At 75.2% G+C, this 114542-nt stretch carries 99 protein-coding genes and 1 tRNA gene (2 of these 100 cut by a window edge); 43 read left to right on the top strand and 57 right to left on the bottom strand.

What is annotated here, in order from left to right; genetic code table 11:
• The 3 genes in view from ABRQ22_RS20100 to ABRQ22_RS20090 are tightly spaced (each overlapping or abutting the next) and all read right to left on the bottom strand, a layout consistent with a single transcriptional unit that may run on beyond the window.
• A protein-coding gene (locus ABRQ22_RS20100) for a carbohydrate ABC transporter permease (RefSeq protein ID WP_353707965.1) crosses the window boundary here: on the bottom strand, positions 1-827 show its 5' portion. The gene continues 25 nt to the left of window position 1, outside the view; 827 of the gene's 852 nt are visible here — the first part of the coding sequence; the start codon lies at positions 825-827; its stop codon lies off the left edge, out of view.
• Positions 827-1885, bottom strand: coding sequence for a sugar ABC transporter permease (locus tag ABRQ22_RS20095; RefSeq protein WP_353707964.1), 1059 nt, complete (start codon positions 1883-1885; stop codon positions 827-829). The genes ABRQ22_RS20100 and ABRQ22_RS20095 overlap by 1 nt, the downstream gene beginning before the upstream one ends.
• The gene (locus ABRQ22_RS20090; RefSeq protein ID WP_353707963.1) at positions 1882-3174 is read right to left on the bottom strand and encodes an extracellular solute-binding protein; all 1293 of its coding nucleotides are present in this window, start codon (positions 3172-3174) and stop codon (positions 1882-1884) included. The genes ABRQ22_RS20095 and ABRQ22_RS20090 overlap by 4 nt, the downstream gene beginning before the upstream one ends.
• A gap of 129 nt (positions 3175-3303) precedes the next feature.
• Here ABRQ22_RS20090 and ABRQ22_RS20085 point away from each other — a divergent pair, with 129 nt between their 5' ends.
• Together ABRQ22_RS20085 and ABRQ22_RS20080 are read left to right on the top strand one after the other, a co-directional pair.
• Positions 3304-3981 carry a carbonic anhydrase gene (locus tag ABRQ22_RS20085; RefSeq protein WP_353707962.1) on the top strand — a complete coding sequence of 226 codons (678 nt, stop codon included), beginning with the start codon at positions 3304-3306 and terminating at the stop codon, positions 3979-3981.
• A 97-nt stretch (positions 3982-4078) separates the two neighbouring features.
• A complete protein-coding gene (locus ABRQ22_RS20080; RefSeq protein WP_253051037.1) occupies positions 4079-5524 on the top strand; it encodes a class II fumarate hydratase in 1446 nt (481 codons plus the stop codon).
• A 94-nt stretch (positions 5525-5618) separates the two neighbouring features.
• Here ABRQ22_RS20080 and ABRQ22_RS20075 read toward each other — a convergent pair whose 3' ends face one another.
• Positions 5619-6107 (bottom strand): MarR family transcriptional regulator, encoded by a 489-nt coding sequence (locus ABRQ22_RS20075; RefSeq protein ID WP_353707961.1) that lies wholly within the window; start codon positions 6105-6107, stop codon positions 5619-5621.
• Between the two features lie 75 nt (positions 6108-6182).
• Here ABRQ22_RS20075 and ABRQ22_RS20070 point away from each other — a divergent pair, with 75 nt between their 5' ends.
• Positions 6183-7679, top strand: a complete 1497-nt coding sequence (locus tag ABRQ22_RS20070) for an FUSC family protein (protein WP_353707960.1) — start codon at positions 6183-6185, stop codon at positions 7677-7679.
• Between the two features lie 58 nt (positions 7680-7737).
• Here ABRQ22_RS20070 and ABRQ22_RS20065 read toward each other — a convergent pair whose 3' ends face one another.
• From ABRQ22_RS20065 to ABRQ22_RS20055, 3 genes are all read right to left on the bottom strand, one after another.
• Positions 7738-9105, bottom strand: a complete 1368-nt coding sequence (locus tag ABRQ22_RS20065; RefSeq protein ID WP_253051034.1) for a PhoH family protein — start codon at positions 9103-9105, stop codon at positions 7738-7740.
• Positions 9106-9445: 340 nt separating this feature from the next.
• Positions 9446-11023 (bottom strand): DHA2 family efflux MFS transporter permease subunit, encoded by a 1578-nt coding sequence (locus tag ABRQ22_RS20060; RefSeq protein WP_353709591.1) that lies wholly within the window; start codon positions 11021-11023, stop codon positions 9446-9448.
• 65 nt (positions 11024-11088) lie between these two features.
• Positions 11089-11709 carry a PadR family transcriptional regulator gene (locus ABRQ22_RS20055; RefSeq protein WP_253051033.1) on the bottom strand — a complete coding sequence of 207 codons (621 nt, stop codon included), beginning with the start codon at positions 11707-11709 and terminating at the stop codon, positions 11089-11091.
• Positions 11710-11901: 192 nt separating this feature from the next.
• Here ABRQ22_RS20055 and ABRQ22_RS20050 point away from each other — a divergent pair, with 192 nt between their 5' ends.
• Together ABRQ22_RS20050 and ABRQ22_RS20045 are read left to right on the top strand one after the other, a co-directional pair.
• Positions 11902-13368: an amidase gene (locus ABRQ22_RS20050; protein WP_353707959.1), complete on the top strand. Its 1467-nt coding sequence runs from the start codon at positions 11902-11904 to the stop codon at positions 13366-13368.
• Entirely contained in the window at positions 13335-13919 is a 585-nt protein-coding gene (locus tag ABRQ22_RS20045; protein WP_353707958.1) for a DUF1697 domain-containing protein, read from the top strand. Before ABRQ22_RS20050 ends, ABRQ22_RS20045 begins: the two co-directional genes overlap by 34 nt.
• 792 nt (positions 13920-14711) lie before the next feature.
• Here ABRQ22_RS20045 and ABRQ22_RS20040 read toward each other — a convergent pair.
• Complete coding sequence (locus ABRQ22_RS20040) at positions 14712-15680, bottom strand: hypothetical protein (RefSeq protein WP_353707957.1); 969 nt, start codon at positions 15678-15680, stop codon at positions 14712-14714.
• A gap of 180 nt (positions 15681-15860) precedes the next feature.
• Here ABRQ22_RS20040 and nhaA (ABRQ22_RS20035) point away from each other — a divergent pair, with 180 nt between their 5' ends.
• From nhaA (ABRQ22_RS20035) to ABRQ22_RS19965, 15 genes are all read left to right on the top strand, one after another.
• Positions 15861-17171 carry a Na+/H+ antiporter NhaA gene (gene nhaA / locus ABRQ22_RS20035; RefSeq protein ID WP_353707956.1) on the top strand — a complete coding sequence of 437 codons (1311 nt, stop codon included), beginning with the start codon at positions 15861-15863 and terminating at the stop codon, positions 17169-17171.
• A gap of 339 nt (positions 17172-17510) precedes the next feature.
• Positions 17511-18725 carry a substrate-binding domain-containing protein gene (locus ABRQ22_RS20030; RefSeq protein ID WP_353707955.1) on the top strand — a complete coding sequence of 405 codons (1215 nt, stop codon included), beginning with the start codon at positions 17511-17513 and terminating at the stop codon, positions 18723-18725.
• 1 nt (position 18726) lies between these two features.
• Positions 18727-19503 carry an ABC transporter ATP-binding protein gene (locus ABRQ22_RS20025; RefSeq protein ID WP_253051026.1) on the top strand — a complete coding sequence of 259 codons (777 nt, stop codon included), beginning with the start codon at positions 18727-18729 and terminating at the stop codon, positions 19501-19503.
• Positions 19500-20279 carry an ATP-binding cassette domain-containing protein gene (locus ABRQ22_RS20020; protein WP_253051024.1) on the top strand — a complete coding sequence of 260 codons (780 nt, stop codon included), beginning with the start codon at positions 19500-19502 and terminating at the stop codon, positions 20277-20279. Before ABRQ22_RS20025 ends, ABRQ22_RS20020 begins: the two co-directional genes overlap by 4 nt.
• Complete coding sequence (locus ABRQ22_RS20015) at positions 20276-21151, top strand: branched-chain amino acid ABC transporter permease (RefSeq protein WP_253051023.1); 876 nt, start codon at positions 20276-20278, stop codon at positions 21149-21151. Before ABRQ22_RS20020 ends, ABRQ22_RS20015 begins: the two co-directional genes overlap by 4 nt.
• On the top strand, positions 21148-22359 hold the full coding sequence (locus ABRQ22_RS20010; RefSeq protein WP_353707954.1) for a branched-chain amino acid ABC transporter permease: 1212 nt from the start codon (positions 21148-21150) through the stop codon (positions 22357-22359). The genes ABRQ22_RS20015 and ABRQ22_RS20010 overlap by 4 nt, the downstream gene beginning before the upstream one ends.
• The gene (locus tag ABRQ22_RS20005) at positions 22356-23975 is read left to right on the top strand and encodes an AMP-binding protein (RefSeq protein WP_353707953.1); all 1620 of its coding nucleotides are present in this window, start codon (positions 22356-22358) and stop codon (positions 23973-23975) included. The genes ABRQ22_RS20010 and ABRQ22_RS20005 overlap by 4 nt, the downstream gene beginning before the upstream one ends.
• Positions 23972-24670 (top strand): TetR/AcrR family transcriptional regulator, encoded by a 699-nt coding sequence (locus tag ABRQ22_RS20000; RefSeq protein ID WP_353707952.1) that lies wholly within the window; start codon positions 23972-23974, stop codon positions 24668-24670. Before ABRQ22_RS20005 ends, ABRQ22_RS20000 begins: the two co-directional genes overlap by 4 nt.
• A 35-nt stretch (positions 24671-24705) precedes the next feature.
• Positions 24706-25455: a 3-hydroxybutyrate dehydrogenase gene (locus ABRQ22_RS19995; protein ID WP_353709590.1), complete on the top strand. Its 750-nt coding sequence runs from the start codon at positions 24706-24708 to the stop codon at positions 25453-25455.
• On the top strand, positions 25452-26528 hold the full coding sequence (locus ABRQ22_RS19990; RefSeq protein WP_353707951.1) for an alpha/beta hydrolase: 1077 nt from the start codon (positions 25452-25454) through the stop codon (positions 26526-26528). The genes ABRQ22_RS19995 and ABRQ22_RS19990 overlap by 4 nt, the downstream gene beginning before the upstream one ends.
• Positions 26525-27409, top strand: a complete 885-nt coding sequence (locus ABRQ22_RS19985) for a CoA transferase subunit A (protein ID WP_353707950.1) — start codon at positions 26525-26527, stop codon at positions 27407-27409. Before ABRQ22_RS19990 ends, ABRQ22_RS19985 begins: the two co-directional genes overlap by 4 nt.
• A gap of 3 nt (positions 27410-27412) precedes the next feature.
• Positions 27413-28117, top strand: coding sequence for a CoA transferase subunit B (locus ABRQ22_RS19980; RefSeq protein ID WP_353707949.1), 705 nt, complete (start codon positions 27413-27415; stop codon positions 28115-28117).
• Positions 28114-29271, top strand: coding sequence for an alpha/beta hydrolase (locus tag ABRQ22_RS19975; protein ID WP_353707948.1), 1158 nt, complete (start codon positions 28114-28116; stop codon positions 29269-29271). Before ABRQ22_RS19980 ends, ABRQ22_RS19975 begins: the two co-directional genes overlap by 4 nt.
• Positions 29268-30473, top strand: coding sequence for an acetyl-CoA C-acetyltransferase (locus ABRQ22_RS19970; protein WP_353707947.1), 1206 nt, complete (start codon positions 29268-29270; stop codon positions 30471-30473). Before ABRQ22_RS19975 ends, ABRQ22_RS19970 begins: the two co-directional genes overlap by 4 nt.
• Before the next feature lie 108 nt (positions 30474-30581).
• Complete coding sequence (locus ABRQ22_RS19965; RefSeq protein WP_353707946.1) at positions 30582-32342, top strand: alpha/beta hydrolase; 1761 nt, start codon at positions 30582-30584, stop codon at positions 32340-32342.
• Here the strand turns inward: ABRQ22_RS19965 and ABRQ22_RS19960 are convergent.
• Complete coding sequence (locus ABRQ22_RS19960) at positions 32296-33831, bottom strand: MFS transporter (protein WP_353707945.1); 1536 nt, start codon at positions 33829-33831, stop codon at positions 32296-32298. The genes ABRQ22_RS19965 and ABRQ22_RS19960 overlap by 47 nt on opposite strands.
• Before the next feature lie 88 nt (positions 33832-33919).
• On the opposite strand from ABRQ22_RS19960, the gene ABRQ22_RS19955 reads away from it, so the two are divergent.
• Entirely contained in the window at positions 33920-34588 is a 669-nt protein-coding gene (locus ABRQ22_RS19955; RefSeq protein WP_353707944.1) for a helix-turn-helix domain-containing protein, read from the top strand.
• A 30-nt stretch (positions 34589-34618) separates the two neighbouring features.
• Here ABRQ22_RS19955 and ABRQ22_RS19950 read toward each other — a convergent pair whose 3' ends face one another.
• Entirely contained in the window at positions 34619-36100 is a 1482-nt protein-coding gene (locus tag ABRQ22_RS19950) for a helix-turn-helix domain-containing protein (RefSeq protein ID WP_353709589.1), read from the bottom strand.
• Between the two features lie 195 nt (positions 36101-36295).
• On the opposite strand from ABRQ22_RS19950, the gene aceA reads away from it, so the two are divergent.
• The 4 genes from aceA to ABRQ22_RS19930 all read left to right on the top strand — a co-directional run bounded on the left by aceA (position 36296) and on the right by ABRQ22_RS19930 (position 42603).
• Positions 36296-37702: an isocitrate lyase gene (aceA, locus tag ABRQ22_RS19945; RefSeq protein ID WP_353707943.1), complete on the top strand. Its 1407-nt coding sequence runs from the start codon at positions 36296-36298 to the stop codon at positions 37700-37702.
• A 136-nt stretch (positions 37703-37838) separates the two neighbouring features.
• Complete coding sequence (gene aceB, locus ABRQ22_RS19940) at positions 37839-39608, top strand: malate synthase A (protein ID WP_353707942.1); 1770 nt, start codon at positions 37839-37841, stop codon at positions 39606-39608.
• A 200-nt stretch (positions 39609-39808) separates the two neighbouring features.
• Positions 39809-40735: a hypothetical protein gene (locus ABRQ22_RS19935; RefSeq protein ID WP_353707941.1), complete on the top strand. Its 927-nt coding sequence runs from the start codon at positions 39809-39811 to the stop codon at positions 40733-40735.
• Between the two features lie 92 nt (positions 40736-40827).
• Positions 40828-42603: a SulP family inorganic anion transporter gene (locus ABRQ22_RS19930; RefSeq protein WP_353707940.1), complete on the top strand. Its 1776-nt coding sequence runs from the start codon at positions 40828-40830 to the stop codon at positions 42601-42603.
• Positions 42604-42649: 46 nt separating this feature from the next.
• Here the strand turns inward: ABRQ22_RS19930 and ABRQ22_RS19925 are convergent, their stop codons facing one another.
• The gene (locus ABRQ22_RS19925; RefSeq protein WP_353707939.1) at positions 42650-43090 is read right to left on the bottom strand and encodes a helix-turn-helix domain-containing protein; all 441 of its coding nucleotides are present in this window, start codon (positions 43088-43090) and stop codon (positions 42650-42652) included.
• A gap of 155 nt (positions 43091-43245) precedes the next feature.
• Here ABRQ22_RS19925 and ABRQ22_RS19920 point away from each other — a divergent pair, with 155 nt between their 5' ends.
• Positions 43246-43611 (top strand): DoxX family protein, encoded by a 366-nt coding sequence (locus tag ABRQ22_RS19920; RefSeq protein WP_353707938.1) that lies wholly within the window; start codon positions 43246-43248, stop codon positions 43609-43611.
• Between the two features lie 78 nt (positions 43612-43689).
• Here ABRQ22_RS19920 and ABRQ22_RS19915 read toward each other — a convergent pair whose 3' ends face one another.
• The 7 genes from ABRQ22_RS19915 to ABRQ22_RS19885 all read right to left on the bottom strand — a co-directional run bounded on the left by ABRQ22_RS19915 (position 43690) and on the right by ABRQ22_RS19885 (position 50408).
• Positions 43690-44550, bottom strand: coding sequence for a phosphotransferase (locus ABRQ22_RS19915; protein ID WP_353707937.1), 861 nt, complete (start codon positions 44548-44550; stop codon positions 43690-43692).
• Between the two features lie 56 nt (positions 44551-44606).
• Entirely contained in the window at positions 44607-45395 is a 789-nt protein-coding gene (gene yidC / locus ABRQ22_RS19910; protein WP_353707936.1) for a membrane protein insertase YidC, read from the bottom strand.
• 122 nt (positions 45396-45517) lie between these two features.
• On the bottom strand, positions 45518-45802 hold the full coding sequence (locus tag ABRQ22_RS19905; protein ID WP_253050995.1) for a DUF6412 domain-containing protein: 285 nt from the start codon (positions 45800-45802) through the stop codon (positions 45518-45520).
• A 40-nt stretch (positions 45803-45842) separates the two neighbouring features.
• On the bottom strand, positions 45843-46292 hold the full coding sequence (locus ABRQ22_RS19900) for a DUF779 domain-containing protein (protein WP_253050993.1): 450 nt from the start codon (positions 46290-46292) through the stop codon (positions 45843-45845).
• A 117-nt stretch (positions 46293-46409) separates the two neighbouring features.
• The gene (locus ABRQ22_RS19895; RefSeq protein WP_353707935.1) at positions 46410-47933 is read right to left on the bottom strand and encodes an aldehyde dehydrogenase family protein; all 1524 of its coding nucleotides are present in this window, start codon (positions 47931-47933) and stop codon (positions 46410-46412) included.
• A gap of 150 nt (positions 47934-48083) precedes the next feature.
• Complete coding sequence (locus tag ABRQ22_RS19890) at positions 48084-49394, bottom strand: transcriptional regulator (RefSeq protein ID WP_353707934.1); 1311 nt, start codon at positions 49392-49394, stop codon at positions 48084-48086.
• Positions 49395-49454: 60 nt separating this feature from the next.
• The gene (locus ABRQ22_RS19885) at positions 49455-50408 is read right to left on the bottom strand and encodes a LysR family transcriptional regulator (protein ID WP_353707933.1); all 954 of its coding nucleotides are present in this window, start codon (positions 50406-50408) and stop codon (positions 49455-49457) included.
• Positions 50409-50511: 103 nt separating this feature from the next.
• On the opposite strand from ABRQ22_RS19885, the gene ABRQ22_RS19880 reads away from it, so the two are divergent.
• Positions 50512-51906, top strand: coding sequence for an aspartate aminotransferase family protein (locus tag ABRQ22_RS19880; RefSeq protein WP_353707932.1), 1395 nt, complete (start codon positions 50512-50514; stop codon positions 51904-51906).
• Positions 51907-51918: 12 nt separating this feature from the next.
• Here ABRQ22_RS19880 and ABRQ22_RS19875 read toward each other — a convergent pair whose 3' ends face one another.
• Positions 51919-52446: a class I SAM-dependent methyltransferase gene (locus tag ABRQ22_RS19875; RefSeq protein ID WP_353707931.1), complete on the bottom strand. Its 528-nt coding sequence runs from the start codon at positions 52444-52446 to the stop codon at positions 51919-51921.
• A 157-nt stretch (positions 52447-52603) separates the two neighbouring features.
• On the opposite strand from ABRQ22_RS19875, the gene ABRQ22_RS19870 reads away from it, so the two are divergent.
• Both ABRQ22_RS19870 and ABRQ22_RS19865 read left to right on the top strand, forming a co-directional pair.
• The gene (locus ABRQ22_RS19870) at positions 52604-53515 is read left to right on the top strand and encodes a sulfurtransferase (RefSeq protein WP_353707930.1); all 912 of its coding nucleotides are present in this window, start codon (positions 52604-52606) and stop codon (positions 53513-53515) included.
• Positions 53516-53684: 169 nt separating this feature from the next.
• Entirely contained in the window at positions 53685-54143 is a 459-nt protein-coding gene (locus ABRQ22_RS19865) for a SufE family protein (protein ID WP_353707929.1), read from the top strand.
• A 25-nt stretch (positions 54144-54168) separates the two neighbouring features.
• On the opposite strand, the gene ABRQ22_RS19860 is transcribed toward ABRQ22_RS19865, so the two are convergent.
• The 6 genes from ABRQ22_RS19860 to eda all read right to left on the bottom strand — a co-directional run bounded on the left by ABRQ22_RS19860 (position 54169) and on the right by eda (position 58900).
• On the bottom strand, positions 54169-55155 hold the full coding sequence (locus ABRQ22_RS19860) for a bile acid:sodium symporter family protein (protein ID WP_253050985.1): 987 nt from the start codon (positions 55153-55155) through the stop codon (positions 54169-54171).
• Positions 55156-55176: 21 nt separating this feature from the next.
• On the bottom strand, positions 55177-55947 hold the full coding sequence (locus ABRQ22_RS19855; protein WP_353707928.1) for an SDR family oxidoreductase: 771 nt from the start codon (positions 55945-55947) through the stop codon (positions 55177-55179).
• A 25-nt stretch (positions 55948-55972) separates the two neighbouring features.
• Positions 55973-56425, bottom strand: coding sequence for a zf-TFIIB domain-containing protein (locus ABRQ22_RS19850; protein WP_253050983.1), 453 nt, complete (start codon positions 56423-56425; stop codon positions 55973-55975).
• 137 nt (positions 56426-56562) lie between these two features.
• Positions 56563-56934: a hypothetical protein gene (locus ABRQ22_RS19845; protein WP_253050982.1), complete on the bottom strand. Its 372-nt coding sequence runs from the start codon at positions 56932-56934 to the stop codon at positions 56563-56565.
• Between the two features lie 181 nt (positions 56935-57115).
• Positions 57116-58237, bottom strand: coding sequence for a sugar kinase (locus ABRQ22_RS19840; protein WP_353707927.1), 1122 nt, complete (start codon positions 58235-58237; stop codon positions 57116-57118).
• A 3-nt stretch (positions 58238-58240) separates the two neighbouring features.
• On the bottom strand, positions 58241-58900 hold the full coding sequence (gene eda, locus ABRQ22_RS19835; RefSeq protein WP_353707926.1) for a bifunctional 4-hydroxy-2-oxoglutarate aldolase/2-dehydro-3-deoxy-phosphogluconate aldolase: 660 nt from the start codon (positions 58898-58900) through the stop codon (positions 58241-58243).
• Positions 58901-58973: 73 nt separating this feature from the next.
• Here eda and ABRQ22_RS19830 point away from each other — a divergent pair, with 73 nt between their 5' ends.
• Together ABRQ22_RS19830 and ABRQ22_RS19825 are read left to right on the top strand one after the other, a co-directional pair.
• Complete coding sequence (locus ABRQ22_RS19830; protein ID WP_353707925.1) at positions 58974-59870, top strand: IclR family transcriptional regulator; 897 nt, start codon at positions 58974-58976, stop codon at positions 59868-59870.
• Positions 59871-59913: 43 nt separating this feature from the next.
• Positions 59914-60297: a universal stress protein gene (locus tag ABRQ22_RS19825; protein ID WP_353707924.1), complete on the top strand. Its 384-nt coding sequence runs from the start codon at positions 59914-59916 to the stop codon at positions 60295-60297.
• 63 nt (positions 60298-60360) lie between these two features.
• Here ABRQ22_RS19825 and ABRQ22_RS19820 read toward each other — a convergent pair whose 3' ends face one another.
• A complete protein-coding gene (locus ABRQ22_RS19820) occupies positions 60361-61239 on the bottom strand; it encodes an SDR family oxidoreductase (protein WP_353707923.1) in 879 nt (292 codons plus the stop codon).
• Positions 61240-61380: 141 nt separating this feature from the next.
• Between ABRQ22_RS19820 and ABRQ22_RS19815 the strand changes: the two genes are divergently transcribed.
• The gene (locus tag ABRQ22_RS19815; protein ID WP_253050976.1) at positions 61381-61791 is read left to right on the top strand and encodes a helix-turn-helix domain-containing protein; all 411 of its coding nucleotides are present in this window, start codon (positions 61381-61383) and stop codon (positions 61789-61791) included.
• A 3-nt stretch (positions 61792-61794) separates the two neighbouring features.
• Here ABRQ22_RS19815 and ABRQ22_RS19810 read toward each other — a convergent pair whose 3' ends face one another.
• Both ABRQ22_RS19810 and ABRQ22_RS19805 read right to left on the bottom strand, forming a co-directional pair.
• Entirely contained in the window at positions 61795-62871 is a 1077-nt protein-coding gene (locus ABRQ22_RS19810) for a hypothetical protein (RefSeq protein ID WP_353707922.1), read from the bottom strand.
• Positions 62872-62873: 2 nt separating this feature from the next.
• Positions 62874-64043 carry an SPFH domain-containing protein gene (locus ABRQ22_RS19805; protein ID WP_353707921.1) on the bottom strand — a complete coding sequence of 390 codons (1170 nt, stop codon included), beginning with the start codon at positions 64041-64043 and terminating at the stop codon, positions 62874-62876.
• Positions 64044-64281: 238 nt separating this feature from the next.
• Between ABRQ22_RS19805 and ABRQ22_RS19800 the strand changes: the two genes are divergently transcribed.
• A complete protein-coding gene (locus ABRQ22_RS19800; RefSeq protein WP_353707920.1) occupies positions 64282-65007 on the top strand; it encodes a nucleotidyltransferase family protein in 726 nt (241 codons plus the stop codon).
• Positions 65008-65058: 51 nt separating this feature from the next.
• Here ABRQ22_RS19800 and ABRQ22_RS19795 read toward each other — a convergent pair whose 3' ends face one another.
• The 3 genes from ABRQ22_RS19795 to ABRQ22_RS19785 are packed head-to-tail and all read right to left on the bottom strand — an operon-like array spanning position 65059 to position 70255.
• Positions 65059-68043, bottom strand: coding sequence for a molybdopterin cofactor-binding domain-containing protein (locus ABRQ22_RS19795; RefSeq protein WP_353707919.1), 2985 nt, complete (start codon positions 68041-68043; stop codon positions 65059-65061).
• Complete coding sequence (locus tag ABRQ22_RS19790; RefSeq protein ID WP_253050971.1) at positions 68040-68915, bottom strand: FAD binding domain-containing protein; 876 nt, start codon at positions 68913-68915, stop codon at positions 68040-68042. The genes ABRQ22_RS19795 and ABRQ22_RS19790 overlap by 4 nt, the downstream gene beginning before the upstream one ends.
• Positions 68915-70255, bottom strand: a complete 1341-nt coding sequence (locus ABRQ22_RS19785) for an XdhC family protein (RefSeq protein WP_353707918.1) — start codon at positions 70253-70255, stop codon at positions 68915-68917. Before ABRQ22_RS19785 ends, ABRQ22_RS19790 begins: the two co-directional genes overlap by 1 nt.
• A 260-nt stretch (positions 70256-70515) precedes the next feature.
• Between ABRQ22_RS19785 and moaA the strand changes: the two genes are divergently transcribed.
• Together moaA and ABRQ22_RS19775 are read left to right on the top strand one after the other, a co-directional pair.
• Positions 70516-71622 (top strand): GTP 3',8-cyclase MoaA, encoded by a 1107-nt coding sequence (gene moaA, locus ABRQ22_RS19780; protein WP_353707917.1) that lies wholly within the window; start codon positions 70516-70518, stop codon positions 71620-71622.
• 94 nt (positions 71623-71716) lie between these two features.
• On the top strand, positions 71717-71989 hold the full coding sequence (locus ABRQ22_RS19775) for a DUF456 domain-containing protein (RefSeq protein ID WP_253050968.1): 273 nt from the start codon (positions 71717-71719) through the stop codon (positions 71987-71989).
• Positions 71990-72200: 211 nt separating this feature from the next.
• Here ABRQ22_RS19775 and ABRQ22_RS19770 read toward each other — a convergent pair whose 3' ends face one another.
• The 4 genes from ABRQ22_RS19770 to ABRQ22_RS19755 form a co-directional block, all read right to left on the bottom strand.
• Complete coding sequence (locus tag ABRQ22_RS19770) at positions 72201-72668, bottom strand: molybdenum cofactor biosynthesis protein MoaE (RefSeq protein ID WP_253050967.1); 468 nt, start codon at positions 72666-72668, stop codon at positions 72201-72203.
• A complete protein-coding gene (gene glp / locus ABRQ22_RS19765; RefSeq protein ID WP_353707916.1) occupies positions 72665-74014 on the bottom strand; it encodes a gephyrin-like molybdotransferase Glp in 1350 nt (449 codons plus the stop codon). Before glp ends, ABRQ22_RS19770 begins: the two co-directional genes overlap by 4 nt.
• A gap of 84 nt (positions 74015-74098) precedes the next feature.
• Positions 74099-75589, bottom strand: a complete 1491-nt coding sequence (locus tag ABRQ22_RS19760; protein WP_253050965.1) for an NCS2 family permease — start codon at positions 75587-75589, stop codon at positions 74099-74101.
• Between the two features lie 53 nt (positions 75590-75642).
• Positions 75643-76122: a nucleoside deaminase gene (locus ABRQ22_RS19755; protein ID WP_253050964.1), complete on the bottom strand. Its 480-nt coding sequence runs from the start codon at positions 76120-76122 to the stop codon at positions 75643-75645.
• 429 nt (positions 76123-76551) lie between these two features.
• Between ABRQ22_RS19755 and nhaA (ABRQ22_RS19750) the strand changes: the two genes are divergently transcribed.
• Positions 76552-77967 (top strand): Na+/H+ antiporter NhaA, encoded by a 1416-nt coding sequence (gene nhaA, locus ABRQ22_RS19750; RefSeq protein WP_353707915.1) that lies wholly within the window; start codon positions 76552-76554, stop codon positions 77965-77967.
• Between the two features lie 758 nt (positions 77968-78725).
• On the opposite strand, the gene ABRQ22_RS19745 is transcribed toward nhaA (ABRQ22_RS19750), so the two are convergent.
• Both ABRQ22_RS19745 and ABRQ22_RS19740 read right to left on the bottom strand, forming a co-directional pair.
• On the bottom strand, positions 78726-79274 hold the full coding sequence (locus ABRQ22_RS19745) for a DsbA family protein (RefSeq protein ID WP_253050962.1): 549 nt from the start codon (positions 79272-79274) through the stop codon (positions 78726-78728).
• Positions 79275-79422: 148 nt separating this feature from the next.
• Positions 79423-80553 (bottom strand): DUF2235 domain-containing protein, encoded by a 1131-nt coding sequence (locus ABRQ22_RS19740; RefSeq protein WP_353707914.1) that lies wholly within the window; start codon positions 80551-80553, stop codon positions 79423-79425.
• A 147-nt stretch (positions 80554-80700) separates the two neighbouring features.
• On the opposite strand from ABRQ22_RS19740, the gene ABRQ22_RS19735 reads away from it, so the two are divergent.
• Positions 80701-81819: a M15 family metallopeptidase gene (locus ABRQ22_RS19735; protein WP_353707913.1), complete on the top strand. Its 1119-nt coding sequence runs from the start codon at positions 80701-80703 to the stop codon at positions 81817-81819.
• A gap of 42 nt (positions 81820-81861) precedes the next feature.
• Here ABRQ22_RS19735 and ABRQ22_RS19730 read toward each other — a convergent pair whose 3' ends face one another.
• From ABRQ22_RS19730 to ABRQ22_RS19720, 3 genes are all read right to left on the bottom strand, one after another.
• Complete coding sequence (locus tag ABRQ22_RS19730; RefSeq protein WP_353707912.1) at positions 81862-82122, bottom strand: acylphosphatase; 261 nt, start codon at positions 82120-82122, stop codon at positions 81862-81864.
• Positions 82119-82595 (bottom strand): dsRBD fold-containing protein, encoded by a 477-nt coding sequence (locus tag ABRQ22_RS19725; protein WP_253050958.1) that lies wholly within the window; start codon positions 82593-82595, stop codon positions 82119-82121. The genes ABRQ22_RS19730 and ABRQ22_RS19725 overlap by 4 nt, the downstream gene beginning before the upstream one ends.
• Positions 82596-82670: 75 nt before the next feature.
• Positions 82671-84674, bottom strand: coding sequence for a DUF255 domain-containing protein (locus tag ABRQ22_RS19720; RefSeq protein WP_353707911.1), 2004 nt, complete (start codon positions 84672-84674; stop codon positions 82671-82673).
• Between the two features lie 97 nt (positions 84675-84771).
• On the opposite strand from ABRQ22_RS19720, the gene ABRQ22_RS19715 reads away from it, so the two are divergent.
• Entirely contained in the window at positions 84772-86985 is a 2214-nt protein-coding gene (locus ABRQ22_RS19715; RefSeq protein WP_353707910.1) for a serine/threonine-protein kinase, read from the top strand.
• Between the two features lie 149 nt (positions 86986-87134).
• Here the strand turns inward: ABRQ22_RS19715 and ABRQ22_RS19710 are convergent, their stop codons facing one another.
• The 7 genes from ABRQ22_RS19710 to ABRQ22_RS19680 all read right to left on the bottom strand — a co-directional run bounded on the left by ABRQ22_RS19710 (position 87135) and on the right by ABRQ22_RS19680 (position 95167).
• The gene (locus tag ABRQ22_RS19710) at positions 87135-87710 is read right to left on the bottom strand and encodes a hemerythrin domain-containing protein (RefSeq protein ID WP_353707909.1); all 576 of its coding nucleotides are present in this window, start codon (positions 87708-87710) and stop codon (positions 87135-87137) included.
• A 279-nt stretch (positions 87711-87989) separates the two neighbouring features.
• A complete protein-coding gene (locus tag ABRQ22_RS19705) occupies positions 87990-88793 on the bottom strand; it encodes an amino acid ABC transporter ATP-binding protein (protein WP_353707908.1) in 804 nt (267 codons plus the stop codon).
• Positions 88790-89719, bottom strand: coding sequence for an amino acid ABC transporter permease (locus tag ABRQ22_RS19700; protein WP_353707907.1), 930 nt, complete (start codon positions 89717-89719; stop codon positions 88790-88792). Before ABRQ22_RS19700 ends, ABRQ22_RS19705 begins: the two co-directional genes overlap by 4 nt.
• Before the next feature lie 7 nt (positions 89720-89726).
• The gene (locus tag ABRQ22_RS19695) at positions 89727-90608 is read right to left on the bottom strand and encodes an ABC transporter substrate-binding protein (protein ID WP_353707906.1); all 882 of its coding nucleotides are present in this window, start codon (positions 90606-90608) and stop codon (positions 89727-89729) included.
• Between the two features lie 216 nt (positions 90609-90824).
• Positions 90825-90898: transfer RNA gene (locus ABRQ22_RS19690), tRNA-Met, on the bottom strand.
• A 62-nt stretch (positions 90899-90960) separates the two neighbouring features.
• Positions 90961-92001 carry an aldose 1-epimerase gene (locus ABRQ22_RS19685; protein WP_353707905.1) on the bottom strand — a complete coding sequence of 347 codons (1041 nt, stop codon included), beginning with the start codon at positions 91999-92001 and terminating at the stop codon, positions 90961-90963.
• A gap of 121 nt (positions 92002-92122) precedes the next feature.
• On the bottom strand, positions 92123-95167 hold the full coding sequence (locus ABRQ22_RS19680; protein ID WP_353707904.1) for a UPF0182 family protein: 3045 nt from the start codon (positions 95165-95167) through the stop codon (positions 92123-92125).
• Between the two features lie 153 nt (positions 95168-95320).
• Between ABRQ22_RS19680 and ABRQ22_RS19675 the strand changes: the two genes are divergently transcribed.
• Entirely contained in the window at positions 95321-95935 is a 615-nt protein-coding gene (locus ABRQ22_RS19675; RefSeq protein ID WP_353707903.1) for a PPA1309 family protein, read from the top strand.
• A 15-nt stretch (positions 95936-95950) separates the two neighbouring features.
• Here ABRQ22_RS19675 and ABRQ22_RS19670 read toward each other — a convergent pair whose 3' ends face one another.
• Both ABRQ22_RS19670 and ABRQ22_RS19665 read right to left on the bottom strand, forming a co-directional pair.
• Positions 95951-97060 carry a PDZ domain-containing protein gene (locus ABRQ22_RS19670; RefSeq protein ID WP_253050947.1) on the bottom strand — a complete coding sequence of 370 codons (1110 nt, stop codon included), beginning with the start codon at positions 97058-97060 and terminating at the stop codon, positions 95951-95953.
• A 90-nt stretch (positions 97061-97150) separates the two neighbouring features.
• Positions 97151-98149, bottom strand: a complete 999-nt coding sequence (locus ABRQ22_RS19665; RefSeq protein ID WP_353707902.1) for a nucleoside-diphosphate sugar epimerase — start codon at positions 98147-98149, stop codon at positions 97151-97153.
• Positions 98150-98314: 165 nt separating this feature from the next.
• Here ABRQ22_RS19665 and ABRQ22_RS19660 point away from each other — a divergent pair, with 165 nt between their 5' ends.
• A complete protein-coding gene (locus ABRQ22_RS19660) occupies positions 98315-99862 on the top strand; it encodes a zinc-dependent metalloprotease (protein WP_353707901.1) in 1548 nt (515 codons plus the stop codon).
• 31 nt (positions 99863-99893) lie between these two features.
• Here the strand turns inward: ABRQ22_RS19660 and ABRQ22_RS19655 are convergent, their stop codons facing one another.
• Positions 99894-100478 (bottom strand): YgjP-like metallopeptidase domain-containing protein, encoded by a 585-nt coding sequence (locus ABRQ22_RS19655; RefSeq protein WP_253050944.1) that lies wholly within the window; start codon positions 100476-100478, stop codon positions 99894-99896.
• A gap of 235 nt (positions 100479-100713) precedes the next feature.
• Here ABRQ22_RS19655 and ABRQ22_RS19650 point away from each other — a divergent pair, with 235 nt between their 5' ends.
• The gene (locus ABRQ22_RS19650; protein WP_353707900.1) at positions 100714-101841 is read left to right on the top strand and encodes a ThiF family adenylyltransferase; all 1128 of its coding nucleotides are present in this window, start codon (positions 100714-100716) and stop codon (positions 101839-101841) included.
• Here ABRQ22_RS19650 and ABRQ22_RS19645 read toward each other — a convergent pair.
• The 3 genes from ABRQ22_RS19645 to ABRQ22_RS19635 form a co-directional block, all read right to left on the bottom strand.
• On the bottom strand, positions 101815-102180 hold the full coding sequence (locus ABRQ22_RS19645; protein ID WP_253051433.1) for a WhiB family transcriptional regulator: 366 nt from the start codon (positions 102178-102180) through the stop codon (positions 101815-101817). The genes ABRQ22_RS19650 and ABRQ22_RS19645 overlap by 27 nt on opposite strands.
• A 253-nt stretch (positions 102181-102433) precedes the next feature.
• The gene (locus ABRQ22_RS19640; protein ID WP_353707899.1) at positions 102434-102589 is read right to left on the bottom strand and encodes a hypothetical protein; all 156 of its coding nucleotides are present in this window, start codon (positions 102587-102589) and stop codon (positions 102434-102436) included.
• 166 nt (positions 102590-102755) lie between these two features.
• Positions 102756-104810: an ATP-dependent DNA helicase UvrD2 gene (locus tag ABRQ22_RS19635; protein ID WP_353707898.1), complete on the bottom strand. Its 2055-nt coding sequence runs from the start codon at positions 104808-104810 to the stop codon at positions 102756-102758.
• Positions 104811-105010: 200 nt separating this feature from the next.
• Between ABRQ22_RS19635 and ABRQ22_RS19630 the strand changes: the two genes are divergently transcribed.
• Positions 105011-105277 (top strand): mycoredoxin, encoded by a 267-nt coding sequence (locus ABRQ22_RS19630; protein ID WP_047233411.1) that lies wholly within the window; start codon positions 105011-105013, stop codon positions 105275-105277.
• Positions 105278-105359: 82 nt separating this feature from the next.
• Here ABRQ22_RS19630 and nudC read toward each other — a convergent pair whose 3' ends face one another.
• Positions 105360-106394 carry an NAD(+) diphosphatase gene (gene nudC / locus ABRQ22_RS19625; RefSeq protein WP_353707897.1) on the bottom strand — a complete coding sequence of 345 codons (1035 nt, stop codon included), beginning with the start codon at positions 106392-106394 and terminating at the stop codon, positions 105360-105362.
• Positions 106395-106465: 71 nt separating this feature from the next.
• Here nudC and ABRQ22_RS19620 point away from each other — a divergent pair, with 71 nt between their 5' ends.
• The gene (locus ABRQ22_RS19620) at positions 106466-107386 is read left to right on the top strand and encodes a phosphotransferase (protein ID WP_253050939.1); all 921 of its coding nucleotides are present in this window, start codon (positions 106466-106468) and stop codon (positions 107384-107386) included.
• A gap of 79 nt (positions 107387-107465) precedes the next feature.
• On the opposite strand, the gene ABRQ22_RS19615 is transcribed toward ABRQ22_RS19620, so the two are convergent.
• From ABRQ22_RS19615 to ABRQ22_RS19605, 3 genes are all read right to left on the bottom strand, one after another.
• On the bottom strand, positions 107466-110867 hold the full coding sequence (locus tag ABRQ22_RS19615) for an ATP-dependent DNA helicase (protein WP_353709588.1): 3402 nt from the start codon (positions 110865-110867) through the stop codon (positions 107466-107468).
• A gap of 74 nt (positions 110868-110941) precedes the next feature.
• Positions 110942-114439, bottom strand: coding sequence for a PD-(D/E)XK nuclease family protein (locus tag ABRQ22_RS19610; protein WP_353707896.1), 3498 nt, complete (start codon positions 114437-114439; stop codon positions 110942-110944).
• Between the two features lie 58 nt (positions 114440-114497).
• On the bottom strand, positions 114498-114542 hold the 3' portion of the coding sequence (locus tag ABRQ22_RS19605) for a DUF3152 domain-containing protein (protein ID WP_353707895.1). The gene runs 870 nt beyond the window's last position; 45 of the gene's 915 nt are visible here — the last part of the coding sequence; its start codon lies off the right edge, out of view; its stop codon occupies positions 114498-114500.

The raw sequence follows: 114542 nt of genomic DNA, 5'->3' as shown, positions 1-114542 counted from the left end.
AGGCCGGAGACGATCTGACGCTGGAAGAGCACGACGAGGACGACGACCGGGATCGTCACCACGACGGCCGCCGCGGAGATCGCGCCGGTCGGCTCCTCGAAGTACGACGCCCCCGTGAAGAACGCGAGCGCCGCCGGGACGGGACGGGCCGCGCTCGTCGACGTGAGCGAGATGCCGTAGACGAAGTCGTTCCAGGCGATGAAGAAGGCGATGAGCGCCGTCGTGAAGACGCCCGGCGCGGCGAGCGGGACGATCGCCTTGCGGAACGCCTGCCACGGCGTCGCGCCGTCGACCTGGGCCGCCTGCTCGAGCTCCCACGGGATCTGCCGGAAGAACGCGGCGAGCGTCCAGATGGAGATCGGGAGCGTGAGCGACAGGTACGGGATGATGAGGCCCAGCCACGTGTCGTACAGGCCGATGTTGCGCCAGAGGTTGAACAGCGGCGTGACGATCGAGACGACCGGGAAGATCGAGACGCCGAGCGCCGTCGTGAGGATGAGGCGCTTGCCCGGGAAGTTCAGGCGCGCGATGGCGTACGCGCACAGCGTGGCGAGCACGACGGCGATGAGGGTCGCGATGAGCGAGATGCCGATGGAGTTGCGCAGCGCCGACAGGAACAGCTCCTGCGCCGAACCGCCCGAGGCGAGGATCTGCTCGTAGTTCGCGGTGCTCCACTGCGGCGGCAGGAAGGTCCCGGAGTTGATGTCGCTGGGCCCCTTGAAGCTCGTCATGAAGATCGACAGGACGGGGAACAGCGCCCCGACGAGGACGACGACCGTGATGACGGCCCACCAGATCTTGGCCCGGGTGCTGAGGACGCTGCCCATCACTTCTCCCCCCTCGCTCCGGCGAGATCCACCTTGAAGAGCTTGATCGCGACGAAGCAGATGAGCACGACGCACAGGAACAGCAGCACGGAGATCGCCGAGCCCATGCCGATCTGGAGCTGGCCGATCGAGGTCCGGTACGCGAGCAGCGAGAGCACCTCGGTGCCGTTGGCACCGTTCGTCATGATGAAGACGTTGTCGAAGATGCGGAACGCGTCGAGAGCGCGGAACAGGACGGCGACCATGATCGCGGCCTTCATGTTCGGCACGATGACCCGCGTGAACCGCTGCCACGCGGTCGCGCCGTCGACCTTGGCGGCCTCCTCGAGGTCGCCCGGCACCTGCGCGAGTCCGGCGAGCAGGAGGAGGGAGATGAACGGCGTCGTCTTCCAGACCTCGGACATGATGATGACGAACAGGCTCGTGCCCTGCTGCGCGAACCAGTTGAGGTCGGGGCCGATCCCCGGGACCCAGTCGAACCAGTGGTTGACGTACCCGGACGTGATGTCGAACGCGTAGAACCACGCGAACGCCGAGACGACCGTGATGATCCCGTAGGGCACGAGGATCGCGGTGCGCAGGAGCCCGCGCAGGCGCTTGATCGCGCGGTGCATGACGAGCGCGAGCGCGAAGCCGAGGACGAGCTCGACGAGCACCGTGACGACCGTGATGAAGAGCGTGACGCCGAGGTCTCGCCACCACACCGAGTCCGTGAGGATCACGACGTAGTTGTTGAGCCCGACGAACGCGCGGTCGTCCGGGGCGGTGAGCTTGTAGTTGAAGAGCGAGTCGTAGACCGCCTGGAGGATCGGGTACAGCGTCACGGCGAGCATGACGACGAACGCCGGTCCGGCGAGGTACCACCCGAGGCGCGCCTCGGCGCGGGCCCGGTCGCTGCGCGCGGCCTTCGCGGCGGCGTCGGGCGCGCCGCGGGCGTCGTCCCGGTGCTCGCGGCGCGACTCCGGGGCGCGACGCGTCGGCGCGTCGTCGGTGGTGGTCGACGGCGTGGAGGCGTGCCGGCCGCGGGGTGCGGGCTCGGCGGGAGGTCCGGCGTTCACAGGAGTCGCTCCCCTCGCAGGACGGCGGTGATGAACTCGGTGGACTGCTGCGGGGTCGTGTCGGGGTCGACGGACGCCGGCGGGTACCACGTCTGCTGCAGGCCCGTGGAGACCTCGTTGTAGAACGGCGTCTGCGGTCGCGGCGCGGCCTGGTCGAGCGAGTCGCGGATGACGTCGTACATGGGGAAGGCCTTCTGGACGTCGGGGTCGTCGTAGGCCTTGATGCTCGCCGCGGGGTTCCCGTTGGTCACGAAGTACTCGGCCTGGTTCTCCGGGCTGACGATGCACTGCGCCGCCTCGTAGGCGAGGTCGGTGTGCTTGCCGAACGCCCCGATGCCGAGCGAGATCCCGCCGTACGGCGGGCGGGCGTCCTCGCCCTCGGTGGTCTGCGGGTAGAGGGCCCAGCCGATGTCGTCGAGCAGGGACTGGTCGAGCGACCCCGCGTCGACCGCGCTCTGGGTGGAGGACCAGACGAACGGCCAGTTGACCATGAACGACCCGCGGTCGCCCTGGAACTTCGTCAGGGAGGCCGGCTCGTCCTCGCTCGGCAGCCCCGGACCGCCGACGCCGGACGTGCCGATCTCGCCGATGATGGTCGCCGCGGCCTTGCCCGCGTCGGTGTCGAGGCCGAGCTTCACCTCGTCCGCGGGCGCCTCCGGGTTCTCGAGGATGTGTCCGCCCGCGCCCTCGACGAGCGCGTTGATCCACACCGTCAGCGACTCGGCCTTGGCGCCCTGGACCGCGAGGAGCTTGTCCTGGTCCTGCGCGGCCTGCATGATCTGGTCCCACGTGACGGGCTGTGACAGGTCGAGCCCCGCGGCCTCGGCGACCGACTTGCGGTACCAGAGGAGCTGCGTGTTGGCCCAGAACGGGATGGCGACCAGCTCGTCCTTCCACGTCGACGCGTCGATCGCGCCCTGCACGACGTCCTGCGTCGTCGCGTCGGCGACGTCGGCGGGCACCGGGGCGAGGAAGTCGGCCTCCGCGAACTCGGCGATGAACACCGGGTCGAGGCTCATGATGTCGATCGACGAGTCCTTCGCCGCGAGGCGGCGGGCGAGCTGCTCGCGCTGCGACGCGGCGTCGCGGGGCAGGAGCTCGGTCTGGATCCGGTACGCGCCCCCGGCGGCCTCCGTGCAGGCCGCGGCGATGTCGGCCTGCCCGCCGTTGTCCGGGTTGATGTACCACGTGAGCACCGGCGTCCCGTCGTCGCCCGGGCCGCACGCGGCGAGCGGCGCCACGAGCCCCGCGGCGACCAGGACGGCGAGTGCTCGGGTGCGTCGGCGCACGTCGGCTCCCCTCGGTCGCGGCTTCCCCCGTCTCCGGGGTGTCACCCTCCATGGCTACACCTCCCGGGCGCGGCCCGCCATGCGAACGGGCACGTCATGAGGGCCGCGCGGTACGCGATGATGGGAGCCATGACCTCTCCCACCCCCGCACCGCCGGCCCGTTCGCTCACCCCCGCCGAGGCGTGGGCGACGCTGCGGTCCGGCAACGACCGCTTCGTCGCCGACGCCCCGCTCCACCCGTCGCAGGGCGCGGACCGACGGCGGGAGACCTCGGCGGCACAGCACCCGCACACGGTGCTGTTCGGGTGCTCGGACTCGCGCGTCGCGGCGGAGATCATCTTCGACCAGGGCCTCGGCGACATGTTCGTCGTGCGCACCGCGGGCCACGTCGTCGACACGACCGTGCTCGGGTCGATCGAGTACGGCGTCGAGATCCTGTCCGCGCCGCTCGTCGTCGTGCTCGGTCACGACTCGTGCGGCGCCGTCGGTGCCGCGGTGGACACGCTGACGACCGGCGCCCAGGCGGACGGGTTCGTCCGGGCCGTCGTCGACCGGGTCATCCCGTCGATCGCGAAGATCACGGGCGCCGGGAACGGCTCGCTCGAGAACCTCGACCCCGCCGTGCTGCGCCGCGAGCACGTGCGCAACACGGTCGACATGCTCCACTCGTACTCCGCCGGCCTCGCGGCCGCGGTCGCGGACGGGCGCTGCGCGATCGTCGGCGTCGAGTACGACTTCGCCGAGGGCCGCGCCCACCTGGTCGACGTCGTGGGCGACGTCGGCGAGGCGCCCCTCGCCGACGCCTGAGACCCCGTCCACGCGTCCGGACGACGCCTCCCGCGACCCGCGTGACCTCGGTCACGCGGGTTGCGGGAGCCCGCGCGCGGTGCGGCAGGATGGCCCCATGACTGCATCTCCCGAGGCCTCCGGCGGCGTCGCCGGCGAGACCGCACCGACGACCGAGTACCGCATCGAGCACGACACCATGGGCGAGGTGCGCGTCCCCGCGCAGGCTCTCTACCGCGCGCAGACGCAGCGCGCCGTGGAGAACTTCCCGATCTCCGGCACCCCGCTCGAGCGCGGCCACATCGAGGCCCTCGCACGCGTGAAGAAGGCCGCGGCCCGGGCGAACGCCGAGCTCGGCGTGCTCGACGAGGACGTCGCCGCCGCCATCGTCGCCGCGGCCGACGAGGTCGCCTCCGGCGCGCACGACGCGCACTTCCCGGTGGACGTCTACCAGACCGGGTCCGGGACGTCGTCGAACATGAACACGAACGAGGTCCTCGCGACGCTCGCCACGCGCTCGCTCGGGCGCGACGTGCACCCGAACGACCACGTGAACGCCTCGCAGTCCTCCAACGACGTGTTCCCCACGTCGGTGCACGTCGCCGCGACCGCCGGGGTCGTGCGGGACCTCGTGCCCGCGCTCGGCCACCTGGCCGACGCGCTCGAGGCGAAGTCGGCGGAGTTCGCGACCGTCGTGAAGTCGGGCCGGACGCACCTCATGGACGCGACGCCCGTCACGCTCGGGCAGGAGTTCGGCGGCTACGCCGCGGCGATCCGCTACGGCGTCGAGCGGCTGGAGTCGGCGCTCCCCCGCGCCGCGGAGGTCCCGCTCGGCGGCACCGCCGTCGGCACCGGCATCAACACGCCCGCCGGGTTCCCCCAGCGCGTCATCGCGCTGCTGGTCGAGGACACGGGCCTGCCCCTCACGGAGGCCCGCGACCACTTCGAGGCGCAGTCCTCGCGCGACGGCCTCGTCGAGCTCTCGGGCGCGCTGCGCACCATCGCGGTGTCGCTCACCAAGATCTGCAACGACCTGCGCTGGATGGGCTCCGGCCCCAACACGGGCCTCGGCGAGATCTTCATCCCCGACCTCCAGCCGGGCAGCTCGATCATGCCGGGCAAGGTGAACCCCGTCGTCCCGGAGGCCGTGCTCATGGTCGCCGCGCGCGTGATCGGCAACGACGCGACCGTGGCGTGGGCCGGCGCGTCGGGCTCGTTCGAGCTCAACGTGCAGATCCCCGTCATCGCCCAGGGCGTCCTCGAGTCGATCCGCCTCCTCGCGAACGCGTCGCGCGTGCTCGCGGACAAGACCGTCGCGGGCATCACGGCGAACGTCGAGCGCGCGCTCGCGCTCGCCGAGTCCTCGCCGTCGATCGTCACGCCGCTCAACCGCGTGATCGGCTACGAGGCGGCCGCCAAGGTCGCGAAGCACTCCGTCAAGGAGGGCCTCACCGTCCGCCAGGCCGTGATCGACCTCGGCTTCGTCGAGCGCGGCGAGGTCACCGAGGCGCAGCTCGACGAGGCGCTCGACGTGCTGTCGATGACGCGCCCGCCGCAGGCCTGACCCGCCGGACCGACCGTTCCGCCCGCGAGCCGGGTGGGGTGCGCGCGCACCCCGCCCGGCTCTCGCCGTCCGGGCTCCGCAGCGGTCCCCGCGGTCAGTAGTCGACCGGGTCGAGGCGGCGCAGGACGACGCCGAGCAGCCGTGCGAGCTCGGCACGCTCGTCCTCGTCGAGGTCCGCGAGCGCCGCGCGCTCCCGGTCGAGCTGCTGCGGGAAGACCTCGTCGACGAGCGCGACCCCGTCCCCCGTGAGGGCGACGAGCACGCCGCGCCGGTCGCGCTCGGCGACGGTGCGCTCGACGAGCCCGGCGCGCTCGAGCCGGTCGAGGCGCTTGGTGATGGACGCACCGGGGGCGCCGGTCATCGTGGTCACCTCCCCCGCGCGCAGCGGACGCCCGGCGCGCCGCAGCGCGGCGAGCACGTCGAACTCCGCACGCGAGACGTCGTGGCGCGCCGCCGAGCGTTCGAGCGCGCCCTCGAGGAGGCCCGCGACGCGGCGCAGCCGCGCCCCGACGGCGGAGGTCGAGGTGTCGAGGTCCGGGCGCTGCTCGGCCCACTCCGCTCGCACGCGGTCCACGTAGTCCACAGGTCCAGGATAGGGCGGGCATCACAGTATTTCACTGGTGAACCATTCTGGAACGACCGCTACCCTGGGACGGACATGCCTCTCCTCCCGCCTCTCCCGTCCCCCGCGGTCGCCGCGCTCGCACCCGTGCGCGCCGCGGCGCAGGACGTCCTCGACCCCGCCCACCTGCGTGCCGCCCTCCACGTGAACCCTGCCGACGCGACGCTCGCCGCCGCGCTGCGGTGCGGCGCCGCCGTCGCGCTCGCGATCGCGGTGCCAGGCCTGCTTGGCCGTCCCGACCTCGCCGCGTTCGCCTCGCTCGGCGCCCTGACCTCGCTCTACGGGCGCTACGACCCCTATCGTCGCCGCGCCGCCCTCCTCGCCACGGTGGGGGCTCTGATGACGGGGACGATCGCCCTGTTCACGCTCCTGGCTGTCGTCGGCGCGCCCACGCTCGCGACGACCGCGGCCGTCGCGGCGCTCGCTGCGGGCGCGACGGCGTTCTGCCTCCTCGTCCGGACCGGCCCCCCGGGCGCGACGATCGTCGTCTTCGCCGCCGGGGCGGGCCTCGCGGGATCCCCGGATCTCGGCGACCTCGTTCCCCGCGTGCTCGCCGGCGCGTCCGGCGCGCTCCTCGCGTGGCTCGTCTGCATGGCCGGTGCGCTCGTGCGGCCCACAGCGCCCGCGCGTCTCGCCGTCCGGCGCGCCGCCGACGCCGTCACGGTCGCCGCGCGAGAGGCCTCACCCGGGGCGGGCACGTCGGCGGTCGCCGCGCGGGAGGCCTCGCCCGGGGCGGGCGCGTCGGCGGCCGTCGCGCGAGAGGCCTCTCACGGTCGGGACGCCGCCCCCGGCGCGCGCTCGACCGACGCCGCGCCCCCCGTGCCGAGCCGGCACGCCGCCCGCGCGGCACGGCTCGCGGTCGCCCGGGCGCGCGACGTGCTCGCCGACGACGCGTCGTGGCGCCTGCCCCGGGGCGCCGTCCCGGCTCTCGCCCGCGAGCTCGACGAGATCGAGCGGGTGCTCGACGCCCTGGGCGTCCCGCGGGACGACACCGCGGCACCCGTCCGTACCTCGCTCACCGCCCAGGCGCGGTCCCGCATCCGTGGCCCGTGGCGGCTCGCGACGGCGCGCGTCGGGATCTCCGGGCTCGTCGCCGGCGGTGTCGCCGCGGTCGCCGGCCTCGGGCACGCCGCCTGGGCGACCATGGGCTCGACCGCCGTCCTCCAGGGCGAGTCGGCGCGCCACGCCGTCGTGCGGGCGCTCCAGCGCGGGGCCGGCACCGTCGCGGGCGCGCTGCTCGCGTGGCCGCTGCTCGCCGCGCCGCTCGGGTTCTGGGGGACGGCCGCGGTCGTCGTGGTGCTCCAGACCGTGACCGAGACGATCGTGGGACGCCACTACGGTCTCGCGATGCTCACCATCACGCCCATGGCGCTCCTCATGACGTCGCTCGCACACCCGGCCGACCCCGCCGGGCTCGCGCTCGACCGCGCTCTGGACACGGTCCTGGGCGCCGCCGTCGGAGTCCTCGCGGTGGTCCTCGTCCACCCGCGCACCCGCCCCCGCGCGAGAGAGAACCCCGGTACCGCGAGGTAGAGCTCTGGCACCGCGAGGTAGAGGCCCGGTCATGACCAGGCCTCTACCTCGCGGCGGGTCAGACCTCGATCGACTCGAGCATCTCCGTGACCAGGGCGGCGACGGGCGAGCGCTCGGAGCGCGTGAGCGTCACGTGCGCGAACAGCGGGTGACCCTTGAGCGCCTCGATGACCGCGGCGACGCCGTCGTGCCGTCCGACGCGCAGGTTGTCGCGCTGCGCGACGTCGTGCGTGAGGACGACGCGCGACGACTGCCCGATGCGCGAGAGCACGGTGAGCAGCACGTTGCGCTCGAGCGACTGGGCCTCGTCGACGATGACGAACGCGTCGTGGAGCGAGCGCCCGCGGATGTGCGTGAGCGGGAGCACCTCGAGCATCTCGCGGTCGATCACCTCGTCGAGCACCTGGGGCGAGACGAGCGCGCCGAGCGTGTCGTAGACGGCCTGCGCCCACGGGTTCATCTTCTCGGCCTCGGAGCCGGGGAGGTAGCCGAGCTCCTGTCCGCCCACCGCGTAGAGCGGGCGGAACACCATGACCTTGCGGTGCTGTCGGCGCTCCATCACCGCCTCGAGGCCCGCGCACAGCGCGAGCGCCGACTTGCCCGTCCCCGCCCGGCCACCGAGCGACACGATCCCGACCGACTCGTCGAGGAGCAGGTCGATCGCGACGCGCTGCTCGGCCGAGCGGCCGTGCAGCCCGAAGAGCTCGCGGTCCCCGCGCACGAGCTGCACGTGCTTGTCGGCGGTGACGCGCCCGAGCGCGGACCCGCGCGGGGAGTGCACGACGAGCCCCGTGTGGCAGTGCAGCGGCCCGGCGGCCTCGACGACCTCCGGGTCGAGGCTCGTGAGCTCGACGGACTCGTGCTCCCAGAGCGACGCCGCCTCGGCATCCGTGAAGGAGATCTCCCCCATGCCCGTCCAGCCCGAGTCCACGGCGAGCTCGTGGCGGTACTCCTCCGCGCGCAGCCCGACCGCCGACGCCTTGACCCGCATCGGCAGGTCCTTGGACACGACCGTCACGTCGTGCCCCTCCGCCGCGAGGTTCGCGGCGACGGACAGGATGCGCGTGTCGTTGTCGCCCAGCCGGAAGCCGGCGGGGAGGACGTCCGGGTCGGTGTGGTTGAGCTCGACGCGCAGGGTCCCGCCCACGTCGCCGACCGGGATCGGGGCGTCGAGACGGCCGTGCCTGACGCGCAGGTCGTCGAGCATGCGCAGCGCGCTGCGGGCGAAGTACCCCAGCTCCGCGTGGTGGCGCTTCGCCTCCAGCTCGGTGATGACGACGACCGGGAGGACGACGTCGTGCTCGGCGAACCGCCCGATCGCGCGGGGGTCGCTCAGCAGGACCGAGGTGTCGACGACGAACGTGCGACGCGCGTCGTCTCGCGCGTCGTCCTGCGGGGTGGGGGTGGTGGGTGAGGTGCGGACCACGAGGGCTCCCCTCCGGCGCGCGGGCGCCGTTCTCTCTCTGGGCGAGGCAGGCGACCGGCCGTCGGGCCGTGGGTGCCACGGCTCAGCAGCGCCGGTGCCGGCCCTCCTGAGCGGAGCGTGAACCCCATCGGCTGGCCTCCCGGAGGACGGCGGTGGTGCCGTCCGTCCCCTCGAAACTACGCCCGTGTGATTCGGCTCACCACCCCCGACACACCTCCGGGGCGAGGTTTAACCCTCCGTTCACGGGATCGTCCGGGCGCATGCTCCACGAGATCGGCCCGAGCGTCCGAGATCGACCCTCGGAGGGCCGATCTCGCGACGCACGGGCCGATCTCGCGGGTCAGTGCTCGACGTGCTTCGGCGCCATCGCGATCGCGCACACGAAGCCGAGGACCAGGACCGCGGCCGTGACCGCGAGCGTCTGCCCGACGGCGGTCGCGAACCCCTGGTGGAAGGCGGCGGTGGCGGCGTCGGTCACCTGGCGCGCGACGTCGTCGGGCACCCCGGGCGGGAGGTCGAACGACCCGCCCGCGCCGCCCTGCAGGGAGCCGGCGTTCGCGAACCCGTCGACGAACTGCTGGCGGAACTGCTCGGGGAGGGAGGCCGCCGCGTCCTGCGCGGCGGCAGGGAGGGTGACGGCGAGGCGCGCGGTGAGCGTCGCGACGATCGCCGCCGAGCCGATGACGCCGCCCACCTGGCGCGTGGTGTTGAACGCGCCCGCCCCGGCGCCGGCGGTGCGGTGGTCGAGGCCCGACGTCGCGAGGTTGGCGAGCGGCGAGAACACGCAGCCGGTACCGATGCCGAACAGCGTCATCGGGAGCACGACCGTCGCGACCGACACCCCCGGCCCGACGACGACGGCGAGCCACCCGATCGCGACCGCGAGGACGCCGAACCCGGTCGCCACGACCCACTTGGCGGGCACCTTGTCCGACAGGCGACCGGCGAGCGGGGCCACGATCCCGGAGACGAGCGACCCGGGCAGGTTGACGAGGGCGGCGTGCAGCGGCGAGAGCCCGAGGATGGACTGCAGGAAGATCGTCAGCGGGAAGAAGATCCCGATCATCGCGAACGAGACGGACATGCCGGCGACGTTCGCGAGCGAGAAGTTGCGGGAGCGGAAGAGCTTGAGGGGCAGCAGCGCGCCGTCGCCGAGGTGGCGCTGCCACAGGACGAAGCCCACGAGCACGAGCAGCCCGGCACCGATGACGCCCCAGACCGTGATCGGCCCGGTGATGGTGCCCCAGTCGTACGTCTCGCCCTCCTGGAGGCCGAAGACGACCGCGAACAGGCCGACGACCGAGAGCACGACGCCGAGGACGTCGAACGAGCGCTTGTTCGTCGCGAGGCGTGGCAGGCGCGTGAGCGCGAACCACAGCGCGACGACACCGACCGGCACGTTGACGAAGAAGATCCACTCCCAGCCCCACGACTCGACGAACACGCCGCCGAGCAGCGGTCCGGCGATCGTCGCGACGCCGGCGGTCGCGCCCCACAGGCCCATGGCCGCACCGCGCTGCCGCGGCGGGAAGACGCGCGTGATCATCGCCATGGTCTGCGGCGTCATGAGCGCCGCGCCGACGCCCTGGACCACGCGCGCGGCGATGAGCATGCCGATCGAGCCCGAGAGTCCGCACCACGCGGACGCGAGCGTGAAGACCGCGAGCCCGACGACGAACACGGGCTTGGGGCCGTAGCGGTCCCCGAGCCGCCCGGCGAGCAGGAGCAGCACGGCGTAGGAGAGCAGGTAGGCGCTGTTCACCCAGCCGACCGCGACGAGCGACGCGTCGAGCTCGGTCTGGAGCGTCGGGACGGCGATGTTCACGATCGTGGTGTCGACCATGATCATGAAGAAACCGAGGATGAGCGGCGGCAGGATGCTCCAGGCGCTGCGGCCGTGGAGGTCGACGAGGGGCACGACGCGCGAGCCGGCGTCGGCGGGCGCCGGGGCCGTGCTCGGGCTGCTGCCCGGGGCGGGAGTGGTCACGAGGTCTCCTGAGGTGAGGTCGTGCGGGGGAAGCGGAACGTGGGCGCGGGCTGGTCGGTCCAGCTCAGCGCGCCCGACTCGAGGTCGGCGACCGTCGCGTCGAGCCACGCGATCTCGGCCGCGACCTGGTGGAGCTGGAACGACGCGTCGAGCAGGTAGCGCCGGGGCAGCCCGCGCGCGACGACGCCGTCGAGGTGCTCGCGCACCCCGTCCGTCGCGGCCGCGAGCGCTGCCCGGCGCTCCCGCAGGAGGGCGAGGGCGTCGTCGAGCGGGAGGTCGTGCACGAGCGCGAGCCCCACCGGGAACGCCGGGTACTCGGGCGGCGTCTCGCGGACGAGGTCACGCGTGCGGTCGTGGTGCGCGGCGACGCCCGCGTCGGTGATGGCGTAGACGGTGCGCTCGGGCCGGTTGCCGTCGCGGTCGACGCCCGCGCGCTCGACGAGGCCGTCGCGCTCGAGCCGGTCGACCGCGTGGTAGACGGCGCCCGGGTTGAGCCGGACGAGCCGGTCGTCGCGCCGCTTGCGCAGGCGCACGAGCATCTCGTACGGGTGCATGGGCTGGTCGAGCAGCACGGCGAGCACGAGGGTCGCCGTCGGGCTGAGGCGCGGTGCGGGCACGGTCGTCTCCGGGACGGGTAGCACGGGGGGGGGTTCGCAGGCGGGGCTGCGTGCGTCGTGCGTCGCGCGACGTCGGCCCCGGGCCAAGAAGTCCGTAAGGAATATTCCGCATGGAATATACGCCTCGACGCGGCGGCGTGTCGACCCGGGACGGTTCGCGCAGTCGTGACCCGCCGCGTAGGTTCACGACACATGAGCGTCCTCGACCTGCTCGACCTCGACGCGACCGCCCTCGCCCACGCGCTCCGGACCGGCGACGCCTCCCCCACCGAGGTGCTCGACGCGACGCTCGACGCCGCCGCGGGCGTCGGCGCGGAGGTCGGCGCCTTCACCGTGCTCACCCCGGACCTCGCGCGCACGCAGGCGCTCGCCGCGGAGTCCGCGCTCGTCGCGGCACGCCGCGCGGGCGCGCCCGTCGCCGGGTCCGCGGAGCCGGGCGCGCTGCCGCCGTTCCTCGGCGTCCCGTGCCCGGTCAAGGACCTCACCATGGTGGAGGGCGTGCCTCTCCGCGCCGGGTCGGCCGCGATCGACCCGTTCCCGGCGCCTCATGACGACGGCGTGGCGACCCTCCTGCGCGCCGCGGGCACCGTCATGGTCGGCAAGACGACCACTCCCGAGCTCGGGCTCCCCTGCTACACCGAGCCCGACGTCGGGCCCACGGCCCGCACGCCGTGGGACCTCGCGCGGTCCGCGGGCGGGTCGAGCGGCGGCGCCGCGGCCGCGGTCGCGGCACGCGTCGTCGCCGTCGCGCACGGGAGCGACGGCGGCGGATCGCTGCGCATCCCGGCGAGCGCGTGCGGGCTGGTCGGGCTCAAGCCGTCGCGCGGGCTCGTGAGCCCCGGGCCGTACGGGGTCGACGGCGCGGGGCTCGCCACGCACGGTGTCCTCACCCGGTCGGTGCGCGACGCTGCGGCGTTCCTCGACGTCCTCGCGCGACCGTGGCCGGGCGACACCTTCACGGCGCGCCTCGCGGCCGCGTCCGGCGCGCGGCGGCTCCGGGTCGGGCTCCTGCTCGACCCCGTGATCGCCGCCGACGCCCCCGTGCACCCGGCGTGCGCCGACGCCGCCCGCGCGACCGCGGCGCTCCTCGCCGGGCTCGGGCACGACGTCGTCGAGATCCCCCCTCCGTTCGGCGCCGAGCGCTGGGACGCGTTCGCCGCCCTGTGGTCGGTCGGCGCGCTCCAGGCCCCCGTCCCGCCGGACCGCGAGCACCTGCTCGTCCCGCTCACGCGATGGCTCCGCGAGCGCGGGCGCGGCGTGAGCGGGCTCGCGTACGCGACCGCGCTCGCCGGGGTGCAGCAGCTCACCCGGGAGGTCGCCGCCGCCTGGGCCGGGGTCGACGTCGTGCTCTCCCCCACGCTCGCCCAGCCACCCGCGCTCGTCGGCAGCCAGCGGATGGACGACGACCCGGCCGCCGACTTCGCCGCGCAGACCGCGTTCACCCCTTGGACGAGCGTGTGGAACCTCACCGGCCGGCCCGCGATCTCGCTCCCGCTCGGCGAGGCACGCGTGACCGACCCCGACGGGTCCACGGCGACGGTCCCCGTGGGCGTGATGCTCGGCGCCGACCACGGCGACGACGCGCTCCTCCTCGACCTCGCCGCCCGCCTCGAGGAGGCCGCGCCGTGGTCCCACCGACGACCGGGGGCGTCGTCGTGACCGCCTACGTCGCGCTGCTGTTCGCCGTGAACGTGGGCGGGCGCAAGGTCCCGTCCACCGCGCTGCGCGAGCTCGCGGGCGAGCTCGGGTTCGCGCACGCCCGCACGGTCGTCAACAGCGGCAACCTCGTCGTCGCGCCCGGGACCTCCGGCGCGTCCCGGCCCGACGACGTCGCGCGTCTCCTCCACGACGCCGTCGCCGAACGCTTCGGCGTCGATGCCGCCGTCTCCGTGCTCACGACCGAGCGGCTCCGCAAGATCGTCCGCGGCAACCCCCTCCCCGACGACGCGGAGGAACGCCCCGCCGCGCTCCTCGTCCTCGTGGGCGAGACACCGGTCGACCCGGACGGCGCGACCACGATCCAGGCCCGGGGCGGGACCGAGCGAGCCGTCGTCGCGAACGGCGTCCTCTACGTCGCCTACCCCGACGGCATCGGCCGCTCGAAGCTCACGACGTCGGTCCTGACCAAGGCCGCCGGGACCCCGGTGACGGGCCGCAACTGGAACACCCTGACCCGCCTCCTCGCCCTCGCCGAGGACACCCCCACCTGACCGCTCCCGCCGAGCTAGAGCCGTGGTCGGCCGAGGTAGAGCCATGGTCACGCGAGGTAGAGCCAGGGTCACGCGAGGTAGAGCCCTGGTCACGCGAGGTAGAGCTGTGGTCCGCCGAGGTGGGCGTGGTCGGGTCTCAGACGCGCAGGGTTGGGTCCGCGGTGGGGGTGGGCTCGGTGCTCGGGGCTGCGGCGCCGTCACCCTGGTCTGTCGGGCGTGGGTTCTAGGAGCGCCGCTCTGACGCCCCTTCGCATCCGAGCCCACCCCCACCGCTCGGCCGTCGGCCCACTGTGGCTCGGCGACCGGCCGACCAGGTGGTCCTGGCAGCCTGACCAGGCGACCTTGGCTCGTCCGGCACTCATGTCGGGCCGAGACGACCTGCTCGGCGTGGCGTCGTGCGGCCCGGGCGACCTCGCGACGGCCCGGTGCGACGTCGCAGGAACAGGTCGAGTCGCGACCCACGACCCACGACCCACGACCCTGACCCGCAGCTGCAGCCGCTGCGCAGTCGCGCAGTGGCGCCCGCGAGGCGCGCGACGGGCGGAGGTGTGCGGTGTCACGCTGCACGCGGACGCAGCAACGGGAACGTGTCGGCGAGACCGGCACCGCGGGCGGTCGCCCGGGTGAGGGACGACCAGGGTGAGACGACGCCGGGCGGGGTGGGTGGTGGTGCCGCGTCGTGGTCGGGCCTGGCGGGAGCCGCGAGGAACGAGCGGCGGATGGTAGACGCGGCACCACCACCCACCCCGACCACCCAAGGTGACCAGACCGCCGTCGGGCAGGACCACGGCTCTACCTCGCGCTGCCGGAGCTCTCGCTCACGGGACCGGGGTCCTCTCTCGGGGCGGTGGCTCGGCGCCAGTGCTGGATCTTGTCGACGTCGCGCACGACGACGTCGAGGCGGGCGAGCTCGCGGCGCAGGTCGGCGGCGTCGGACGTCTTGTCGGCCTGGAGCATCGCCGCGCGGGCGCGCAAGACGGCGTCGGCGCTCGGCGGGAGCTCGGGGTCGCCGGGGACCCAGCGCCGGAACTCCTGTGCCCACGGGTCGCCGTCGTGCCACGGCCAGCCGTGCGCACGGAACGCGGCGGCGAGACGGGCCGTCGCGAGCTCCGTGCGGACGTGAAGCAGCTCGACGACCGGTGTCTCGCGAGCCTCCCGGTTGCCGGTGCCGGTGCCGTCGCCGGCACCGCGGGGCGAGAGACATACCGCGGTGGACGCGCGACGGTCGGTGGCGCTCGGCGCCCGACGGCCGAGCACGACGAGGTCCTTGCGGTCGACGAGCACGGCGGTGACGCGGTCCCGGTCGAGCGTGACGCGCTCGTCGCGCAGGGCCACGGTCGCGTGCTCGGCGTCGAGCGTCAGGACCGCGATGTCGCGCACCGCGTGCGCGGCGAACACGAGCCCGGCACCGACCCCGAGGACGAGGCAGATCGCGACGCCGAGGGTCCCCCGCTCGCCGAGGAGCTCGTCGATGACGCGCGCGAGACCCTGGAACGGCGCCCACGGCAGCCCCGCCATCCATCCGGCGAGGTGGAGCGCCCCGTACGCGAGCAGCGCCCCGAGGACCGGCGACCCGCCCCACAGGAGCCGGCGGTCGAGCGCCGTGGGTCCGACGACCGTCGGCACGTCCGGCGACGCCGTCCGGTCCGGGGACGGGATCGGGGCGGGCGTCGGGGTCGGGGGCGGGGACGGCGTCGGGGCGGAGTCGGTGAGCTCTGCGGGGGTGGGGTCGGGCGCGGGGCGGGGGACGGCGTCGGGCACCCGCCGATCCTCACGTGCGCTGGCCGCACGCGACGTCGCCCGGGAGGATGATCGCGAGCCGGGCACGTCGGCCGCGCGGGGTATGCCCCCGTAGAATCGAGGACGGTGTGCCGGGAAGTCTGGTCGGCCACGGTGTCGCGTCCGCGGGCCGTGCGACGCGACACCGACCCCGGGAGCACGATGACCCACGCCACCCCGCCCTCCGGCACCCACCCCACCGACCGCCCGTCGACCCGCGTGCGCTTCCGCCGGTGGGTGAGCCGGGAGACGACGGGCGGCGCGCTGCTCATCGGCGCGGCGCTGCTCGCGCTGCTGTGGGCGAACTCCCCGTGGCGGGACGCGTACACGACCCTCTCGGAGACGGTCGTCGGGCCGGCCTCGATCGGCTCCCTGCCCCTGCACCTCGACCTGAGCCTCGAGACCTGGGCGGCCGACGGGCTGCTCGCGATCTTCTTCTTCGTCGTGGGCGTCGAGCTCAAGCAGGAGTTCGTGGCGGGCAGCCTGCGGAGCCCGCGCCAGGCCGGGGTCCCGATGCTGGCCGCGGTCGGCGGCATGGCGGTGCCGGCGGTGATCTTCACGGCGGTCGTGCTGCTCGCGGGCGACCGCGGCGCGCTGCACGGCTGGGCGATCCCGACGGCGACGGACATCGCGTTCGCGCTCGGCGTGCTCGCCGTCTTCGGGCGCGGTCTGCCCACGGCGATCCGCACCTTCCTCCTGACGCTCGCGGTCGTGGACGACCTGCTCGCGATCGTCGTCATCGCGGTCTTCTACACGGCCGACCTGCGCATCGGGTTCCTCGGTCTCGCGCTCGTCGCGGTCGCGCTGTTCGCCGTGCTGGTCCGGGCGCGGCGCACGCGCTGGTGGCTCCTCGTTCCCGTCGCGGTGGTCGCGTGGGTGCTGGTCCACGAGTCCGGCGTGCACGCGACGATCGCGGGCGTCCTGCTCGGCTTCACCGTCCCGGCGCTCGTGGTGCACGGCGAGACCGAGTCGCGCACGCACCGGTTCGAGCACGCCCTGCGCCCGTTCTCCCAGGGGATCGCCCTGCCCGTGTTCGCGTTCTTCGCCGCGGGCGTGACGTTCGTCGGCGGCGGGGGCGACGTCCTCGGCCAGCCGGTCGTCCTCGCGATCGTGCTCGGCCTCGTGCTGGGCAAGCTCGTGGGCGTGCTCGGGGTGACGGCGCTCGTCACGCGGTTCACCCCGCTGCGCCTGGCGCCCGGCATCGGGGTGCGCGACCTGCTGCCCGTCGGCCTGCTGGGCGGGATCGGGTTCACCGTGTCGCTCCTCATCGCGGAGCTGTCGTTCCCGGACTCGACGCACACCGACGCGGCGAAGATCGCCGTCCTCGCGGCGTCGACGATCGCCGCCGCCCTCGCGGCGGTCGCGCTGCGCTGGGACGCCCGGCGCGCTCGCACGAACGACATGAACCTCGACGACCTCCCGGACGACGTCGTCGACCACATCGGCGACGAGAAGGACCGCCTCGAGCACTGACGCGACCCTCCCGCCGACCCGGGGTCCCGGTTCTCCCGCGGGCCGCCGGAACCCGGGGTCGTGGGCGACGTCTGCGGCCCAGCTCGCCCGTGACCCCGGGTTCGGCACCTGAAGGGTCCCGCTCGGCAGGTCGTCGCGACCTTGCGGCGGCACGGTGCCTCCCCGCGCAGAAGAGTGCGTCTCGTCGTCCATGGTGGGCTCCTTCGTCGGCGCCGTAGCCGGATCGTGACCGGCGCGGGTTGACACCGCGTCGGTCGTGGATCCATGATTCCCGCAACCTGAATCGCCTCTCATGTTTGAGCGGCGCTCCCCCAGGACCACCCAACGAAGGGCGAAGTCATGCGGACGAAGAAGTCCCAGCGGCCGGCACTCGCCGTCGCCGCGCTCGCGGCCGCGAGCCTCGTGCTCGCCGCGTGCGCGCCGACCGACGCGACCGGCGGCGACACGACCGGAAGCGAGAGCAGCGCGAGCGCCGACCCCGTCGACGTCGGCATCATCTACTCCAAGACCGGGCCGCTCGCGGCCTACGGCGAGGCCTACTACGAGGGCTTCCAGGCGGGCCTCGACTACGCGACCGACGGCACGGGCGAGGTCGACGGCCGGCCCGTCAACGTGACGTTCCACGACGACGGCGGCGACCCGGACAAGGCGGTCGGCCAGGCCAAGGACCTCATCGGCAAGGGCTACCAGATCCTCGGCGGCACGGTCGTGTCCGGCGTGGCGCTCAAGCTCGCCGAGCAGGCCGAGCAGAACAAGGTCCTCTACATCTCCGGCCCCGCCGCGGTCGACGCGCTCACGGGCATCAACGACTACACGTTCCGCTCGGGGCGCCAGTCGCTCCAGGACGTCGCGACGGCGGGGACGTTCGTCGACCCCGACGGCGCGAAGGTCGTCGTGTTCGCGCAGGACAACGCGTTCGGCCAGGGCAACCTCGCCGCGGTCGAGGCGGTCCTCGGCGCGCAGGGCGCCGAGGTGACGAGCGTGCTCGTGCCCGAGGACGCGACGGAGTTCACGCCGTTCGCGCACCAGATCGTCGACGCCGCGCCCGACCTCGTGTTCGTCGCGTGGGCCGGGGCGACGTCGGGCGCGATGTGGCAGGGCCTCGACCAGCAGGGCGTGCTCGACTCGACGACGGTCGTCACCGGCCTCGGCGACGTCGCCACCTACGGCGCGTACGGCGCCGCGGCGAGCAAGGTCGACTTCCTCAACCACTACTTCCCCGGCGCGGCGGGCACCGAGGTCGAGGCCGCGATGCTCGCGTCGGTCGAGGCAACCGACAAGCAGGCGGACCTCTTCACGCCCGACGGCTTCGTCGCGGCCCAGATGATCGTCCACGCGATCGAGGAGGGCGGCGACGACGTCGACGCCATGGTCGACGCGCTCGAGGGCTGGAGCTTCGACGGCCCCAAGGGCACGACGACGGTCCGCGCGTCCGACCACGCGCTGATCCAGCCGATGTACCAGGTCAAGCTCGTGGCCGACGGCGACGCCTGGATCCCCGAGCTCGTCACCGAGGTGCCGGGCGACGACGTCGCGCCGGCCGAGGCGGGCTGACGTGGGCGAGCCGCACGCCCTCCCCGCGCTCGAGGTCCGCGGCCTCGGCCTCCAGATCGGCGGCGCGCGCATCCTCCAGGGCGTGAGCCTCGCCGTCGGGCAGGGCGAGATGCTCGGGGTGATCGGGCCGAACGGCGCGGGCAAGACGACGCTCTTCAACCTGGTGTCGGGGATCCACCGCCCGACGAGCGGGTCGGTGCTCCTCGCGGGAACGGACGTGACGACCACCTCGGTGGCGGCGCGCGCCCGCGCCGGGCTGGGCCGCACGTTCCAGACGTCGAGCCTGTTCCCGCGCCTGAGCGTCCGGGAGAACGTGCGGCTCGCCGCGCAGGGGCGCCTCGGCGGCGCCCTGTCCGTGCTGCGCTTCCCGCGCCGCGGCGACGCCGCGACGCGGGAGGCGAACCGGCACCTCGAGACCGTGGGGCTCACGCGCCGCGCCGACGTCGCGGCCGGGGACCTGTCGCACGGCGACAAGCGCAAGCTCGAGATCGCGGTGCTCCTCGCGACGGAGCCGCGGGTCGTGCTGCTCGACGAGCCCATGGCGGGCGTCTCGTCGGCCGACGTGCCCGGGCTCGTCGAGGTCATCCGCGACCTGCACGCGACCGGCTGCACCGTCCTCATGGTCGAGCACCACATGGACGTCGTGCTCGGGCTCGTGGACCGCGTCGCCGTCATGCACCACGGCGAGCTGCTCGCGTGCGACACCCCCGACGCCGTCATGGCGGACCCGACGGTGCAGAGCGCCTACCTCGGCGTCACGGCAGGAGAGGCAGCATGAGCGCCGGCAGGAACCTCACGGACCGGACCGGAGCGACGGCCGACGTGCCCGTCCTCGAGGTGCGCGGGCTGTCCGCGCGCATCGCGGGGCAGCAGGTCGTCGAGGACGTGACGTTCTCCGTCCCGGCCACGGGCGTCACCGCCGTGCTGGGCCGCAACGGCGTCGGCAAGACGTCGACCCTCAAGGCCGTGCTCGGCCTCATCGAGCGCCGGGGCGAGGTGCGGCTCGCGGGCGAGCGGGTCGACGGCGAGCGCACGGACCGGATCGTGCGCCGCGGCGTCGGGTACGTGCCCGAGGACCGCGAGGTGTTCGCCGGGCTCACGGTCGCGGAGAACCTGCGGCTCGCGGAGCGCGACGCGCACCCGCGGCGCGAGCTCGTCGCGGAGCTCTTCCCGGACCTCGTCCAGCGCGCCGCCCAGCGCGCGGGCACCCTCTCGGGCGGTCAGCAGCAGATGGTGTCGCTCGCGCGCGCCCTGCTCAACGCCAACCGCCTGCTCCTCGTCGACGAGCCCACCAAGGGCCTCGCGCCCCGGATCGTCGGCGAGGTGTCGGACGCGCTCGCCGAGGCGGCCCGCACGGTCCCGATCCTGCTCGTCGAGCAGAACCTCGAGGTCATCGAGCGGCTCGCCGAGCGCGTCGTCGTGATCGACGCGGGCCGCGTCGTGCACACGGGCCCGGCGCGCGAGCTCCTCGACGACCCCGACCGCGTCCAGCAGCTCCTCGGCGTGCACGCCGAGGTCGACCACCACGAGAACGAAGGGGCTGCGGCCCGATGAGCACGATCGTCCTCCTCCTCGTCACGGGGCTCGGCCTCGGGGCGCTGTACTTCCTCGTCGCGTCGGGCCTGTCGCTCATCTACGGGCTCATGGGCGTCCTCAACTTCGCGCACGGGTCGTTCCTCACGCTCGGCGCGTTCGGCGGCTGGTTCGTCGCGCGCTCGCTCGGCGCGGACTCGTGGGGCGTCTTCGCGCTCTCGCTGCTCGCCGGGGCCGTCGTCGGGGCGGGGGCCGCGGCGCTCACCGAGCTCCTGCTCATCCGCCCGCTCTACGAGCGGCACATCGAGCAGGTGCTCGTCACGGTCGGGCTCTCGCTCGCCTCCGTCGCGCTGTTCGAGGGCATGTGGGGCTCGGACCCCGAATTCATCTCCGGTCCCGCGTGGCTCAAGGGCACGACCGACCTCGCGGGCGCGCCGATCCCCAACGACCGCTTCGTCGCGATCGGCGCCGCGGTTCTCGTGCTCGGCGCGATCGTGCTCTTCCTCCAGCGCACGCGTTACGGCCTCATCATCCGCGCGGGCGTCGAGAACCGGTCCATGGTCACGGCGCTCGGCATCGACGTGCGCAAGGCGTTCACGCTCGTGTTCGCCCTCGGCGGCGCCGCCGCGGGCCTCGGCGGGGTCCTCGCCTCGCAGTACTTCGGCTACGTCTCGCCGCACCTCGGCGGGTCGCTGCTCATCTTCGCGTTCATCGTCACGGTCATCGGCGGGCTCGGCTCGCTGACCGGCGCCGCGGTCGCCTCCGTGCTCGTCGCGGTCCTCCAGCAGTTCGCGAACTACTACCTCGGCTACGGCGACCTCATCGTCGTGCTGCTGCTCGCGCTCGTGCTCCTCGTCCGTCCCACCGGCCTCCTCGGGAGGGCAGCCGCATGACCACCCAGACCGCTCCTGGCAGCCGGCCCGACGGCGGCACGCGCGCGGCCGCCGACCCCACCTCCGCTCCCGCCGGGTCCGTGCCGGGCGCCCCGCACCCTGGCGACGCTGCGCGCCCGGCGCGCCGGACGCCGTCGGGCACCGTGGTCCGCACGCTCGCGGGTGTCGCGCTCGTCGCGCTGCTCGCGTGCCTGCCGCTGCTCGCCATCCACGTGCCCGGCGTGCTGCCTGGTCCGACCTACACGCCGGGCGCGCTGCAGATGATGGCGCTGTGCTGGCTCATCGGTGCGCTCGCCCTGAGCTACCACCTGCTGTTCGGCGTCGCGGGGCTGCTGAGCTTCGGCCACGCGCTGTACTTCGCGGCGGGCGTGTACGGGCTCGCGATCGTGCTCGACACGACCGAGATCCCGCTCCTGCCCGCCGCGGCGCTCGTGCTCGTCGGCGGGATCGTCCTCGCGCACGTCGTCGGCGCGATCTCGCTGCGCGTCACGGGCATCTCGTTCGCCATGGTCACGCTCGCGTTCGCCCAGGCGGGCAACGTGCTCGTGCGCCGCAACCCCGGCGGCGCCACGGGCGGCGAGGAGGGCCTCGCGCTCGCGACCGGCAACGTCCCCGACGCGTTCGTGGGCGTCCTCAACACGCGCAACCTCTACTGGCTCGCGCTCGCCGTGCTCGTCGTGGTCTACCTCGTCGTGCTGTGGATCGAGCGGTCGCGCGCGGGGCACGTCGCGGCGGCGACGCGCGAGAACGAGATGCGCGTGCGCGTCATCGGCGGGCGCCCCTACCTCGTCAAGCTCCTCGTGTTCGTCCTCGCGGCGACGCTCGCGACCGTCGTCGGCATGGCGTACCTCCTGCTCCAGTCCGGCGCCGTGCCGCGCGCGACGTCGGCCGACTTCACGCTCACGCTGCTCGTCATGGTCGTGCTCGGCGGCGTGGGCTCACGGTGGGGCGCGATCGTCGGCGGCGTGCTCTACACGGTCCTCGACCAGCGGCTCGGGACGCTCGCGAGCTCCGCGGCCGTCGCGGACCTCCCGGCCGTGCTGCGCGTGCCGCTCAGCGAGCCGCTGTTCCTCCTCGGGACCCTCTTCATCCTCGTCGTGATGTTCCTGCCCGGCGGCATCGCCGGCGCCGCGTCGCGCCTCGCCGCGCGCCGCCGCCCGCGGGAGGATCGGGAGGAGGCCCGCGAGCGCCTGGAGGAGGTGGCATGACGACGCAGCACCAGGACGCCCAGGACGGCCTGCACACCCTCGGCCGCTGGACGCGCGACCGCGCGCTCGCGACGCCGGACCGCGTCGCGGTCGACGACCGCGGCGTGACCCTGCGCTACCGCGACCTGCACGAGCGCGCGAGCGCCCTGGCGACGGCGTTCCGCGAGGCGGGCTACGGCCTCGGCGACCGCGTGGCCACGGTGACCGGCAACAGCGCCGACCAGGTCGTGCTGTTCTTCGCGTGCGCGCAGGCCGGGCTGATCCTCGCGCCGCTGTCGTGGCGGCTGTCGCCGGGCGAGCTCGCCGCCCAGATCGAGCAGGCCGACCCGGCGCTCGTGCTCGTGGAGCAGGAGTTCTCCGCGCTGGCCGACGCGGCGTTCGACCGGCTGGACCGGCTCGTCCTCCCCCCGCGGCGTACCGAGCTCGGCCGCAGCGGCGTCGAGGCGCGGGTCCCCGCGCCGTCGCGCCGCCCGTGCCTGGCCGACGGCGCGCGCGACGCGGACGGCGCGGGCCGGGCCGCGGGGGCGCCCGTTCCCGAGCGCCGCGTCGTGCACGACGACGACCCGCTCCTGCTCGTCTTCACGTCCGGCACGCAGGGCACGCCCAAGGGCGCGCTGCTCACGCACGCGAACTGCTTCTGGACCAACCTCTCGCTCTCGCGCACGGTCGAGCTGACGAGCCACGACGTCGTGCTGAGCGTGCTGCCGCAGTTCCACGCGGGCGGCTGGAACATCCAGCCGCTGCTCGCGTGGTGGACCGGCGCGACGGTCGTCCTGGAGCGCACGTTCGAGCCCGAGCGCGTGCTGCAGCTCGTCGCCGAGCGCCGCGTCACGACGATGATGGGCGTCCCGACGAACTACCTGCTCCTCGCGGAGCACCCCGGCTTCGCGGACGCCGACCTGTCGTCGCTGCGCCACGCCGTCGTGGGCGGCGCGCCCATGCCGGAGCCGCTGCTGCGCACGTGGCACCGGCGCGGCGTCGCGCTCTCGCAGGGGTACGGGCTCACCGAGGCCGGGCCCAACGTGCTGTGCCTGCCGGACGACCAGGCGCGCGAGCGCCTCGGGTCGGCCGGGACGCCGTATCCCCACGTCGAGGTCGCCGTCGCGGACCCGGTGACCGGGCGCCACCTCGACGGGCCCGCGGCGGGCGAGCTGCTGGTCCGCGGGCCCGGGGTGTTCGCCGGGTACTTCCGCGACGAGGCCGCGACGGCCGCCGTCCTGCACGACGGCTGGCTGCGCACCGGGGACCTCGTCGAGCGCGACGCCGACGGGTGCTACCGCGTGGTGGACCGGATCAAGGACGTCTTCATCGTCGGCGGCGAGAACGTCACGCCGTCCGAGGTGGAGGCCGTGCTCCGGCGGCACCCCGGCGTCGCGGACGTCGCGGTCGTGGGCGTGCCCGACGACCGGTGGGGCGAGGTCGGCGCGGCGTTCGTCGTCCCGCGCCCGGGCCACCCCACCGACGCCGAGGAGCTGGAGGCGTTCTGCCGCCGCGAGCTCGCGCACTTCAAGGTCCCGCGTCGCTTCGACCTCGTCCCGTCCCTGCCCCGCACGTCGTTGCACAAGGTGTCGCGCCGCTCGCTCGCCGAGCGCGTGACCGTCCCGGAGGACTCATGAGCACCCAGCCCCGCACCGCCCGCGGCAACCGCACGCGGGCCAAGATCCTCGCCGCGGCCGAGCAGGTGTTCGCCCAGGTCGGGTACCACGACGCGTCGATCGTCAAGATCACCGAGTCCGCGGGCGTCGGGCAGGGCACGTTCTACCTGTACTTCGAGTCGAAGATCGACGTGTTCGACGAGCTCGTCGACGACCTCAACCGCCGCGTGCGGCACGCGATGATCGAGGCGAGCTCGCAGGCGGACACCCGCCTCGCCGCCGAGCGCGCCGGCTTCGAGGCCTTCTTCCGCTTCACCGCCGAGCACCCGGCGCTCTACCGGATCGTGCGGCAGGCCGAGTTCGTCTCGCCCGGCGCGCTGCGTCGGCACTACTCGCGCATCGTCGAGGGCTACATGACGGGCCTCGACAAGGCGCGCGCGAACGGCGAGGTGGGCCACGACGTCGACCCGGAGGTCGCCGCGTGGGCGCTGATGGGGATCGGGGAGATCGTCGGCATGCGCTGGGTCCTGTGGGGCGGGCGCTGGGACGAGAGCGCGGAGCCGCCGTCGTACGACACCGCGGCCGCCGAGGTCCCGCCGCACGTCTTCGAGCAGACCATGCAGTTCATCGAGCGCGCGCTCGCCGTACCGCGACCCGCCGCCGAGGCCGGAGCCACGGCCCGGTCCGGATCCACGACCGAAGGAGACGCGCAGTGATCGTCCCCGCCACCGTCCCTGCCGCGTCGACCCCCGTGGCCCCCACGCTCGCCGGGCGTCGTGCGCTCGTCACGGGCGGCGCGAGCGGCATCGGCGCGGCGTGCGCGCGCGAGCTCGCCGCGCGCGGCGCGCACGTGACCGTCGCCGACGTCGACCCCGACGGCGCGCAGCGCCTCGCGGACGAGCTCGGCGGCGAGGCGTGGGTCGTCGACCTCGCCGACACGCGCGCGCTCGACGACCTCTCGCTCGACGTCGACGTCCTCGTCAACAACGCGGGCGTCCAGCGCGTGAGCCCCATCGAGGAGTTCCGCCCCGACGACTTCCGCCTGCTGCACGCGATCATGCTCGAGGCGCCGTTCCTGCTGGTCCGGGCCGCGCTCCCGGGGATGTACGCGCGCGGGTTCGGGCGCGTCGTCAACGTGTCGTCGGTGCACGGCCTCGTGGCGTCGCCGTTCAAGTCGGCGTACGTGTCCGCGAAGCACGGTCTGGAGGGCCTGTCCAAGGTGACGGCCCTCGAGGGCGGCCCGCACGGGGTGACGAGCGTGTGCGTCAACCCCGGCTACGTCCGCACGCCGCTCGTGGAGAAGCAGATCGCGGACCAGGCGCGCATGCACGGCGTCCCCGAGTCCGAGGTGCTCGCGACCGTGCTCCTCGCCGAGTCCGCGGTGAAGCGGCTCGTCGAGCCGGAGGAGGTCGCGTCGCTCGTCGGCTGGCTCACCGGACCCGACGCGTCGATGGTCTCGGGCGCGTCGTGGACGATCGACGGCGGCTGGAGCGCCCGGTGACCGCGGGCACGACGGCGACCCCCGCGTCCGCACGGCACGACGTCACCGCCGCGACCCACACCTACGCGACGCTCGACGTCCCCGTCGCGGGCGGGCGGCTGCGCGTCGGCGTGTGGGACCCGGTCGGCCCGCCCGCACCCGGGCCCGGCGCCCGGCCCGACGGCGGCGCGCGCCCCGCGCACGACGCCGTCCCGACCGTCCTCGCCGTGCACGGCATCACGGCGTCGCACCGCGCGTGGCCGGCCGTCGTCGCGGCACTGCCGGGCGTGCGCGTCGTCGCGCCCGACCTACGGGGGCGCGGCCGCAGCAACACCCTGCCCGGCCCGTACGGCATGGGCGCGCACGCCGACGACCTCGCTGCCGTGCTCGACGCGCTGGGGGTCGAGAGCGTCGTCGCGCTCGGGCACTCGATGGGCGCGTTCGTGTCGGTCGTGCTCGCGCACCGCCACCCCGGCCGCGTCTCGCGGCTCGTGCTCGTCGACGGCGGGATCCCGCTCCCACCGCCCGCGGGCCTGCCCCCGGACGCCGATCACGACGAGGTCCTGCGCGCGCTGCTCGGGCCGGCCGTCGAGCGGCTCGAGCGGACCTTCGCCGACCGCGAGGAGTACCGCGGCTTCTGGCGCGCGCACCCCGCCTTCGCGAGCGCGTGGGACGAGCCGTGGGCCGACGTCGTGGCGGGGTACGTCGACTACGACCTCGTCGGCGAGGCGCCCGCGCTGCGTCCGGCGTCGTCGGGCGCGGCGGTCTCCGCCGACTCGCTCGAGCTCTACGAGGGCGGCCCGCTCGCCGAGGCGCTCGCGGGCGACCACCCGCTCGACGTGCCCCTCGTGCTGCTGCGCGCGCCGCGCGGGCTGCTCGACGAGCCCGAGGCCCTCTACTCCCCCGAGCACCTCGCCGCGTGGCGCGCGCGGCTGCCGGGGCTGCGCACCCGCGACGTAGCGGGTATCAATCACTACACGATCATCATGAGCCCGCCCGGCGTCGAGGCCGTCGCGGGCGAGACCCTGCAGGCCCTGGCCGCCGTCACGAGCGACGGACCCGGACCGGCGAGTGACGAGGAGGTCACGGCATGAGCCCCACGATCGCGTCCCCACGAGGGACCGGGCTGGACAAGGTGGTCGCGTCCGCGGCCGAGGCCGTCGCGGACGTGCCCGACGGCGCGTCGCTCGCCGTCGGCGGGTTCGGCCTGTGCGGCAACCCCATCGCGCTCATCGAGGCGCTGCTCGCGCAGGGCACGCGCGATCTGTGGGTCGTGAGCAACAACTGCGGCGTCGACGACTGGGGCCTGGGCGTCCTGCTCGGGGCGGGCCGCATCCGGAAGATGACGAGCTCGTACGTCGGGGAGAACAAGGAGTTCGAGCGGCAGTTCCTCTCGGGTGAGCTCGAGCTCGAGCTCACCCCGCAGGGCACGCTCGCGGAGAAGCTGCGCGCGGGCGGCGCGGGCATCGCGGGGTTCTGGACGCGCACCGGCGTCGGCACGCAGGTCGCCGAGGGCGGCCTCCCCCAGCGGTACGACGGCGCGGGCGGGGTCGCGCAGGCCAGCGCGCCCAAGGAGGTGCGCGCGTTCGGCGTCGGGCCGCGCGGCCGCGACGGGTCGTTCCCCGACGAGGCCGAGTTCGTCCTGGAAGACGCGATCACCACGGACTTCGCGCTCGTGCACGCCCTGCGCGGCGACCGGCACGGCAACCTCGTGTTCCACCGGTCGGCCCGCAACTTCTCCCCCCTCGCCGCGATGGCGGGCCGCGTGTGCGTCGCGCAGGTCGAGGAGCTCGTCGAGCCCGGCGAGATCGACCCCGACGCCGTCCACCTGCCCGGCGTGTTCGTGCACCGCGTCGTCGAGGTCGGCCCGGACGTGCCCAAGCGGATCGAGCGCCGCACCGTGCGCCCGGCCGCAGAGACCGACCAGCCCGCGCGCACGACGTCGGGCACGGCGACCAGCGTGAAGGAGGGCTGACGCATGGCGCTCACCCGCGACGAGATGGCCGCGCGCGCCGCGCGCGAGCTCCAGGACGGCTGGTACGTCAACCTCGGCATCGGCCTGCCGACGCTCGTGCCCAACTACGTGCCCGAGGACAAGCACCTCGTGCTGCAGTCGGAGAACGGGATCCTCGGCGTCGGGCCGTACCCGAGCGAGGACACCGTCGACCCCGACCTCATCAACGCGGGCAAGGAGACCGTCACCGTCCTGCCGGGCGCGGCGTTCTTCGACTCCGCGCTGAGCTTCGGCATGATCCGCGGCGGCAAGATCGACGCCGCGATCCTCGGCGGCATGCAGGTCTCCGCGACGGGCGACCTCGCCAACTGGATGATCCCCGGCAAGATGGTCAAGGGCCCCGGCGGCGCGATGGACCTCGTGCACGGGGCCGCGCGCGTGATCGTGCTCATGGAGCACGTGGCGCGCGACGGGTCGCCCAAGCTCCTGCGCTCGTGCTCGCTGCCGCTCACCGGGCGGGGCGTCGTGCACCGGATCATCACGGACCTCGCGGTGATCGACGTGACGCCCGACGGCCTCGTGCTGCGCGAGACCGCGCCCGGCGTGAGCGTCGACGACGTGCGCGCCGTGACCGAGCCCGACCTCGTCGTCGCGCTCGACGACGCCCCGCTCGACGTCGCCGACGCCGGTCCGGGACCGTCCACGCAGGCCGCGGGGACGCCGTCGTGACGCGCGACGTGCTGCGCCGCGACGTGCCGACCCCGCGCGGTCGCGAGCACGTGCGCGAGGTGCTGGCCGACGGCGACGTGCGGGCCACGGTCCTGCTCGTGCACGGCAACTGCTCGTCGTCGGCGTTCTTCGACCCGCTGCTGCGCGCGCTGCCCGCCGACGTGCGCGGCGTCGCCGTCGACCTGCGCGGGTACGGCGACGCCGAGACCCGGCCCGTCGACGCGACGCGGGGCGTGCGGGACTACGCGGACGACGTCGCCGCCGTCGTCGACGCGCTCGACCTCGCGCACCCGCTCGTCGCAGTCGCGCACTCCGCGGGGGCGGGGGTCGTGCTCCAGCTCGCGACGGACCGGCCCGACCTCTTCGACGCGGTCCTCCTCGAGGCGCCCATGTCGCCCTACGGGTTCGGCGGCACGCGCGACGTCGACGGCACGCCGCTCTCCCCCGACTTCGCCGGGTCCGGCGGCGGCACCGCGAACCCCGCGTTCGTCGCGGCGCTCGCGGCGGGCGACCGCAGCGAGGACGCGGGGTCGCCCCGTGACGTGCTGCGCCGGTTCTACGTCGCCGACCCGGCCTCGCTCGGCGAGCCGCTCGGCACGCTGGAGGAGCTCCTGCTCGACTCCGTGCTCTCGACGCGCACGGGCGACGACAACTACCCGGGCGACCGGACGGCGTCGGGCACGTGGCCCGGCGTCGCGCCGGGGACGCGCGGCATGAACAACGCGATCAGCGCGAAGTACTGCGACCTGTCCGGCTTCGCGACGTCCGGCGCGACGGCGCCCGTGCTGTGGGTGCGGGGCGACGCCGACGCGATCGTCTCGGACACGTCGCTGTTCGACCTCGCGCAGCTCGGCGCGATCGGCGCCGTCCCCGGCTGGCCCGGGGCCGAGACGCACCCGCCGCAGCCGATGGTCGCCCAGACGCGGGCCGTCCTCGACGCCTACGCGGCCGCCGGCGGGCGGTACCGTGAAGAGGTGCGGCCCGGCGTCGGGCACAGCCCCCACCTCGAGGAGCCGGACGTGTTCCTCGGGCTCCTGCTCGGGCTGGTCGACACTGCCGTTGCCGACGTCGACGCCGCCGCCGCACGAGCGGGCGCCACACCCCCGGCGCCCGCGCAGACACCGCCGTCCGCACCCCTGGAGGTCCAGCCGTGAGCACCACCACCCCGCACTCCCCCGACGACGTCGTGATCGTCGCTGCCGCCCGCACCCCTCAGGGCCGGCTCAAGGGCTCGCTCGCCGCGCTGACCGCGGTCGAGCTCGGCGCCGTCGCCGCGCGCGCCGCGATCGAGCGCTCGGGACTCGGCGCGGACGCCGTCGACGCCGTGGTGTTCGGCCAGGTGCTCCAGGCCGGGGCGGGGCAGAACCCCGCGCGCCAGACCGCCGCAGGCGCCGGCGTGGGCTGGGACGTGCCCGCCGTGACGGTGAACAAGGTGTGCCTCTCGGGGCTCACCGCCGTCATCGACGGCACGCGGATGATCCGCTCCGGCGAGGCCGAGGTCGTGCTCGTCGGCGGCCAGGAGTCCATGACCAACGCGCCGCACCTGCTCCCCGGGTCGCGCGCCGGGTTCGCGTTCGGCGACGCGACGCTCGTCGACGCCGTCGCGCGCGACGGGCTCACCGACGCGTTCGACCGCGCCTCCATGGGCGTCTCGACCGAGCGCACCAACGTCGGCGACGTGTTCGTCTCGCGCGAGGAGCAGGACGCCGTCGCGGCGGCGTCGCACCAGCGCGCCGCCGCCGCGGCGAAGGACGGCCTGTTCGACGCCGAGCTCGCCCCCGTGAGCGTCCCGCAGCGCCGGGGCGAGCCGGTCGAGGTGCGCGACGACGAGGGCGTGCGCCCCGACACGACCGTCGAGGGCCTCGCGCGCCTGCGCCCCGCGTTCGACCCCGAGGGCACCATCACCGCAGGCAACGCGTCGCAGATCTCCGACGGCGCCGCCGCGCTCGTGCTGACCACCCGCGCCCGGGCCGAGTCCGCTGGCGCGCCCGTGCTCGCGACCGTGCGCGCCTGGGGTCAGGTCGCCGGCCCCGACACGTCGCTGCACTCCCAGCCGGCGCGCGCGATCCGGCAGGCCCTCGACCGGGCCGGGTGGACGGTCGACGACCTCGACCTCGTCGAGATCAACGAGGCGTTCGCGACCGTCGTCGCGGTCTCCACGCGCGTGCTCGGCGTCTCGCCGGACGTCGTCAACGTGCACGGTGGTGGCATCTCGCTCGGGCACCCCATCGGCGCCTCCGGCGCCCGCCTCGCCGTCCACGCGGCGCACGAGCTCGCGCGCCGCGGCGGCGGGCGCGTCGCCGTCGGGCTGTGCGGCGGGGGCGGCCAGGGAGAGGCGCTGCTGCTGGAGGCCTGACCACCCGTCCCCGACGTCGTCAGCGCCCCACCGTCCAGGACCCGTGGGAGGCCGACGCCCCCGACGGTTCGAGGGGACGAGCGCGGGTGGCTCGCCTACGCTCGCGATGTGCAGCCCACCGTGACGGAGACCCGTACCCCCGAGCCCGTCGACGAAGAGCCCGCCCGGCACGGGGTGTGGGGGCGGTGGCTGCGGCGGTTCTCGGCGACCGGGCTGGTGCTCGCGCTGCTCTGGTTCTGCCTGTCGTTCACGCCGTCGCTCATCCCGCGGGCCTGGTACTACCAGGCCGTGATCTCGGGCGTGAGCGCCGTCGGCGGGTACGGCGTGGGCGCGTTCGTCGAGTGGTTCGCGGTCAAGGTCGGGCTGCGTATCCGGTGGACGGCACGCGCGAGCCGCGTCGCGTGGTGGGTGCTCGCCGGGGCGACCGTCGTGCTCGTCCCGCTCTCTCTGGTCCTGGGCGCCCGCCGCCAGATCGAGCTGCGGCACCTGTTCGGCATGTCCGAGGACGTCCCCGGGCGCGAGGTCGTGACGCTCCTCGTCGCGCTCGTCGTCGCGCTGCTCGTGCTCCAGGCCGGGCGCGGGCTGCGCCGCGTCGCGCGGTGGGTGGCCCGGCTCGTCGGCCGGGTCGTGCCCGCCCCGGTCGCGCGGTTCGTGAGCGGCGTGGCGGTCGCCGTCGTCGTGGTGCTCGTCTTCAACGGCGTCGTCTGGTCGGGCGCGATGAGCGCGCTCAACTCGATCTACGCGGCCGCGAACGCCGACGTCGACCCGCGCCTGTCGCCCCCGGCCCAGCCCGAGCGGTCCGGGTCGGCGGCGTCCCCCGAGACGTGGGACTCGCTGGGCGCGGAGGGCCGCAAGTTCGTCGTGTCCGGGCCGACGCTCGACGAGCTGACCGCGTTCGCCCAGGCGGGCGACGTCGTCGACCCCGCGGACGTGCGCGAGCCGATCCACGCGTACGCGGGCCTCGACCCCGACGGCGACCTCGACGCCACGGCGGCGCGCGTCGTCGACGAGCTCGACCGCACCGACGCGTGGGACCGCTCCGTCCTCGTCGTCGCGACGACCACCGGGACGGGCTGGGTGGACCCGGGCATGGTCGAGGCGCTCGAGCTCATGCACGGCGGCGACACCGCGATCGCGAGCATGCAGTACTCGTACCTGCCGAGCTGGATCAGCTTCGTCGGCGACCGCACGACCCCGCCCGCGGCCGGCAAGGCGCTCTTCGAGGCGGTGTACGCACGGTGGTCCGAGCTCCCCGAGGACGACCGCCCGCGCCTGCTGGCGTTCGGCATCTCGCTCGGGTCGTTCGGGATGCAGGGCGCGTTCAGCGGCGTGCAGGACGTCGAGGCGCGCTCCGACGGCGCGATGTTCACCGGGACGCCCGGCTTCACGCCGATGTGGCGCGAGCTCACCGACGCGCGCGACCCCGGGTCGCTCGAGTACGCACCCGTGCTCGACGACGGCCGCCAGGTCCGGTGGGGCGTTCCGGTCGCGACCGGCGTCGCGGACCTCTGGGGCCCCGGCCCGCGCTGGGACGAGCCGCGCGTCGTCTACCTCCAGCACGCGTCCGACGGCGTGACCTGGTGGGGACCGGAGACGCTGTGGTCCGAGCCCGACTGGCTGCGCGAGCCGCGCGGACCCGACGTGCTGGGCGACGTGCGGTGGTACCCGTTCGTCACGTTCTGGCAGCTCACGGGCGACCTGTTCGTCGCCGCCGCCTCGGACATCCCGCCGGGCCACGGCCACGTCTACCACCTCGAGTACGCCGACGGGTTCGCCGCCCTGCACGCCCCCGAGGGCTGGTCGGCCGCCGACACGGCGCGGCTCAAGGCCGCGATGGACGCGCCGACGCAGGGCGGCTCGATCGGCTGAGGACGGTGAGCGCCACGGCGACCAGGACGCCGGCCCCGCTCACGGCCGCGGCGACCCAGAACGACGCGGCGAACGGTCCGGCGGGGTCGCCGTCCGCCGTCGCGCCCGCGAGCAGCGCCGCGACGACCGGTGCGGCCGCCGCCGAGCCGACCGTGCGGATCACGCTGTTGAGTCCGGTCGCGGCGCCGATCTCCTCCGGCGGCGACCACGTCACGACGAGCTGTGCGCAGATCGCGTAGCCGATCCCGTTGCCGAGCCCCAGGACGGAGAACGCGACCACGACTGCCCACGGCACCGTCGGCCACAGCGCGAGCCCGACAGACCCCACGAGCATGACCGCCACCGCGACGCCCGACGTGGCGGCCGCGCCCACGCGTGCCACGAGGAGGGGCGTGCACCGACCACCGAGGAAGACCAGGACGGCGCTCGGGAGCATCGCGAGCCCCGACGCGGTGACGTCCAGCCCGTGCCCGTAGCCGGTGGCCGTGGGCGCCTGCATGAGCACCGGGAGCGCGACGTAGCAGACGTACGGCACGAACCCGACGGCCACGGTGAGGACGCTGACCAGCGCGAGCGGCCCGTGGCGGAACGTGCGCACGTCCACGAGCGGCGCCTCGGTGCGCCGCTCGACGAGCACGAGCGCGACGAGGAGGATCACCCCGACCGCGCCGACGCCGAGCGTACGGGGTGACGACCATCCCCACGCGCCCCCCTGCGACACCGCGAGCAGGACCCCGACGAGCCCGCCGGCGAGCAGCACGATGCCCGGCCAGTCCGTGCGGCGCCGCTGGGACCGCGCTCTCACCGCCGGGACCCACAGGAGCACCAGCACGGCCGCGCCCACGATCAGGACGGCCGCGAGGACGAACATCCACCGCCACGAGAGCGCCTCGACGATCACGCCGCCGAGCACGAGCGCAGCGCCCGCGCCGAGCCCGATCATCCCCGAGATCCAGCCGAAGGCCGCCGCGACGCGGGGCGGCGGCAGCAGGTTCCGCGCGAGCGCGAGCGCCAGCGGGAACGTCGCCGTGCTCACGCCCTGCACCACCCGTGCGCCGAGGAGCACCACGAGGCTCGGTGCGGCCGAGGCGACGAGCGTCGCGCCGGCGAAGACGGCGAGGGTCGCGAGGAGCACGCGCCGGTGGCCGAACCGGTCCCCGAGGTTGCCGACCACCGGGGCGAGCACGGCGCCGGCGAGGAGGAAGGCGGTGAGGATCCACCCCGTCCCTTGCGGACCGGCGCCGAGCTCGCGCCCGAGCGTGGGGAGCGCGGGCACCACGAGCGTCTGCATGAGCGAGAACGCGAGCACGACGACGCTGAGCGCGGCGGTCACGAGGGCAGGGTGCGACGCCGCGCCGTCCGTGTCGACGGCCGGCGCGGGAGGCGCGTCGGCGGGCTCGGGAAGGATCGGCGCGTCCTGGGTCGGTGCGTCGGAGATCGGTGCATCGAGGGTCGGCGTGTCGGAGGTCGTGGTGCGGCGGGAGGGCACGGGTTCTCGCTCTCGAGCGGGCTGGCTTAACGGAACGGAGATTCCGTTCCGACTCGCGATCGTACCTCCTCGCGGCTACGGTGACGCCATGCCCGACTCGCCCGTCCCGAACCCGCTCCCCGGCCGCCAGCGCGAGGCCCGGGCCAACGACACGGCGATCCTCGCCGCGGCGCGCGAGGTCTTCGCGCTCCAGGGCCACGGGGCGCCGATCTCGGAGGTCGCGCAGCGCGCGGGCGTGGGCGTGGGCTCGGTCTACCGGCGCTATCCCACCAAGGAGGCGCTCGTCGAGGCACTCCACGTCGCGGCGGTCGAGGAGGTCGCGAACCTCGCCGCGACGGTGGCCGACGCACGGCAGGAGTCCGGCTCGGACGACGCGCGCGACGACGGCGCCGTCGCGACCTTCCTGGCACGGCACATCACGAGCGCCGCCGGGCCCCTGCTCCGCCCCCCAGGCGCCCAGAGCCCCATCCCGCCCGAGCTCGCGGCGGCGTCGGACCGGCTCCGCGCCGGACTGGAGCGCCTCGTCGCCCTCGACCGCGCGGAGCGCCGCGTCCCCGAGGGCTTCACCCCGGCCGACGTCATGCAGCTCGTGGTCCATCTGCGGCCGCCGCTCCCGCTCCCCCGCGCGGAGTCGGACGCGCTGCACCTGCGCTACCTCGGGCTCGTGACGCGCGGCCTGCGCGAGCAGGCCGCGGCGGGCGCCCGGCTCGCGGACGGGCCGGGCTGGGACGAGTGGGTCGGCGCCTGGCACGACTGACGGGCGGCCCCACCCGCTCCCCCTCGGCCCCTACCCGGCCGGAGCGTGGCGATCCAGGAAGGCGTACACCTCCGTGGTGTCGACGCCGGGGAACGCGCCGGTCGGCATCGCGGCGAGCATCGACGCGTGCGGGCGGGCGCTCGGCCACGACTGCCCGGCCCAGCGGTCGGAGAGCGCGTCGGGCGGGCGGCGGCAGCACGCGCCGTCGGGGCACCGGGAGACGAGGCGCTCGGTCGTGTCGCGACCGAGGAACCACTTCACGTGCGCGAACGGGACGCCGACGCTCACCGAGAACTCGCCGTCCGCCGACGCCTGGACGCGCGACGTGCACCAGTACGTGCCGCTCGGGGTGTCCGTGTACTGGCTGAACGGGCTGAGCCGGTCCTCGACCGCGAACACCGTGCGCGCGGTCCAGCTGCGGCAGACGTACTGCCCCTCGACGGCGCCGAGCGGGTCGGCGGGGAAACGCACGCCGTCGTTCTCGTACGCCTTGTGGATGACACCCGACTCGTGGACCTTCATGAAGTGCACCGGGATGCCGAGGTGCTTCGTCGCGAGGTTCGTGAACCGGTGCGCGGCCGTCTCGTACGACACCGCGAACGCGTCCCGGAGGTCCTCGATGGAGATCTCGCGCGCGTCCTTCGCGGCGCGCAGCGCCTTGACCGCGTGCCGCTCCGGCAGCAGGAGCGCCGCCGCGAGGTAGTTGGCCTCGACGCGCTGGCGCAGGAACTCACGGTAGTCGCGCGGCTCCGCGTGGCCGAGCACGTGCGGCGCGAGTGCCTGGAGGAGCGCCGACGTCGCGTTGGACCGCCCGCGCACCCCGTTGCTCGGCAGGTAGACGCGGCGGTGGCGCAGGTCGAGCACCGAGCGCGTCGAGTGCGGCAGGTCGCCCACGTAGTGCAGCGTGAACCCGAGGTGGGCCGCGATGTCCGCCGCGACCCGCTGGGGCAGCGGGCCGCCCGCGTGCCCGACGCCGTCGAGCAGCTCGGCCGCCGCGTCCTCGAGCTCCGGGAAGTAGTTGTCCTGCGCGCGCATGGTCGCGCGGAGCTCCGCGTTGGCGCGGCGCGCCTCCTCGGGCGTCGCGGCGCGCTCGGTGTGCAGGCGCTGGAGCTCGCGCTCCAGCGCCACGATCGTCTCGAGCGCGTCCGTCGGCAGCGACTTGCCGACCCGGACCGGGCGCAGCCCGAGCGCGTCGAAGAGCGGACCGCGCTGCGCGCGCTCCAGCTCGATCTCCAGGGCGTCCCGGCGCGACGGCGCCTCGGGCGACAGCAGGTCGTCGAGGCTCGCGCCGAGCGCCCGCGCGACGGCCTGGAGCAGGGCGAACTTGGGCTCGCGCTTGCCGTTCTCCAGGAGCGACACCTGGGACGGCGCGCGGCCGATCGCCGCGCCCAGCTCGTCGAGCGTCATGCCCCGCGCGGTGCGCAGGTGCCGGATCCGGCGGCCGATCGTCAGGGCGTCGGGCTCGCTCTCGAGCGGGATTTCCGCATGTTCCGCGATTCCGGCCGGTCGCATCGTCGGGATAGCCATGACTGAGGGTGACACGCGCCACTCCTTGCGCACAAGAGAAGAACTACGTTTCTTTCGATCGATCCGGCTTGAGACGGGGTTGTCGGCGGGAGGAAGGTCGAGGCACGGACCTCGCCGAGGTCCACCGACCGGCCCGTCCGGTCCGCGCAGCGCGGACCGGCGCACCACCAGGAGGCACCCGTGAACAGGCCCACCATCGTCAGCCGCCGCTCCCCGTCCGAGTACGCGGGCGGCGCCCGTCCGCTCGGCGCCGTCGCGACGACGGCGGACGTCGCGGGCCGCACCCCGGACCGCTCCGGCCCCCGGCCCGGCGACCAGACCCAGACCGCGGCCGAGATCGCCGAGCAGTGGGCGACCGACCCCCGCTGGGCCGGCCTCCAGCGCGACTACACCGCCGACGACGTGGTCGCGCTCCGCGGCTCGGTGCGCGAGGAGCACACGCTCGCCCGTCGCGGCGCCGAGAAGCTGTGGGACCTCGTCCACACCGAGGAGTGGGTCGCCGCGCTCGGCGCGTTCACCGGCAACCAGGCCGTGCAGCAGGTGCGCGCGGGCCTCCAGGCCATCTACCTGTCCGGGTGGCAGGTCGCGGCCGACGCCAACCTGTCCGGCCAGACGTACCCCGACCAGTCGCTCTACCCCGCCAACTCCGTGCCCGCCGTCGTGCGCCGCATCAACAACGCGCTCCTGCGCGCGGACCAGATCGAGACGGCGGAGTCCGGTGCGCCGAGCCGCGACTGGCTCGCCCCGGTCGTGGCCGACGCCGAGGCCGGGTTCGGCGGCCCGCTCAACGCGTACGAGCTCATGCACTCGATGATCGCCGCGGGCGCCGCGGGCGTGCACTGGGAGGACCAGCTCGCGTCGGAGAAGAAGTGCGGCCACCTCGGCGGCAAGGTGCTGGTCCCCACGAGCCAGCACATCCGCACGCTCAACGCCGCGCGCCTCGCGGCCGACGTCGCGGGCGTGCCGTCGGTCATCATCGCCCGCACCGACTCGCTCGCCGCGGACCTGCTCACGTCCGACGTCGACGAGCGCGACCAGCCGTTCCTCACGGGCGAGCGCACGTCCGAGGGCTTCTACCGGGTGCGGCCCGGCCTCGACGCGGTGGTCGCGCGCGGTCTCGCGTACGCCCCGTACTCCGACCTCATCTGGGTCGAGACGGGCGAGCCCGACCTCGAGCTCGCGCGCACGTTCGCCGAGACGATCCACGCGCAGCACCCGGACAAGAAGCTCGCCTACAACTGCTCGCCGTCGTTCAACTGGAAGAAGCACCTCGACGACGCGCAGATCGCGAGCTTCCAGAAGGAGCTCGCCGCCATGGGCTACGCGTTCCAGTTCATCACCCTGGCCGGCTTCCACGCCGTCTCGCACTCCATGTTCGAGCTCGCGCGCGGCTACAACGAGCGCGCGATGTCCGCCTACGTCGAGCTCCAGGAGGCCGAGTTCGCCTCCGAGGCCGACGGCTACACCGCCACCCGCCACCAGCGGGAGGTCGGCACCGGCTACTTCGACCGGGTCGCCACGGCTCTCAACCCCGACGCCGCCACCCTCGCGCTCGCCGGGTCCACCGAGACCGCCCAGTTCCACTAACCCCGTTCTCGCGAGGTAGAGGCCCGGTCCTGCGAGGTAGAGGCCTGGTCATGACCAGGCCTCTACCTCGCGGGACCAGGGCTCTACCTCGGCCTACCAGAGCTCTACCTCGCGACATCGACCTTCGGAGCACGCCATGAGCACCCTCACCACGACCACCTCTCCCCCGGCCTCCGGTCCGTCCGGGACCGGGCCCGACGGCGGCCCGCACGCCGAGCGCCCGGGCGCGCCGACGCCGTCGGGGGCCTTCCGCGTCACCGGCACGCTGCGCGTCACCGGGACGCTGGGCGAGCGCTACCGCGAGATCCTCACGCCCGAGGCGCTCGACTTCCTCACGCTGCTGCACGACCGGTTCGTGGCCCGCCGCCACGAGCTCCTCATGGACCGCCAGCAGCGCCGTCAGGACGTCGCGGACGGGATCGACCCCGACTTCCGCGCCGCGACGCGGCCCGTGCGCGACGACCCGTCGTGGCGCGTCGCGGGCTCGGACGGCGCGCCGGGGCTCGAGGACCGACGCGTCGAGATCACCGGCCCGACCGACCCCAAGATGACGATCAACGCGCTCAACTCGGGCGCGAAGGTGTGGCTCGCCGACGCCGAGGACGCCTCCAGCCCCACGTGGCGCAACGTCGTCGAGGGCCAGCTCGCGCTGCACGACGCGATCCGCGGGACGCTGACCCACTCGACCGGCGCGGGCGACCACCGCAAGGAGTACCGCCTGCGCTCGACGACGCTCACCGACCTCCCGACGATCGTGTTCCGCCCGCGCGGGTGGCACCTCATCGAGAAGCACATGCGGTACGTCGACCGGGCCGGGGTCAGCGTGTCGGCGTCGGCGTCGCTCGTGGACTTCGGGCTCTACGCGTTCCACAACGCCCGCGAGCTCGTCGAGCGCGGACGCGGACCGTACTTCTACCTGCCCAAGCTCGAGGGCTACCGCGAGGCGCGGCTGTGGAACGACGTGTTCGTGCTCGCCCAGGAGTACCTGGGGCTGCCGCAGGGCACGATCCGCGCCACGGTGCTCATCGAGACCCTGCCCGCGGCGTTCGAGATGGAGGAGATCCTCCACGAGCTGCGCGAGCACTGCGCGGGGCTCAACGCCGGGCGGTGGGACTACCTGTTCTCCGTCATCAAGGCGTTCCGCACGCGCGGCGACTCGTACGTGCTGCCCGACCGCGCGCAGGTCACCATGACCGCCCCGTTCATGCGGGCGTACACCGAGCTGCTCGTCGCGACGTGCCACAAGCGCGGCGCGCACGCGATCGGCGGCATGAGCGCGTTCATCCCCGACCGACGCCGGCCCGACGTCACCGAGCGCGCGTTCGAGCAGGTGCGCGCCGACAAGCGCCGCGAGGCGACGGACGGGTTCGACGGCACGTGGGTCGCGCACCCCGACCTCATCGAGGTCGCGCGCGCCGAGTTCGACGCCGTGCTGGGCGACCGGCCGCACCAGGTGTCCCGCCTGCGGGACGACGTCGAGGTGGGTCAGCACGAGCTGCTCGACATCGGCTCGGCACGACGCGCCGGGGCGACGGTGACCGCCGCGGGCCTGCGCTCCAACGTCTCCGTCGGCGTGCGGTACCTCGAGTCGTGGCTGCGGGGCGTCGGCGCCGCGGCGATCGACCACCTCATGGAGGACGCCGCGACCGCCGAGATCTCGCGGTCGCAGGTGTGGCAGTGGATCGCGTCGGGCACGCGCACGGAGAACGGCGTGCCGATCACGCGCGACCGCGTCGAGGCGCTCCTCGCCGAGATCGTCGACGACCTGCCGCGCACCCCGGGCAACCGCATCGACGACGCGGCGAACGTCTTCCGCGCCGTCGCGCTGGCCGAGGACTTCCCGACGTTCCTCACCATCGGTGCGTACTCGCAGTTCCTGGTGGGCTCGGACTCCGACCAGCCGTAACGGACCCGCCGAACACGACCTTGGTGTCGTTATCCGCGCGATAACGACACCAAGGTCGTTCTCGCGGGCGAGCGACGTCGTGCTCGACACCGGCACCCGGGCGGACGTGGTGGCGCGGGGACGTCGCCGTGTGGGAACATCCGGCCACGCACGGCGACACCCCGTCGTCCGGGCGCTCGCACGCACGAGCCCGGAGCACCATGAGCAATCCCTTCGCGCCGCCGAGCCAGTCGACGTCGGGCCCGTCCGGCCCGCCCCCGGCGGCTCCTGGATCATCCCCGCCTCCGCTCCCGGCGCCCGGGCACGCGGCCGCCCCGCTCACCGCCGCACCGGTCCCCCTCGCGCCGATGCCTCCGCAGGCTCCTCCCGGGTACGTGCCCGCCCCGATCGGCCATGGCCCCGTCCCGCCGGGGACCGCGCCGACAGCACCGCTCCCTCCGGGCCCAGGCCCGACGTACCCCGTCGCCGGGCTCCCCGCCCCGCCCCCGGCGGCCGCGCGCCGCGGGCTGTCGCGCACCGCCGTCGGGCTGATCGTCGGCGCGGCGTGCCTCGCCGTGGGCGGAGGGGTCGGCTTCGCGGCGGGTGTGGCGAGCGACGCGGGCGGGCAGATCGCCGCGTGGTACACCGCGCCGACCGACGAGTGGTCGGACGAGGACTGGTCGGACGAGGACTGGCCCGAGGGCGAGTGGGAGGGCTCCGGCACGCCCGACGACCCGTGGTTCTTCGACGGCTACACCATCGGCGGGGAGGAGTGGGAGGTCCTGCTCGACCCACCGTACGAGGCGACCGCCGAGGTCCTCGCGCACAGCGACGTCAACGCCGCGCCGCCGGAGGGCACGGAGTACTGGATCGTGCCGGTCACCGCGACCTACTTCGGCCCGAGCTCCCAGGTCACCGCGTCGGGCGCGGTCGACCTCGGCTTCGTCGGCGACGACGGCGTCGTCGCCGACGGCCAGTGCGGCGCGGTGCCCGACCCGCTCGTCGGCACGGGCATCATCGGCACCGACGACACCGTGTCGGGCAACGTCTGCCTCGCGGTCCCGGCGGGCGCCGCCGGGCTGTGGACGCTCTCGCTCGAGGGCTACGAGCCCTGGTACCTCACGGCGGACGACCCGCTCGCGAGCTGACCGCCACCAGGGCGCGGGCGCCGCGGCGTTGCTGTGGTCGCCCTGACTCTGCCGTGCCAGAGTCTCCCCATGGCGCACCCGTGGGAGACCCGATGAGCCCGCGGCCGGTGCGGGCCGTCCGCGCCTGGTGGGACGGCGTCCGGCCCGCCCCGGGGACGTTCTGGCGCTCGGCCGGGGCCGGCGTGCCGGGCGCCGTCGGCGGCGTCCCCGACGGCATGGCGACCGCGACGCTCGTCGGCGTCAACCCGATCCACGGCCTGTACGCGACGGCGATCGGCCGCATCGCGGGTGGTCTCACCGTCGACTCGCGGCTCATGATCGTCACGACGACGAGCGCCGCCGCCCTCGCCGCCGGCTCGGCGCTCGCGGGGGTCGCCGGCGAGGACCGGCTCGCGGCGCTCATCCTCCTCACGACGCTCGCCGGGGCGGTCATGATCGTCGCGGGGCTCGTTGGCCTCGGTCGTCTCACCGGCTTCGTGTCGCACTCCGTGATGACGGGGTTCCTCACCGGCGTCTCCGTCAACATCCTGCTCGGCCAGCTCGACGACCTCACCGGGGCGGACCCGACTGCGTCGCTCGCCGTCGGCCAGGCGTACCAGGTGCTCCGGTCTCCCGGGACGTGGGACCTGCCGACGCTCGTCGTGGGTCTGGGGTCGGTCGTCCTGCTCCTCGTCCTCGGCCGGACGCGGGTCGCCCCGTACGCCGCGGTCGTGGCGCTGGTGGTCTCCGCCGTCGCGGTGTGGGCCCTCGGGGCGACGTCCGTCCAGCTCGTCGGGGACGCGGGCGAGATCCCTGCCGGCCTGCCGTCCCTCGCGCTGCCCGACCTGGGGCTCGTGTCGGTCGACGTCGCCGTGGGGGCGCTCGCGGTGGCGGCGATCGTGCTCGTCCAGGGCGCGGGGGTCGCGGAGTCCGTCCCGAACCCCGGCGGCCGTCGCGCCGACCCGAACCGCAACTTCGTCGGTCAGGGCGTCGCCAACCTCGCGGTGGGGTTCTTCCGCGGGATCCCGGTCGGCGGGTCGGTCGGCCAGACGGCGATCAGCACCGCCGCGGGCGCGCGCGACCGCTGGGCGGGGATCATGTCGGGCGTCTGGGTGCTCGTCGTCCTCGTCGCGCTGTCGGGGCCGGTCGGGGCCGTCCCGTCGGCGACGCTCGCGGCGCTGCTCGCCGTCGCGTCGGTCGGGTCGATCCGGCTCTCGGCCATGGCCACCGCGTGGCGCACGGGCAGCCAGTCCCAGGTCGCGATGTCGACGACGTTCCTCGCCACCCTCCTCCTGCCGGTCGCGGCCGCGGTGGGGATCGGCGCCGCGCTCTCGATCCTCCTCCAGGCGAACCGGGAGTCGCAGGACCTGCGGATCGTCCGCCTCGTCCCCCTGGAGGACGGGCGCTACCGCGAGGAGCCCGCGCCGCGGCGGCTCGACGACGCGACGGTCACCGTGCTCGACGTCTACGGGAGCCTGTTCTACGCCGGTGCCCGCTCGCTCGAGGCCGCGCTCCCGGAGCCCGCGCACGCCCACGACGCCGTCGTCGTGCTGCGCCTGCGCGGCCGGGCGAGCCTCGGCGCGACCGCGTTCACCGTGCTCGCGCACTACGCCGACCGGCTCGGCGAGGGCGGTGGGCGGCTGTACGTGAGCGGGGTGGACCCGGACCTGGCGGAGAAGTTCGAGCACGTCATCGACGTGCGCCTGCACGAGCGGATCGCGGTGTACCCGGCACGACCGGTGCTCGGCGAGTCGACCGCGGACGCGATGGCGCACGCCGAGGCGTGGCTCGTGCGCGGCGTCGAGACGGCGCAGATCCCGGTGGTGCGGACGGACGGTCCCGTGAAGCGCCTGTGGTCGCGCGTGCGGTCGATGCTGCACCGCGGGTGACCGCGGCGTCGACGACCGGAGGGCGTCCGACGACGGACCGCTCGCGTCAGCCCGCCGCGGGACCCCGCGCGTCGAACCGGTCGCGGTGGTCACGGATCGTGGTCGTGTTCTCCAGCGCCCACTCGACGAGCGCGAGCACGGGCGGCAGGAGGGTCGCGCCGAGGTCGGTCAGCGCGTAGTCGACGCGCGGCGGCACGACGGCGTGCACCGTGCGGCTCACCAGCCCGTCGCGCTCCAGCTGGCGCAGGTTGAGCGTGAGCATGCGCTGCGAGATCCCGTCGATGCCGTGCAGGAGCTCGGTGAACCGCTGCGGCCCGCCCGAGAGCATGCCCAGGATGAGGACGCTCCACTTGTCCCCGACCCGGTCGAGCACCGAACGCACCTCGCTCGTGGCCTCGGCCGCCGCGCACCCGCCGTCCGCCGGGATGCCGTGCCGCTCCGCGAGCTCGCGCACCACGGGCACGTGGGTGCTCGGCGTCGTGGTCATGGGGGGTCTCCGTCTCCAGGGCGTGCGGCTCCGTGTGCCTCTCGCACACGGGTGTGCCTTTTGTAGCGCCACCCATGGTTACCCATCATGTGCCCAGGCACAAAGAGTGACCGGCCGCCCTGGGCCGTCGCCGCCTCCCCTCGAAGGACTCGCGCATGAACGTCGCCCTGTGGATCGCCTCCGGTCTCCTCACCCTCGCCTTCCTCGGCGCCGGGCTCATGAAGGCCCTGCGCCCGATCCCCGTCCTCCAGGAGCAGATGCGGTGGGTGACGCCGGAGCGCACCGCGGGCGTGCGCGCGATCGGCTGGCTCGAGGTCGCGGGCGCCGTCGGCGTGATCCTGCCCTGGGCGCTCGGCGTCGCGCCGGTCCTCACGCCGGTCGCGGCGGTCGGGCTCGCGCTCACGCAGGTCGGCGCGATCCCGCTGCACGTGCGCCTCGGCGAGGCCAAGGCCGTGCCGGCGAACGTCGTGCTGCTCGCCCTGTCGGTGTTCGTCGCCGTGGGACGGTTCGCCGCGCTCTGAGCCCCGTGCCGCCCCTGGGCGGCGCCTGCTCCACGCGGGACTCGCGCGCGAGCGTGCCCCGCCGCGCGAGGGGCACGCTCAGCCCAGCGCGTGCACGAAGTCGACCCGCTGCGCCGCGAACCACGCCTCGTCCTCGCGGATGGCGTCCCCGACGCCGTCGTCCCACATGCGCTGCCAGCCGCCGCCCCGCGTCTGCGCCGCGTGCCGCATCGCGTACCAGCTCCGCGCGAACCGCTGCGCCAGCACGTCGAGCAGCGCGAGCCGCTCCGACCGGTCCAGCCCGTACGCCTCGGTGAGGATGCGCGCGCGCCGCGGCGCGTCGAGGCCCCGCAGGGCCTCCGGCCGCCTCTCGGGCGCGCTCACCGGCGCCCAGTAGCGCAGGGTCGTCGCCACGTCGAGCAGGCGCGTGGTCGGCGCGGCGAGGTCGAAGTCGACCACGCCGACGAGCCGGTGCGGACCCTGCGGGTCCTCGCCCGCCGGGACGAACAGCGCGTTCTCGACCGTGAGGTCGTTGTGCCCGACGACGTCCGGCACGTCGAACACGTCCGGCACCTCCGGGAACTGCACCCGCTCGGGCCACGCGACGCCGTCGGGCAGGACGACGTCGCGCGACACGGCGTGCAGGTCGCGCTGCCACTCGCCGAGCTGGACGAGCACGTCCTCGTCGGCCGCCCAGGCGTGCGGCGGCCGACCGCCCATCTCGCCCGGCAGGAACGTCACGACCTCCCGACCGTCGTCGTCGACACCGAGGAACCGCGGCGCGCGCTCGAAGCCCGCGCGCTCCAGGTGCAGCAGGTACGCCTCGACGGCAGGGCTGTGCGGGCCGCGCGGACGGCGGACCGTGGCGCCGCGCCGGACGATCCCGTCCGACACGTCACCGCCCAGCAGCGGGACCTCGACGTCGTCCGCGTCGTCGCGGTACGGGAGCAGATCGGTCATACCCGACACCCTCGCACGCGCGGCGGGCCCGTGACCAGGCCCGCCGCGCCGTCGCTCTACGCGACCGCGTCGAACGGGTACCGCCGACGCAGGACGAGCCGCTGCACGAGCGTCCACGTCACCGTCACGAGCAGGTACACCCCCGCGGCGAGCGGGACGAAGCACGCGATCACCGCGGTCATGAACTGCAGAGCACCGAGCGCGTTCTGCAGGGCGGGTCCCGCCGGGGCGCCAGGGGTTCCCGACGCGCCGGGGCCGGTCGGCGTCCGGGGCACGGCGAGGCGCCCGCCGGGCAGGCTGGCCCGACGCGTCAGCTCCCCGACGAGCGCGATCAGGAGCACGACCGTGCCGGCGACAGCGAGGGTCGGGAGTCCCGCCGCACCCGCACCGAGCGAGCCGACGAGGCTCGAACCGAGGGGTGCGCCCCACAGCGTGTGGCCCAGCAGCGCGTTGCCGTGCCCGGCGATCTGCGCATGGAGGAACAGCGCATAGACCACGCCGACCACCGGTGCTTGGGCGAGCATCGGCAGGCAGCCCGCGAACGGCGTCGTGCCCTCCGCGGCGTAGAGGTCGAGCGTCGCGCGCTGCAGCTTCTGCGGGTCGTGGCGGTGGCGGCGCTGGAGCTCCGCGAGCCGGGGCGCGAGACGCGCACGGTCACGCTCCGCCTTGGCCTGCGACACGCCCACGGGTACGAGCACGGCGCGGACGGCGAGCGTCAGGAGCACGACGGCCCCGGCGGCGGCCGCTCCTCCGGCGACGGGTTCCAGCAGGTGGGACAGGCCCATCAGGGCACGGTAGGCCGCGTCGAGCACGGTGGAGACGAGCGGGAGGTCGAGCAGGTTCATGGTGGTGTCCTCGGTCGAACGTGCGGGCTACGCGTTCGCCGATCACCCTGCGCCGGCAGGCAGGAGCACGCCCGCGGCGTCGTGCGCGCGGGGTACGGGTGCGGGAGGCCTCGGCCGGGTGATCAGCCGAGGAGACGGCCGGGCGCCCGTGGCCGGGCGCGGCCGGGTGCGTCCGGGTCGCTCTGGGTGACGACCGGCCCGACGTCGACCGTGTCGCGGAGCCGGCCCGCCGGGCGCGCTGCCACGCCGAGCGCGAGCGGGGCGCCCCAGCGTGCGGTCACCACGGCCACGGCCGCGACGAGGGCGGTCGCACCGAGGAGGAAGAGCGTGGCCGTGAGGGTCGACGTGCCGAGTAGGAGCGCGAGCGCCGACGCGACGTCGCGCGCGACGACGAGAAGGTCGTTCATCGCGCCCCTCCTCTCCGGTCCTGGGCGGCCGTGGCCCAGCCTAGGACACGTGGAGCGCCGACCACTCGTCGTCGGTGAGGAGACGCGACCGGATGATGAACCGCACGCCCTCCGGCGCCTCCACGCTGAACCCCGCGCCGCGGCCGGGCACGACGTCGATCGTCAGGTGGGTGTGCTTCCAGTACTCGAACTGCGCACGGCTCATCCACACGGGCACCGTGAACGCGCACGCGCCGCCGGGCTCGCCCGGTCCGCCGTCGTCCGGGACGACGGCGAGGTCGCCGAGGTGCACGTCGGCGTCGCCGAGCAGGAAGTCGCCCTGCGGGTAGCACATGGGCGACGACCCGTCGCAGCACCCGCCGGACTGGTGGAACATGAGCTCGCCGTGGACCGGCCGCAGCCGCGCGAGCAACGCCGCGGCGTCGTCGGTGAGCGCGACTCGCCCCGCGGGTGAGCGGTCCGAGTGAGGCGAGGGTACGTCGTCGGGCACGAGGACCTCCTGGGCACGGGACGAGAACGAGAATGCGCGCCGCCAAGAACGGGGTTGCTGTCTTTCCGGACATCAGAGCGACAGCAACCCCGTGTTCGGCGGGGTAGGGAGCGAGGGCTAGAAGAAGCCGAGCTTCTGGGCCGAGTAGGAGACCAGGAGGTTCTTCGTCTGCTGGTAGTGGTCGAGCATCATCTTGTGGTTCTCGCGCCCGACGCCGGAGCCCTTGTACCCGCCGAACGCGGCGGCGGCGGGGTACGCGTGGTAGCAGTTGGTCCACACGCGCCCGGCCTCGATGGTGCGGCCCGCGCGGTAGGCCGTGTTGCCCGACCGCGACCAGACGCCGGCCCCGAGCCCGTACAGGGTGTCGTTGGCGATCGTCATGGCGTCGTCGAAGTCGGAGAAGTCGGTCACGGCGACGACGGGCCCGAAGATCTCCTCCTGGAAGATCCGCATCGAGTTCTTGCCCTCGAAGATCGTGGGCGTCACGTAGTACCCGCCCGCGAGGTCGCCGCCCAGCTCGGCGCGCGACCCACCCGTGAGGACCTTCGCGCCCTCGGCCTTGCCGATCTCGATGTACGACAGGATCTTCTCGAGCTGGTCGTTCGACGCCTGCGCGCCGATCATCGTCTCGGTGTCGAGCGGGTTGCCCTGCCGCACCGCCTGCGTGCGCTCGATCGCGTCACCGAGGAACGTGTCGTAGATCGACGACTGGATGAGGGCGCGCGACGGGCACGTGCACACCTCGCCCTGGTTGAGGGCGAACATCGTGAACCCCTCGAGGGCCTTGTCGTAGAAGTCGTCCCGCGCGTCGGCGACGTCGGAGAAGAAGATGTTCGGCGACTTGCCGCCGAGCTCGAGCGTGACCGGGATGATGTTCTGGCTCGCGTACTGCATGATCAGGCGGCCGGTCGTCGTCTCGCCCGTGAACGCGATCTTGCGGATGCGCGGGCTGGACGCGAGCGGCTTGCCGGCCTCGACGCCGAACCCGTTGACGACGTTCACCACCCCGGGCGGCAGCAGGTCCCCGACGATGTCCATCAGGAAGAGGATCGACGCGGGCGTCTGCTCGGCGGGCTTGAGCACGACGCAGTTGCCCGCCGCGAGCGCCGGGGCGAGCTTCCACACGGCCATGAGGATCGGGAAGTTCCACGGGATGATCTGGCCGACGACGCCGAGCGGCTCGTGGAAGTGGTACGCGATGGTGTCCTCGTCGATCTCGGAGATCGACCCCTCCTGCGCGCGGATCGCGCCGGCGAAGTAGCGGAAGTGGTCGATCGCGAGCGGGATGTCGGCGGCGAGCGTCTCGCGGACGGGCTTGCCGTTCTCCCACGACTCGGCGACGGCGATCCGCTCGAGGTTCTCCTCCATGCGGTCGGCGATCTTGTTGAGGATGTTGGCGCGCTCGGTCGCGCTCGTGCGGCCCCACGACCGGGCGGCGCCGTGCGCGGCGTCGAGCGCGCGCTCGACGTCGTCGGAGTTCCCGCGGGCGACCTCGGTGAAGGTCCGGCCCGTCACGGGGCTCGGGTTCTCGAAGTACTGCCCGCCGGCCGGCGCGACGTACTCGCCGCCGATCCAGTGGTCGTACCGGGCCTTGTACTCGGCGATCGCCCCGTCCGTGCCGGGGGCTGCGTAGACCGTCATCGTCTGCCTCCTCGCAGTGCTGGCTCGCCGCGCCCCCAGGGAGGCCGGGCGGGAGATGCCCGACGGCGGTGCGCGGCACGGCGCCTCGTCGCGCCGTGGCACGACGCTAGGCGCCCGAGGGTTGCACGACCGTTGCAGCGGTGCGGGCGGTCAGCCCAGGTCGTCGTCGAGGAGGTCGAGGTGGGCGCGCGCGCGGACCCAGCGCGGGCTCCCGGGGTCGGCGAGGCCCTGGAGGAGGGTCCACGCCGCGTGGTCCTCGGCGCCGTCGTCGGTGCGGGTCCAGGCGTCGAGGACGTCGGCGTCGCGTGCGGAGACGGCGGCCGTGCGGAGCTCGGCCGCGAGCTCGGCACGCAGCCGCTCGACGGCGGGCGCGCCGGAGCGCGGGAGGAGCGGCGCGCGATAGGCGGCGATCGCTGCCCGGACGTCGCCGACGGCGAGCAGGTCGCGCACGTCGTCCGCGTCCGTGCGCAGCGGGCGCGCGAGCCGGTACGGGCGGGACCCGGCGAGGAGCGGGCCGGCGACGCGGCGCAGGCGCGAGACCTCGGCGCGCACCGTGACGTCGGAGAGGTGGCCCGGGTGCAGGAGCACGGCGAGCTCGTCCGCGGACAGGCCGCGCGGGTGCACCGCGAGCAGCGCGAGGATCTCGGCGTGCCGCAGGGAGAGGCGGTGCCCGAGGCCGTCCGGGGCGCGGAGGACGGGCGACGACCCGAGCACGAGCAGCTCGGGCGCGCCGTCGTGCGGTGGCGCGGGGACGGCCCCGGTGCCGTCGGTCGTCGGCGCCGCCACGCGCTGGGCCAGCTCACGCTCGAGGCTCAGCACCGTGGCGCGCACGAGCGAGAGCACGACGCCCGAGGCGGCCGACTGCCGGCCCGTGACGTCGAGGACGCCGAGGACGCGGCCGGTCCCGGGCTCGTGGATGGGGACCGCCGTGCAGCTGAACGCCTGGACGGGGCGCGAGAAGTGCTCGGCGCCGAGCACCTGCACGGCGCGGCGCGCGGCGAGCGCGGTGCCGGGCGCGTTCGTCCCGACCCGCTCCTCGCGCCACACCGATCCCTCGACGAACCCGACGCGCTCGACGGCGTCCCGCAGGGAGCGGCTGCCCTCGACCCACAGGAGCCGGCCCGCGTCGTCGGACACCGCGACGGCCAGGCCGTCGTCGGCCGCGGCGTCGACGACGAGCTCGCGCACCACCGGCATGACGGACGCCAGCGGGTGGGCGTCGCGGTAGGCGACGAGGTCGTCGTGGGCGAGCCCGGAGCCGGTGCGCGGACCCTCGGGGTCGACGCCGCTGTGCACGGACCGGCGCCACGAGTCGGCCACCACGGGGTGGATGCCGGGCGGGAGCACGCCGTCGACGAGGAAGGAGCGGTAGGCGGCGCGGACCGAGCGGGCGTCGCGGCGCGCGTCGGGGCGGCGCGGGTGCGCGTCCGAGCGCAGCGGCGGTGCGAGAGTGCGCGGCACGGGACCTCCCACGTCGTCGTGCGGTGCTGGGGCCCAGTGTAGGGCGCGCCCGTCGGCCCGCTACCGCGCGGCCGGGGCGGGCGCCCCGCCGCCCGCGGTCGCGGCGGCCGCGACGCGGCGCAGCCCGGCGAGGACGACGCTCGTCGCCGCGGTGGGCGGGGCACCCCGGCGCACGGCGGCGTAGACCGGTCGCGTCCGGGGCACCCGCAGCGGGCGCGCGACGACGTCGTAGCGCGGGTCGACGGCGAGGCCCGGCAGCAGCGCGACGGACAGGCCCGCCTCGACGTGGGCGAGCAGCAGCTCGTAGCTGGGGAGCCGCGCGACGACGCGCGGCTCGAACCCGGCGTCGCGGCAGGCGCTCTCGACGAGGGTCGAGAGGTACCGGCCGGGCAGGTCCGCGGCCCAGCGCGCGTCGGCGAGGTCGGCGAGGTCGACCAGGCCCTCCCCCACCACCGTCCCCGCCGGGGCGTCCGCCGACGCGTCGGTCGGCGCGACGAGGACGACCGGATCCTCGAGCAGCGGGACGGTCGCGACGTCGGGACCCGCGAGCCGCGCGCCGTCGAGCAGGTCGGCGGTCACCGCGACGTCGACGTCCGCGCGGCGCAGGGCCGGACCGCTCTCGCGCGGGTCGAGCTCGACGACCTCGACCTGGACCCGGGGGTGCTCGACGGCCAGCCGTCGCGCGAGCGGGATCACGAGGGCGCGCACGGCGCTCGAGAACGCCGCGACCCGGACGACCCCGGCGGGCTGCCCGTCGGGGTGGGCGAGCTCCGCCTCCGCGAGCGCCATCTGGTCGAGGATCACGCGCGCGTGCCGGGCGAGGGTGCGGCCCGCGGGCGTGAGGCGCACGCGCCGCCCGGTCCGCTCGACGAGGCGCGCCCCGGTCTCCGCCTCGAGCGCCGCGAGCTGCGCGGAGACCGCGGACGGGCTGAGGTGCAGGGACGCGCCGACCGCGCGCACGGTCCCGAGGCTCTCGAGCCGGGCGAGGATCTGCAGCCGGGCGGCGTTGAGCACGTGGTCCTCCGTCCCGGTCGGCTCCCGTTGTGCGTCTTCTCCGCACAGACTGTACGAGAACTCGTGCTGTACGTGCACAGGGCGACGTCCCTACGCTCGGGACATGGCTGCCGTCCCGTCCCCCGCCGTCGCCTCGTCGACCCCCTCGGTCCCGTCCCTGACCCCGTCCGCGGCGCTCGACGCCGCGACGTTCTGGGCCGATGCCGACCGGCACCTCGTGCGGTACGGAGGGCCCTTCACGCCCGAGATCGTGGAGAGCGCGTCGGGCAGCTTCGTCACGACGGCCGACGGCCGCCGGGTCCTCGACTTCACGTCGGGCCAGATGAGCGCGATCCTCGGGCACAGCCACCCGGCGATCGTCGAGACGGTGCGGAACCAGGTCGGGACGCTCGACCACCTCTTCTCCGGGATGCTCTCGCGCCCGGTCGTCGACCTCGCCCGCCGGCTGGCGGCCACGCTGCCCGACCCGCTCGAGAAGGTCCTGCTCCTCACGACCGGCGCCGAGTCCAACGAGGCGGCGATCCGCATGGCGAAGCTCGTCACGGGCCGGCACGAGGTCGTCTCGCTCGCCGGGTCGTGGCACGGCATGACGCACGCCGCCGCCGCGGCGACGTACAGCGCGGGGCGCCGCGGGTACGGCCCGACGGCGCCCGGCAACCTCGTCATCCCCGTGCCCAACGCGTACCGCCCCGACCACGTCACCCCCGACGGCGGCCACGACTGGCGCCGCCAGCTCGACCTCGCGTTCGACCTCGTGGACGTGCAGTCCACGGGCAGCCTCGCGGCGTGCATCGTCGAGCCGATCCTCAGCTCGGGCGGGATCGTCGAGCTGCCGGCGGGCTACCTCGCGGCGCTGCGCGACAAGTGCCACGAGCGCGGGATGCTGCTCGTCCTCGACGAGGCGCAGACCGCGCTGTGCCGGACCGGCTCCTGGTACGCGTTCGAGGGCCGCGACGGCGAGGAGCCCGTGGTGCCGGACATCCTTACGGTCTCGAAGACGCTCGGCGCGGGTCTGCCGCTCGCGGCCGTCGTCACGAGCGCCGAGATCGAGGAGCGCGCGCACGAGCGCGGCTTCCTGTTCTTCACGACGCACGTCTCCGACCCCCTGGTCGCGGCGGTCGGGAACACCGTCCTCGATGTGCTCGAGGCGGAGCAGATGGACGCCCGCGTGCGCGTGCTCGGCGACCGCCTGCGCGCCGGGCTGCTCGACCTCCAGGAGCGCCACGCCACGGTCGGCGACGTGCGCGGGCGGGGCCTGCTCCAGGGCATCGAGCTCGTGCTCGACCGCGAGACGAAGGAGGGCGCCGACGCGCTCGGCGCCCTCGTCACCCGGCGGGCGCTGGACCTCGGGCTCCACATGAACGTCGTGCAGCTCCGGGGCATGGGCGGCGTGTTCCGCATCGCGCCGCCGCTCACGGTGAGCGAGGAGGAGCTCGACCTCGGGCTCGACCTCCTCGACCGCGCGCTCGGCGAGGCGGAGCGCGAGCTGCTCGGCTGAGCCGCTCCCGGGTCACCACCCGGCGCGCGAGCGTCGGGCCCCGACGGCCACCACGCCCTCGCGCACGACGACCGGCGCGCCCAGCCCGGGGACGGCGAGCGACGCGCGGACGCCGTCGAGGACACGGCCGTCGTCTCCACCCGGCGTCTCGTAGACCAGCCAGAGCGCGCCGCCCGGGACGAGCAGGGCCGCGAGCGCGCTCGCCTCCGTGCACGCCGCGCGGGTCCAGAAGACGTTGACGTTCACCGCGAGGACGACGTCGAACGGGCCACCGACGGTGTCGGCGAGGTCAGGGTCCGTGACGTCCCCCTGCCGCACGATGAGCCGGCCGCGGTCGACCGCGGCGCGGTTGCGGGCCGTCGTGCGAGCGACGGCCGTCGCGGACCGGTCGACCGCGACGTAGCGCACACCGGGGTGGCGCGCGAGGACCAGCTCGGCGGCCGCGCCGGGCCCCGGCCCGATCTCGAGCACGACCTCGTCGCCGCGCAGGTCGAGCAGCGCGACGGCACGCTGGACCCGGTCCGGGACGACGCCGACCACGGGTCCAGTCTGACGGGGTGCGAGCCCGTCGGCAGCCTGCGTTTACACCGTCTCAGCATGCGCGACGGGCCTTCCGTGATGCGGACAGCCGACCTAGCCTGACGATCGGACGGACCACCACCTCGGACACCCCAGCTCCCGCCGCACGGAGGACACCATGCCCGCACCGCTCGACACCACCGAGAAGATCACCCAGTACGCCCACCCCGACCGCCTCGTGAGCACGGACTGGCTCGCCGAGCACCTCGGTCAGCCGGGCATCGTCGTCGTCGAGTCCGACGAGGACGTGCTGCTCTACGAGACCGGTCACATCCCCGGTGCGGTGAAGATCGACTGGCACACCGACCTCAACGACCCCGACACGCGCGACTACATCGACGGCAAGGGCTTCGCCCAGCTCCTCGGCGGCAAGGGCATCGGTCGTGACACGACGATCGTCGTCTACGGCGACAAGAACAACTGGTGGGCCGCGTACGCCGCGTGGGTCTTCACGCTGTTCGGCCACGAGGACGTGCGCCTGCTCGACGGCGGCCGCGGCAAGTGGATCGCGGAGGGCCGCGAGGTCACGACCGACGTCCCCGCGCCGGAGGCCGTCGAGTACCCGGTCGTCGAGCGCGACGACGTGACGATCCGCGCGTTCAAGGAGGACGTCCTCGCGCACATCGGCAACGGCCCGCTCGTCGACATCCGCTCCCCGCAGGAGTACACGGGCGAGCGCCTGCACATCCCGGACTACCCGGAGGAGGGCGTGCTGCGCGGCGGTCACATCCCGACGGCGCGCAACGTCCCGTGGGCGACCGCGGTCGCCGAGGACGGCACGTACAAGTCGCGCGAGCAGCTCGAGGCGATCTACCAGGAGGGCGGCCTCGGCCTCGCGACGGACGACGAGGTCGTCACGTACTGCCGCATCGGCGAGCGCTCGAGCCACACGTGGTTCGCGCTGACCTACCTGCTCGGGTTCGACAAGGTGCGCAACTACGACGGCTCGTGGACCGAGTGGGGCAACGCCGTGCGCGTCCCGATCGTCAAGGGCGAGGAGGCCGGCGAGGCTCCCGCGGCGCTCAACTGACGCACCGCTCGCACCTCACGCCCGGCGTGCCCGACGGCGCGCGGCCGGCCCCTCGTGGGCCCGCCGCGCGCCGTCGGCGTCTGCCGCCGGGCATACGGCGAGCGCGTCGGGCGTTCCGCACGGTGGGACCAGGTCCCGGCCGCACGCCCCCGATGCAAGGATCGACACCATGAGCTCCTCGCCCGACGCCTCGTCCCTGCCCGCGGCCCTCGCGGAGATCCGCGAGGACTTCCTCGCGCTGCCGGAGCGCGAGCGCCTCCAGCTCCTGCTCGAGTTCGCGAACGAGCTGCCCGACCTCCCGGAGCGCTACGCGAGCGCGCCCGGTCTGCTCGAGCGCATCGAGGAGTGCCAGTCGCCCGTGCGCGCGTTCGCGGAGGTCGACGACGACGGCGTCGTGCACTTCTTCGCGACCGCGCCCGCCGAGGCGCCGACGACGCGCGGGTTCGCGTCGATCCTCGCGCAGGGGCTGTCGGGCCTGACGGTGCAGGAGGTGCTCGACGTGCCGGACGACTTCCCCATGTCGATCGGCCTCACGCGGGCCGTGAGCCCGCTGCGCATCGGCGGCATGAACGGCATGCTCACGCGCGCCAAGCGCCAGGTGCGCGAGCAGGTCGCCGCGCGCCCCTGATCCGGGGTCCCGCCGGCACCGGCGGTCAGTCGCGGAGCGCGAGGCGCCGCGCGAGGACGGCGCAGACGACGAGCTGGAGCTGGTGGAACACGATCACCGGGACGGCGACGACGCCGGCCACGGCGACCGGGAACAGCACGCTCGCCATCGGCAGGCCCGTGGCGAGCGACTTCTTGGACCCGCACATGAGGAGCGCGACCCGGTCCTCGGTCGAGAGCCGCAGGGCCGCCCCACCCCACCAGGTGAGCGCGAGCATCGCCGCGAGGACGAGCGCGCTCACGACGAGCAGCGCGACGATCGACCAGCCGGACACGCTCGACCACACGCCCGCCGAGGACGCGGCGGCGACGGCGCCGAACACGACGACGAGGATCGTGCCGCGGTCGACGCCGAGCGTGAGCCAGCGCCGCGCGCGGACCCAGTCCCCGACCCACGGCTGGAGGAGCTGCCCGACGACGAACGGCAGCAGGAGCTGGAGCAGCACCGTGCGCAGGCCGCCGAGCCCGCCCGTGGGACCGTCGGCTCCCCCGGCAGCGCCGCCGGGACCGCTCATGAGCCAGAGCACGAGCAGCGGCGTGACGATCATCCCGGCGACGTTCGAGACGGTCGCCCCGCAGATCGCCCCGGCGACGTTGCCGCGCGCGACCGACGTGAACGCGACGGACGACTGCACGGTCGAGGGCAGCAGGGACAGGTAGAGCACGCCCGCGGCGAGCGGCGCCCCGACGAGCGGCTCGATCGCCCACGCCGTGACGAGCCCGAGCACCGGGAAGACGACGTACGTCGCCGCGAGGATCCCGCCCTGGAGGCGCCAGTTCCGCAGTCCCGCCCACACCTCGCGCGTGGACAGGCGCATGCCGTAGACGAGGAAGAGGACCGTGACCGCGACGTCCGCGACGACGTCGACCACGCGCTGCGCGCCCGGCCCCACCGGCACGACGAGCCCGAGCACGAGCACGACGAGCAGCGTGACGACGAACGGGTCGACCCACCTGCTCAGGACTGCACGCACGGGGACCGAGCCTAGCCCGGGTCAGAACAGGGTGTAGCCGCCGTCGACCGTCACGACCGCGCCGGTCATGAAGCTCGAGGCCGCGCTCGCGAGGAACACGACGGGCGGGCCGATCTCCTCGGGCTCGGCCCAGCGCCGCATCGCGGCGGGCGCGACGCAGTCGTCGTAGTACTCGGGCTGGTCGACGGGCGACGCCTCGGTGCGCACGTACCCGGGCGCGACGGCGTTGACGCGGATGCCGTGCGGCGCCCACTCGGCGGCGAGGCCCTTGGTGAGCTGGTGCACCGCCGCCTTGGACGCGAGGTAGGCGGGCTGCCAGCGCGGCCGGTTGACGATCGACGCCGACATCGAGCCGACGTTGACGATCGTCCCCGGACGCCCGTCGGCGACCAGGGCGCGGGCCACCGCGCGCGAGCAGTACCAGACGCCGTCGAGGTTCGTCGCGAGCGTGCGGTGCCACACGTCGTCGTCGATCTCGAGCGCCGCCCCGCCGATCGAGATCCCCGCGTTGTTGACGAGCACGTCGACCGTCCCGAGGTCCGCGGCCGCGCGCCCGACGACGTCGTCGACCTGCGCGCGGTCCGTCACGTCGAGCGCGTACCCGCGCGCGTCGATCCCGTCCGCCCGCAGCGCGGCGGCCGCGTCCTGCGCGGCCCGCGTCGTGGTCGCGGTGAGCGCGACCCGCGCCCCGGCCTCGCCGAGCGCGTGGGCGACGGCACGCCCGATTCCCCGGCTCCCGCCGGTGAGCAGGGCCGTGCGGCCGACGAGCGAGAACGAGTCGAGGACGGTCACGCGGGACAGTCGACCACGGGCCGCGTCAGAAGTCGAAGAGGTCCTCGAGCCACGACTCCTTCTTCTTCCGCTTGCGGTAGCGAGGGTCGTAGCCGTCGCGCCCGTCGTAGCGCCGGTCGCGGTCGTCGCGGTAGCGGTCGTCGCGGTAGCGGTCGTCGCCGTACTGGTCGTTCCGGTAGCGGTCGCGGTCGTCATACCGGCGGTCGTCGCGGCGCTCGCCGTAGCCGGGCGTGCCGTAGTCCGCGGCGGGCGCCGGCGGGTACGACGTCGGGGCGGGGGCGGCCGGGGACCCGACCGGGGCCGCCGCAGCGGCCGGACCCGCGGCCTCGGCGGCGATCTCGCTCTCCAGCGAGCGGTCGATGATCTTGTCGAGCTCCCCGCGGTCGAGCCACACGCCGCGGCACGTCGGGCAGTAGTCGATCTCCACGCCCTTGCGCTCCGTCATGACGAGCACGGTCTGGTCGGTGGGGCACAGCATGAGGTCCTCCGCTCGGGTGGGCGTCGTCCGTCCGACTCGCGGCACGGGTGCTGGCAGTCCAACGCGCCACGTACCCGGAGGGTTCCCGCGGCCGGGGTGCGCGCGGACCGCCCGGGCTGCCGCGGCGGCGCCGCGCCTCAGCCCTCGTCCGCCGCGAGCTGCTCGCGCAGCTCCTCGACGAGGTGCCGCTCGTCGTCGAGGGCCGCGAGCGCGTCCGCGAGCAGGGGCAGCGCCTCGGCGCCCGCGAGGAACCGGGCCGCACCGGCGTCGTCGTGCAGCCGCAGCGCGAGCTCGGCGCGCAGGACGAGCGCGCGGAACCGGAGGGGCTCCGAGACGGTGCGGGCACGGACGCCCTCGGCGTCGAACGCGCGGTCGAGCACCCGGGCGGCCCCGGCGGCGTCCCCCGCGCCCCGCAGGATCCGCGCGTGCTCGACGGCTCGGGCCAGGTCGGGAGCGGGATCGACGCGCCGTCGAGGCAGGTTCGGCGCGAACGACTCGCGTCCCGACACGTCCACCTCCCGAGCTGCCCCCACGACCGCTCGACCACCCTAACCCCGGCCCGCGCGCGCTGCCCGAGATGCCCCGAACGCGGAGAACGGGCGACCTGGCGCCCCACGCCGGAGACCGCGGACGCGGCACGGGGCATCGACCGACCGGCCGACGCCCCGTGCCGCGCTCTCGCGACCCCGGTCAGCGCTGGACGCGCGCGCTGCCGCCCGAGGCCAGCTTGCGCACCTCGGCGAGCGACGCCGTCGACGTGTCGCCCGGCGTCGTCATGGCGAGGGCGCCGTGCGCGGCGCCGTACTCGACCGCCTCGTGGATCGAGCCGAGCTCCATGAGCCCGTACGCGAGGCCCGACGCGAACGAGTCGCCGCCGCCCACGCGGTCGAGGATCTCCAGGCCGGGGCGGTGCGTCGCCTCGGCGAAGCCCTGGACGCGCGACCACGCGACGGCGCCCCAGTCGTTGACGGTCGCGGTCCTCACGCCGCGCAGCGTCGTCGCGACGACCTGGAAGTTGGGGTACTCCTCGGCGGCCCGCGCGATCATCGCGCGGAAGGCTCCGGTGTCGAGGTCGGTGAGGTTCTCGTCGACGCCCTCCACCTCGAAGCCCAGCGAGGCCGTGAAGTCCTCCTCGTTGCCGATCATCACGTCGACGTAGCGGGCCAGGCGGCGGTTGACCTCCTGCGCGCGCTCGACGCCGCCGATGCCCGTCCAGAGCGAGGGACGGTAGTTGAGGTCGTAGGACACGATCGTGCCGTGCCGACGCGCGGCGGCCATGGCCGCCTCCGCGACGTCCGCGGACGACTCGGACAGCGCGGCGAAGATGCCGCCCGTGTGGAACCAACGGACGCCGCTGCCGAACACGTCGTCCCAGTCGACGTCGTCGGGCCGGAGCTGGGCGATCGCCGTGTTGCCGCGGTCGGAGACGCCGACCGCGCCGCGCACGCCGAAACCGCGCTCGGTGAAGTTGAGCCCGTTCCGCACGGTGCGGCCGATGCCGTCGTACTCGCGCCACTGCACCCAGCGCGTGTCGAGGCCGCCGGTGAGCATGAGGTCCTCGACGAGGCGGCCGACCTCGTTGTCCGCGAGCGCGGTGACGACGGCGCCGCGCAGGCCGAAGGCACGGCGCAGCCCGCGCGCGACGTTGTACTCGCCGCCGCCCTCCCACGCGTCGAAGCTGCGGGCGGTCTTGATGCGGCGCTCGCCCGGGTCGAGGCGGAGCATGACCTCGCCGAGGGCGACGACGTCGTAGGCGCACTCGTCCGCGGGTCGGAGAGCGAGCGGGGGCTGGTTCCGGGTCGTGTCGGGCACGGGTCAGGCTCCTTCGGCGGGGTGGGGGGCCGTCGCGGCGAGCTCGACGGCCTCGCGCGTGCGGCGGGTGATCTCGGCGGTGTCCCCCGCGCGCACGAGCGCGGCGTCGACCATCCAGGAGCCGCCGGCCGCGAGCACCGACGGCAGCGCGAGGTAGTCGAGCAGGTTGGCGGCGCTCACACCGCCGGTCGGGACGAAGCGCAGGCCCGGGAAGGGCGCGGAGAACGCCTTGACGGCCGCGGGGCCGCCGACGACGTTGGCCGGGAAGAGCTTCACGGCGTCGAGGCCGAGGTCGAGCGCGGCGATGACGTCCGACGGCGTCGCGACCCCGGGCAGGACCGGCACCCCGAGCTCCTGCGCACGACGCACGACGGCGGCCGAGAGCCCGGGCGAGACGAGGAACCGCGCCCCGGCCTCGACGGCCTCGTCGACCTGGGCCGCGTTGACCACGGTCCCCGCGCCGACGAGCACGTCCGGCACCTCGCGCGCGATCGCCTCGATCGCGGCGCGGGCACCCGCGGTGCGGAGGGTGACCTCCGCGACCGGCAGCCCGCCGTCGCGCAGCGCGGTCGCGACGAGCACGCCCTGCGCCGCGTCGTCGACGACGACGACCGGCACGACGCGGGCACGCGCGATCGTCTCGATGGGTCCGTGGGATGACATCCTCGCTCCGTTTCGCTATGGTGAACGCCTGTTGTTCACTACGGAACGCACTCTAGGCGAAGGAGCCACGACGATGGAAGCCGGGAGCACGGCGTCCCCCCTGCCGGAGGGCAGCGAGCACGCGGCGGGCGGGCACGCCGCGAGCCCGCTCGGGAGCGTCGACAAGGCGCTGACCGCGCTCGAGGCGCTCGCCGCGGCCGGCCCCGGCGGGGTGGCCCTCGGCGACCTCGCACGCTCGCTCGGGCTGCACAAGGCCTCGCTGCACCGCACGCTCGCGGCGCTGCGCCACCGGGGCTACGCCGAGCAGGACGCCACGACGGGCGACTACCGGCTGGGCCCCGCGGCGACCGCGCTCGCGACGGTGTACCTCGGCGAGGAGAACCTGCCCGCGCTCCTGCACCCGGTGCTCGTCGCGGTCTGCCGGGCGACGGACGAGCTCGTGCACCTCGGCGCCCTCGCCGGGACCGAGATCGTCTACCTCGACAAGGTCGAGCCCGCGCGCGCCGTGCGCGTCTGGTCGGCCGTCGGCCGACGTCGCCCCGCGGCCACCACGGCCCTGGGGCGCGCGCTGCTGGCCCACCGCCCCCTGGACGACGCCGCCCTCGCCTGGTACGCGGCGGCAGCCCCCGACGAGCACCCCGTCACCGCGGCCGCGCTCCGCGCGACGTGCGACGCGACCCGTGCGAGCGGGTTCGCGACCGAGACGGAGGAGAACGAGCCGGGCATCAGCTGCGTCGCCCTGCCCGTGCTGCGCGAGGGCCAGTCCGTCGCCGCGGTGAGCGTCACCGCGCCCGCCGAGCGGCTCGGGGCGCGTCGGCGCCGGGAGATCGAGGCGGTCCTGCGCGAGGTCGTCCCGCCGCTGCTGCCGCCGACGCTCACCGTGCCGGACGCCGTGCTCGGTCGGCCCGGTCGACCCGGAGGTCCCGTCGCGGGGGGACCGCGTCGACCGGCGACGCCCGCAGGGCTGTGAGAGAGTTCAACCGCAGCACGACGGAATGACGGAAGGGCCCGCGATGACCGTCCTCGTGGCGTACAACGACTCCCCGCAGGGCGAGACCGCGTTCCGGGCGGCCGTCGCCGAGGCGGTCCACCGCTCGACCGCCCTCGCGGTCCTCGTCCTCACCCCGCAGGACGCCGACGCGGGGGTCCCCGCGACCCTCGCGCACCTGCTCGACACGCTTCCCGCCGAGGTCGCCCGCCCCGAGATCTCCTACCGCTCGGAGCACCTCGACCCCGCCGAGGCGATCATCGACGCGGCCGAGCGCACCGGCCCCGACCTCGTCGTCGTGGGCGCGCGCAAGCGGTCGCCGGTCGGCAAGTCCCTCCTCGGCAGCACCACGCAGCGCGTGCTCCTCGACTCGCCCGTCCCGGTGCTCGTCGTCAAGGCGTCGCACTGACGCCCTCCTGACGGGTGCCGCGACGTGGCCTCCCGGCACCCCGGACGGCCACGTCGCGACCTCTCAGTCCTGCTCGACGGCGGCGCGCAGCCCGTCGACCAGCGGGGTCGTCGAGCGGCCCAGCAGGCGCGCGAGCTCCCCCGACGTCTCGGCGAGCAGCCCGTCGCGGATGTTGCCGTCCAGCGCGACGACGAACCCGGCGGTGCCCTCGTCCAGTCCAGCCCCCAGCAGGAACGCCCGGTGCTCGTCGGGGCTCACGCGCCGGTAGGTGACGGGGCGCCCAAGCACCTCGGCGGCTGCGGCGGCGAGGTCGTCGAACGTCCACGCGACGTCGCCGCTCAGCTCGTAGACGGCCCCCGCGTGCGCGGAGGCGTCCGCCTGCGCGGCGAGGGCGACGACTGCCGCGGCCTCGGCGTAGTCCGCACGGGTCGCGCTCGCGACGCGACCGTCGCCGACGCTCGACACGATCTCGCCGGACTCGCGGGCGCCCACGACGTCGCCGACGTAGTTCTCCGTGTACCAGTTGTTCCGCAGGATCGTGGTCGCCAGGCCCGAGGCGGCCAGGATCTCCTCCGTGGCCTTGTGCTCGGGCGCGAGGACGAGCGCCGAGGTCGTCGCGTGCGGGGCGCTGGTGTAGATCACGCGGGAGACGCCGGCCGCGACGGCCGCCTCGACGACGTTGCGGTGCTGCGGCACCCGCTGCCCCACCTCGGAACCCGACACCAGCACGAGCACGTCGACGCCCGCGAGCGCCGCGGCGAGCGTCTCCGGGCGCGCGTAGTCGGCCTCGCGTACCTGGACACCACGGTCGGCGAGGTCGGCGACCTTGGTGGTGGTCCGCGCGGCGGCGACCACCTGGGACGGGTCCGCGCCGTGGGCGAGGAGGGACTCGACGACGAGGCGGCCGAGGTGGCCGCTGGCTCCGGTGACGGCGATGGACATGCGAGGGCTCCTTCGGTGCGTGGGCACGACCGGTCGGCCGCGCCCTCCCAGGATGCACTTACTTTTCGTAAGTGCCAACCCCTAGAGCGCGCGCTCTATCTCACAGTGCCGTTCTCGGGGTGGCCGCCGTATCCTGGGTCGATGACGACCGACGCCCGCCCCGCGGAGGACACCGGACCCACCGACGCGATGGTGGCCGACGTCTTCCAGCGGGGCTGCACGTCGCGACACGTCCTCGAGACCGTCACCGGACGCTGGGGCGTGCTCACGGTCGCCGGCCTGCGCGACGGCGCGGTGCGCTTCAACGCGCTGCGGCGCCGCATCGACGGCGTCAGCGAGAAGATGCTCGCCCAGACCCTCCAGTCCCTCGAGCGCGACGGCATCGTCGTGCGCGAGGTGCGCGCGACCATCCCGCCGCACGTCGAGTACTCCCTCACCGACCTCGGGCGCCGCGTCGCCGACAGCCTCACGGGACTGCTCGACGTCCTCGAGGGCTCGGTCGCGGAGGTGACGGCGTCCCAGCACGCGTACGACGCGCGCCGGGACGCCTGACGCTCACGACTGCGAGCGCACGTACCAGAACACGAGCGCGCCGACGACCAGCAGGCCCACCAGCACGGCGAGGACGATCTTGCCCACGCTGTAGGGGCGCCGCCCGATCACCTGGCCGGTGTTCGCGTTGACCATGACCTGCCACTGCTTGCCCGCGTAGACGTACGTCGCGATCCACAGCGGCAGCAGCACGAGCTTGAACATCACGTCCGCGTAGGCGGTGCGGATCGAGCCGACGCGCTGCTCGTCGCCCCCGATGTCGCGCTCGACGTCGCCCTTGATCACCGGCGCCATCTTCTGCTTCGCGCGGTCGAGGCCGACCGGGGGCTCGACGTCGTAGCGCGCCGCCGAGAACCCCGCGAGGTACTCGGCGCGGAACGGCACCGCGTGCGACAGCGGCCACGGGCCGAGCTTCGACAGGTCGCGCTCGGCGACCTGCGACGACGCGGGGACGAGCACGTCGTCGAAGTCGCGCGCGACGTGCCCGGAGACGGGCGTCCAGCTGACCCTCCGCTCCTGGCGCTCCTCGTCCCCGTTCTTGACGGTCACGTAGTAGGCGTCCCCGCGCTGCCCCGAGTACGCCGACGACGTGCGGGCGTCGAACGTCCAGTGCGGCACGTAGGAGCCGTGCAGGGACTCCGTGTCGCCGACCTTCTTCAGCTCGCCCGGCGCGAACCAGCGCGAGCGCACCCAGCGCCGGAACGCGTCGCGCGCCTGCGCCTGCTCGACCCCGAACGGCACGACGGCCTCGGGTTGCACCAGCCCGTCCGTCTCTGACGTCGCGACGAGGTGCCCGCCGCAGAACCGGCACGCGACGGACAGGTCGGTCCCCTGCGTGGTCGCGCCGCAGCCGTCGCACGTGAGGACCCGCGCGTCGAGGATCCCGGCGCGCACCCCGCCCTGCGCCGCGGCCCACGCGTCGAACGAGTGCTCGTCGACGGCGTCGCCCGGCGCGTGCACGATCGCGACGGTCCCGCCGCACGCGACGCAGCGCAGGTGCTGCGTGCCCGGCGCGTACGCGAGCTGCGACCCGCACGCGTCGCAGCGCGTGCGGACGAGCTCGTCCTGGGTGTCGCTCACCGTCAGCCCGCCTGCGGGCCGGTCGGGCCGCCGGTCGGGGCGCCTGTCGGAGGCAAGGGCGGCGGGGTCGCCGCGAACAACGGCGCGAGCGCGGGCACCTCGCCCGCGGCGGTCCACGCGGCCATGCCCTCCTGCCACACGAGCGACGCGCACGTCACCTCGCCGGACCGGACGCGGCCGGCGAGGTCCGCCGTCGTGCCGGGCCCGGCCTGCGTGCCGCCGACCGCCCAGTACCAGGGCGACTCCGCGCCAGGCAGGGGCGGCGGCCCCGCGGGCGCCGCCGGGGCCGGGGTCGGCTGGGCCGCCGTCGTCCCGAGCGACTGCGCGAGCTGCTGCCCCATGGCCGCCCCGAGGCCCATCCCGGCGCCGAGCCCCAGCCCGTCGCCCGCACCCCCGGGGTTGGCGGCGGCCGTCTCGATCGCGTTCGCCGCCTGGAACTTGGTGTACTGGTCGAGGTTCCCGACCACGGCCATCTGCGTCCGCTTGTCGAGCGCCGCCTCGACCTCGGGCGGGAAGGAGACGTTCTCGAGGACGAAGCGCGGCACGGCGATGCCGTACTCGGACAGGTCCTCCGAGAGCTGGCCCGCGAGCCGCGTGGCGATCTCGCGCTGGTTCGCGGCGAGGTCGATCGCGGCGACGCCCGCCTCTGCGAGCGCCGGGCCGAGCTGGCCGACCACGAGGCGGCGGAAGTAGTCGCCGATCTCGTCGGTGCGGAACTGCGGGTCGGTCCCCACGAGCTGACGCAGCAGCGCCGACGGGTCCACGACCTGGAGCGCGTACGTCCCGAACGCCCGGATGCGGACCGCGCCGAGCTCGGGGTCACGCAGGATCACCGGGTTCTGCGTGCCCCACGTGAGGTCGGTGAACTGGCGCGTCGCGACGAAGTAGACCTCCGCCTTGAACGGAGAGTTGAACCCGTACTTCCAGCCCAGGATCGTCGACAGGATCGGCAGGTTCTTGGTCTCGAGCGTGTACGTGCCCGGCCCGAACACGTCGGCGAGCCGGCCCTCGCTCACGAAGACGGCGCTCTGCCCCTCGCGCACGACGAGCTGCGCCTGGTTCTTGATCTCGTTGCCCTGGCGCGGGAAGCGCCAGACGATCGTGTCCCGGCTCTCGTCGAGGAACTCGATGATGTCGATCAGCTGGCCGCGCAGCTTCTCCATGAAGCTCATCCGGACTCCTTCGCTCGTCGTGCGGAACGACCGCGGGCGCCCGCACGCTGCGGGAGCGTCGCCCGCCCTGGCGCGCCGAGCATAGCGGCATCCTGCCCCGCCGATGAAACCCCCAAGGGTTGGTAAAACCGACTGGTGGCCGCAGGTTCGCGCACAGCCGCCGAACCCGGGGTCGCTCCTCACCGGCGCGGCCGTCCGGGGAGAGACCCCGGGTTCGGCGGCGACCTATCCTGGCCGGGTGCCGACCCCGCCGACGACCGCGCCCGCGACGCCCACCGTCGCCGTCCTGCTCGCGGCCGGGGCCGGGACGCGGCTCGGGCGCGGGCCCAAGGCGCTGCTCCCCGACCGCGGCGGCACGCTCGTCGAGCACGCGACCGCCGTCCTCCTCGCGGGCGGGTGCGACGCCGTCGTCGTGGTCCTCGGCGCCGAGGCCGCGCGCGTGCGAGCCGGCTCGTCGCTCGACGGGCCCGGGGTGCACGTCGTCGACAACCCCGGCTGGGCCACCGGGATGGCGTCGTCCCTGCGCGTCGGCGTCGCCGCCGCCCTCGACCTCGCCCCCGCCCGGGTCGTCGTCGCGCACGTGGACCAGCCCGGCGTCAGGCCCGACGACGTCGACCGCCTGCTCGCCGCGCACCGCCCCGGGCGCGTGACCGCGTCGCGGTGGCGCGCCGACCCCGAGGGCGCAGCAGGGGCGCACGGCGCGGTGGGGTCGGAGGTCGCTGCGGACGACGCTGCGGGGGCGGAGCGCGCGGCGGAGGCGGACCGTCCTCGGTGGGCGCACCCGCTCGTCCTCGACGCCGCGCTCGCGCGGCCCGCCGCCGCGAGCGCCCGCGGCGACCGCGGCGCGCGCGACTTCCTGCGCGCCCACGCCGACCTGGTCGACGTCGTCGACCACCCCGGCGACGGCCGCGACCTCGACACCGCGGCCGACCTCGACCTCCTGGACGACCCCACGCCCCGCTGAGCGCGGGAGACGGTCGCGCCGACCGGCGTCGGACGCGACTGTTCTCCGCGCTCAGGGGGTGGTGGCGGCCTTGATGCCCAGGTAGACGCGATCGCGGGCGAGCGGGAGCTCCGTGAAGCGCACGCCCGTCGCGGCACGGATCGCGTTGGCGAGCGCGGGGGCCACCGGGTTGAACGGGCTCTCGCTCATCGACTTCGCGCCCATCGGCCCGACCGTGTCCGACGTCCGCGCGAAGTAGACCTCGCTGCGCGGGGTGTCCGCGAAGGTGGGCAGGTGGTACTGGCGGAAGATGTCGGTCGTCACGCGACCGGTGTCGTCGACGATCACGTTCTCGTAGAGCGCGGCGCCGAGGGCCTGCGCGATGCCGCCCTCGACCTGGCCGCGGCACTGGCGCGGGTTGACGACCTCGCCGGCGTCGGCGGCCTGGACGGACTGGAGGATGCGGATCTCGCCCGTCCCGCGGTGCACCGCGACGCGGAAGCCGTGGACGTTGAACGCGACGGAGCGCGGCGTGCCGCCCCAGCGGCCCTCGGCGACGAGGTCGATCCCGGCGTCGGCCGCGGCCCGCGCGACGTCTTCGAGGGGCAGGAGCGTCCCGGCGCAGTCGACGCCCCCGGGAACGAGTCGGCAGTCCCCCGGCGCCGCGCCCGCCATCCCGGCCGCGACCTTGAGCACGGCCTCCGCGAGGTCCTGCGCGGCGGCGAGCGACGCCTTGCCCGCGACGACGGTCCCGGTCGACCCGAACGCGCCGGTGTCGTGCTCGAGCAGGTCGGTGTCCGACTGCCGCACGACGACGTCGGCAGCGTCCTGCCCGAGCGCGCTTGCGACGAGCTGGGCGTGGACGGTCGTCGTGCCGTTGCCGAACTCGGCCGTCCCGACCTCGGCCTCCACCACGCCGTCGGCGCGCAGCCGCACGCGCGCGTGGGAGTAGTGCCCGCGCGGCGGCACGGTGTCGATCATCGACAGCGCGGCGCCCTCGCCCACGCCCCACTCGGGGCCGAGGTCCGGCAGCGCGTCCGGCCCCGACCCCGCACCCGCCCCGTACGCGGCGACGTCGCGGGCCCGCCCGCGCGCGAGAGCGTCCGCGGCGAGGTCGAGGCACTGGTCGAGCCCGTAGCTGCCGTAGAGCACGTCCTCCTCGGGCGTCGGGTGCGTGGAGAGCATGGGGTCGCCGTCGCGCACGACGTTGCGGCGCCGCAGCTCGAGCGGGTCCATGCCGAGCTGCCGCGCGAGCTCGTCGACGGCGGACTCGACCGCGAAGATCATCTGCGACAGCCCGTACCCGCGGAACGCTCCCGCGGGCACCGTGTTCGTGTAGACGCAGTGGGCGTCGACCTTCTTGTTCTCGCACCGGTACACCGCGAGCGACTCGCCGCACCCGTGGAACATGACGCCCGGGCCGTGGTTCCCGTACGCGCCCGTGTTGCTGAGCACGTCGAGGTGCAGCGCCGTGAGCGTCCCGTCACGTCGCGCGCCCGCGCGCACCCGGATGCGGAACGGGTGGCGCGTCGTCGTGCCCACGAACTGCTCGGTGCGGGTCAGCTCGAGCTGGACGGGCCGCCCGAGCCGCAGCGTCGCGAGCGCCGCGACGTCCTCGGTGAGCACCTCCTGCTTGCCGCCGAACCCGCCGCCCACGCGCTCGCAGTGCACGCGCACGCGCTCCGGGTCGAGGTCGAGCACGCGCGCGAGGTGGCGCCGCGCGAGGAACGGGACCTGGGTGGACGACCGCACGACGAGCCGGCCGTCGTCGTCGAGCGACGCGATGGCGCAGTGCGTCTCGAGCGCCGCGTGCTGCACGCGATGGGTGCGGTAGGTGGCCTCGTGCACGACGTCGGCCTCCGCGAGGCCGCGCTCGACGTCGCCGAGCTCGGAGTGCACCTCGGCGACGACGTTCGCCTCGGGCCGTGAGACGCGCGCGGCGGCGGCGTCGAGCTCGGGGTGGACGAGCGGCGCGCCGGGCGTCATCGCGTCCTCGGGATCGACGACGGCGGGCAGCACCTCGTACTCGACGCGCACCCGCCGCACGCCCTCCTCGGCCGCCGCGACCGTGTCCGCGACGACGGCCGCGACGCGCTGCCCGACGTGCCGCACGACGTCGTCGAGGACCCGCGTGTCGTCGGGGTCGTCGGTGAACAGCTCGTGCTGCGCCGTCGAGAACCGCGTCGCGGGCGCGTCCTCGTGCGTGAGCACGGCGTGCACGCCCGGCACCGCGAGCGCCGCCGACGCGTCGATCGCGACCACGCGCGCGTGCGCGTGCGGCGACCGCACGAGCTTGAGGTGGAGCAGGCCCGGGTAGTCGGCCGGGTCCACGTCGAGCGTGTACCGCACCGTCCCGGTGACGACCCCGCGCCCGGCCGGCGCGGGCACGTCCCGCCCGAACGCCGAGGGAGAGACCTGGTCACGCGAGGGAGAACCCTGGTCCGCCGAGGTAGAGGCATGGTCCACCGAGGTAGAGACGTGGTCACCGCCCGACGGCGTGCGCTCCCCCGTGCCCCGGGCGGTCCCGGTCGTGTCGCCGCGGCCGAGGACGGCGTCCTCGATCGCGCGGTAGCCGGTGCAGCGGCACAGGTTCCCCTTGAGGTTGCGCGGCAGGTTCGCGCGCTGCGCGTCGTCGAACGTCGCGGCGGTCATGATCATCCCCGCCGTGCAGAACCCGCACTGGAACCCCTGCGCGTCGAGGAACTGCTGCTGCACCGGGTGCAGCGCCTCCTGCGGGCCGTGGGGGTCGTGGTCGCACGCGCCCGCCGCCTCGTCCCCTGCGGCACCGCCCGGGCACGACGTCGCCGCGAGCCCCTGGATCGTCGTCACCTCGTGGCCGGCTGCGCGCCGCGCGGGGTAGACGCACGAGTGCACGGGGACGCCGTCGACGTGGACCGTGCACGCGCCGCAGTCGCCGCCGTCGCAGCCCTTCTTGACGCCGAGCGCCCCCTGCTCGCGCAGGTACGTGCGCAGGCACTGGCCCGCGCGCGGCTCGGTCGACGCCGTACGGCCGTCGATCGAGACGGGCGGGGTCGGGCGGGGGTCGATCGCGGTCATCGGGGGTCTCCGTCCGTGCCGCCGCCGAGCTCGGAGAGGAGCTCGGAGCGGATCTCCTCGCCGAGGCGGTAGGTCATGTCCCGCCGCCACGCGGGCAGGCCGTGGATGTCGTCGTGGTAGAGGTCGGTCGGGATCGCGGCGTCGAGCGCCGCGGCGAGCCCGGCCGCCGTGGGCAGGGTGTCCGCGGCGAACCGGAGCTGCACGGGCCGCCGCGTCGAGGCGGTGACGGTGAGGACGAGCCCGCCCCCGGCGTCGGGCGGGTCGACCCGCCCGATCAGCAGGACGCCCGAGCGCCCGAGGTTCGAGAGGGACAGGCGCCGGAACGCGGTGCGCGACCGCAGCGCGTGGTCGGGCACACGGATCGCGCGCAGGAGCTCGCCCGGCGCGAGCGTGTTGGTCAGCTCTCCCGTGACGAGCTCGGCGACCGGCTGCTCCCGGCGGGTGCCGCCCGGACCCCAGACCTCGGCGACGCCGTCGAGCGCGGCCGTGAGGGAGATCATCGGCCCGGCCGGGAGGGACGTGCAGACGTTGCCGCCGACCGTCGAGGTGTTCCAGATCTTGAAGGACGCGACGAAGCTGTCGCAGCACGGGCGCACCAGGTCGAGCGCGGTCCAGCGCTCGCGCACGGGCGCGGCCTGCGGGCTCTCCTCGAACGCCCACAGCTCGGCGACCGTGCACGTCGCGGCGATCTCGAGACCGTCGTCGGTGACCACGAGCGCGGGCCAGCCGGCGCTCGTCACGTCGAGCAGACGCCGCAGCGTCTGGCTGCCGTAGGAGAACAGGACGGTGCCGCCCGCGAGCCAGGCGTCGCCCTCGCGCCACTCACCGGGGTCGACGGTCGGGACGAGGTCGGTGACGGTGCTCAGGTCCATCAGGAGGCCTCCTCGGGGATCGGCGCGGCCACGGCCGCGGGGTGGGGGTCGGACGACGCGACGGGAGGGTCGGCGTGGATCGGTCCGTCGGTGCCGCTCAGCGGGACGACGGCGGCCCGGCCGTGCCGGGTCGCGACGAGCTCCGCGGTGATCGAGACGGCGACCTCCTCGGGGGTCACCGCCCCGAGGTCGAGGCCGATGGGCGAGCGGAGCCGCGCGAGCGCCGCCTCGGTCACGCCCTCCGCGCGCAGCGCGGCGACGCGCTGCGCGTGCGAGCGGCGCGAGCCCATCGCCCCGACGTACGCGACCGGCAGGTCGAGCGCGAGGCGCAGCAGCGGCACGTCGAACTTGGCGTCGTGCGTGAGGACCGCGACGGCCGTCCGCGCGTCGACGCGACCGGCGGCGGCCTCGGCGGCGAGGTACCGGTCCGGCCACTCGACGACGACCTCCGCCTCCGGGAAGCGCCGGGGGTCCGCGAACACCTCGCGCGCGTCGACGAGGGTCACGCGGTAGCCGAGGAGCCGTACGTGCCTCACGAGCGCGCCGGCGAAGTCGTTGGCCCCGCACACGAGGAAGCGCGGCGCGGGAAGGCGGGTCTCGACGAGCAGCGTGACGGGCTCGGTCTCGTCGCACGCGGCCCCGCCGCCTGGCGTCGCTTGGCCGTTCACCGGGTCGGGCGCCGAGACCCGCGGCGCTCCGTGCGCCGCGTGGACCGTCGCCGTGCCGCCCGCGCGCAGCACGGCGACCACCTGTGCCGCCGCGGCGTCGAGCGCGGCCGGGCCCACCAGGTCCCGCAGCGCCTGGGCGACGCTCCGCTCGTCCGCGGCGCCGGGGTCGTCGACGAGGACCGCGGTGCGCTGCGCGCCGTCGATCCGGCGCACGAGCGCCGCGCCCCCGCGCCCGGCGGCCTCGGCGTCGTCGTCGGACGAACCCGTCCCAGGACGCGGCAGGGCGTCCGCGCCCGCGCGCGCTCCGCCGTCGGACGGGGCCGCCAGCGCGGCGAGCACGCGGGCGGCGTCGTCCCCCGGGAAGACGGGCTGGACGTGGACGTCGAGCGTGCCGCCGCAGCTCAGCCCGACGGCGAACGCGTCGTCGTCGCTGTAGCCGAACGTCTCGCGGTGGCTCGCGCCCGAGGTGATCGCGTCGAGCGCGGCGGCGTGCACCGCGCCCTCGACGCACCCGCCGGACAGGCTGCCGAGGACCGCGCCGTCGGCGCGCACGGCCATCGCGGTGCCGACCGGTCGCGGCACGGAGCCGGACGCCGCGACCACCGTCGCGACGGCGAACGGGGGCTGCCCCGGGCCGAGCCACGGGGCGAGCTGGTCGACGATCTGGAGCATCGTGGGCCTCGCTTCCGCCAGGGTGCCGGCGAACCAGCGTCCTTCCAGTGAACCCTTGCGGTGAGTCCCCTGCGTGTCCGAGGTCGCGTCGGCCGTGACGCGCCGGAAACACAGGGCTTGAATCCGCCCTTGGACTGCTCTCCCACGGGAGGAGAGGTGTTCCGCTGAATGGAAGTTCACTTCCACTCGACGGACTCCACGCTAGCACGCGGTGTCGCCCGGGTCACGGGTCGCGCACCGGGAACGTCTACGATCGGGCCATGACCGCGGTCTCGCTCGGGATGCCCAGGCTGCGGTCGGGCGCGCCCACGGACGCCTCGACCGACCTCGCCCCGGGCCGCCCCGCGACCGAGGCGCTCGTCGACCGCTACGGCCGCGTCGCACGCGACCTGCGGATCTCGATCACCGAGAAGTGCTCGCTGCGCTGCACCTACTGCATGCCCGCCGAGGGCCTCCCCGCGATCCCGCGCGACGACCTCCTCACGCCTGCCGAGATCGGACGGGTCGTGCGCGTGGCCGTCGGCCGGCTCGGGATCACCGACGTCCGGTTCACGGGCGGGGAGCCGCTCATGCGCCGCGACCTCGCGGACATCCTGCGCGCCGCGCGCGCGGCCGCGCCCGACGTGTCGCTCTCGCTGACGACCAACGCGATCGGGCTCGACAAGCGCGTCCACGAGCTCGTCGCCGCCGGCCTCGACCGCGTGAACATCTCCCTCGACTCCGTGGACCGCGAGGACTTCGCGCGGCTCACGCGCCGTGACCGGCTGCCCGACGTGCTCGCCGGCATCCGGGCCGCGCTCGCCGCCGGGCTCGCCCCCGTCAAGCTCAACGCGGTGCTCATGCCCGAGACGCTCGCGGGCGCCGCCGACCTGCTTGCCTGGGCGGTCGACCACGGGTGCCACCTGCGCTTCATCGAGCAGATGCCGCTCGACGCCGACGGGCACTGGACGCGCGACGACCTCGTCTCCGCGACGGACCTGCTCGCGGTGCTCGGCGCGCGCTTCGACCTGCTCGAGGTCGGCCGCGACGACCCGTCCGCACCCGCCGAGGAGTGGCTCGTCGACGGCGGACCCCAGACCGTCGGGATCATCGCGTCCGTCACGCGCTCGTTCTGCGGCGCGTGCGACCGCACCCGGCTCACCGCCGAGGGCACGGTCCGGTCGTGCCTGTTCGGCGACGACGAGACCGACCTGCGCGCGATCCTGCGCTCCACGGACCTCGCCGAGGACGAGCGCGACGACGCGCTCGCCCATGCGTGGCAGGGCGCGATGTGGCGCAAGCCCCTCGCCCACGGCAGCGACGCCCCGACGCTCGCCGCCGACGCGTTCGCGCCGACGTCGCGCAGCATGGGCGCGATCGGCGGCTGAGCGTCGCGACGGTGGCGCAGATCATAGGGTGAAGCCGGTCACCGCGACGCGTCTGCCCAGGTCACGCGGGACGGGCCTTCCTACCATGGATGCCGTGACGACGATCTCCCCTGCACCCCTCAACCGCCCCGCGAACTCACCCTCCGACGCGCCCACGGCGACGCCGGACAACACCACCTCCGCGCTGCCGATCTACCGCACCGACGAGCGCTCCGGGAGCTGGAAGGCCGGGACCAAGAGCGTCCTCGGCGCGGCGATCGGCGCCGTCGTGGGGACCGTCGTGCTGAGCTGGTTCGGCCTCGTCCTCGGCACCGCCGTCGGTCTGGGCATCGGCATGCTGCTCGACAACCGCCCCACCACGCGCTGACCCGACCCGACCCACCCACGGTCCGCGCGACGAGCGCGAGACCGGGAGCGTCCCGCCCGACATCGTCGTCGCACGGCGGATCCGCAGCCCGACGCACGAGAGGCGAGAAGTGGTCCTTCCCCGGCCCGAGCCGGGGGCCACTTCTCGCCTCTCGTCGTTCGCCGGCCCGTTCGGCGGCTCGTTCGCCGGCGCGGTCGCAGGGGTCGGTCCGCTACAGCCCGACCCACTCCGAGACGCCGTCGTCGAAGTGCTGCCGCTTCCAGATCGGCACCTCCGCCTTGATGCGCTCGACGAGCAGCGAGCACGCCTCGAACGCCTCACGGCGGTGACCCGCGGCCGCCGACGCGACGAGCGCCACGTCGCCGATCCCCAGGGTCCCGTACCGGTGGACGGCGGCGACGCGCAGCCCGGTCTCGGCCGCCACACCGGCCACGCACCGTCGGATCACCGCGGTCGCGTCGGGGTGCGCCTCGTAGTCGAGCCGGGTCACGCCGCGGCCGCCGTCGACGTCGCGGACCACGCCGCGGAACGTCACGACGGCGCCGCACTCGGGGCCCGCGACCGCGTCCTCGACGGCGCGCGACACCGCGTCGTCGAGCACGTCCGTCGTCACGCGGCTCACGTCCTCGGACGCCCCGCCCTGGGCCGCCCCCGGGGACTCGCCCTGCGTCTCGCTCACAGCTCTCGTACCTCCACCTCGGTCCCGGCGGCCCACTCTGTCACGTCGGCGGGCACGTCCACGAGCACGTCCGCCCGCGCCATCGACGCGACGAGGTGCGACCCCGCTCCCCCGACGACCCGGACCGTGCCGTCGGGGCCGGTCGCGCCGCGCAGGAGCTGTCGCTTCCCCGCGGGCGAGGTCAGCGGCTCGGCGAGGACCGCCGTGCGCACGCGCTCGGCCCCGGGCAGACCCGCCGCCCGCTCGAGCGGCTCGCGCAGGAATATCGCGAACGACACCTGGGCGCTCACCGGGTTGCCGGGGAACGTGAGCACGGGCGTCCCGTGCACGGTGCCGAACCCCTGCGGCCCGCCGGGCTGCATCGCGACCGACCGGAACGTGACGCCCGGCGACGTCGCCCGGCCGACCTCCCGACCGGCGTCCTGACCGGCGACGGCACCGGGGCCCCCGAGCACGTCCTTGACCACCTCGTACGCGCCCTGCGACACGCCGCCCGACGTGACGACGAGGTCTGCGACCGCGGTCGCCTCGGCGAGCACGGCGGCGAACCGCGCGGCGTCGTCGCCGCAGCGTGCCGTGCGCACGACCTCCCCGCCCGCGCGCCGCACGGCGGCGCCCAGCGCGTCGGCGTTGGCGTCGAAGACCTGGCCCGGCCCCGGCGTCTCGCCCGGCCCGACGAGCTCCGACCCCGTCGACAGGACGGCGACGCGCGGCCGGGCGACCACCCGCACGACCCCCACCCCGCACGCCGCCGCGGCGGCGAGGTGGTGCGGCGCGAGGACGGTGCCGTCCGCGAGGAGCACGTCGCCGGGCCGGACGTCGGAGCCCGCCTCCCGCACGAAGTCTCCCGCCGACCGTGGCACCCGTACCTCGACCGCGTGGCTCGCGCCGGGGACGGTCGGGTCGGCCCCCGTGGGACCGCCGACGTCGGGTCGCGACGTGCCCGCGAAGGTCCCCGCGACGGTGTCCTCGACGGGGACGACGGCGTCCGCGCCGTCGGGCACGGGCGCACCCGTCATGATGCGGGCCGCGGTGCCCGGCGCGAGGCGCGCAGGGACGCCCGGGGCCGCGGGGATCTCGGCCGCGACGCGGAGCCGGACGGGCGTGTCCGCGCTCGCCCCGACGACGTCCGCGGCCCGCACGGCGTAGCCGTCCATCTGGGAGTTGCGGAACAGCGGGACGGCGACGGGCGCGACGAGGTCGCCCGCGAGGACCCGGCCGAGCGCGTCGGCGAGGACGACGGTCTCGGTGCGCGTGCGCCGTCGGGCCGCCTCGACGAGGGGGGCGAGGAGCGCCGCGACGTCCGCGCGGTGCTCGTCGACGCTCACGCGCGCAGTCCCGGCCATGCCTGCCCTCCCACGTTCCCGTGCACGCCGACGGGCCACCCGGAGGAGCGGGCGACCCGTCGGCCGTGCGGTCGATGTCGAGGCTCAGCCTCCCACGACCGCGGTCAGGGGACCGCGCACGAAGTACACGACGAACCCGGCCGCGACCACCCACAGCAGGGGGTGGACGTCGCGCGCCTTGCCGCACGCGAACCGCAGCAGGACCCACGTGACGAACCCGATCCCGATGCCGTTGGCGATCGAGTACGTGAGCGGCATGGTCACGATCGTGAGGAAGACCGGGAGCGTGACCGTGAAGTCGGTCAGGTCGATCTCCTTGATCTGGCCCATCATCATCGCGCCGACGACCACGAGCACCGCGCTCGCGACCTCGATCGGGACCACGGCCGTGAGCGGCGTGAGGAACATCGCGACGAGGAACAGCCCGCCGGTGACGACGGACGCGAGGCCCGTCCGCGCACCCTCGCCCACGCCCGCGGCCGAGTCGACGAACACCGTGTTCGACGACGACGACGTCGCGCCGCCGACGACCGCGCCCACGCCCTCGACGACGAGCGCCGACTTGATGCGCGGGAAGTTGCCGTCCGCGTCGGCGAGGCCGCCCTGCTTGGCGAGCCCCGTCATCGTGCCCATCGCGTCGAAGAAGTTCGTGAAGAACAGCGTGAACACGAGCATCGTCGCCGCGAGCGCCCCGATCCGGTCGAACGCGCCGAACGAGAACTGCCCCAGCAGGCTGAGGTCCGGCACGGAGACGAGCGAGCTCGGCAGCGTCGGCACCGTGAGGTGCCAGCCGCCGGGGTTGTCGTCGGACGCCGGGCCGAGGTGCAGCACGGACTCGGCGACGATCGCGACGACGGTCGTCGCGACGAGACCGATGAGCAGACCGCCCTTGACCTTGCGCGCCACGAGGATGCCCATGGTGAGCAGGCCGACGACGAACACGAGCGTCGGGACCGACGTGATCGAGCCGCCGTCGCCGAGCTGGACCGGCGGCCCGCCCGGGGTGCGCGTGACGAACCCCGCGTCGACGAACCCGATGAACGCGATGAACAGGCCGATGCCGACGGTGATCGCCGCCTTGAGCTGGCGCGGGACGGCGTTGAAGATCGCCGACCGCGCGCCCGTCACGGCGAGCAGCACGATGAGCAGGCCGTTGACGAGCACGAGCCCCATCGCCTCGGGCCACGTCACGTCGCCGATGACGGCGACCGCGAGGAACGAGTTGATGCCCAGCCCGGCCGCGAGCGCGAACGGGAGGTTCGCGACGAGGCCGAAGAGGATGGTCAGACCGCCGGCGGCGAGGCCGGTCATCGCACCGACCTGCGCCGTCTGGAGCCACCCGCCCGCGACGTCGACGGGTGCGTTCTCGGCGCTCGTCCCGCCGAGGATGAGGGGGTTGAGAATGACGATGTACGCCATCGCGAAGAAGGTCACCAGGCCGCCGCGGAGCTCGCGCCCCGTGGTCGAGCCGCGCTCGGTGATCCTGAAGAAGCGGTCCAGCCGGCCGGTGGCCGGGCCGGTGCCGCGTGCGTCGTCGTTCTCGGCGGTCTCCCGCCGCGTGCCGAGGAGGGTCACGTCCTTGTGTCCTTTCGGTGCGAGATCGCGGTGCTGATCGGCCGCGCGGCCGCTCAGTACTCGATCCGGGACTCGAGGACGCGCCACGCGTCGAACGGCGCGGTGGCGGTGGCCGTGCGCTCGTGCACGACCCGCATGCTCCGGTCGGCCGGGTCCGCGGCAAAGAAGTCGTAGAACTCGGCGTCGTCGAACCCGGCGCTCGCGGCGTCGTGGCGGTCGGCGGCGAAGTACACGGTCTGCACGCGCGCCCAGAGGGCGGACGCGAGGCACATGGGGCAGGGCTCGCAGCTCGAGTAGAGCGTCGCGCCGGTGAGGTCGAACGTGCCGAGTGCGGCGCACGCGCGCCGGATCGCGGTGACCTCGGCGTGCGCGGTGGGGTCGTTGTCCTGCGTGACCCGGTTGTTGCCCTCGAACACCTGCCCGTCGGCGGTGACGATCACGGCGCCGAAGGGTCCTCCGGCGTTCGCGACGCTGTCGACCGCGAGGGCGACGGCTCGGTCCAGGTGTGCTGCGTCCACGACAAGAGTGTCCATGGTGACTCTCCACGGTTCGGGCAGCGACGCCGGGTGCTCCGCCTCCGGCTGTCCGGCTCGTCGATGAGCCGGGAGGAGGCGGCCGGCGGGCCGCTGCAGGCGAGTTGTCACTTCCGCCTGGTAGGTAGCTGCCGGTGTCGGATCGATCGCGTCGACCACCGAGCGTGTCGCTCGGCCCGGGCCCGCCGTTGGCACGCACGACGCTAGCAGCGCGTGACCGAGGACACAAGAGATTCGGAAGAACTTTTCCACACTGTGGACAGGGCGGTGGAGAACTCCGCCACACCCGGCCCGTTGCGGAAGGAACTCCCGCCCGGAAGAGTTGTCCCAGCGCAGGGCCGGCCCAGGGTTGGCCCGAAGGCCCGAAGATCCCCGCTCGCACGTCCGACGCCCGGGGGCGTCGCCCGTCCCCGACCACCCGGAGGCCCCGTGACCGAGCCCGCTCCGCCGTCCTCGTTCCCGATCGTCCGCGTCCCCGCCCGGCCGGGCCCGCCGCTGCGCTTCCAGCTGCGCCCCGTCGCGCCCTCCCTGCGGTCGTTCCTCGCGACAGAGGCGGGCGGCGCGGTGCTGCTGCTCGTCGCGACCGTCGTCGCGCTCGTGTGGGCCAACTCCGCCTGGTCGGGCGCCTACGACGACCTGTGGTCGGCGACCGCGGGCTGGCACGTCGGGCCCTGGTCGTTCGAGATGGACCTGCACCACTGGGTCAACGACGCCGCGATGGCCGTGTTCTTCCTCGTCATCGGGCTCGAGATCAACCGCGAGGTGACGAGCGGGGAGCTGCGCAACCGGCGGACCGTCGCAGTGCCCGCGCTCGGTGCGCTCGGCGGCCTCGCCGTGCCGGCGCTCATCTACGTCGCCTTCAACGCCGGGTCGCCCGCGCAGCACGGATGGGGCATCGTCATGTCGACCGACACGGCGTTCCTCGTGGGCATCCTCGCCCTGTTCGGACCGCGCTGCCCCGACCAGCTCCGGCTGTTCCTCCTCACGCTCGCCGTCGTGGACGACATCGGCGCCATCACCGTCATGGCGCTCTTCTACACCGACGACCTCTGGCTCTCCGGGCTCCTCGTCGCCGCCGTGCTCGTCGTCGTGATCGTCGTGCTGCGGTGGCTCGGCGTGTGGCGTCTGGCGCCGTACGTCCTCGTCGGGATCGCGCTGTGGGGCGCGGTCTACGCGTCCGGCGTCCACGCGACGCTCGCCGGCGTCCTCGTGGGGCTGCTCGTCCCGTCGCGCTCGTCGCGTCCCGTCGACATCGCGGTCGTGCCCAAGTACGCCAAGCGTCTCGCCCAGGAGACGACGGCGGAGCGCGAGCACCTCACCGAGCTCGCCGCGCGCGCGGCGGTGCCCACGAGCGAACGCCTCCAGCGCGTCCTGCACCCGTGGAGCGCGTACGTCGTCGTGCCCGTGTTCGGCCTCGCCAACGCGGGCGTGCGGCTCGACGCCGAGTCGCTGCGGACCGCGGCGACGTCGCCCGTGACGATCGGCGTCGCCGTCGCGCTCGTCGTGGGCAACGCCGTCGGCATCTTCGGCGCCGCGACGCTCGCCCTGCGCCTCGGGCTCGGCGACCTCCCGGGCAGGGTGCGCTACTCGCACCTGCTCGGCGGCGCGATCCTCGCCGGCATCGGCTTCACCATCTCGCTCTTCATCGCCGAGCTCGCGTTCGACGACGAGGCGCTCATCGAGCAGGCCAAGATCGGCATCCTCGCCGGCTCGCTCGTCGCCGCCGTGCTCGGCTCCCTCGCCCTCCGGTTCGTCGGCGAGCGCTGGCCCCTGTGCTCCCCCGGCGCCGACGGCCCCCCGCCCGAGCTCCCACCCCTCCCCTGGCGCCCACCGGCGACCACCTGAGCACCCCACCCCGCGAGGGAGAACCCTGGTCGGGCGAGGGGAACCCTGGTCTGGTCGCAGGCCCGCGGGGTCGGGTCCGCGGCGCGGGTGGCCTCGGTGCTCGGGGCTGCGGCGCCGTCACCCCGGCCTGTCGGCCGTGGGTTCGAGGAGCGCCGCTCTGACGCCCCTTCGCATCCGAGCCCACCCCCACCGCTCGGCGATCGTCTCGCCCGGGACGTCGGTCGCCGCTCGCGACCATCGGGTTGCCCGCCGGAGCAGAGTGCCCGTGGCGGCTCGGCGCGAGGCCGACCAGGCCGTCCTGGTGGGTCGAGCAGGCGACGCGGGTTCGTCCCGCGCGCCGGACGCGCCCGAACCACCGGCTCGACGTGACGGTGCCGCGGCCGGCGACGCGTTCCGGGCCCGGCGGTGCGGCGACCCGGCCGGTCGCGCGGCCCGGCTGCTGCGCGGCGCGAGCCGAGCCCCACCCCGCGGGCGGTCGCCCATGGTGAGGGCCGACCAGGGTGAGACGGAGTAGGGCGGGGTGGGTGGTGGTGCCGCGTCGTGGTCGGGCCTGGCGGGAGCCGCGAGGAACGAGCGGCGGATGGTAGACGCGGCACCACCACCCACCCCGCCCACCCAAGGTGACCAGACCGCCGCCGGGCACGAAACCAGGCCTCTACCTGAGCTGACCACGCCCCTACCTAGGCTGACCACGCCCTACCTGGGCTGACCACGCACCTACCTCGGCTACCAGGGCTCTACCTCGCGCAACCATGGCTCTACCTCGGCGGGGCGGTGGCCTCGATCGCGGTGCGGAGGCCGTCGGCGGTGACGCGGCCGCGGTAGCGGACGCCGTTGACGAACAGGGTCGGGGTGCCCTGGACCCCCAGGGTGAGGGCGTCGGCGTAGTCGCGCTGCACGGGCGCGGCGTACTGCTGGGCGGCGTCCCCCACGACCGAGGCGCCGTCGAGGCCGAGCTCCTCGGCCCGGTCGGCGAGGCCGGCCTCGCCGAGCTGGTCCTGGTGCTCGAACAGCGCGGCCTGCATCTCCCAGAACCGGCCCTGCGCCGCAGCGGCCTCGACCGCGAGCGCCGCGGAGAGCGCGTGCGGGTGGATCTCGAAGAGCGGGAAGTGCCGGAACACGAGGCGCACCTCGCCGCCCGACGACTCGACGACCTGCCGCAGCACGGGCGCGGCGGCGGCGCAGTACGGGCACTCCAGGTCGCCGAACTCGACGATCGTCACGGGCGCGTCCGGGTCGCCGAGCACGTGCGCGTCGGCGGGGACGAGCTGCTCGGCCGGGACGGGTGCTGCGGTCTGCTCGCTCACGCCGCCCAGCATGGCACGGGGCGGGCGCGTCGCACCCGGCGAGCGGACGGCGTCGTCCCCGCACCCCGGGCAGCCGCGGCGGTGCGTCCACGTCCGGGCCGTCGCCGATCAGCGATCGCCCGTCGACCGTGCGTGTCCGGTCGTTCCGTCACGCGAGGACGAGCGGCCGGTCCTCCCGGGCGCCGCCGGGGACCGGCTCGACCAGGCGGTCCAGGCCCGGCCCGGCGCTCTCGCGCCACCACGTGACGTTCCGGGCGTGGCGGGCGTACTCGGAGTCGGGGTCCGCCGTGAGGTACGCCGCGGTCTGGGCGAGGTACACGGCGTCGACGGTGTCCGGCGGGGTCGGGACACCGGCGAGCACGCGTCGGTCGCCGCGGAAGCGCGGGCGCGGGTGCAGGCGCTTGAGGAGGTTGAGCGCACCGAAGAGCAGGCCGGGGCGGAACCGGCACACGAACTCGTCCTCGTGGTGGAGCTGGGCGAACAGCCGGTGCTCGTCGAACGTGAGCCCGCGCGCGATCGCCTCGCCGACCATCCACAGGAGCGCGGTGTCGGAGAGCGCGCGGGCGCGGGCCCCGCCGCCGACGTCGCTGTGCCCGCCGGGGAACCACACCTGCTTGACCCGGGCGGCCATGGAGACGGGGACGTCCCAGAGGCACGGCTCGAACGTGATGCGGCGGTCGTCGATCGCGAGGGCCTGCCGGGCGCACTCGACGTCGGTCGACAGGCGCAGGTCGTGGAACCGGCTGCGCCGGCGCGACAGCCCGGGGACCCCGAGCGCGCCGACGGTGTCGAACACCCCGAGGAACGCGACGGGGACGTGGTCGTGGCAGTGCTGGGCGCGGAAGGCCGCGGCCTGCTCCGCCCGCTGGGCGGCGTCGCGCACGCGGTAGATCCGTTCGGCGTCGCACAGGTGGTCGCGCGCGAGGGAGTCCTGGGTGAGCAGCCCGACGGTCGCGACCATGCCGACGACGCTGCGGGCGGTGTACGCGCCGCGGCTGAACCCGAACACGTAGATCTCGTCGCCGGGCTCGTAGTTGAGCGCGAGATGGCGGTAGCCGGCGACGACGTTGCGCGTCAGCCCATACCCGAAGGCCCCGCCGAGCAGGCGGTCGACGAGGTAGCCCTGCGCCCCGACCCCCTCGACGGAGAACACCATCTGCTGGACGCCGTCCGGTCCGATGCCGGTGCGGACCGAGCGCGCGATCTTCTCGATGTTCGACACGCTCGCGTTCACCGGCGAGTTCCACGTGCCGTCGCAGCACAGCACCAGCCGCTTCATGGCCCCTCCCCACCTCGCCCCGGCACCGTCGCCGGGGACACCATCTGGGGAGGGTCCGGCGGGGATCGTGATACTTCGGTGAGCGTGTCCCCGCACACCCGGCGAACGGTCCGGGGGCACCCGCGGGGTGGCGTAGGTTCTGGCGGTGTGACCGTCACGAGCACCCCACCCTCCACCGGCCCCTCGGGCTACCCGACCGGGCGGGAGCGGCGGCATGCCCGGGGGACGGGTCGGCGCCGCGGCGTGTGGGTCGCGGTCGTCGTGACGCTGGCGCTCCTCCTCGGTGCCGCCGGCGGCGGGCTGGTCTGGTACCGGGGGTCGACCTACGACGACCTGGCCGCGCAGGCCACCACGGCGCAGACCCTGCTCACGACGTCCGACGGGAAGGTCGCCGACCCCGCGGTCCGGGACGCCCTCGCGGTCGAGGTCGACGACACGCGCGCCCTGCTCGGGGCGTCGTTCGTCGACCGGATGACGACCGGCACGACGGGCGCGACCGCGTCCCTGGAGCAGGCGTCGCAGGCCGTGCACGCCTCGATGCTGGAGCACGCGCGGGCCCAGGTCGAGGCGGCCCGCACGAGCCTCGCGCCCGTCCAGGAGCAGGGCGAGAAGATCTACGCCGCCACGGAGGGCCTGGGCGCCGACGAGGCGGTGCGCGCCCGGCTCCGGGAGGCGCTCGACGCGGCCGCGGCGACGGCGGAGACCGCCGGGGCGGGTGCGGCCGCCGACGACCTCGCCGCCCTGGAGCAGGCCGTGCTCGACCTGGAGGCCGACCTGGCGTCCGTCGCCACGTCGACCGAGGAGATGTCGACCGCGCAGGACGCCGTCTCCTGCCCCGCGCCGGACCAGGTGTGGGACCCCGACGGCGGACGCGTGCCGGACTCCGCCCTGGCCGCGATCCCGTGGTCGCCGTCGGACCGCGTGCGGGCCGACGTGCTCGACGGCCTCGTCGCGCTCGACGCGGCGTACCTCGAGCGGTTCGGCGTGCACCTGACGATCAACTCCTCCTACCGCACGTACGAGGAGCAGGCGGGCCTCTACGACCCGTCGTCGCCGATCGCCGCGCCGCCCGGCTGCTCCAACCACGGTCTGGGGTTCGCCGTCGACCTGGGCGGCGGCGTCCAGGCGTTCGGCACACCTCAGTACGAGTGGCTCAAGCAGAACGCCGAGGCCTTCGGCTGGACGCACCCCGACTTCGCCGAGCCGGACGGCCGCGTGCCCGAGCCGTGGCACTGGGAGTCGGTCCTGGCCCGCGCGGACTCCTGAGCGGTCGCCCGACCCGCGCCCGCGTCGGTCCGCGCGACGGCGTCACCCCTCGCGCGCGTCGACGTCGACCCGGGTGACGTGCCCCGGCGTCGTACCGTCGCGCAGCCACGCCACGAGCCGGTCGACGGCGTCCCGCGGCCCGGTGGCGACGACCTCCACCGTGCCGTCGGGACGGTTCGTCGCCGCCCCGTCGAGGCCCAGCACGGTGAGCCGCTCGCGCGTCGCCCAGCGGAACCCGACGCCCTGCACGCGCCCGTGCACGACGGCTCGCAGGGCGACCGGCGCGTCGGGTGCCGCCGTCACAGGTGCACGTGCGCCGGGACGCCCGTCGACGACTCGATGTCGGACTCGGCGTCGTCCAGCAGCCGGTCCGCGAGCCGCCGCAGCGCGCGCCCGACGGCGATCTCGTCACCGATGAGCGGGACGTCCAGGTCGTGCGGGTCCCGCCGCGCGCGCCCGACCGTCCGCACGTGACCGGGCACCTCCGCGACCAGCACGGCCTCCGCCGTCGTGCGACCTTCCGACTCGACGACGCTCACCTGCACGCGCCACACCTTGGTCGAGCCGGCCCCGCTCCCGGCCTCCGCGCCGGGCACGTGCTCGACGTAGCTGTCCGACCCCGGGTAGACGAGCGTGCGCTCCCCCGTGTCGGTCCACTCGACGAGGTACGGGGGCGACCCGTCCTCGTGCCGCAGCTCGACCACCACCCCGTCGCGCACCGCTCCGCCGACGACCCCCGAGGCGGTCACGATCCTGTCCCCGACCGATGCCCTCATGGCTCCTCCTCGTGCCGCACCGCTCTTCCATCATGCGACCGCGGTGGGACCCCTGCACCCCCGGGGAGCCGGACGTCAGCCGCCGAGCTGGGCCCGCAGCGCGTCGGGGTCCGACGCCGGGAGCCGGCACACGAAGTCGGCGCACAGGTACGCGCCCGGTCCGCGGCCGGCGAGGAGCCCGACGCCGTCGACCGCGAGCGCCGCGGCGTCGCCGGGCGTCGCGCCGAGGAGCAGCGCGCCCGGGTGGTACCAGTCCCGCGCGACCTGCCGGAACGCCTCGCGGAGCTCCGGGTCCGCGACGAGCACGAGCTGGTGGGGCGGCTCGGCGAGCCCGACGGCGACGCGCAGCACCCCGGCCGCGCCGAGCGGGTGCTCGCTCGCCGTCGGCGACGCGGCGACGTGCGCGCGGGCGGCGTCCCGGTAGCGGGGCTCGCCCGTCGCGAGGTGGGCGAGCAGCGCGGCCCGCGCGGCGGCCGTCGTGCCGGACGGCACCGCGCCCTCCGACGCGTCCGCGGCGGCGCCCGCCGCGAGCCCGAGGCCGGTGAGCACGGGGTCGGTGCCCTGCGGGGCCCGCAGCTCGCCGTCCGCGCCGAGGGTCGCGTCGACGAGGCGCACGCCCTCGCGCACGTACCGGGCCTCTCCCGTCAGGCCGCCGAGGACGAGGAGCGCGGTCGCGAGCGCGCCGTGGTCCTCGAGCGTCGCGACGGCGCCCGACGCGACGCCCTTCTCCGAGGCCCGCACGAGCGTCCCGTCGGACCGCACGTGCGTCGCGAGGAGCCGGTCGGCGGCGGCGCGCGCCGCGTCGGTGAGGTCGGGCAGGTCGAGGTGGTGGCCGGCGCGCGCGAGCGCCTCGATCGCGAGACCGTTCCAGCCGGTGAGCACCTTGGTGTCGAGCCGGGGCGGCTCGTGACGCGCCCGCTCGGCGGGCGGGAGCAGGTAGTAGCCACCCTCGACGCGCTCGCCGTCGACGACGGACTCGGAGTCCTGCGCGCTCGCGAACGCGCCGTCGGCGAGGCGCAGCACGCGCAGCAGGAAGCGCCCGACGTCGGCCGCGACCCGCGCGGCGCCCTCGCCCGGGTCCGGCGTCCCGGGAGCGGGCGCGGGCGTGCGGAGCGGGCCGTCCACCGGCCCGGTGCGCCGGAGCACGGCGAGCGTCGTCGCGGCCGAGAGGAGCTGGGCGTTGTCGTAGAGCATCCGCTCGTAGTGCGGCTCCGACCAGTCGGGCCGGGTCGCGTACCGGAAGAACCCGCCGTCGACGTCGCGCAGCGGGCTCGACGCCATGGCATCGAGCGTGCGGCCGGCGAGGACGAGGGCGCGCCGCGCGACCTCGGGGTCCACGACGGACGACGCCGCCAGGTCGAGCAGGAGCTCGAGCGTCGGCGCGACGGGGAACTTCGGCGCGCCGCCGAACCCGCCGTGCACGCGGTCCTCCGCGGCCTCGAGCCGGTCGACGACCGTCCGCGCATGGTCGGCGAGCCGGCCGACCGGTCCAGCGTCGGCCCCGGAGGGTGCGCCGGGCTCCCCCGGAGCGGCGACCGTCGTCGCCGCGGCGCGCGGCACCCCCGTCCGCCGCCCCGCGGCCGCGTCCCGGAGCGCGGCGCGGATCGTCTCCCCCGTCTCGACGGCCTGGTCGCGCCGCAGCTCCCACGCCTGCGCGACGGCGTCGAGCACGTCCCGGAACGCGGGCCGCCCCGCCACGGGGACCGGCGGCCAGTAGGTGCCCGCGTAGAACGGGGCGCCGTCCGGCGTCGTGAACACGGTGAGCGGCCAGCCGAGGTCCGACGTGAACGCGCTCGCGGCGGCGAGGAGGCTCGCGTCGACGTCGGGGTGCTCCTCCCGGTCGACCTTCACCGCCACGAAGCCGCGCGCGAGCTGCGCGCCGACCGCGGGGTCGGAGAAGCTCTCGCGCGCCATGACGTGGCACCAGTGGCACGTCGCGTACCCGACCGACACCATGACCGGCACGTCGCGGCGCCGCGCCTCCCCGAACGCCTCGGCGCCCCACGGGTACCAGTCGACGGGGTTGTCGGCGTGCTGACGCAGGTACGGGCTCACGGCGTCGGCGAGGCGGTTGACCATGCGTCCCAGCCTGCCAGGTGGCGGCGCCGCGGCGAGCGGAGTCCAGAACGGGTTTGTCTGCTACGTCCAGGACGTGCGCGCTTGTAACGTTGCGCCCATGCCCGGCCCCGAGCAGTCCGTCCTCCCGGCGGCGACCGACGACGACACCCACCCGAGCCCGCCGTCGCCCGCGCCGCTGCCCCGGCGACCCGTCCGGCAGGTGCCGGCGAGCGGTGACCGCCGGGGCCCGTTCACCCTCGGCGAGGTGCTCGGGCACGGCGGGTTCGCGCACGTCTACCGTGCCACGGACGCGGGCGGCGCGGAGGTGGCTGTGAAGGTGCTCACGGGCCTGCAGGAGGGCTCGCGCGAGCGCTTCACGCAGGAGGCGCGCCTGCTGGAGGCCGTGGGCGGACGCGGCTTCCCCGCGTTCGTGCGCTCGGGTCTGGACGACGACCAGCCGTGGTTCGCCATGGAGCTGGTACCGGGCACCACGCTGCGCGAGCAGGTCCGCGCGTCGGGCCCGCTGGACGGGCGGCAGGCGCTGCGGCTGGCCTCGCAGGTCGCGGAGGCGCTGCTCGTGCTGCAGGAGCAGCACTGCGTGCACCGCGACCTGAAGCCCGCCAACATCATGGTCGACGGCGACCGCGCCGTCCTCATCGACCTCGGCATCGCCAAGCTGTTCGACACCGCGACGTCCACCCAGCCCGTCGGGACGCTCGCGTACATGGCGCCGGAGCTGTTCGCCCGGCGCGTGCACCCCCGCTCGGACGTCTACGCGCTCGGGCTGCTGCTGATCTTCGCGAGCACGGGCGTCGTGCCGGCCGACCTGAACTTCCTCGGCCGCGACCTCGAGGCCGAGGACCTCGTGCGCGAGGTGCCGGACGACCTCGTCGGGGTGCCGGCCGGGACGGAGCTCGCCCCGTCCCCGGCCGAGCTGCCCGAGATCGACCCCCACCTGCAGGACCTGATCCTGTCGATGACGCGGTACCAGCCGAACCACCGTCCCGCGCTCGAGAGCGTCGCCGCGGTGCTCCGCGCCCGGCTCGCCGGGCAGGTCGCCGACGACACCCTGCTCCTCACGCAGCGGATCGTGGCGGACGGCGCCACCGCGGCCGAGCGGGCGCTCGGCCCCGTCGCCGGGCTGTCCGCCGCGACCGGAGCACCCGTCCGGCCCGGGCCGCCCGCGGAGGACGCGCCGACCGGGACCGACGCCGTCGTGGGTCGGGCCCGGGAGCCGTGGCACGCCCTCGTCTACGACGCCACGCTCATGAGCGTGCTCGCCGAGGTGCACGGCGACGGGTTCGACGGCGCGGCCTCGGAGGTCATCGCCGACCACGTGGCGAGCATCGGGGCGCACGTCGCCGACGGGCGGACCCCCGCCGAGCTCAAGGACTGGCTCTGGCAGGCGATGCAGTGGCAGGCCGCCACCCCTCCTGCCGGGCACCCGGACACCCTGCGCGGGTGGCGGGCGTACCGTCGCCCGCCGCACGTGACGCCGGCCCGGCCCGCGCCCGTGGTCCGCGTCGCCCGGCTGCGCACCGACGAGCCCGACGGCGTCCCGGCGCGCGGCGCGGCGGGCGGCGCGGCGGGCGGCGCGGCGGGCGGACGTGCCTGGCCGGTAGCCGTCCGGCGGGTCTCCACGCTGGGCCGACCGCCGTCGGGGGCTGCCCCCGCGGAGCCTGCGCCCGCGGCCGTCGCGGGGACCCGGGTGATGGACTCCCCCGACCTCGTCGCCACGCAGGTCGGGCGCCCGGTCCCGCCGTCGGTCCCGCCGCGCCGGAGCCCGGTCCAGCACCTGGGTCCCACACCGCGGTCGGCTCGGCCGCGCATCACGGGCGCGGCCGTCACGAGCGCCCCGGCCCCGCAGCCCTCCGTCGCGCAGCAGACCGCTCCCGCGTTCCCCGCGTCGCCGCAGCAGCCCGCGGCACCGACGGCCGGGGCGTCGTCACGGTCGAGAGCGTCGTCGCGGTCGGCAGCGTCCTCGCGGTCCGCGGCGTCGTCGCCCGTGGACCGGTCCCGGATCGGGGGCGCGCTCCTGCGCGCGCTGCCGCGCCTGCTCGCGGTCCTCGCCGTGCTGCGCACGCTGTGGCTCGTGCCCGACGGCGCGGCCCGGCGGAGCGCGCCGTTCATCCCGCTGCCGCCGCAGCTCCTGGAGAACCTGCGCGTCTCGGTCGACCTGGCCCCGCTCGTCGACGGCCCCGTGCTCGCCCTGGCGGCGCTCGCGGTGGCCGTGGTGCTGCGCGTCGCCGGGCGGCGGACGTGGGTCTGGCCGTACGCGCTCCTCGCGTCCGCGTCCGTCGTCGCCACGGCGGTGCTCGTCCTGCGCGGCTGAGCAGCCGTCGCGAGACGGCCGGTACCAGGCGGCCGTCGGGCCACCCTCGGGCCGCCGTCTGGCCGCCGTCGGGCTGGCGTCAGGCCGGCGTCGGGCTGGCGTCAGGCCGGCGTCGGGCGGCACCGCGCGGTGCCGCCCGACCGTGCCCGTCAGAGCGGACCGAGCACGTCGTCGCGCGACGCCACGAGGTCGAGCGCGGCGAGGACGCCGCCGAGCGCGCGCTCCTCGTACCGGAAGTGCGACTCCATGATCGCGCCCACTCCGTCGAGGTGACGCCCGACGGCGTCGCGCGACGCCTCAGGGTCCGTCGTCCGGTCGAGCGCGTGCTCGAGGTCGGCGACGAGGTACGCGATCATCCCGTGGTCCTGGCGCAGGCGCCGCAGCACGCCGGCCAGGTCGGGATGGCGACGCTCCAGCTCGGGGAAGAGCACGGCGTCCTCGGCGGTGTGGTGGCGCGTGAGCGCGGTGCAGAACCCGCGGCACCACACGAGAAGGTCCGTGGCGGGCGCCGGGTCGTGCCCGGCCCCCTGCGCCCCGCCGTCCCGTGCCGGGCGGTCGTGCGCTGCGACCCTCGTCCCGGCGCCGGGTCGCGCCCCAGGGGGCGGGTCTGCTCCGGGTCGCCGAGAGCCGGGCGGTTCGTCCGCCTCGGCTGCCGCCTCGCGCACCAGCGCCAACGCGCGCCTCAGCCGCCCGTGCACCGTCTGCATCTCGTCGTACCAGGCCACGAGCCTGGTCTTCTCGCCCTCACTCACCGGTGAGGAACGAGGAAAGGGTCCGTGCCGTCACGGCTCCCCCTTCCGGGTTCGGCGCCTCCATGCCTGACGTGGTCCGCCACCAGCACGCGACGCTGCGCGCGACCCTACCAGCCGCCCGCAGGGTCGCCCTGCCCCGGGCGCACTGGTCGACGAGAACGACACCACCCGCCGTCGAACACGACCTGAAGGCCGCGAAGACGCTCAGAACGACCCTCATGTCGTGTTCGGCGGCCCCGGGGGGGGGACGGGTCATGCGTGGAGGCGGCGGAGGAACTCGCGGGTGCGCTCGCGCTGTGGGTCGCCGAGCACCTGATCCGGGGTGCCGCGCTCGTGGACGCGGCCCTCGTGGAGGAAGCAGACCTCGTCGGCGACGCGGCGGGCGAAGCCCATCTCGTGCGTCGCGACGACCATCGTGCGGCCCTCCGCCCGCAGCTCGGCGAGGAGGTCGAGCACCTCGCCGACGAGCTCGGGGTCGAGCGCCGAGGTCACCTCGTCGAGCAGGAGGAGCTCCGGCCCGTTGACGAGGGCGCGCGCGATGGCCGCCCGCTGCTGCTCGCCGCCCGAGAGCTGGTCGGGGTACGCCCTCACCTTGTGCCCCAGGCCGACCCGGCCCAGCATCTCGACGGCCGCCGCCTCCGCCTCCGCGCGCGCCCGCCGGTGGACGAGGCGCGGCGCGAGCGTCACGTTGTCGAGCACCGTGAGGTGCGGGAAGAGGTTGTAGGCCTGGAAGACCATGCCCATGCGCGCCCGGACCCGGTTGGCGTCGAGGCGCGGGTCCGCGACGTCCTCGCCGTCGAGCAGGATCTGGCCGTCATCGACCTCGTCGAGGAGGTTGACCACGCGCAGGAGCGTGGACTTGCCCGAGCCGGAGGACCCCACCAGCACGACGCACCGGTGCGCGTCGACGTCGAGGTCGATGCCATCGAGCACCACACGCCGCCCGCCCGGGACGCCCGCGGCGGGAAAGGTCTTGCGGACCCCGCGCAGCGACAGCAGGTGGTCCGGGCCCGCGTCCTGGCGGGTCGCGCCGGGCGGCCGGACGGACGCGCTCATCGGATGTCCCCCGCCCCGCTCACGGTCGCGAGCGACCGGCCCCAACCGCGGCGCGCCTGGTACGCGTCGACCGCCCGCGTCAGCGGGAACGACACGAGGAAGAACAGGATCCCCGCGACGACGTACGGCGTGAAGTTGTAGCTCCCCGTCGTCGCGATCTGCGCCGCGCGGATCGCGTCGACCGCGCCGAGCACCGAGATGAGGCCCGAGTCCTTCTGGAGCGAGACGAGGTTGTTCGCGAGCGGCGCGGTGACGTTGCGCACGGCCTGCGGCAGCACGACGCGGCGGGTCGTCTGCGCGCGGGTCAGGCCGAGCGAGCGCGCGGCCGCGACCTGCGACGGGTGCACCGACTCGATGCCCGCGCGGAACACCTCGGCGAGGTACGCGGTGTACGTGAGGACGATCGCGAGCGCCCCGAGGAACGCGCCCGACGTCGGCAGCCACTCCAGGCGCAGCGCGGGCAGCCCGAAGCCCACGAGCAGCAGGACGAGCAGGAGCGGCACCCCACGGAACAGGTCGACGTAGCCGATCGCGAACGCGCGCAGCGGGAAGAGCGCGGGGATGCGGCTCGTGCGCGCGATCGCCAGCCCGAGCCCCAGCAGCGTGCCGACGACGCCCGCGACGACCCACACGCGCAGGTTGAGCCACAGCCCCTCGAGGATCGCGGGCAGCGACTCCCACGCCATCGCCGGGTCGAAGAACGCGGTCCGCGCGCGCTCCCAGCCGGGCGCGTTGACGACGACGAGCACGACCGCCGCGACGACGAGCACCGTGCTCGCGAGCGCCACGAGGAGCGAGCGGCGGCGCTGGGCGCGCCGGAACGCCGCGCGGTCGAGCGCGAGCGGCGACGGCGTCCACGCGACCCCCGGGCCGCCGTCGGGCGTCCCGGCCCGCCCGGGCGGGCGCGCGTCGTCGGGCACGGTCACGGCCGGGTCACTCGAGGACGGGGATGTCGTCCGACTTGAGCCAGGTCGTGCGCAGCTCGGCGAGCGTGCCGTCGGCCTCGAGCTCGTCCACGGCCTGGGTCACGCAGTCGGTCAGCGCGGAGTCGAGGTCGAGCACGAGCCCGTACTGCTCGACGACGCCCTGGTCCGGCAGCGTGCCGATGACCACGGAGTCCGGGAAGTACTCGGTCGAGGCCGCGACGCCCTGGTCGACGTCCATGACCATCGCGTCGATCGTGCCGGACTGGAGCGCCTGCATGCCGTCGCCCGCCGCGTTGTACGGCGAGATGTCCGCGTCCTCGCCCCACGCGGCCTCCGCGAGCGTGAGGCTCGTCTGCGCGGCCGTCACGCCGATGCGCGCGCCGTCGAGCTCGGCGAGCGTCGTCGCACCCGCGTAGGGGCCGTCCTCCATGACGATGACGCCCTGGCGCGTCGTGAGGTACGGGCTGGAGAAGTCGACGGCCTGCTTGCGCTCGTCGGTGATCGACGTCTGGTAGGCGGCGACGTCGAACGGCTTCACGGCCGGGCTGATGATCTGCTCGAACGTCACGGTCTCCCAGACGACGTCGTCGGCCGCGTAGCCGAGGCGGTCCGCGACCGCGTAGATGAGCGCCGACTCGAAGCCCTCGCCCGAGTCGTGCTCGCCGATGTACCACGGCGCGTACGCCTCGCCCGCGCCGACGGTCAGCACGCCGTCGGTGAGCGTCGGGAGCGCGCCGGGCTCGCACTGCGTGGCGTCGCCCGAGGCGCTGCCGCTCGGGCTCGCGGCGTCGCCGCCGTCGGAGCCTCCCGAGGAACAGGCCGTCAGCGTGAGCGCGGCGACCGCCGTGACGGCGGTGAGGACGGCGGGACGGGGACGCAGACGGCGCATGGTGACCTTCCGGGTGTCGGGCGCCCGCGGGAGTGGTGGGCGCCGGCCACTGACGATAACGCCGGGCCGTGGGCCGTGGCTTCCCCCGGCCGCCCCGCGGCGGGGTGGGTCGCGTCACAGGCGACGTGGCGTCGGCGCGGACCGCGGCACGACGGACGGACCCGCGCGCACGACGAAGGCCCTCGATCATCAGATCGAGGGCCTTCGCCTTCTGAGTAGCGGGGGCAGGATTTGAACCTGCGACCTCTGGGTTATGAGCCCAGCGAGCTACCGAGCTGCTCCACCCCGCGTCGGTGATCACTACTCTACGTGAGGTTCCGGACCAGGCCAAATCGGGTGGACGAGACGTGGGTCACGCCAGGACCTCGACCCCGAACGCGAACTCCCGCACGTCCCCCGGCTCCAGCCGGACGTCCGCCGCGCAGTCGGGGCGGTTGAACGCGTCGGTCAGGGTCTCGACGGGCTCGATCGCGACGGCGGCCCGCTCGCGGCGCGCCAGGCCGTCGCCCGTGTAGACGTGGACGAGCCCGCGGTCCTGCCACACGGCGAGCCCCTGTCCCGTCGCGGGGTCGCGCACGAGGGTCCGCGCGCGGCCGTCGGCGTCGGTGCGCAGGCCGCCGAACGCGTGGTCGAGCCGCACGCCGGCGAGCGGCAGCGGTCCGACGCCGTCGATCGCGCCGAACGCGTCCGCCCCCGCGAGCGGGAGCAGCCCGGCGTCGGTCACGACGGCGCGGCGCGCCGGGACCGTGAGCTCGAGCCGGTCGATCGTGTCGTGGCCCGGGACGCGCAGGTACGGGTGCCAGCCCAGGGCGACGGGCGCGGCGGTCGCGCCGACGTTGCGGGCCCGCAGCGCGACGCCCAGCGAGCCCGCGTCGAGCACGTACTCGACCTCGAGGGCGAGCGCGAAGGGGTACCCCGCGTGCGCGTCACGGGCGACGGACGCGCGGAGCACGACCGACACCGGTCGCGCCGGGTCCCCGTCTGCGGGCTGCGCGGGGTCCTCGCCCCGGTCCACGACCGTCCAGTCGAGCGTGCGGGCGAACCCGTGCATGGTGAGGGGCTCCCACGGCAGGACGGGGGGCACGCGGTGCCGTGCGCCGTCGAACACGTACTCCCCGCCGGAGAGGCGGTTGACGAACGGCGCCATGAGCGCGGACCGTGCGGCGTCGTGCGCGGCGACCTCCGTCTCGTCGGCGTACCCGTCGACGAGGTCCTCCACCTGCACGGTCCCGTCGGCCCCGCGCCACGGTGCGCGCCACGCGAGCACGGCGGCACCGCGCAGCGCCACGACGAGCTCGGCCCCGGACGGGTGGTGCAGGCGCGCCGCGGGGACGGCCGGGGTCGTGTCGCTCGCGACGCTGAAAGCGTTGCTGCAAACCGTTGCAGAAGTCACGAGGAGCGATCCTCCCGGTCGGCGCAGGAAATGACAACTCCGGCACGACGACGGGCGGGCTGGGACCCCCGAGAGGTGTCCCGACCCGCCCGTCGTCCGTCGCGTCGGCGCGAGGTCCTCGTCAGCCGCCCGACGAGTCCGTGTCGAGCGACTGCTCCGCAGCGAGCGCCGCCTCGAGCGCCTGCTGCAGCCGGTCCTGCGCCTCGCCGTAGGCGGCGAAGTCACCCTCCGCGAGCGCCGCCTGGCCCTCCTCGATGGCCTGCTGCGCCTGGCGCAGCGCCTGGTCGAGCTCGGCGCGGGCGCCGCCGTCGACCGTGCCGCCGTCGGCCGGCGGCGCGGGCTCCTCGGTGGCCGGCGGCTCGGTGCCGGGGTCCGTCGTCCCCGGGGCGGTGGTCTCGCCGTCGGCCGGCTGGTCCGGGACCTCGGTCTCGACCCCGCCGTCGGCGTCGCCCGCGTTCGCGCCCGAGTCGCCGCCGAACACCTGGTCCAGCGCCTCGTCGAGCGTGTCGGCGAAGCCGATCTCGTCACCGAAGGACACGAGCACCTTGCGCAGCAGCGGGAACCGCGTGCCCTCCGTCGACTGCACGTAGACCGGCTGGACGTACAGCAGGCCGCCACCCACGGGGAGCGTGAGGAGGTTGCCGTTGATGACGGTCGAGTCACCGCGCCGCAGCGCCAGCAGGCCGTCGGCGGCGGTCGGGTCGGTGTTGAAGTTGTTCTGCACCTGACCCGGTCCGGGGACCGTCGCGTTGCGCGGCAGCTCGAGGAGCCGCAGCGTGCCGTAGTCCTCCGACCGCACTCCCGCCTCGTTGCCCGGCTCCGCGTCCACCGCGAGGAAGCCCGTGAGGATGTTGCGGTCCGAGCCGCCGCCCGGGATGTACGTCGACATGAGCGAGAACGTCGGCGCCTCCTGGCTCGGCATCTGGAGCGTGAGGTAGTACGGCGGCTGCAGCGGCTTGACCTGACCGCTCGCCGTCGGGTCCTCCGGGCTGCGCCAGAAGTCCTGGCCGGAGAAGAACTCGTTCGCGTCGTCCACGTGGTAGCTCGCGAGCAGCGTGCGCTGCACCTTGAACAGGTCCTCGGGGTAGCGCAGGTGGCTCATGAGGTCGCCGGAGATCTCCGTGATCGGCTTGACCGAGCTCGGGAAGACCTGGGTCCACGCCTGGAGCACCGGGTCCTCGGCGTCCCACGCGTACAGGTCGACCGAGCCGTCGTACGCGTCCACGGTCGCCTTGACCGAGTTCCGGATGTAGTTCACCTGCTGCGGCGCGAGCGCCTCGACCGAGTTCGCCGCGACGAGCGAGTCGCGCGTCGAGTCCTCGAGCGACTCCGACGTCGAGTACGGGTAGGCGTTCGACGTCGTGTAGCCGTCCACGATCCACTTGACCCGGCCGTCCACGACCGCCGGGTACACGCGCCCGTCGAGCGTGAGGTACGGGGCGACCTTCGCGACGCGGTCGCGCGGGCTGCGGTCGTAGAGGATCTGCGACTCCTCGGTGACGCGGTCGGAGAAGAGGATCTGCTCGGAGCCGAACTTCAGCGCGTACAGCACCTTGTTCATGAACGACCCGACGCTCGGGCCCGCCTGGACGTCCTGCGTCGGGAAGGTGTTGTTGACCTGGCCGCCCTCGTCGTCGACGGGGTAGTCGAGCTCCCACGCGTCGCGGCCCTCGGGGGCGCCGACGATCGAGTACTGCGGCGCCTCGGGCGAGAAGTAGATGCGCGGCTCGTAGCCGCCCGCGTCGGTGAACGCGCCCGTCGACGGGATCGAGCCCTCGTAGAACGCCGGGCGGCCGTCGGGCCCGATCTGGTTGCCGTACGCGGCGACGACGCCGAAGCCGTGCGTGTAGACCGTGTGGTCGTTGACCCAGTTCCGCTGGTCGGCGCCCAGACCGTCCTGGTTGAGCTCGCGCACCGCGATGACGGTGTCGCGGCTCTCGTCGTCGATCGTGTAGCGGTCGACCGACAGCGAGCTCGAGAACTGGTAGTACTGCTTGTTCTGCTGGAGCTGGCTGAACGAGGGGCTGACGATCTCCGGGTCGAGCAGGCGGATCGACGCCGTGGTGTCGGCGTCCTCGCGCAGCGCGCCCGCCTCCGCCTCGGTCTTGGCGTTGTACTGCTCGGTCTCGACCTGGTCGATCCCGTACGCGGCCTTCGTCGCGTCGATGTTGCGCTGGATGTACTCCTCCTCGAAGTCCTGCGCGTTCGGCGTGACCTGGAAGCGCTGGACGACGCTCGGGTAGATGCCGCCGATGGCGATGGCCGACACGACCATGAGGCCCACGCCGATCGCCGGGAGGCGCCAGTTGCCGCGCACCGCCGTCACGACGAACAGCGCCGCGACGAAGAGCGCGACGACCGTGAGGATCGCCTTCGAGGGGATCACCGCGTGCACGTCGGCGTACGACGCGCCGTCGAACTTGGCGCCGCCCGAGGTGAGGATCGAGTACCGGTCGAGCCAGTAGTTGGCCCCGATGAGGACGAGGAGGAGCGCGGCGGTCACCGAGAGCTGGACGCGCGCGGCCGTCGTCGTGCGCGGGCCCGCGTCGGAGCCGCCGCCGATGCGCAGCCCGCCGTACAGGTAGTGCGTCGCGACCGCGGCGATGCCCGCGATGATGACGACCGCCATGAGGAAGCTCACGACGAACCGGAGCGCCGGCAGCGTGAAGACGTAGAAGGACAGGTCGATGCCCCACTGCGGGTCCGTCGTGCCGAACGGGACCGAGTTGAGCGCGAGCAGGACGGTCTGCCACTGCGACGCCGCCGCCGCGCCGGCGAAGAAGCCGACGAGCGCGGGCGCCACGATCATGACGACCTTGCGCAGCGGCTCGATCGCCTCGCGGTACTGGTCGAGCGTCGCCTGCTCGGGCGTCGACGGCGCGTAGATCGGCCGGGACCGGTACGCGATCGAGAAGGACAGGAAGACGAGCCCGCCCATGACGAGGAACCCGCCGACGAACAGGGCGATGCGCGCGCCCCACTGCGTCCACAGGACGTTCGCGAAGTCGAGCTGCCGGAACCACAGCACCTCGGTCCAGAACTGGGCGAGCAGGAGCAGGAGGACCACGAGGGCGCCGACGACGGCGATCGCGATCCCGATCGGGCTCCGGCGCCGGGCGGGCCGCGCCCCGGGGGACGGCCGGCGGGGCGCTGCGGCGAATGACACGGTGGGTATACCTCTTCGGTCGTGGCTCGGGCGTGCACCGGGGTCAACGCCCGGTCCTCCCCCAAGGTTCCCACGGTCCGGGGCCTCGTGGGGGACGTCACGTCGGTCGCCGACCGTCCGCCGCCGGACGGCGCGATGGGGGACCATGGGGGCATGCCCCAGCCTGACGACGCCGCTCCCTCCCCCGCTCCCGCACCCGGCTCCGGCCCCGACCCGGTCGCGCCCGGCGGCCCGACGCCGCAGCACGCCCTCGCGCTCGCCGTCCACGAGATCGAGGTGCACGCGGCGGACGCCGGCTGGGACGCCCCGCCCCGGCTCTTCGCGCTCGTCGCCACGGCCGGCGCGCTCGCGGCGGACCCGACGCTCGCGGACCGCCTGCCGCCCGACGTCGTCGCCGCGGCCACCGCGGACCCGCACCACCTGCTCTCGATCGAGCAGGAGGGCTTCGCCGTGGACGGCGACCTCGAGGACGGGCTCGCGCGCGTCGCGTGGCCCGCCACGGTCGACGGCGCCGCGCTCGTCGTCGAGCGGATCGTCCTGCCCCCGGCCGCCGAGGAGGGCGTGCCCGACGACCCCGACGCCGCGCTCGACTACCTCACGTCGCACCCGGACCGGCAGGACGTGCGCCTCGCCGTCGGGGTGCTGCGGGACGGTCCGGCCTGGTGCGCGGTCCGGTCGCGCGCGCACGACTCGGCGACCGACGTCGCGGGCGGCCCGGACCTCGTCCCGGGACTCGTCACCGCGCTGCGCGCCACGCTCGAGGACTGACGCGAGCGGCGCCCGTCAGCCGCGCGCCTCGCACGTCGGGAGGGAGTCGCCCTCGCCCGCGCCGATCGCCTCCATGGCCGCGCGGGCGTCGGCCAGCGTCGAGACCGCCGCGACGTGCAGGCCGTCCGGCACGTTGCCCACGACCTCCGGGCAGTTGGCCTGCGGCGCGAGGAACCACGTCGCGCCGTCGCGCAGGGCGCCGTACAGCTTCTGCTGGATGCCGCCGATCGGGCCGACGTCCCCCTCGACGCTCATGGTGCCCGTGCCCGCGATGACGACGCCGTTCGCCTCGTCCTCGGGCGTGAGCTGGTCGACGATGCCGAGCGCGAACATCGTCCCGGCGCTCGGGCCGCCGATGTCTTCGATCTGGATCGACACGTCGACCGGGAAGTCGAAGGTCGGGTCGATGAACACGCCGAGCAGCGCGGTGTCACCGCCGTCGGTCGTCGTCACCGTGAGGTCGGTCTCCGTGCCGTCGCGCAGGACGCCGAGGGTGACGTCGGCGCCCGGGTCGACGGCGGCCAGCCCGTCGATGAGGTCCTGGTACGTCGGGACCGGGGCGCCGTCGAGCGCGACGATGACGTCGCCCGGCTCGACGACCCCGTCCGACCCGCTGTCCGGGACCGCCGCCTCGACCGTGAGCGTCGCCGGCACCTCGTACCCGAGCTCGGTGAGCGCCGCGACCGTCGCGTTCTCCTGCGAGGAGATCATCTCGGCCTGGCCCTGCTGCTCCGTCTCCTCCTTGGTGCGGCCCGTCGGGAAGACCTCCTCGACCGGACGCACGCTGCGCGACCGGTCGAACCAGCCCTGCACGACCTGACCGAGGTTCACCGGGTAGCCGGGTCCGCCCGCGACGGAGACCGTCGTCAGGCGCAGCTCCCCCGTCGAGTCGAACGTCTCGGCGCCCGTGATGGAGATGAGCGGCGTGCCGTCCTGCTCGCCGAGCGTGTCCTCCGTGGGCCCCGGCGACCGCACCGCGTAGGGCGCGGGCAGGATCGCGAGGCCCGCGACGAGCAGCGTCGTCGCGAGCAGGGAGATGCCGAACGTCAGGGACCGTCGGGTCACGGGCGGCGGGACGTGCTCGTCCTCCGTGAGGAGGGCGTCGAAGGAGGGGGCGTCGCTCACCGGGACATCATCCCCGAGGATGCTGGGATCTCCCTGCCGACCGCGCCCACTCGTCCCGGGCGCTGCCGACCGGCACCCGACGGCGCACCGTCAGGGGCGGCGCGACCGCGCCTGACGCCAGACCGCCGCGGTCCCCAGGACCGCGACCGCCGCTCCCGCGGCGCCGAGGGCCGCCGCGTCACGACCGCCGAACCGGAGCCCCGCGACGCCCACCCGGCCGCGCACCTCCGCGAGCAGCACCTCCAGCGCCGCCGCGCCCGACCAGGCCGGCGTCCACCCGGCGTCGTGCAGGCGCCCGGCCGCGACCGACCACGGGTGCACGACGAACGCGAGGTCGCTCGCCGGCGACGGCAGCACCCCGACGCGGTGCAGCCGCTCGGCGGCGCCGAACGCGGTCGCGGGCGGGAGCTGCACCGTGCGCAGGCCGGCCGCCGCCGCCACCGTCTCGGAGTCCAGCGCGTCGGGCAGCCCGTCGCGCAGCGGGCCGGCCGTCAGACCGCCGACGAGCCCACCGTCGACCGCGACGCGCACCGCGGCGACGACGTCCTCGACGTGCACGAGGTGCCACGTGCGCTCCCCGCCGCGGACGGTGAGCAGACGCGGGGCCTCGAAGTGCCGCGTGAGGAGCGTGTCGATCCCCGGCCCGACGACGACGGTCGGCCGCACGAGCCCGAGCGGCACCCCGCCCACCGCCTCGCGCAGCGCGTCCTCGAACGCGGCCACGTCCCCCGCGAACCCCGGTCCGTCGTCGACGGCGACCGGGTCGTCGTCCTCGATCACCGCGCGACCGGGCGTCGCCCCGTGCACCGCGGCCGACGTCACGGCGACGACGTGCTCGATCCCCGCCGCGACCGCGGCCTCGCCCGCGCGCCTCCCGAGGAGCGCCAGCCGGGCGCGCTGCTCGGCGTCGGTCCTCGCGCGCGGCGCCCCGAACTCCCCCGCCGGGGCGACCACGACGAGCCGGCGCGCGCCGTCGGGCCACCCCTCGGGGTCGACGGGCGACGCGTCGGCGGCGCCCAGCCCGCGACGTACCGCGCCGGCGACCTGCCCGACGCCGACGACCACGACGGGCTCTCCCGGCGGCCTCACGGGCTCGGACCGGGGGGCCTCCCCCGGGTCGCCCGGCGGTCGTCCCCCGCCCGGGACCGCGTCGCTGCGCCGTGAGCGAACCCGGCCCTCGGACATGGCCCAGCCCCCGTTCTCGGCGGTCGATCGTGGTTACGGTGATCACCGACGCTACCGTGAGGAGTCGCCATGAGCAGCCTTCCCCCCGACCGCACGCCCGGACCGGACGACGACACGCCCTTCGACCCGCGGTTCGAGGAGCTGCTCCGCTCGATGCTCGGACCCGACGCGGACGAGGCGCTGCGCGAGCTGCGCGCCCGCGGCCTCGACCCCCAGGCGCTCGCCGCCGGGGGCGCGGCGGACCCCCAGCTCTTCCAGCACGTCCTCGCGCAGGTCCAGCGGCTCCTGTCGACGCCGAGCGACGGCCCGGTGAACACGGACGTCTCGCACGACGTCGCCCGCCAGGTCGCCGTCGCCGAGGGCGACCCCTCCGTCACGGCGGCGCAGCAGCGCGCCGTGACGGAGTCGTTGTCCGTGGCCGAGCTGTGGCTCGACGCCGTCACCGACCTCCCGCCGTCGGGCGGACGTGCCCAGGCCTGGAGCCGGTCCGAGTGGGTCGAGCACACGCTCCCGGCGTGGAACGAGCTCGTCGCGCCCGTCGCGGCGTCGGTGGCCGACGCGCTCGCGACGGTCCTGCGCGACCAGCTCCCGGAGGGCCTCGGCGAGGACCCGTCGGCGCTGCCCGGGGTCGGGTTCACGCTCCCGGGCCAGGTGCCCGGGCTCCCCGCCGGCGCGCTCGGGATGCCGGGCGACCCCGCGGCGCTCATGCAGCGCCTCGGCGCGGCCGTCTTCGGCATGCAGGTGGGCCAGGCGGCGGGGACGCTGTCGCGCGAGGTCTTCGGGGCCACCGACGTCGGGCTGCCGCTGCTCGACCAGCCCGGGACGGTCCTCCTGCCGACGAACGTCGAGGCGTTCGCCGAGGGGCTGGACGCCCCCGCGGACGAGGTCCGCCTGTTCCTCGCGCTCCGCGAGGCGGCCCACGCGCGCCTCTTCACGCACGTCTCGTGGCTGCGCGGGCACCTGCGCAGCCTGGTCGATGCGTACGCGCGCGGCATCACCATCGACCTGTCCGCGCTCGAGTCGCAGCTCTCCGACGTCGACCTCACCGACACGGGCGCCCTCCAGCGCGCCCTGTCCGGCGGCGTCTTCGGGCTCCAGAACACTCCCGAGCAGCAGGCCACGCTCCTGCGGCTCGAGACGACGCTCGCGCTCGTCGAGGGCTGGGTCGACGAGGTGACGGCAGCCGCGGCCCTCCCCCACCTGCCGCACGCGGTCCCGCTGCGCGAGATGCTGCGCCGCCGGCGTGCCGCGGGCGGTCCCGCCGAGCACACGTTCGCGACCCTGGTCGGGCTGGAGCTGCGTCCCCGTCGCTCGCGCGACGCGGCGGCCCTGTGGGCGCTCATCGCCGCGCAGTCCGGCCCGAGCGCCCGCGACGGCGTCTGGGACCACCCCGACCTCCTGCCCGACGCGACCGACCTCGACGACCCCGCGGGCTACGAGAGCCGGCGTGCCGTGACCCGCATCGAGGAGGCCGACGTCGACCGCGCGCTCGAGGAGATCTTCCGCGCCGCCGAGGGGACGGGGGACGCCGAGCCCCCGAGCAGCACGGCGGACGGCGCGTCGACGGACGACACGACCGACGACGGGCCGACGGACGCGGGTAGCGGCGAGCGCTGAGCCTCCGGCGCCCTCAGGGGCGCCCGACCCCTCAGGGGGTGCCGGACGACCCGTCGGCCGCGAGCCCGGCGTCTCCCTCGGGGGCGCCGGGCTCGTCGCCGTCGGGCTCGAGCTCCGCGTCCCGCGCGAACGAGAAGCCCTCCAGGAAGCCGCGCGCCCGGTCCGTCCGCGGGTACGACTCGAGCAGCTTCCAGAACCCCGGGCCGTGGCCGGCGTGGAGCAGGTGGGCGAGCTCGTGCAGCAGCACGTAGTCGAGCACCCACGAGGGCATCCCCCGCACGCGGGTCGAGATGCGGATCGTCCCGTCGATGAGGGTGCACGACCCCCACCGCCGGTCCTGGTTCCCGGACCAGCGCACGCTCGTCGGGTGCGCGCGGCCGTCGAGGTACTTCTCGGACAGCTCGACGGCGCGGCGCTCGAGCTCGTCGTCGGAGGGGCGTCGCCGCCGCTCGGAGTCGGCCAGGCGGTCGAGCATGCGCTGGACCCACTCCCGCTCCTGCGCGCGGGTGAAGCGCGCCGGGATCGCCACGATGGTGCGCTCGCCGTCGCGGTAGGCGCTCACCGTGCTCTTGCGTCGGCGGCTGCGCCGAACCTCCACGATCGTCTCCCGGACCACGCTCAGACCGTAGTGGTTCTCGCCACGAAACGGCAGGGGCCCACGCCGTGCGGTGCGGATTTCCGCACCGCACGGTCGAGCAGACGTCGCGGGGAGCTGTGCTGCCGGTCAAGGAACCGCCTGCGAAGCGTCGTCGAGGTCTGCCTGTGGACAACTCGGGTCGGGGGTCGCCTCCGTGCCACGCTGACCGCGGGCGGCCGAGCGCGCCGCCCGCCCCACGACCCGCGGAGGACACGTGCAGCGACGACGCGTGCTACGGCCCGAGGCCCCGCTGCTGCGGCGCGGCCCGGGCGAGGTGCAGGTCGGCACCGACCCACGGTGGTCGGTCCGGCTCGCCGGGCTCGAGCCCGGCGAGGAGGAGTGGCTGCGCGCGCTCGCGTCGCCGGCGGCCCGGCGTCCCGACGGGGACGCGGCCGGCCCGCCCACGGCGCCCGGCCGGCGCGCCGCGCTCGTCCGGCTCCTCGAGGAGGCGCACCTGCTCGTCCCCGCCCGTCGGCGACGCCCCGTCTCGCCCGCCCCGGGGAACGGCGCGGCGGACGTGGGCGTGCTCTCGGCGCTGCGGCCCGACGGCGCGGGGCACCGGGTCCTCGCGTCCCGCGCCCGGGCGACCGTCGCCGTCGTCGGGCTGGGGCGGGTCGGGGCCGCGCTCGCCGCGCACCTCGCGACGGCCGGGGTGGGCACGGTCGTCCTGGAGGACCGCGGCACGGTCCTCGCCACGGACGTCGGGGTGGGCGCGTACCGGCTGCGCGACGTCGGGACGCCCCGCGAGACCGCGGTGCGGCGGCTCGTCGAGGAGGTGGCGCCCGGGGTCGTCGTCACCGCGGGCACAGGCGCGGGCGCCGGCGCCCCGGTTGACGACCGGGTGACGGGAGCACGGGGCCGGGTCCCGGACGTCGTGGTCGTGGTCGAGCACGGCGCGGCGGACCCGGAGCGGGTCGGGCGGCTCGTGGGAGAGGGGGTGGCGCACCTGTCGGTCGTGGTGCGCGAGGCCGACGTCGTCGTCGGACCGTTCGTCCGGCCGGGCCTCGACCCGTGCCTGACGTGCGTGGACCTGCACCACGCCGACGCGGACCCGTGCTGGCCGCAGCTGGCGCGGCAGCTGCGCGACGGGCGCGTGCGCGCGGCCGAGGAGTCGTCGCTCGCGGCCTCGGCGGCCGCGGTCGCGCTCGGTCAGGTCCTGGCAGCCCTGGACGGGCTGGTGCCCCGCGCAGCCACGGCCCGCATCGAGATCCCTGCTCCCGATGCGGTGCCGCGGCTGCGCGAGACGGGTCGCCACCCGCGCTGCGGGTGCGACGAGCTGGCGCGCACGCCCCCGGACGGGGCGTCGCTCACCATGTCAGGCCGCCGTCGAGGCGCCGACTGACGCCCCGGCCTCGACGCGCGACGCCTCCTGCGCCTGGCGCTCGGCCTCACGGGCGAGCACCTCGGCCTTGCTCGGACGGCCGCGGCCGCGCTTGCGCGCGACGACGACGCCGTCCACGAAGACCTCGCCGCCCCAGACGCCCCAGGGCTCGCGGCGCTCGATCGCGCCGGCGAGGCAGCCCTCGACGAGGGGGCACGTGCGGCACAGGGCCTTGGCCTCCTCGACCTCGGCGGACCGCTCGGCGAACCAGAGCTCCGGGTCGTTGGTGCGGCAGGGCAGCAGGCCCGCGAGGAGGCGGTCGAACTCCGCGGAGTCCTGCTCGCCGAGGGGCGTGGCCAGCGGTTGGTGGGGGACCCAGGGGCCGGATCCGCCCTGGGCAGTGATGTTGTCGAGCAGCGCGGTGAGCCGCACGATGTCCTCCAGTGATGTCCTGTCGTGGGTGTGAACGTCGTCGTCACAGGACCTGAGGACAGCGGTCCCCGTCCGTAGGAAGGACGGGAGAGACCGGTGATCCTCATCGGCAGACGTGCTCTGGAGAACACGAAGGCCACGGGTCCGAGACGGACTCCGCGGCCTGGAAGGTTCTGGTCGGTCAGACCAGAGATGTCCTGGAGGCGGAGTCGGGAGCGGGGCGGGCGACGAAGGTGCCGCCGCGGTGCGCGGCTGCACGCGGACGGAGTCCTCCTGGCGTGCCCGTGTAGACGGACGCGTTATCCAGCAGGTTCGCCATGGCGATCTGGTTCTTCATCAGCTTTCCCACCCCCTCTCTCCGTTCGAGGCCCGCCTCCCGGCGCGCCCCTCTCCAACAGGACTCGTCGACCATATGTCGCGCGTCGCGGGACGCACAACTTATTTACGGGAATTTCTTCGACGAGTTTCTCGAACCCTCCTGGGAGCCCGAGAACGGCTCCGCGTCACCGTTCCGCGCGGCCCACGATGTCCAGGATCGTCGCGCCGTACCGCTCGATCTTCGCCGGCCCGAGCCCGTTGATGCGGGCCAGGGCGGCCGTGCTGGTGGGCCGGGACTCGGCGATCGCCGCGAGCGCGCTGTCCACCAGCACGGTGAACGCCGGCTTGTCCGTCTCCTGCGCGACCTGGCGCCGCCACTCGCGCAGGCTCTCGAACAGCTCGCGGTCGTACTCCCCCGTGAGCCGCAGCTTCGCCTGCCCGGAGCGCGGACGGCGCGTGCCGTGGGCTCCCGGCTCGTCCGGCCACAGCCCGTCGAGGAACCGGGTCCGGCGCCGCGTCGCGCGACCGCCGGGGTTCCGCGACCGGGCGAAGGACAGCTCCAGGTGCTCGCGGGCCCGGGTGATGCCCACGTAGAGCAGCCGCCGTTCCTCCGCGATCGCCTCGTCCGTCTCGGCGAGGGAGATCGGCATGAGCCCCTCGCTCGTGCCCGCGAGGAACACCGCGTCCCACTCGAGGCCCTTGGCCGCGTGGAGCGACGCGAGCGTCACGCCCTCCACCGTCGGGGCGTGCTGCGCGGCGGCGCGCTCGTCGAGCTCGGCCACGAAGGTCGCGACCGTCGGCGCGGGCCCCTCGGCCGCCTGCGCGAGCGCGGCGACGTCGTCGGCGAGCGCGACGAGCGCCTGCGTGGACTCCCACCGCTCGCGCGCCGCCCCGCGCGCGGCGGGCGGCTCGGGTGCCCACCCGGCGGCGGCGAGGACGTCGCGCACCGTCTCGGGCATCGGGACGTCGGGGTCGGCCGACCGGGCCGCCCCGCGCAGGAGCACGATCGCGTCGCGCACCTCCTTGCGCTGGAAGAAGCGCTCGCCGCCCCGGACGAGGTAGCCGATGCCCGCGTCGGCGAGCGCCGACTCGAAGGCCTCCGACTGCGCGTTGGTGCGGTAGAGGACCGCGATCTCGCTCGCGCGCGTGCCGGCCGCGAGGAGCCGCGAGATCCGCTGGGCGATGCCGGCGGCCTCCGCCTCGTCGTCGTCGTACGTGGTGAACGCGACCGGGGGGCCGGCGGGCCGCTGGGCGACGAGCTCGAGCGCCTGGTGCGCGCCGCCCGCGCGCCCGGCGCGCGCGAGGAGCTGGTTCGCGAGGTTCACGACCTGCGGCGTCGAGCGGTAGTCCCGCACCAGCCGGATGACCTGGGCGCCCGGGTGGGTGCGCGAGAACGTGAGGAGGTGGTGCGGCGTCGCGCCCGTGAACGAGTAGATCGTCTGCGACGGGTCCCCGACGACGCACAGCTCCTCGCGCCCCCCGAGCCACTGGTCGAGGACGAACTGCTGCAGCGGCGAGACGTCCTGGTACTCGTCGACGACGAAGTGCCGGTACTGACGACGCACCTCGTCCGCGACGCCGCCCTGCGTCGCGAGCATGTCGCCCAGCATGAGGAGCACGTCCTCGAAGTCGATGACCGACCGCTCGGTCTTCACGTCCTCGTACGCCGTGATGAGGCGCGCGACCGTCTGGTGGTCGTACCCGGCGGGGGGCTCGCGGTCGATCGCCTCGCACGCCCGGACGTAGTCGTCCGCGGTGACGAGCGAGACCTTGGCCCACTCGACCTCGGACGACAGGTCCCGCACCGCGACACGGTCGACGCCCACGCCGAGGCGACGCGCCGACTCGGCGATGACCGGCGCCTTGTGCTCCAGGATGCGCGGCGGCGCGCCCCCGACGACCTTGGGCCAGAAGTAGCCGAGCTGGCGCAGCGCCGCCGCGTGGAACGTCCGTGCCTGGACTCCCGTCGCACCCAGCTCGCGCAGTCGGGTGCGCATCTCCCCCGCAGCGCGCGCCGTGAAGGTCACGGCGAGCACGCTCGTCGGGGTGTAGACACCGGTGCGGACGCCGTAGGCGATGCGGTGCGTGATCGCGCGCGTCTTGCCGGTCCCCGCGCCCGCGAGCACGCAGACCGGGCCGCGCAGCGCGACCGCGACGTCGCGCTGGTCGGGGTCGAGCGCGTCGAGGATCTCGTCGGCGGTGCGCAGGGACGGCGGGCGTGAGACCGGTGGTGTGGACATCACCCGCGATTCTCGCAGGCGTCGCCGACACGCGGGCGCCGGCCGGACACGGCCCAGGACGTCGGCGGGGGCGTCGGCGGGGGTGTCGGCGGAGCGTGGCACGGGCTCTGGACGGGAACAGCGCGCAGGCCGCCGGTGTTACCGTCACGACCGACCGCCCGCGGCACGCGCCGCCCGGAACCGCACCAGGAGAGCCCTCGATGAGCACCGCCCCGACCCTTCCCGACGCAGGCTCGATCGTCATGTACTCGACGAGCTGGTGCGGGTACTGCCGCCGCCTCAAGACGCAGCTCGACTCCGAGGGCATCGGCTACACCGAGGTGAACATCGAGGAGACGCCCGGCACGGCGGAGTTCGTGGAGTCGGTGAACGGAGGCAACCAGACGGTCCCGACCGTCGTCTTCCCCGACGGCTCGGCCGCGACCAACCCGTCGCTCGCGGAGGTCAAGCAGCGCCTCGCCGTCTGATCCCACCCCGTCGTGGGCGTGAAACGGGCCCGGTCCGGACGTCCGGACCGGGCCCCTTCCATGCCCACGACGTCGGGGGCGGTCAGGCGTCGGGGAGACGGTCGCCGAACCAGTCCTCGACCAGCGAGCGCGCGATGGACGCGCGGCCCGGGAGCAGCACCTCCTGCGCGCGCACGGCGGCGGCGAGCTCGGGGCGCGTGAACCACCGCGCGTCGGTGAGCTCGACGCCGTCGACGTGCAGGGCGGTCGTCAGCGCCCGGGCGGCGAACCCGAGCATGAGCGACGCCGGGAACGGCCAGGGCTGGCTCCCGCGGTAGGCGACCTCGCCGACGACGACGCCCGCCTCCTCCGCGACCTCGCGCCGCACCGCGCTCTCGAGCGACTCCCCCGGCTCGACGTACCCGGCGAGCGTCGAGAAGCGCCGCTCGGGCCAGTGCGCCGCGTGGCCGAGCAGCAGCCGCTCGTCGTCGCCCTCCCCGTGCACGACCGTCATGATGACCGCCGGGTCCGTGCGCGGGTACAGCTCCACGCCCTGCGCGACGCAGCGCCGCGTCCAGCCCCCGTTCTCGACCGTCGTCCGGCCGCCGCACCGGGGGCACCGGGTGTGGTTCGCGTGCCACGCCGCGAGCGCGACCGCCTCGGTCGCGAGGCCCGCGAGCGGCGCGTCGAGCCCGCCGACGAGCTCGCGCAGCCCCGACCACGACCGCTCGCGCGCGAGCACGGCGAACGGGTCGGAGGCGTCGACGCCCTCGATGTCGACCTCCTCCGCGTCGGCGTCGTCGGGCAGGACGAGCGCCAGGTACGTCGTGCCGTCCCCCTCGCCGAGGAAGAGCCAGCGCGCCTGGTCCTCGTCGGCGGCGGCACCGACCTCGGCCAGGGTCGCCGGGTCGAGCAGCGCGACGCCGTCCGCCGGGCTCGGACCGGCGAGCGCGAGGCGGCCGCGGTGGACGAGCACGACGCGGGTCGTGTCCTCGCCGCGCAGCCTCCCCACGAGGTCGGGCTCGCCGCGGCGGTGGGCCGCGCGGTCCAGGACCGCGCCGTCGAGCGGGAGCGGGAGGTCGCGGAGGGCGGTCACGGGCAGCGTGCCCGACGACGGCGGGGTGGCGGGGGTGGTCACCCTCCGACCGTAGGCCACGCGACCGGCGTGGGTGCCCCGGGCGGCGGGCGGGGAGCGACTACCGTGGTCGGGTGCCTCGCTCTCCGTTGACCCTCGCCGCGCTCGCGACCGCCGCCGTGCCGGGTCTCGACGCCCGCAGCGCGCTGGCCGTCGAGGACCCGGGCGACTACGACACCGCCGTCGTGACGGACGCCGAGGGCGCCCGGTGGACCGTGCGCGCCCCGCGCAGCCTCCAGGCCGGGGCCGCCCTCGAGGCCGAGGCGGAGCTGCTCACCTCGCTCCAGCTCTACGCCGACACCGGCGTGCTGTCGTTCGCGGTGCCCCGCATCAGCGGGACCGCGCTCCTGCCGGAGGGCGGCCGCGCGATCGTGCACCCGGCGCTCGACGGGACGACGCTCGACGTCGACGCGCTGCGCCCCGGGCCGGGGCTCGCCGCCGACCTCGGTCGCGTCCTCGCGTCGATCCACGAGCTGCCCCGCACGATCGTGGACGACGCGGGGCTGCCCGGGTACGACGTCGAGGAGTACCGCGCCCGGCGGATGGCGGAGCTCGACGAGGCCGCGGCGACCGGGAAGGTGCCGACGACCCTCCTGCGACGCTGGGAGACGGCGCTCGAGGACGTGTCGCTGTGGCGGTTCCAGCCGGTCGTCGTGCACGGGGACCTCGGCCCGGAGCAGGTCCTCGTCGCGCGCGGGCGCGTCGTCGCCGTGACGGACTGGGCCAGCGCGCGCGTCGCGGACCCGGCGGACGACCTCGCGTGGCTGCTCGTCTCCGCGCCGCCCGAGGCGATCGACTCGATCATGGAGGCGTACCAGCTGCGCCGGACCGAGCTCACCGACAAGAATCTCGTGGACCGCGCGCTGCTCGTCGGCGAGCTCGCGCTCGCACGCTGGCTCCTGCACGGCGTCCGCCACGGGCTCGACGACGTCGTCGCCGACGCGCTCGACATGCTCGCCGACCTGGACGACGCCACGCAGGACGCCGACGACTGACCCGGCCGGGCGTCCTGGCACGGGTCGCGCCGGAGGCGGTCCCGCCCGTCGACGGGTCGGCCGTGGGCAGGTCCGCCGCTCAGCCCGTCAGCAGCGCCTCGATCTCCGCCTCGCCCAGGAGCCTGCGTGGGCGCACGGTCTCGTCGGACGCGACGTAGTAGAACGCGGCGTTCACCTTGTCGAGCGGGATCCCCGTCCACCGCGACCACGCGAGCCGGTAGACCGCGAGCTGCACCTCGCGCACGCCGCGCGCCGCGGGGTCCGCCGGCGCCCGTCCCGTCTTCCAGTCGACGACCACGACGGCGTCCCGCGCCCCGCCGGCGTGCTCGGGCCGTTCGGGGAACACCGCGTCGATGCGCGAGCGCAGGACCGTGCCGCCGACCGGGGTCTCGACGTCGACCTCGACCGCGACGGGGGTCCTGGTCGCCCACTCGGACGCGAGGAACGTCCGCTGCAGGGTCTCGAGGTCCGCGTCCGGGTCGAGGTCGTCGTCGTCCGCGCCGGGGAGGTCCTCGACGTCCAGGAGCGACGACGTCGTGAAGTAGCGCTCGGCCCACAGGTGGAACCGCGTGCCGCGACGCGCGTGCACCGTGGGCTCGACCGGGACCGGGCGCCGCAGGTGCAGCGCGTACTCGTCGCGGTCGGCCGCGAGACGCACGAGGCTCGACGCCGAGACGTGCGCGGGCAGCTCGACCTCCCGGCCCGAGCGCTCGGCCCGCTCCGCGAGCAGGACCTGGGCGAGCGCGACGAGGTCGCGTCCCTCGGCGTCGACGAGCACGCCCGTGGGCGCCGTGAGCCCCGCTGGGCGGCTCCCGTCCGCGCGGGCGAGGGCGGCACGCTCGACCGCCGCCGCGGTGTCGCGCAGGACGGCGCGGGCCGACCCGTCGGGGGCGTCGTCCGGTGCGGGCCACTCCCCCGTGACCTCGACGTCCTCCAGCGGGTTGGTGTCGTCGGGCCCCGGCGGGGCCGACCAGCCGTCCGCCGCCACGACCCCGGACTCCACGAGCTCGAGGAGGAACGGCGAGAGCACGCGCGGGCGGGAGCCCGTCTGCCACCACGAGGCCGTGAGGTACAGCTCCCGGCGCGCCCGGGTGAACGCGACGTACGCGAGCCGACGCTCCTCCGCGAGCTGGTGCTCACCGCACGCAGCCCGGAACTCGTCGCGCCGCGCCACGAGCTCCTTGGTGTCCGACGCGAGGTCGTAGCGGAACTCCGGCAGGTCGGCGGCGTCGCCGCGCAGCGGGTACGGGAGCTGGCTCACGTCGGTCAGCCAGCCGCTGTCCGCGCGCACTCCCGAGGACGACTGCGCCGTCGTCGGGAACACGCCGTCGACGAGCCCCGGGACGACGACGACGTCCCACTCGAGCCCCTTCGCGGCGTGCGCGGTGATGACCTGCACGGCGTCCGGGTCGGGCTCGCGCACGGGCAGGTCCAGCCCGTTCTCGCGCGTCGACGCGACCCCGAGCCACGCGAGGAACGCGCCCAGCGTCACGACGTCCGCCGTCTGGGTGAACGTCGCGGCCACGTCGCGGAACGCGTCGAGGTGCTCGCGCGCGCGGTCGCTCACGGCCTCCGGGTCCACGAGCCGGCGCGACGCGAGCAGCGCCTCGGTCGTGACGGCCTCGACGTCGAGACCGAGCGCGCGCTCCGCCTCGACGACGAGCTCCGGCAGCGACAGGTACGTGAGCCCGCGCAGCGCGCGCAGGGTGCGGGCGAGCGCCGACAGGCGGGCGTGGCCCTGCGGCGTGAGCGTGCGGCCGTCGGCGGCGGGCTCGCCCGGCTCGGGAAGGTCGTCGAGGGCGTCGACGATCGAGCGGTGGTCGGCCACGTCGCCCTCCACGACCACGAGCTCGGCGCCGTCGCCGTCGGCCGGCGCCGCCGCGCGGCGGCGCGACCCGAGCGCGCCCTCGTGCCGCGCGAGGTCCGCCGCGCGGCTGCCCAGGGCGTGCAGGTCCGCCGCCCCGAGGTTGAGCCGGGGACCCGTGAGGAGACGGACGAGCGCGTCGCCGCGCGAGGGGTCGTGCACCGCCTCGAGGAGCGCGACGACGTCGACGACCTCCGGCGTCGTCAGGAGCCCGCCGAGCCCCACGACCTCCACCGGCAGGCCGCGGCGCCGCAGCGCCACCTCGACCGCGGCGAACTGGCTGCGCTTGCGGCACAGGACCGCGGCCGTGACGCGCCCGCCCGGGGCGCTCGCCGGCCGCCAGCGCGCGGCGACGAGCTCCGCGACGGCCGCGGCCTCCTCCTCGGCGGTGGCCGCGACGTGCGCGGACACCGTGCCCGGTCCGGCGCCCGGGCGCAGCGCGAGCGCGGGGACCTCGACCCGGTCGCCGCCACCCGCCCCCGCCGCCCCCCGCAGCGGGCCCGCGGTGACGTTCGCCGCGGCCAGCACCGCGGCGTCGTTGCGCCACGACGTCGACAGGAAGCGCACGGCCGACCGGTCGCCCGTCGACCGCGGGAACCGCTCGGGGAACCGCGCGAGGCCGCCCGCGCTCGCGCCGCGCCACCCGTAGATCGACTGGTGCGGGTCGCCGACCGCGGTCACGGGGTGCCCGCCGCCGAACAGCCCCGCGAGGAGCTCGACCTGCGCGTGCGACGTGTCCTGGTACTCGTCGAGCAGGACGACGCGGAACCGCGCCCGCTCCGTCTCCCCCACGACCGGGACCTCGCGCGCGAGCCGGGCCGCGAGCGCCACCTGGTCGCCGAAGTCGAGGGAGTCCGTGGCGCGCTTGCGGCGCCGGTACTCCGCGACGACGTCGAGCAGCCGGACGCGCTCGGCGACGTCGCCGACGAGCTTCTCGACCTCCTTGGTCCGGGCCTTCTGCCGCGGTCCGAGCGGGAGCGCGTCGAGCTGCTCGACGATGGCGGCCAGGCGGTCGCGCGCGTCGGCGGGCTCGAGGAGGTGCTCGCCGAGCGCGCCCGACAGCCCGAGCACCGCCGCGACGACGGTGCTCAGCGCGCGGTCCGTGCCGAGGTCGTCGTCCCAGCCCTCCACGACCTCGGACGCGAGCTGCCACTGCTGCGCCTCGCCCAGCAGCCGCGCGCCGGGCTCGACGCCGACGCGCAGGCCGTGGTCCCCGACGAGCGACGCGGCGTACGCGTTGTACGTCGCGACCGTCGGGCGGTCGAGCAGCGACAGGGCGGACGACGCGCCGCCGCGGGCGCGCGCGAGCTGTGCGAGCCGCACCTGGACGCGCTCGGACAGCTCGCCTGCCGCCTTGCGCGTGAAGGTCAGGCCGAGCACCGCGTCGGGCGCGACGAGCTCGTTCGCGATGAGCCAGACGACGCGCGCCGCCATCGTCTCCGTCTTGCCAGAGCCCGCCCCGGCGACGACGAGCGTCGGCTCGAGCGGCGCCTCGATCACCTCGACCTGCTCCGGCGTCGGCCGGGGCCGGCCCAGCAGGTCCGCGATGCGGGTCGCGGACAGAGTCGGGCGGGGCGGGGCGTCGGCGCCCGCCCCGGCCGTCGTCGCCTCGACCACGACCCCGTCGGCCGCGACCAGCCGGACCGGCGGTCGCGTCGCCTCGGGTTCCGGGAGCTCGAACAGCTCGCTGCTCACGCCACGACCCTCCTGCCCTCGGGCTGCACCGGGCACGCACGCCGCACCGGGCACATCTCGCACAGCCCGTTCTGGCGGGCCGTGAACGTCGCCGCCGACATCGTGCCGGCAGCCTCCTCGACGAGGTCGCGCGCCCAGCTCGAGCCGTCGGCTGCCGGGTCGAGCGCGGGCTGCGGGACGACGGCGGGGCCGACGTGCGTGCTGCCCACGTAGACGAGCTGCGCCCCCGCGCTCCGCGTCCCCTCGGGCACGTCGAGGGCGCCTGCCTCGACCGCGAGCTGGTACGCGCCGAGCTGCGGGTGCTCGGCGCCCTCGGCCTTGGTCGCGGTGCGCCGTCCGGTCTTGAGGTCGACGACGCGGACCGTGCCCTCGCCCGCGTCCTCGACCCGGTCGATCGTCCCGCGCAGGCGCGCGCGACCGACGGTGACGTCGAACGTCGGCTCGACGAGGAGCGGCTCGCCCGCCTGCGCCACGTAGGCCGCGAGCTTCTCGATCATGCGCTCCGCACGACGGCGGAGCTGGCGCGTCGGCCAGCCCTCGGGCAGCGCGAGCTCGGCCCAGCGGCGGTCGAGCTCGGCGCGCAGCTCGGCGAGCGACCCCGACGGGTGGGTCTCCGCGATCGAGTGCACGAGCGTGCCGAGGCTCTGGTGCGTCGCGTCCGGCGCGGTGCCGCCCGCGGCCTCGAGCGACCACCGCAGCGGGCAGGTCGAGACGGTCTCGACCTTCGACGGCGACACGGTGACGATCTCCTGCGCGCCACGCAGCGGCGCGGCGCTCGACACGCCGGCGACCCCGTACCAGGTCTCGGGTCGCGCCTCCGCGACCCCGAGCTCGCCCAGGTCGGCCAGGAGCGTGGCCGCCGCGACCGCACGCGCGTCCGGGACGCCGTCGGGGCCCCCCTCGGGGACGCGCCCGCCGTGGAGGTCGGCGCCACCGCGGGAGTCGTCGGGCACGCGACCCGGTCCCTGCTCCGCAGCTGCCGGGGACACCCGCGCCGCGCCCGCGGCGGCCTCGACGAGAACGCCGCGGGCCGCGGCCACGAGCCCGCGCAGGTCGAGCGGGGCGCCGACGCGCACGTGCCGCCGCGCCTCCGGGTCGGCGCCGGGGCCGGAGGGGGTCCCGCCCGCCGCAGCCGGACCCGGCGACCCGTCGTCCGGCGCGCCGCCGTCCGGGCCCTCGTCCGGACCGTCGGGCCCGGCGGGCGGGACGACCAGGTCGCAGAACACGGAGGGCGCCTCCTCGGCGTCCTGGACCGCCGTCACCACGAGCCGCCGGGTCGCGCGCGACGTCGCGACGACGAACGCGCGCAGCTCGTCCGCGAGCACCTGCGCCCGCGCCTGCGACCCCACGCCGTGCGCGTCGTGCGCGCGGCCCGCGAGGAGCTCGACGAGCGCCTGCGACCCGAGCAGCGAGTCGCGCAGGCGGAGGTCGGGCCAGACACCGTCCTGCACGCCCGCGACCACGACGACGTCCCACTCGCGCCCGGCGGCACCCGCGGGCGTCAGCGCCGCGACGGCGTCGGCACCGCTCGCGCTCGCCGCGAGCGAGTCGGCCGGCAGGTCCTGCGACGCGAGGTACTCGACGAACGCCTCGGCCGGCGCACCGGGCATGCGGTCGACGAACGTCTCCGCCGCGCGGAACAGGGCGAGCACCGCGTCGAGGTCACGGTCCGCACGCGCCCCGGCCGGGCCGCCGTCGAGCGCCGCCGAGCGCCACCGCTCCGCGAGCCCGGTCGCCGCCCACACCGCCCACAGCACGGTCTGCGCCGTCGCGCCGGGCTCGGCCGCCGCAGCCCGCCCCGCCGCGAGCGCCCGCGCGACGGCGACCGGGCCCCGGCGCACGGTCGGGGGCAGCGTCGCCGCGCGCGCCGGGTCCTGCAGCAGCTCGACGAGCAGCGCGTCCGACGAGCGCCCGCCCCCGCCCTCGAGCTCCTCGGCCCGCAGCGCGCGCCGCAGCCGGCGCAGCGCGACGACGTCCAGCGCGCCGACGGGCGACGTGAGCAGGGCCGCCGCGGTGAACGGGTCCAGCGCGTCGGCGTCCTCCGGGTCGGCGACGCACGCACGGACCGCGGCGAGCAGCGGCGCGACCGCCGGCTCGTCGCGCAGCGGGACGTCGGAGCCGAGCAGCGTGACCGGCACCGAGGCGGCGACGAGCTCGCGGCGCAGCGCAGCGAGGCGGGTCCCGGTCCGCGCGATCACCGCCATCCGGTGCCACGGGGTGCCGTGCAGCAGGTGCTCGGCCCGCAGCTCGCGCGCCACGAACGCGGACTCCTGCGCGACGGCCGAGAGCACGGCGACCTGGACGGGCACGGCGGCCCCGGGCTCGCCGCCTCCGCCGGTCCCCGACGACGCGCCCGGCGAACCGGCCGCGTCGCCCGCGCCGACCGGGGCCCCCCGGGAGGCGGCACCGCGGTGCACCGCGCCGGCGACGGTGCCGACCTGCGCCGCGACCCGGCGCGTCACGGCGCGCAGCGCGGGGTCCTGCCGCCACGCCGTGCCGAGCACGGCGACGCGCGCCCCGAGCTCGCCGCGCCGGGCACCGTCCCGGCGGGCGGGCGCCGAGGCGCGGCCGACGAGGCCCGGGCTCGCGCCGCGGAAGGTCTGCACCGCGGCGTCGGGGTCGCCGAGCAGCACGAGCCGGGCGCCGTCGTCGTGCAGCACGTGCAGCAGCCGCGCGGTCGCGACCGTCGCCTCCTGGTAGTCGTCGACGACGACGAGGTCCCACCGCGGGCGCGCGGCGTCGGGCACCTCGTCGTCCCACGCGAGCAGCGCCTCGGCCGCCTCGTCGACCACGATCGCCGGGTCGAACCGGGCGCCCGCGTCCGGCGTCCCCGAGCGCAGCGCGGTCACGTCGAGGTACTCCGCGAAGAGCTGGGCGCCCAGCGACCACTCCGGCCGCTCGTAGCGGTCGCCGAGCGCGGCGAGGTCGGCGGGCGTCAGGCCGCGCTCGGCCGCGCGCATGAGGAGGTCGCGGAGCTCCTGGCGCAGGCCCCGGAGCCCGAGCGCCTCCTCGGGCAGTCCGGGCGGCAGGACGAGGGGCGCGCCCAGGTGCGCGAGGTCGCCCCCCAGGTGGCCCTCCAGCAGCTCGGAGAGCACGAGGTCCTGCTCGGGGCCGGAGATGAGCGTGGGGACGGGCTCCCCCAGGGCAGCCGCTCGCTCGAGCAGCACCGCGAAGGCCGCGGAGGCCGCGGTGCGCACCATCGGCGCCCCGACGGTGCGCCGCGCGCGGGCCGACAGGCGGTCCCGGAGCGCCGCCGCCGCCCGACGCGACGCGGCGAGGAGCAGGACGCGCTCGGGGGCGAGGCCGTCGGCGAGCGCCGCGAGCACGACCTCCTGCGCGACGAGCGTCTTCCCCGTGCCCGGCGCCCCGACGACGAGCGTCACGCCGGGACGGGACGCGGCGGCGAGCGCCGCGCGCTGGGAGTCGTCGAGCGTGACGTCGGCCTCGTGGTCGCGAGGCCGCGCGACGAGGCGAGGGGCGGTCGTCCGGGGCACGGACCCGATCCCATCACGCGCCACCCACACCGCCGGCGTCGCCGACGGCGCGGCGCGACTACGGCACCGGCCACCCGTTGGTCAGACAGCCCTGGGCAGAGAT

The sequence above is a fragment of the Cellulosimicrobium sp. ES-005 genome (genome assembly GCF_040448685.1).
Lineage (GTDB): Bacteria > Actinomycetota > Actinomycetes > Actinomycetales > Cellulomonadaceae > Cellulosimicrobium > Cellulosimicrobium cellulans_G.
Note: the sequence above shows the minus strand (reverse complement) of the source record. Positions and strands in the feature narration are given on the sequence as shown.

What these genes read in the sequence shown, in the direction of transcription:
- ABRQ22_RS19640 (WP_353707899.1), bottom strand. Translation starts at nt 102,589, where the DNA reads ATGAAGAACCAGATCGCCATGGCGAACCTGCTGGATAACGCGTCCGTC.
- ABRQ22_RS20085 (WP_353707962.1), top strand. Translation starts at nt 3,304, where the DNA reads ATGACCTCTCCCACCCCCGCACCGCCGGCCCGTTCGCTCACCCCCGCC.
- ABRQ22_RS19905 (WP_253050995.1), bottom strand. Translation starts at nt 45,802, where the DNA reads ATGAACGACCTTCTCGTCGTCGCGCGCGACGTCGCGTCGGCGCTCGCG.
- ABRQ22_RS19795 (WP_353707919.1), bottom strand. Translation starts at nt 68,043, where the DNA reads ATGACCGCGATCGACCCCCGCCCGACCCCGCCCGTCTCGATCGACGGC.
- ABRQ22_RS19715 (WP_353707910.1), top strand. Translation starts at nt 84,772, where the DNA reads ATGCCCGGCCCCGAGCAGTCCGTCCTCCCGGCGGCGACCGACGACGAC.
- ABRQ22_RS19935 (WP_353707941.1), top strand. Translation starts at nt 39,809, where the DNA reads ATGAGCAATCCCTTCGCGCCGCCGAGCCAGTCGACGTCGGGCCCGTCC.
- ABRQ22_RS19825 (WP_353707924.1), top strand. Translation starts at nt 59,914, where the DNA reads ATGACCGTCCTCGTGGCGTACAACGACTCCCCGCAGGGCGAGACCGCG.
- ABRQ22_RS19720 (WP_353707911.1), bottom strand. Translation starts at nt 84,674, where the DNA reads ATGGTCAACCGCCTCGCCGACGCCGTGAGCCCGTACCTGCGTCAGCAC.
- ABRQ22_RS19660 (WP_353707901.1), top strand. Translation starts at nt 98,315, where the DNA reads ATGAGCAGCCTTCCCCCCGACCGCACGCCCGGACCGGACGACGACACG.
- ABRQ22_RS20030 (WP_353707955.1), top strand. Translation starts at nt 17,511, where the DNA reads ATGCGGACGAAGAAGTCCCAGCGGCCGGCACTCGCCGTCGCCGCGCTC.
- ABRQ22_RS19950 (WP_353709589.1), bottom strand. Translation starts at nt 36,100, where the DNA reads ATGCGACCGGCCGGAATCGCGGAACATGCGGAAATCCCGCTCGAGAGC.
- ABRQ22_RS19630 (WP_047233411.1), top strand. Translation starts at nt 105,011, where the DNA reads ATGAGCACCGCCCCGACCCTTCCCGACGCAGGCTCGATCGTCATGTAC.
- ABRQ22_RS19830 (WP_353707925.1), top strand. Translation starts at nt 58,974, where the DNA reads ATGGAAGCCGGGAGCACGGCGTCCCCCCTGCCGGAGGGCAGCGAGCAC.
- eda (WP_353707926.1), bottom strand. Translation starts at nt 58,900, where the DNA reads ATGTCATCCCACGGACCCATCGAGACGATCGCGCGTGCCCGCGTCGTG.
- ABRQ22_RS19895 (WP_353707935.1), bottom strand. Translation starts at nt 47,933, where the DNA reads ATGACGGTCTACGCAGCCCCCGGCACGGACGGGGCGATCGCCGAGTAC.
- ABRQ22_RS20050 (WP_353707959.1), top strand. Translation starts at nt 11,902, where the DNA reads ATGAGCGTCCTCGACCTGCTCGACCTCGACGCGACCGCCCTCGCCCAC.
- ABRQ22_RS19785 (WP_353707918.1), bottom strand. Translation starts at nt 70,255, where the DNA reads ATGCTCCAGATCGTCGACCAGCTCGCCCCGTGGCTCGGCCCGGGGCAG.
- ABRQ22_RS19915 (WP_353707937.1), bottom strand. Translation starts at nt 44,550, where the DNA reads ATGACCGATCTGCTCCCGTACCGCGACGACGCGGACGACGTCGAGGTC.
- glp (WP_353707916.1), bottom strand. Translation starts at nt 74,014, where the DNA reads ATGGCCGGGACTGCGCGCGTGAGCGTCGACGAGCACCGCGCGGACGTC.
- ABRQ22_RS19635 (WP_353707898.1), bottom strand. Translation starts at nt 104,810, where the DNA reads ATGTCCACACCACCGGTCTCACGCCCGCCGTCCCTGCGCACCGCCGAC.
- ABRQ22_RS19695 (WP_353707906.1), bottom strand. Translation starts at nt 90,608, where the DNA reads ATGCGCCGTCTGCGTCCCCGTCCCGCCGTCCTCACCGCCGTCACGGCG.
- ABRQ22_RS19850 (WP_253050983.1), bottom strand. Translation starts at nt 56,425, where the DNA reads ATGCTGTGCCCCACCGACCAGACCGTGCTCGTCATGACGGAGCGCAAG.
- yidC (WP_353707936.1), bottom strand. Translation starts at nt 45,395, where the DNA reads ATGAACCTGCTCGACCTCCCGCTCGTCTCCACCGTGCTCGACGCGGCC.
- aceB (WP_353707942.1), top strand. Translation starts at nt 37,839, where the DNA reads ATGAGCACCCTCACCACGACCACCTCTCCCCCGGCCTCCGGTCCGTCC.
- ABRQ22_RS19820 (WP_353707923.1), bottom strand. Translation starts at nt 61,239, where the DNA reads ATGTCCATCGCCGTCACCGGAGCCAGCGGCCACCTCGGCCGCCTCGTC.
- nhaA (WP_353707956.1), top strand. Translation starts at nt 15,861, where the DNA reads ATGACCCACGCCACCCCGCCCTCCGGCACCCACCCCACCGACCGCCCG.
- ABRQ22_RS19880 (WP_353707932.1), top strand. Translation starts at nt 50,512, where the DNA reads ATGGCTGCCGTCCCGTCCCCCGCCGTCGCCTCGTCGACCCCCTCGGTC.
- ABRQ22_RS19725 (WP_253050958.1), bottom strand. Translation starts at nt 82,595, where the DNA reads ATGAGGGCATCGGTCGGGGACAGGATCGTGACCGCCTCGGGGGTCGTC.
- ABRQ22_RS19980 (WP_353707949.1), top strand. Translation starts at nt 27,413, where the DNA reads ATGGCGCTCACCCGCGACGAGATGGCCGCGCGCGCCGCGCGCGAGCTC.
- ABRQ22_RS19870 (WP_353707930.1), top strand. Translation starts at nt 52,604, where the DNA reads ATGCCCGCACCGCTCGACACCACCGAGAAGATCACCCAGTACGCCCAC.
- ABRQ22_RS19705 (WP_353707908.1), bottom strand. Translation starts at nt 88,793, where the DNA reads ATGAGCGCGTCCGTCCGGCCGCCCGGCGCGACCCGCCAGGACGCGGGC.
- ABRQ22_RS20020 (WP_253051024.1), top strand. Translation starts at nt 19,500, where the DNA reads ATGAGCGCCGGCAGGAACCTCACGGACCGGACCGGAGCGACGGCCGAC.
- ABRQ22_RS20015 (WP_253051023.1), top strand. Translation starts at nt 20,276, where the DNA reads ATGAGCACGATCGTCCTCCTCCTCGTCACGGGGCTCGGCCTCGGGGCG.
- ABRQ22_RS19865 (WP_353707929.1), top strand. Translation starts at nt 53,685, where the DNA reads ATGAGCTCCTCGCCCGACGCCTCGTCCCTGCCCGCGGCCCTCGCGGAG.
- ABRQ22_RS20005 (WP_353707953.1), top strand. Translation starts at nt 22,356, where the DNA reads ATGACGACGCAGCACCAGGACGCCCAGGACGGCCTGCACACCCTCGGC.
- ABRQ22_RS19755 (WP_253050964.1), bottom strand. Translation starts at nt 76,122, where the DNA reads ATGGACACTCTTGTCGTGGACGCAGCACACCTGGACCGAGCCGTCGCC.
- ABRQ22_RS19740 (WP_353707914.1), bottom strand. Translation starts at nt 80,553, where the DNA reads ATGAAGCGGCTGGTGCTGTGCTGCGACGGCACGTGGAACTCGCCGGTG.
- ABRQ22_RS19985 (WP_353707950.1), top strand. Translation starts at nt 26,525, where the DNA reads ATGAGCCCCACGATCGCGTCCCCACGAGGGACCGGGCTGGACAAGGTG.
- moaA (WP_353707917.1), top strand. Translation starts at nt 70,516, where the DNA reads ATGACCGCGGTCTCGCTCGGGATGCCCAGGCTGCGGTCGGGCGCGCCC.
- ABRQ22_RS19790 (WP_253050971.1), bottom strand. Translation starts at nt 68,915, where the DNA reads ATGGACCTGAGCACCGTCACCGACCTCGTCCCGACCGTCGACCCCGGT.
- ABRQ22_RS19955 (WP_353707944.1), top strand. Translation starts at nt 33,920, where the DNA reads ATGCCCGACTCGCCCGTCCCGAACCCGCTCCCCGGCCGCCAGCGCGAG.
- ABRQ22_RS19675 (WP_353707903.1), top strand. Translation starts at nt 95,321, where the DNA reads ATGCCCCAGCCTGACGACGCCGCTCCCTCCCCCGCTCCCGCACCCGGC.
- ABRQ22_RS19930 (WP_353707940.1), top strand. Translation starts at nt 40,828, where the DNA reads ATGAGCCCGCGGCCGGTGCGGGCCGTCCGCGCCTGGTGGGACGGCGTC.
- ABRQ22_RS20070 (WP_353707960.1), top strand. Translation starts at nt 6,183, where the DNA reads ATGCCTCTCCTCCCGCCTCTCCCGTCCCCCGCGGTCGCCGCGCTCGCA.
- ABRQ22_RS19925 (WP_353707939.1), bottom strand. Translation starts at nt 43,090, where the DNA reads ATGACCACGACGCCGAGCACCCACGTGCCCGTGGTGCGCGAGCTCGCG.
- ABRQ22_RS20000 (WP_353707952.1), top strand. Translation starts at nt 23,972, where the DNA reads ATGAGCACCCAGCCCCGCACCGCCCGCGGCAACCGCACGCGGGCCAAG.
- ABRQ22_RS20080 (WP_253051037.1), top strand. Translation starts at nt 4,079, where the DNA reads ATGACTGCATCTCCCGAGGCCTCCGGCGGCGTCGCCGGCGAGACCGCA.
- ABRQ22_RS19815 (WP_253050976.1), top strand. Translation starts at nt 61,381, where the DNA reads ATGACGACCGACGCCCGCCCCGCGGAGGACACCGGACCCACCGACGCG.
- ABRQ22_RS19920 (WP_353707938.1), top strand. Translation starts at nt 43,246, where the DNA reads ATGAACGTCGCCCTGTGGATCGCCTCCGGTCTCCTCACCCTCGCCTTC.
- ABRQ22_RS19805 (WP_353707921.1), bottom strand. Translation starts at nt 64,043, where the DNA reads ATGAGCTTCATGGAGAAGCTGCGCGGCCAGCTGATCGACATCATCGAG.
- ABRQ22_RS20010 (WP_353707954.1), top strand. Translation starts at nt 21,148, where the DNA reads ATGACCACCCAGACCGCTCCTGGCAGCCGGCCCGACGGCGGCACGCGC.